We start from the raw sequence: 111,880 nt of genomic DNA, 5'->3' as shown, positions 1-111,880 counted from the left end.
GCGTCCGTCTCCACAGCCCCCCAGGGGATGCGCGGACGCGCGAGCGCGAGCGTCGCCATGGCGTCCCGCTCGGCGTGGAACGCGGCCATCTCGCGCAGCGAGAAACGGGTCCAGATGTCACCGTTCGTCGCGTACCAGGGCTGGTCCGGGTGCGGCAGGCCGGCCGCCGCGTACTTGAGGCCGCCACCGCGGCCCAGCGGCTCCGTCTCCACGACGGTGGTGACGCGCAGCGGCAGCACGGCGCTGTCCAGCCACTCCTGGAGGACCTCGGCGAGATGCCCGCAGGACACCACGGCGTCGGTCACGCCCTCCTCGGCCAGCCAGGCGAGCTGATGGCCGATGATCGGGGTCCCGGTCCCCGGGATCTCGACCATCGGCTTCGGGCGGTCGTCGGTGTACGGGCGCAGCCGCGAGCCCTGGCCGCCCGCCAGGATCACGGCCTGCGTCGGAAACGTGGGCGTTTGCATGGCGTGAACGATATGCGGCCCGCAGCCATGGCGACGGGCCGGTACCGCCTGCCCGCCCGCACGGCGCGGCGGGGCCTGCCTCGGAGGCGCCGGAGGCCCGCACACGCGTCGTGCGGGCCCGGACCGCACGCCACGCCGTCAAGGGCTCGCCTCAGGGCCCGAGGCCGCCGTCGGACGGCAGCCGGGGACCTTGCGGCGAGCCCTGCGGGTCGTGGACGGCAGGAGGCCGCCTCGGAGTCCCTACGAGCCCTGGGCCTGCTGCGAGACACCCGTGGCGAAGGAGGTGTCGCAGACGGGCCGGGAGAACCCCTGCGCGCGGGTCGGCCCGTAGAGGTCCACGGCGGCACGGCCGAGGGTCCGGGCGATCGACATGCAGTGCTCGGCGAGCGACGGACGCGCCTCGACCTCGCGCTGGAGGCTGGTGAGCGCGACACCGGGGTCCTTCGTCTGCAGCTCGGTCAGCAGCCGGTCGCGCAGAACGTCCTGCGGGGCGCGGGACTTGGCGCGTACCGACACGTTCTCCGAGGAGGCGGTGATCATCTGCGACTGGGTGGCCTGCCCTGCCCACGGGACGGCGGTGACCGCGAGGGTTCCGGAGAGCACCAGGACGACAGGCAGAACGAGGGCGAGAGTGCGGCCGATTCGGCGGGCTGTGTGGGTCACGCGAGCGAGCGTAGCGGCCAGTGATGATTTGGAGACATTTAGTCACTCACGCGAGGGATGGTTCGATGAAGCTTTTCGAATTCCGTGTTGACGACCGGCCGTGAAATGGACCAAATGGCAGTGAATGTCGGGTTATTTGTCTTCTTGGAAGAAAAGCCCGGCTCCGCACCGAAGTGCGGAGCCCGGCTCGACCGCGGCCGCTCAGGGCCGCTGTGCGCATTCGCGTTGTTGCTCAGTCGCTGAGGCGCTCGCCGGTCGAGGTCGAGAAGACGTGGAGCTCGCCCGATCGCGGCACGACGTGCAGCTCGCTGCCCTTGTCCGGCACGGCACGGCCGCCGACGCGGACGACGAGGTCCTTGTGCTCCCCGCCGACCTGGGCGGAGCCGTACACGTAACCGTCGGCGCCGAGCTCCTCGACGACGTTCACGGACACGGCGAGGCCGGCCGGGGCGTCCTTGGAGAGCGTCTTGGCGTCGGCGCCACCGTGCTCGACGACGTCGAAGTGCTCGGGGCGGACGCCGACCGTGACGGTCGTGTCGCCCTTGTCGGCGGCGGCGGACAGGGCCTCACGGGAGACCGGGACGACGCTGTTGCCGAACTTCACACCACCGTCGGTGATCGGCACCTCGACCAGGTTCATGGCCGGGGAGCCGATGAAGCCGGCGACGAAGAGGTTGGCCGGGCGGTCGTACATGTTGCGCGGCGAGTCGACCTGCTGCAGCAGACCGTCCTTCAGCACGGCCACACGGTCGCCCATGGTCATGGCCTCGACCTGGTCGTGGGTGACGTACACCGTAGTGATGCCGAGGCGGCGCTGAAGGCCGGCGATCTGCGTACGGGTCGACACGCGGAGCTTGGCGTCGAGGTTCGACAGCGGCTCGTCCATGAGGAAGACCTGCGGCTCACGCACGATGGCACGACCCATGGCGACACGCTGCCGCTGACCGCCGGACAGCGCCTTCGGCTTGCGGTCCAGGTACTCGGTCAGGTCGAGGATCTTCGCGGCCTCTTCGACCTTCTTGCGGATCTCGCTCTTGTTGACGCCGGCGATCTTGAGCGCGAAGCCCATGTTGTCGGCGACGCTCATGTGCGGGTAGAGCGCGTAGTTCTGGAACACCATGGCGATGTCCCGGTCCTTGGGCGGCAGGTGCGTGACGTCGCGGTTGCCGATGCGGATGGATCCGCCGTTGACGTCCTCGAGACCCGCGAGCATGCGCAGGGAGGTCGACTTGCCACAGCCGGAGGGCCCGACGAGTACGAGGAATTCGCCGTCCTCGGTCTCGATCTCGAGCTGGTCGACGGCGGGCTTGTCGGAGCCCGGGTAGATCCGGGTCGCCTTGTCGAACGTGACAGTAGCCATGCTGAAGCGTCTCCTTCACCGGCAGGAACGTGCCGGACGATCCGTTGTAAGGGAGTGGTCCAGTCCAACGAAGTGGACTGGCCGTGACGCTACCCGGCCATGTGGCGTATGTCAGCAGTTCACGGGTCACGAAAATGTCGGGGACCGGAGCCTGAGGAGGCAGAGCACCTCACTTTTGACCTGCGTCCTGTGTGCCGGACGGCTTCCTGCTTCAATGCCCATCGCCGGCTCGGCGTGGCCCTGAGGGCCACTCCAGGCCGGTCTTACGCGGGCTCCACAGGCATTCGGCCGACGGCCCGTCGGTCCGTACTGTCTGAGCTGCCATGTGAACCTCGGGCAGCGTCGATGTTCTGATCAGCGGCGGAGCAGACTGGCCCGGCGGCAGCGCCATCGCGACGGACCAGTACAGCCGCATCCCCTCGTCGCGCAGATTCGCCGCCGCGTTCACGTCCCGGTCGTGCACGGCACCGCACCCCTGGCAGGTCCACTCCCGCACCGAGACATCCAGCTTCGGGCCTGTCGCGCGGCAGGAGGAGCAGCGGCGGGTGGAGGGGAAGAAGCGGTCCACGATCACCAGCGTCCGTCCGTACCACGCGCACTTGTACCTCAGCTGACGCAGCAGTTCGCCCCAGGCCGCGTCGACGATCGACCGGTTCAGCTTCGCCTTCCGCCGCCTTCCCTTCCCGACGGCGCGGCGCATCAGATTGGCGATCGGCAGATCCTCCACCACGAGCACTTGGTTCTCGCGCACGAGGCGGGTTGTGAACTGGTCCAGCAGATCCCTGCGAACGTCGCTGATGAGTGCGTACAGGCGGGCGATCCGTTCCCGAGCCTTCTCCCTGTTGCGTGAACCCTTCCTCCTGCGATGCAGATCCCGTTGCCGTCGTGCCAGCTCATCTGCGTATTTCCGGAGCAGTCGAGGGTGCTCCAGTTTCGTGCCGTCGTCCAACGTCACCAGAGTTGCCAGACCGAGGTCCAGCCCGACCGCCTTCGGCTCGCACCCACCGGACAGGAACACGGCAGGCAAGGGCTCGATCCGCTCCTCGACCAGCACTGACAGGAAATACCGGCCGGCCCGGTCACGGGTCACCGTCAGCTTCACCGGCACGTCGCCGGCGGGAAGCGGGCGGGACCACCTCACGTCGAGCGGCTCTGCCTGCTTGGCCAGCGTGACCAGACCCGTACCGGGTCGCTCCGGGTCCTCGACCCAGCGGAATCCGGTCCGCACGTACGTCGCCGAATCCCGGGAACGGTGCTTCTTCTTCCGCTTCGGGTACTTCGCCGTCCCCTTGAAGAACCGTGAGAACGCGCCGTCCAAGTGCCGTAGTGCCTGCTGCAGCACCGTCGACGAGACGTCGCGCAGCCACGACGTCCCTTCGGCCCGCCGCCACCCCGTCAATGCCCGGCAGGTCTCGGCGAACCCCACCGACACCCGATGCTGTTCCCAGGCGCCGGCTCGCAGGGCGAGCCCTTCGTTGTAGACCCATCGGCAGGCGCCGAAGGTCTGCTCCAGCTGTTCGGTCTGGCTGGGGTCCGGGTAGAAGCGGAAGCGGTAGACGCGCTGCTGGGAGCCCGGCTTCCGGGGCCGGCGTCGTAGAGGGGTCGCCGCACGTTCCTGATGTTTGCGTCGGTCGGCGATGCCCAGTGCGTCCCGCTTGACGCGTTTCGCTGCCTCGCCGCCGATGCGCGCTGGTCCTTCCATCACGCCCCCCTGCTGTTCGGCAGTCGGAACAGAACGCCAGTCCGTACAACGAACCTGTGGCCTGGTGGTCACGGTCGACGCGATGTCCTTCGTGTGGTGTCCGCCGCTCTGTGTAGAGTGGTGACGCTTTCACGCACCTGTGACTCTGCGTGATGCTGCCGCCTTAGCTCAGTTGGCAGAGCGGTTGCCTTGTAAGCTCCAGGTCGTCGGTTCGATTCCGACAGGCGGCTCCACCGAACTCGTGTCCCGGACCCATGAGGTCCGGGACACTTGTGTTTTGCGGGGGTGTGTCGGGGTGTACCTGGGGAGGGGTGCGTCGAATGGGGCGTCGTTCGGGTGGATTGATCGGAACCTGGGCGGAGGCACAGCGGCAGCAGCAGCGACAGCGTGAGGCTCAGCACGCGGCGATGGTGCGGCAGCAGCGGGACCAAGAGCGGCAGCAGCGGGCGTACGAGCGGGACATGGCGCGGATGCACCGGGAGCAGCAGGCCGCGTACCGCAGGCAGCGGGAGCAGGACGTCCTGAGGCGTACGCAGGAGCTGGACGCCCGGGTGGCGGTGCTGGAGGCACTGCTCACGGACGGGTGCAGGACCGCGGCCTTCCGTGTGGCCGCGCTGCGCAGAGCGGAGGAGGTCGAACCCTTCGCGCCGGGGCCTTTGGCGGAACCGGTACGGATGCCGAATCCGGCCCTGTACCAGTCGCAGGGTGGCTGGACCGCTGCCGGGCGGGCGCAGGCCGAGCAGGAGGCGCGGGCCCGTTTCGAGCGGGACTGGCACGCGGCACAGGCAGCGGAGGCCAGACGGCAGCAGGATCTGGCTTCCTACCGGCAGCAGTACGACGCCTGGGCGAACGCGCGGCTGGTGGAGATCCGGGAGCACAACGCGGGCATCGAGGGGATGGCCCGGGCCCTGCGTGCCGGTGAGCCGGACACGGTGGTGGAGTTCTTCTCCGCCGCTCTGTACGCGTCGTCGGCCTGGCCGGAGGGCTTTCCGCGGCAGGTCTCGGCGGCCTACGACCGCGCGGGGCAGCAGCTGGTGCTCGATTGGGAGCTGCCGGGGTTCGACGTGGTGCCGGAGGCGAAGGGGGTCCGGTACCTGGTCGGGACGGATCAGGAGAAGGAGATCGTCCGGCCGATGGCCCAGCGCAGGGCCCTGTACCGGGATGTGCTGGCTCAGAGTGTGCTGCTGGTGGTGAGGGAGCTGTTCGCGGCGGACGAGTTCCGAGTGCTGCGTTCGGTGGCGCTGAACGGCTTCGTCGATGATGTGGATCCTGCGACGGGACGGCCGGCGCGGGTGGTCGTGGCGTCGGTCATGGTGGACCGTGCGGATTTCGAAGCGGTTCATCTGGAGCTGGTCAGCGCGGTGGAGTGCCTGACCGGGGCGTTGCGGGGGCAGGTGTCGTCGCGTCCGGACCAGCGGGTCGCGGTGCGGCCGGGCCGGCTTCCCGAGCAGGTGGGCTCAGGGGTGGTGTCGCACGGAGGGGGCGAGGAGCCGGATCTGCTGGCCATGGACCCGATCGAGTTCGAGGGCCTGGTGGCGGAGTTGTTCCGGGCCCGGGGGTTTCAGGCGATGACAACCCAGCGGTCGAACGACGGTGGTGTGGACGTCGATGCCGTGGATCCCGATCCGATCAGCGGCGGGAAGATCGTTGTGCAGGTCAAGCGCTACCGGGGGACGGTTCCGGTGGCTGCGGTGCGGGAGCTGTTCGGCACGGTGCAGGCGACAGGCGCCAACAAGGGTGTGCTGGTCACGACATCGGGTTTCGGTCCGGGGTCCTACACCTTCGCCAACGGCAAGCCTCTGACGCTCGTGTCGGGAACGGAGCTGGTGGATCTGTTGCACCGGCACGGCCTGCGTGGGCGTCTCGGTGACGGAGAAACGACCCCGGTTCCGGCTGCGGCTGCGGCTGCGGACGAGGCTCGTGGCGGTGTACACGACTACAACGTGCTCGGAATGTCGTGGTCGGGTTCGGTGGTGCTGGACGTGTGTGCGCTGGTGTGTGCCGGGAACAGAGTGCTCGGCGACGACTTCTTCGTGTTCTTCAACAACGAGGCGACACCGGACGGCTCCGTGCGCATGCTGGGCCCGTTTGCCGGAGACCGGACGGCGATTCGTGTGGCGTTCGACGCGCTGCCCGGCAGGGCGGATCGACTCGTGCTGGTGGCGGCGGTTGATCCGGAGGTGAATCCGGACGCCGATCTCTCCACGTTCGCGGATGCGGGAATCCGGCTCCGGGACGCGTCGGGCGCGGAGTTGGACCGATTGGTCGTGTCGGACGGCCGGGAGGCCGAGACGGCGCTGGTCCTGGGATCGTTCCGGCGGCGTTCCAGCGGCGACTGGGAGTTCGTGCTGGGCGGCAAAGGCTACCGAGGTGGTTTGGAGGAGCTTGTGGGGGACTTCGGGATCGAGGTGGAGTGAACCTGTCGTATCCGTGATCCCGGTCGTCGCCGTCAGCGGCGGCCGGAGATCTTGTCGGCGAGGGTGGCCAGGCGGGCCGTTGCCGGCGAGTGGGTGGTGGACTCGCGGTGGTCGGCCGAGCGGTAGGCGGCGTAGAGGGTCTGGACGCCGAGCCAGCGGAAGGGTTCCGGTTCCCACTTGCGGACCTTGTGGCCGACCCAGGGCAGGGACGTGAGGTCGGTGGGGCCCGACTGGCCGGAGTCCTGCTGGATCAGGTCGCGCAGGGTGCGGGCGGCGAGGTTGGAGGTGGCGACGCCGGAGCCCACGTAGCCGCCCGCCCAGCCGAGGCCGGTGGAGCGGTCGAGGGTGGCGGTGGCGCACCAGTCGCGGGGGACGCCGAGGACGCCGGACCAGGCGTGGGCGACGCGGGCTCCGGCGAGGCGGGGGAAGAAGCGGATCAGGATGTCGTGGAGGGCTTCCACGGTGGCGGGCCGGGTGCGTGAGGTGTCCGCGGTGGTGACGGCTTTCGAGCCGTAGCGGTAGGGGACGCCGCGGCCGCCGATGGCGATGCGGTCGTCGGCGGTGCGCTGGGCGTACATGTAGGCGTGGGCCATGTCGCCGAGGGTTTCGCGGCCGGACCAGCCGATCTCTGCCCAGATGTCCTCGGGGAGCGGCTCCGTGACGATCATGGAGGAGTTCATCGGGAGCCAGGTGCGGTGCTGCCCCTTGAGGGACGCGGTGAAGCCCTCGGTGCAGCGCAGGATGTAGGGCGCCCGGACGGTGCCGTAGGGGGTGACGGCGTGCTTGGGCCGGATCTCGGTGACGGGCGTCGATTCGTGGATGGTGACGCCGAGGGCTTCGACGGCTGCGGCGAGGCCCTTGACCAGTTTCACGGGGTGGAGGCGGGCGCCGTGCGGGGTCCAGGTGGAGGCGACGGCGCCGCTGACGCGGACGCGTTCCGCGGTATCGCGGGCGCCGAGCAGGACGCGGTCCTTCTCGCCGAAGGCGATCTCGACGGAGTGGAAGTCCTTCAGGCGCTGGAGCTGGGCGGGGGTGTGGGCGACTTCGAGGACGCCGCCCTTGTGGATGTCGGCTTCGATGTTCTCGGCGGCGGCGACGCGGATGACTTCGTCGACGGTGTCGTTCATGGCCTGCTGGAGGCGTACGGCGGCGTCGTGGCCGTTGCGCCGGGCGTAGCGGTCGCGTCCGGCGATGCCGTTGTAGAGCCAGCCGCCGTTGCGTCCCGAGGCGCCGTAGCCGCAGAACTTGGCTTCCAGGACGGTGATGTTGAGGAAGGGGACGGCTTTTTTGAGGTAGTACGCGGTCCAGAGGCCGGTGTAGCCGCCGCCGACGATGCAGATGTCGGCGCTGCTGTCGCCGGGGAGGGGTTCGCGGGGCGCGGGGGCGCCGTCCTGTGCGTACCAGAACGATATGCCGCCGTTGACGGTGTTCATGTGGGGTGCCGTTCCCTGCCGTGGTCGCCTGCGTTCTGGCGGGAATCTACTGCTCGGGCAGGGGTTTGGCGATATTCCGGCGTCGGATGATCGAGATTCCCGGGGAGCGGGTCGCGTCGCCGCTGTCGTATGGCGGGGGAGGCGGGGCCGGCGGGGCGGAGGGTGTCCATCGCTCGGAACCTGTTGGCGCGGCAGGGGCCGAAAAGGGCAGGCTGTGGGCATGATTCGTACTGCCAAGCCTGCCGATGTGCCCGTGATCCACGAGATGGTCCGGGAGCTCGCGGACTACGAGAAGGCCTTGCACGAGGCGATCGCGACGGAGGAGCAGCTGCGTGAGGCGCTGTTCGGTGAGCGGCCAGCCGCGTTCGCGCACATCGCGGAGACGGAGGACGGCCGGGTCGCCGGTTTCGCGTTGTGGTTCCTGAACTTCTCGACGTGGCGTGGTGTGCACGGGATCTATCTGGAGGATCTGTATGTGCGGCCGCAGTTGCGGGGTGGTGGGCACGGCAAGGCGCTGCTGACGGAGTTGGCGCGGATCTGTGTGGAGCGGGGTTACGAGCGGCTCGAGTGGTCGGTGCTGAACTGGAACACCCCGTCGATCGACTTCTATCGTTCGCTGGGGGCGCGGCCGCAGGACGAGTGGTCGGTGTACCGGCTGACCGACGGGGCGCTCAAGAGCCTTGGTTCCTGAGGTCCGGGGGGCTCAGGGTGCTCCGTGGGCTCGGGGGGTGGGGGCTTCGCGGGCTGAGTGGTCAGGGGATCAGCACGACCTTGCCGATGGTGCCGCGGTTCTCGAGGTCGTGGTGTGCGGTGGCGGCGTCGGCCAGGGCGTAGCGCTGGACGGCGGGCCGGAGCCGGCCGGTGGCGGCTGCGGTGAGGGCGCGGGTCTCGAGGGCGCGCAGGCCGCCGGCCTTTTCGAGCATGGCGGGTCCTAGGACGCCTTCCGTGGTGATGCCGCGTTCCGTGAGCTCCTGTTCGGTGAGGGTGAGGGGGCTGTCGGCGAGGATGCCCTGGCTGGACCAGCCGAAGACGATGTGTCTGCCGCCTTTGCCGAGGAGGTCGACGGCGGCGCGGCCGGCTTCGCCGCCGACGGAGTCGTACACGACGGTGGCGCGGCGGTCGCCGAGGTGATCGCGTACGGTGTCCGGCCAGTTTGGCTGGTTGTAGTCGACGGCGAGGTCGGCGCCGTTGTCCCGTACGCGGGTGGTCTTGCCGGGGCCTCCGGCGAGGCCGATGACGGTGGCGCCTGCGTTCTTGGCGTGCTGGACGAGGAGTGTGCCGATGCCGCCTGCGGCGGCGGGGACGATCACGGTGTCGTCGGGGCCGAGTTCGGTGTACTGGAGAATGCCGAGGGCGGTGCGTCCGGTGCCGATCATGGCGACGGCTTCGCTCTCGTCGAGGTTGCCGGGGATCTCGTGGAGTCTGGCGGCGTCGGTGACGGCGAGTTCGGCGTAGCCGCCGGGGACCATGCCGAGGTGGGCGACGACGCGTTTGCCGAGCCAGGCGGGGTCGGTGCCCTCGCCGAGTGACTCGACGACGCCGGCGATCTCGCGGCCGGGGACGGTGGGCAGTTCCGCGGGTGCGCCGAAGGGCCCGGCCGCGCCTTCGCGCAGTGCGGTGTCCAGGAGGTGGACGCCGGCTGCGGTGACGGTGATCCGTACCTGGCCGGGGCCGGGCAGGGGGTCGTCAATGGTTTCGTACGTGAGGTTCTCGGCGGGGCCGAAGGCGTGCAGGCGGACGGCGTGCATGGTGTGTGGCTCCCTTGTGATCGGGTCGTGGGAGCCACTGTTCAACGTCAAGCGCGCTTGAGGTCAAGGTGGTTGCGGGTGGAGTGCCGCCGGTTGCCGCGGAGCGCGAGTGAGGTGGCTTCGAGGGCGCTGTTGAAGGACACCTCGGCGAGCAGGCCGGGGGCCGCGACCTGGTCGCCGACGAGGTAGACGTCGTTGCCGCGGTCGATGGCGGGGCGGTCGCGCCAGGTGGTGCCGGGCAGGTCGACGGCGCCGGTGCGGCCGGCGGCGACTGCTTCACGCCGCCAGACGGTCCGGTCCCGCCATCCGGGGAAGCCCAGGTCGAGGAGGGTTTCCGCGTGGGCGATGCCGTCGGCCTTGGACTGGTCGGGGCCGATCGGGAGCTGGCCCTGGACGAGTTGTTGTCCGGCCGGGGCGAGCGTGGGGTCCTGGGCGGTGAAGCGTTCCAGCCAGCCGGGGGCGTCGAGGTCGGAGACGGCGAAGGGGTCCTGACGCCGGGTGCGCAGCGCCAGGTCGATCAGGGTGGTGCGGCCGCTGGTCCAGTGCAGGGTGTCGTCGCCGAGCAGTCTGCGGGCGGCGTCGAGGGTGGTGGCGACGATGACGGGGCCGTGGTGTTCGGGCAGGGCGTCGACGCGGGCCGTGGTTTCGATGCGTACGCCGAGGTCCCAGGCGCGGGCGGCCATGCGTTCGACGACTTCGCCCCAGCCGCCGCGGGGGTAGTGGGCCTCGGGCGGGAGGGTGGTGGCGCGGCGGAGGCGTTCCTGTACGAAGGCGGCGGACAGTGAGCCGGGGTCGTGGTGGAAGAGGGCGACTCCCATGTAGTGGGCTGCGGCGCGTGCGGTCTTCTCGCCGGCGATGCCGGTGGCCCAGGTGAGGAAGTCGGTGTCGACGGGGGCGGCTTCCGCGGGGTGGCGGGCGAGCCGCAGCATGCCGAGCGGCGGGGTCCTGCGCAGTGCGCCGTCGCGGCGGAAGCGCATGCGGGTGCCTTCGAGGAGCGGCAGGGGCGCGAGGGGGCCGAGGAGGTCGCGCTGCTTGAGCCAGGTCCAGTGGGGGCCGCGGTTGTAGAGGGCGTGGGGGCCGTCGTTGGTCCGGTAGGGGCCTTCGCTGGTGCGGGCGCGTCCGCCGAGGGTGTGGTGGGCCTCGTAGAGGTGTACGTGGGCGCCGGACTCCGCGGCGGTGACGGCCGCGGTGAGGCCGGCGAAGCCGCCGCCGATGACGGTGATCTCTCGCATGGTGTCTCTCCTCGTTCGACTCGCTTTCACGACTGGGACGGACCGGGGGCCGTCGGGTGTGACATCGGGTGCGCGGGAGGGCGTTGTCAGTGGCGCATGTCACTGTGGGGTCATGGCGAGGGCGCGGAGGCCGGCGGTTGTGGCGGCGAGGGTGACGCGGGTGCGGTTGCCGGATCTCGAGGTGTTCACGGGCGGGGCTCTGGAGCCGGACGGTGACTACGACGGGGTGGAGTTCGCGGGGCTGGATCTCGGCGGGCAGGAGGGGGCGGGGGCGCGGTTCATCGACTGCGCGCTGCGGGAGTGCGGACGGGACGAGGCTCGGCAGTGCGCGTTTCGTGGACTGTGTGCTGGAGGGCGTGCGGGGGGTGGGGGCGGATCTCGCGGGGGCTTCGCTGCGCGATGTGGAGGTGCGGGAGGCGCGGTTGGGCGGGGCGCAGTTGCACGGGGCGGTGCTGACGGGGGTGCTGCTGCGGGGCGGGAAGATCGACTGTCTGAATCTCAGGGAGGCGAGGCTGACGGATGTGGTGTTCGACGGCTGTGTGCTGTCGGAGGCGGACTTCGGGGGAGCGCGGCTGGAGAGGGTGGAGTTCAGGGACTGTGTGCTGCGGCAGGCGGACTTCACGTCGGTGCGGATGAAGGACGTCGATCTGAGGGGTGCCGCGGAGCTGGACATCGCCCGGGGGGTGGAGCGGCTGTCGGGGGCGGTGATCAGCTCGGCGCAGCTGCTCGATCTGGCGCCGGCGTTCGCGGCGCAGGTCGGGGTTCGCGTGGAGTGAGGGGGCTGCGTCGTCCGCGGGGTGTTTCAGGCGGGTGGGGGCAGATCAAGGGCCCTGGGGTTCCAGGTCCGGAGGTGTGGGGGGAAGCGGGCCTGGGGGTTCCAGGTCAGGAGGTGCGGGGGAAGCGGGCCTGGAGGTCCCAGATCACGGGGTTGTCGCCGAGGCCTTCGTGCATGTCGGTGAGGTCGGCGATCAGGTCGTGCAGGAAGTCGCGGGCCTCTCGGCGGAGTTCGGCGTGGCCGAAGGTGAGGGGCGGTTCGTCGCCGGGCATCCAGTCCGCCTCGACGTCGACCCAGCCGAAGCGGCGTTCGAAGAGCATCCGGTCGCTGGACTCGGTGAAGTCGAGTTCGGCGTGCTGCGGCCGGGACTGGCGGCTGCCGAGGGGGTCGCGGTCGAGCTGCTCGACGATGTCGCACAGGGCCCACGCGAAGTCGAGTACGGGCACCCATCCCCAGGCTGTGGACACCTCACGGTCCTCTTTGGTGTCGGCGAGGTAGACGTCGCCGCAGAAGAGGTCGTGGCGCAGCGCCTGCACGTCCGCACGCCGGTAGTCGGTCTGCGGCGGGTCGGGGAAGCGGCGTGAGAGGGAGTAGCCGATGTCGAGCACGTGACCGATGGTGTCATGCCCGGTGGCGCCTGCTGTACGACCGGGTGACGGCGGTCAGGAGGAAGGGGATGGCGGCGAGGGGCGCGAAGAAGAAGGCCCAGACGGTGTGGGCGGTGGTGGACAGGTACGTCTGGCTCTCCACCGTGAACAGCACCACCACCTGGGACAGGGCGAAGAGGGCCGACAGTGCGGACGCGGTCCAGGCGAGGGCGGCGAGTGTGCGGGGGCGCAGCGGCTGCCACCGGTCGGTGACCAGGAGCAGGGGGAACAGGGCGGCCAGTTCGGAGACGACGGCGAGGCCGACGACGTAGGCGATGCCCCAGCCGGGGATGTTGAACGAGTCGCGCAGGACGTCGTCGCTGTAGCCGACGTAGATGCCGCTCGCCATGGCGATCCGCCACAGGCCGGAGGGGAGGGCGCACAGGGCGATCGCGTGGGCGGCCCGGCGGGCCCACCGGGGCGCGGGTTCGACGGCGGGCCGGTCGGCGGATTCGACGGAGGGCCGGTCGGCGGTGGTGGGCGAAGGGGCGGGCGCTGTGTCCATGACCAAAGACTGGCGGCGGCGGCCGGTTCGCCGCTTCGTTCCGTACGGCGGACCCTCTCCGTCGCGCGGGGGAGGCCGGCCGCACGAGGTCGTATGCCGGAGGCTGCGGCGGGCGGCTCAGGGCAGCAGCCGCTGCTCCTTTGCCACCGCGACGGCTCCCGCGCGGGTGTCGACGCCGAGTTTGGCGTAGATGCGGCCGAGGTGGGTCTTCACGGTGGCCTCGCTGATGAACAGGGCGCGGGCGATCTCGCGGTTGCCGAGGCCGCGTGCCAGCTGGCCGAGGATGTCGCGTTCCCGGTCGGTCAGGGACGGTCCGGCGGCTCCGCGCATGCGCTCCATGACGCGGCCGGCGACGGGCGCGGAAAGGGTGGTGCGGCCCTGTGCGGCGGCGCGGATCGCGGCGAAGAGCTCCTCGGGCCGTTCGGCCTTGAGGAGGTAGCCGGTGGCGCCGGCCTCGATGGCGCGGGTGATGTCGGCATCGGTGTCGTACGTGGTCAGGACCAGCACATGGACGTCTGGCGAGGCGATGCGGCGGGTGGCCTCGACGCCGTCGATGCCCGCGCCCAGCTGGAGGTCCATCAGGACGACGTCCGGTGCCAGTTTGGCGGCCATCGCGACCGCCTCCTCTCCGCTGCCGGCTTCGCCGACCACGTCGATGTCGGCCTCGCTGCCGAGGAGGGCGAGCAGGCCGGCGCGTACGACGGCGTGGTCGTCGCAGAGCAGGATGCGTACGGCGGTCATGGCCGGGGCTCCAGGGGGATCGCGGCGGACAGGACGGTGCCCTCGCCGGGGGCGGACTCGACGGTGACGCTGCCGCCGAGCTGTTCGGCGCGGGCCCGGATGGCGGGGAGGCCGTGTCCCCGTACGCCGCGGGCGGGACCCGCCCCCGCACCGCTGCCGCTGCCGGTTGCGACCATCGGGCCGCTGCCGCTGCCGCTGCCGCTGCCGCTGCCGCTGCCGCTGCCGGTGTCGAAGCCGCGTCCGTCGTCCGCGATGTCGAGGACGACCTGGTCGTCCAGGAGTGTGAGGGTCAGCTTGGCGGAGCCGGCATCGGCGTGTTCCCGTACGTTGGCCAGCGCGCCCTGCGCGATCCGCAACAGCGCCGACTGGACCCGGTCGGGCAGCGGCGCGGCGGGCGGGCCGTCGAGGTGGAACCGGACGGGGACGGCGTCGGTGGACTCGCGGGCGGCGAGCGCCCGCAGCGCCTCCGGCAGGCTCCCGCCTTCCGCGAGGTCCGCCGGGGCGAGGTCGTGGACGAAACGACGGGCCTCGGCGAGGCTCCGCTCGGCGATCGACTCGGCGGTGCGGACATGGCCGCGGGCGGTGGGCGGGTCGCTGTCCCAGGTGCGGTCGGCGGCCTGGAGCAGCATCTGCTGGCTGGACAGGCTCTGGGCGAGGGTGTCGTGGATCTCCATGGACAACCGCTGCCGTTCGGCGAGGGTGCCCTCGCGGCGTTCGGTGGCGGCGAGCTCGCGACGGGTGCGGACGAGGTCGTCGATGAGCGCCCGCCGGCGGTCGGCGAGCCGTTCCGCGTGGACGAAGACCGCCGTGGCCACCGCGGCGACGGCGGGCGGGGCGAGGACGAGGTTCGGGTCGAAGTCGCCGTGCGCGAGTTGCAGCTGTGCCACGACGACGAACACCGTGAGCAGGGAGACCAGGGCGATCGCCGCGCGGGTCGGCAGGGCGCGCAGCCCGGTGTAGAGAAGGGGCACGGCGCACCAGGCGAAGCTCGGGGCGAGGACCACGAGGACCACCCACACGGCCACGACCGTGAACAGCCACAGCAGCCGTCGGGGAGTGGCACGCGGGCCGAACACCGGCCCCACCGTGTACAGGACCGCGAGGGCCGCCGAGAGTCCGATGATCCACGGGGAGCGGAACTCCCAGGGGTGGCGCAGCAGATAGCGGGCGAGCGAGGCACCGAGCAGCAGGAAGAACGCCACATGCATCACCCGCGCCAGCCAGCGGGCGTCGGGGTCCTGCTCCTGTTCCACCACCGTCTCCTCGTCCGTCTCCTCGTCCGTCGGCCCGTCCGGCCAGGGATCTGCTTGTTCATCGTGGCCGGGCCGGACCATGCGGGCATCAGCCGATCGGCTGACATGTCTGTCGTCCATCATGCGCGGCAGGGGCAGCCGGAGCGTGGACCGTACGAGGCGCCGCACGGCCGGAGGATCGATGGCGGAACGAGAGCCACGGCGGTTCAGCCGCCCTCCCGAAGGAGCCCACCCGATGAAGAAGACCCTGATCGGTGCAGTCACCGCCGCTGTCGTCGCCGCCGGTACGTTCGGCGCGGTCTCGGCCAACGCCTCCGCGCCGGCCGCGGAGACGAGGAGCGCGGAGACGAGGGCCGCGGTCACCGCCGACGTCTCGGACCGCGCTCTCCAGCAGTCCACGCATCTGACGATCGACGCTGCCGTCGAGGCCGCGCAGGCCGCCCTCGACGCCGCGGAGAAGGAGAACCAGCGCATCACCGTCGCCGTCGTCGACCGCAACGGCAACACGATCGTCACCCTGCGCGGCGACGGCGCGGGCCCGCAGTCGTACGAGTCGGCGGTGAAGAAGGCGTACACCGCCGTGTCGTGGAACGCGCCGACCTCCGAGCTGGTCGAGCGGCTGGAGCAGGCGCCGAACCTGAAGGACATCCCCGGCACCCTGTTCCTCGGCGGCGGGGCGCCGGTGCAGGTGAAGGGTGCGCCGGTGGCGGGTGTCGGTGTGGCGGGCGCGCCGAGCGGCGAGCTGGACGAGAAGTTCGCACGGGCGGGCGTCGCCGCGCTCGGCCGCTGAGCCGTCGGGAGGGCGTGGGAAGGGCGGGAGGGCGTGCCTAGGATCATGGTGTGGACGAACACCTTTTACGTCGCAACGCCCTTTCCCGCAGGTCCAGTAGGGACCGGGCAGCTCGTGGAGCCCGTACCTCGGCCACCGAACGCATCGCACGCACCGCCTCGGCGGCGGTGCTGCTGTCGGTGGCGGGCCTTGCGGCGTGCACGGGCAGCGGCGCGGGTGTGCAGGGGACTCCGGGTTCCGTGGGTCTGCGCGATCCTTACTTCCCCCGGCTCGGCAACGGCGGTTACGACGTCCGGCACTACGGGCTGAAGCTCGACTACGACCCCCGTACCGGCCGCCTCGAGGGGATCGCGGAGCTCACCGCGAACGCCACGCAGGACCTGACCGCCTTCCACCTCGACCTGAGCGGGATGCGGGTCGAGGGCGTGACGGTCGACGGCGCTGAGGCCGCCGTCAACCGTGCCGGTACGGAGCTGACGGTGCGTCCGCGCCGGGACATCGGAAAGGGCGCCGAGTTCCGTACGGTCGTCCGGTACTCGGGACTCCCGCAGACGATCACCGACGCGGACGGTTCGAAGGAGGGCTGGCTGCGCGGCCCGCGCGGCGACGCGCTCGCGCTCGGCGAACCGGTCGGCTCCATGGCGTGGTTCCCCGGCAATCACCATCCGGCGGACAAGGCTGCCTACGACGTCACCGTCACCGTGCCGGAGGGCTACGAGGCGATCTGCAACGGAGAACCCGTCGGCCGGTCCCCCGGCCGGCCCGCCGGTGATCCGGGCGGTCGGCGCACCGACGACGGCAGGACCGCCTTCGGCTGGCGTTCCGCGGAGCCCATGGCGAGCTATCTGGTCACGCTCGCCGTCGGTGACTTCCGTACGACGGCCTCCCGCACATCGGCCGGACTGCCGGTCGTGACGGCAGTCGATCCGGCGGTGGAGAAGGCGAGTGCGAAGCTGCTCGGCAAGCTCCCGCGGATCGTCGAGTGGGGTGCGGAGCAGTTCGGGCCCTACCCGTTCTCCTCCACCGGCGCGATCGTCGTGCCCGCCGGTGAGGTGGGTTACGCACTGGAGACGCAGACCAGACCGGTCTTCCCGCTCGACCAGTTCGACGAGGCGACCCTCGTCCATGAAGTGGCCCACCAGTGGTACGGCAACTCGGTCACGCCCGCGTCCTGGCAGGACGTCTGGCTCAGCGAGAGCTTCGCCACCTACGCGGAGTGGATGTGGCTGGAGGAGTCCGAGGGCACGCCCGTGCAGGAGAGCTTCGAGGACGCCTTCGCGGACAAGGAGAACTGGGCCTTCGCCCCCGCCGAACCGCCGCGTGCCGAGGACCTGTTCGAGGCCCCGGTCTACGGGCGTGGGGCGATGGTGCTGCACAAGGTCCGTCAGGCCGTCGGTGACGCGGTGTTCTTCCAGATCGTGCGCGGCTGGGCGCAGGAGTACCGCCACGCCAACGCCTCCACGGAGGACTTCACCGATTACGTGGAGGAAAGGTCGGGCAAGGACCTGACCGCTGTGTGGGACGTGTGGCTGCACGGGGACGGCAAGCCCCGGACGCCGTGAGGCCGTGACCACGGCAGGGCTCCGGCAGGGCTCCGGCAGGGTTCGGTCAGGGTTCCATCAGGGCTCCGGCAGGGTTGCGCACCCTGCCGGAGTCCTGCGGAAGGTGACGTCAGAGGTTGACGCCGAAGTCCCGCGCGATGCCCTCGAGGCCGGAGGCGTACCCCTGGCCGACGGCACGGAACTTCCACTCCGCGCCGTTGCGGTAGAGCTCGCCGAAGACCATGGCGGTCTCGACGGCGGCGTCCTCGCTCAGGTCGTAGCGGGCGATCTCGGCGCCACCGGCCTGGTTGATGATGCGGATGTAGGCGTTCCGCACCTGGCCGAAGTTCTGGCTGCGGGCGACGGCGTCGTAGATCGAGACCGGGAAGACGATCTTGTCGACGTCGGCGGGCAGGCCCGCCAGGTTGACGTTGATCTGCTCGTCGTCGCCGCCGCCCTCACCGGTGCGGTTGTCGCCGGTGTGGACGATGGTCTGGTCCGGCGTCGCCTTGTTGTTGAAGAAGACGAAGTGGGCGTCGGAGACGACCTTGCCGGCGCCGTTCACGCCGATCGCGGAGGCGTCGAGGTCGAAGTCCGTGCCGGTGGTGGTGCGGACGTCCCAGCCGAGGCCGACCGTGACGGCGGTCAGGCCCGGTGCCTCCTTGGTGAGCGAGACGTTGCCGCCCTTGGACAGGCTTACTGCCATTGGGAAGTCCCCTTCGTATCGGATCTGCGGGCTACGGGTCCTCCCGAAGCTACCGTCACCCGTCATAACGCCGGCAGGGGACTGCCGGGTTCCATCCACCGCCACCCGTTTCCCGGCCCGACGGAAACGCCGCGCCCGAAGACCGCGCCGAAAAGAGGGTGACGAGCCCGGCCCGCACGCGGGACCATGGACGCATGTCCGGGCCCTACATCATCCGCGGTTCCGTCTCCCTGCCGGAGGCGGAGCTCATGTGGCGTTTCTCCCGTTCCTCAGGGCCCGGCGGCCAGCACGTCAACACCAGCGACTCACAGGTGGAGCTCCGCTTCGACCTCGCCGCGACCGAGGCGCTGCCGCAGGTCTGGAAGGACCGCGCGCTGGAGCGGCTTGCGGGCAGGCTCGTGGGCGGTGTGATCGCCGTACGCGCCTCCGAGCACCGCTCGCAGTGGCGCAACCGGGAGACGGCGGCGGTGCGGCTGGCGTCGCTGCTGGCCGAGGCGACGGCCCCGCCGCCGAGGCCGCGCCGGGCGACGAAGATCCCGCGTGGGATCAACGAGCGCCGGCTGCGGGAGAAGAAGCAGCGCGCGGAGACCAAGCGGGGCCGCACCGGCCGCGACTGGTAGCCCCCGGCCCCGCCGCCCGGCCACCCCGCCGCCCGGCCACCCCGCCGCCCGGTCACCTGGCCGTCCGTCAGCCCGGCCCCGTCGCCCGGCCAGACCGCCCGGCCCCGCCGCCCCACCAGGTCCACGCCCCCGCGGTCACCCCAGGTGCCGGTAGCGCCCCCGGAAATACGTCAGGGGCCCTGCCACCTGGTCCGCCAGGCCCACCTTCAGGACGTGACCGATCACCAGCGTGTGGTCCCCGGCCACGACCCGCTGCGTCGTACGGCACTCGAGCGTCGCGAGCGCGCCCTCCACCAGCGGCGCCCCGCACACCTCGCCCCGTTCGTGCGGCAGGTCCGCGAAGAGCAGGCGGTCGCTGATCCGCCCCTTCATGGCGAAGCGTCCGGCGATCTGCCGCTGGCTCTCCGTGAGCAGGGAGACCCCCCACAGGGGCTGTTCGTCGAGCAGGTCGTCCATGCGTGAGCCGTTGCGCAGGCTGACGAGCACCAGTGGCGGGTCGAGCGACACGGACATGAAGGCGGTGGCCGTCATTCCCACGTCCTCGCCGCGCGGCCCGTGGTCGGCGTCGCGCGCGGTGACCAGCACCACGCCGGCGGCCAGACGGGACATGGCTGCGCGGAATTCCTCGTTGCTCACCCCCTCAGGATGGGGGATGGCAGGAGTGGCCGGATCAGGGTTCGTCTGCAACACGTCAGGAACGCTAGTCTCGGCCCTTCGTCCTCCGCATCGGGCCCGGGAACGAGCCGAGTCCTAGGACCACAGCCCCACAGCCATGCGTAACCATGGGTACGCTCCAATGGTTTTGCGTTGAATAAATGTTGGCGGGAAAGCGACGGTGTGCCCGGACGTGCTGCATCTGACCCTTCATCACCTGATGTGACTTGAGTCACAGAGGCCAGTATTTGTTGACCCTGTGTACCGAGCGGGCTGCTCGCTGTGATTCAGTGGCCGGGATACCGCTACAAGTACGCCAATCAGACGCCCTGGAGTTTGCTGTCGAGGTCTCGGGGAGAGCGAGCGATGGAGACCGAGTCGGAGCCCTATGTCCGTCTTGCGACCCTGAGGCAGCTGCACCAGGTCGTCACGGACCTCAACACGGCCCGCAGTCTGGCCGACACCCTGCAGACCGTCGCCGACGGAATCGTCGCCGGCCTGGGCTACGAACTGGCCTGCGTCAACCTCGTACGTCCCGACGGTGATCTCGTCGTCGCGGCCTTCGCCGGAAGCGCCGCCGCAGAGGCACTGATCACCGGCCGGGTCGGCTCGCGCACCTCCTGGGACCGCCGTCTGTCCATGGGAGAGGCCTGGGGCGATCTGCGGTTCATACCGCACACCGAGGGCTGGGTGCTCCTCGAGGACGACGTGCCGCAGTGGCACACCGAAGGTCCCGAGCCCCGCTTCGACGACGAGTGGCACCCCCTCGACCGTCTCTACGCGCCCATGTACGCGTCCGGCGGCGGCCGCGAACTGCTCGGCGTGATCTCCGTGGACCGCCCGCGCAACGGCCGCCACCCGGGCCCCTGGGGCCAGGAGGCGCTGCAGATGTACGCCTCCCAGGCGGCCATCGCCATCAGCAACGCCCGGCTCCGCGCGAACATGCAGCGCGCCCTGGTCCGCCTCGAGCGTGAACAGCAGGCCCTGCGCGCCAGCGAGGAATCCTTCCGTCAGGCTTTCGAATACGCGCCCAGCGGCATGGCCATCGCCGAGATGGGCGGTGACCAGCACGGCCGGCTGCTGCGCACCAACGACGCGCTGTGCAGGCTGCTGGGACGGCCCGCCTCCGCCATGCGCCGCTACTCCTTCGCGGACCTCGTCCACCCCGAGGACGTCGGCACCCTGCTGCGCACCTCCGCCGAGGGCGGGCGCGCGGAGATCAGGCTGGGCCGCAGGGACGGCTCGTACGTCTGGGTGTCCCTGCGGAACTCGGTCGTCGCCGACACCGCGGACGGGCCCCGTTTCCTGCTCACGCACGTCGAGGACATCGAGGACCGCAAGCGCCACGAGCTCCAGCTCGCGCACCGCGCCTCGCACGACGCCCTCACCGGACTGCCCAACAGTGCCGAGCTGCGCGCCCGGCTCAGCTCCCGGCTGTGCGAGCGTCCGCACGAGCCGTACGCGACCGACATCGAGGCGCTGGACGCCGCGTACGAGACGGACCGGCACTTCTCCGCTGACGGGTTCGACTTCGACGCGGTCGGCAGCCGGCCCTACGACCACCACATCCACACCGTCGCCCCGGACGGCGACATCGACGACGGTGCCAAGGGTCTCGCCGTTCTCTTCTGCGACCTGGACGGCTTCAAGTCGATCAACGACCGGTTCGGGCACCAGACCGGTGACGCGGTCCTGGTCGAGGTCGCCCGCCGTCTCACCACCGGTGTGAGGGACGGGGACACAGTCGCGAGGCTCGGCGGTGACGAGTTCGTCGTCCTCGCGGACGGCCTCGGTGCGGCGGACGCGGCCGATCTGGCCGTACGTCTGCGGAACGCGATCATCCTGCCCATCAGGGTCGGCGGCCGGGGCGTCCGGGTGGGTGCCAGCTTCGGCATCGGCTGGGCGAGCTGCGGGATGTCCGTCGAGGAGGTCCTGCAGTCCGCAGACCAGCGGATGTACATCGAGAAGCGGTCCCGTTCGAAGGTCCACCGCCGCGCCGGGTGACGGTTGCGCGGCGACGTTTGCGCCGGTGACGGTCGTGCGATGACGGTTACGCGGTCGCGGTCGCGGTCGCGGTCGCGTGGTGCCCGGTGACGGCCTCGTGGTGCCGGGTGATCCGGCAGTGACATATCACACCGGGCCGCGAGCGGCCTGGTGGCGCGGTGTCGGCGGGCCGGATGAGGCCCACACCACCCAATGGGGTGAGTGGAACCGGGTAGGCTCGCCTCGCGTCAGCGTTGTGCTGGCGAGATGGTGAGGAGTGACTGGGATGACGGCCGCGAACAACGGCGCGAGCACGCCCGAGGATGACGACCCGTTCGGCTATTTGTACGCCGACGGGCAGCAGCCGGGTGCCACACCGCCCCGTCAGGGTGGCTACGGCTACCCGGGTCCGGCCGCGCAGCCCGGAGTCCCCCGCACCTCGTACAACCAGGTCCGGACCGTCGGCGAGCGCCAGTACGGGCAGCCGCAGGTCCCGCACCAGCAGGCGTACGGCCAGCAGCCCGGTTACGGCCAGCAGCCGACGGCCGCGTACGCCGCGCCCGAGAACTACCAGGGTGCCGCCGCCCAGACGCGCCAGGTTCCCGTCCCGCCCCAGGGCGGCCACGGTGGTCATGGCGGTCACGGCGGCCGGAGCGGCGGTCCCAACACCAAGGGTCTGCTGATCGGCGCGATCGCGGTCGTCGCGGTCGTCGTGATCGGTATCACCGCGGCGCTGATGTCGAGCGGTGGCGAGAAGGACGAGGCGGGTGGCGACGGCGGTGCGCAGAGCAGCCCGTCCGCCGCGGAGTCCGTGGATCCGGGCGGGGAGCCCTCGGCCGAGCCGTCGGAGGCGCCCGAGCTTCCCAAGCAGGACGCGGCGACGCTGACCCTGGGTCCGCCGGCGGCCCTCGCCAAGGACGTGCCCGGGGCGAAGGGCGCGGACGGCGCCTATGTGATGTTCAACGGTGTCGGCGGCTCGGCCGGCTGGTCGGTCGAGGTGCCCGAGGCCGGCGCGTACACGATGTACATCACCTACAGCGTGCCCGGCAAGGACGCCAAGACCTCCCTGACGATCAACGGCGGGAAGCCCCGCGAGATCAACATGTCGAACTTCGCGAAGGCGGCGGAGGGCGACTGGGAGAAGGGCTGGACCAACACCTACGCCTACGTGAACCTCAAGAAGGGCAAGAACGACCTCAAGATCTCCTGTGAGCAGGGGAACCAGTGCGAGGCGTATCTCGACCAGGTCTGGCTGGAGGCCGGTCAGGCCAACAGCTGAGCGCGGCTCGGCGAGAGCCCGTTCCCAGGGGTCACCATCCCCGCTCCACCCGTCACCGTCCCGGCCGTCGCCCCGCGCGCGAGCCGGGACGAGGCGTTTTGAGCGGTGTCACTTCCCGGTTCTGAGCGGTGTCACTTCCCGGTGGCTGCCGCTGTGTGCTCGGCCGTCGTGATCCGGGGCAGCAGATCCGCGTAGGCCGCCGCGTCGAACTCGCCCGCAGCGGGGGCGAGCACCGTCGCCGCGGAGAGGGCGACCGCCCGTGACAGGCGTTCCGGCCAGGACAGGCCCGTGATCAGCCCGGACAGCAGGCCGGCGACGGCCGAGTCGCCGGCTCCCGTCGGGTTCCCCTTCACCGGCTCGGGCGGGCCGGCCTGCCAGGTGCCGTCCGGGGTGGCGGCGAGCAGACCGTCCGGGCCGAGTGAGGCGACCACCGTGTGCGCGCCGCGGCGGCGGGCGTCGCGGGTGGCGCGGAGCGGTTCGCGGGAGCCGGTGAGCTGGGCGAGCTCGTCCGCGTTGGGCTTGATCAGATCGGGGCGGGCGGCGATGCCGCGGCGCAGTGGTTCGCCGCTGGTGTCGAGGAGGACGGGGACCTCTGCGGCGCGCGCCCGGCGCACCAGTTCGGCGTAGGCGCCGACGTGGATGCCGGGCGGCAGGCTGCCGCAGAGCGCGACGGCCTCGGCCTCGCGGAGGAGTGAGTCGTAGGAGGAGAGGAAGGCGGTCCACTCCTCGGGTGCGATGGCCGGGCCCGGCTCGTTCAGCTGGGTGGTGTCGCCGCTCGTTTCGTCGGCGACGGCCAGGGTGCGGCGGGTGGTGCCGGCGCACTCGACGAGTGCGTCGTGCGGTGCGAGCGGGGCGAGCATCTCGCGCAGCACGGCCCCGGTGGACCCGCCCGCGAAGCCGGTGACGACGGTCTCGTGGCCGAGGGCCGCGAGGACCCTGGCGACGTTGACGCCCTTGCCGCCGGGTCGTTCGGTGACCTCGCCGACGCGGTGGGTGGTGTGCGGGGTGAGGGCGGCGACCTTGTACGTGATGTCGAGGGCGGCGTTGAGTGTGACCGTAAGGATCACTTGGTGGACACCCCCGAGAAACGCGTTCGCCGTGCTCGTACGGGTCCTGATCATGCCAAACGGAAGGCGGTTGGCCCAAGACCCGGTGACCAACCGCCTTGCCGCTGTGCCGTCCTGTCACCCCGTTTGGGGATGTACAACCCATTCGCCGTGCCGCATCACGCCCTTGAGCGTGAAGTCGGCGTCGAGGACGACGAGGTCCGCGTCCTTGCCGGACTCCAGCGAACCGACCCTGTCGTAGACGCCGAGCAGCTTTGCCGGGTTGGCGGAGATGGCGGCGACGACCTCCTTGACGGGGAGGCGGTCGACGGTGACGGCCCGCTTGAAGGCCGTGTCCAGGGTGAGCGTGGAGCCCGCGATGGAGCCGCCCTCCGCCAGCCGGGCGACGCCGTCCTTGACCACGACCTCGAGGGGGCCGAGCTGGTAGAGGCCGTCGCCGAAGCCGGCCGCGTCCATGGCGTCCGTGACGAACGCGACCCGGCCCGCTCCGGCGCTGCGGAAGGCGAGTTCCAGTGCGGCGGGGTGCAGATGGGTGCCGTCGTTGATCAGCTCGACGGTGATCCGCTCGTCCTCGAGCAGCGCGGCGATGGGGCCGGGCGCCCGGTGGCCGAGCGCGGGCATCGCGTTGAACAGGTGGGTGGCGACCGTGGCGCCCGCGTCGATGGCCTCGCGGGTCTGCTCGTACGTGGCGTCCGTGTGGCCGATGGCGGCGATCACGCCGTGCTCGGCGAGCAGGCGTACGGAGTCGATGCCGCCGGGCAGTTCGGTGGCGAGGGTGACCATCCGGGCGGCCCCGCGGGCGGCGTCGAGCAGCTTGCGGACCTCGGCCGGGTCGGGGTCGCGCAGCAGTTCCTCGCTGTGGGCGCCCTTGCGGCACGGGGAGATGAAGGGTCCCTCGAAGTGGATGCCCGCGAGATCGCCCTGCTCGACGAGTTCGGACAGGAAGCCGGCCCGGTGGGCGAGGAAGTCCATGTCGCCGGTGACGGTGGAGGCGACGAGGGTGGTGGTGCCGTGCTGCCGGTGGGTCGTCACGCCCCGCAGCACGTCCTCCGCGCTGCCCGAGGTGAAGGACGCCCCTCCGCCGCCGTGGTTGTGGATGTCGACGAAGCCGGGGACGACCCAGTGGCCGGACAGGTCGTGGACGGTCGCGTCGTCAGGGGCGTCCGCGGCGATCTTCGTGCCCTCGACGACGAGGCGTCCGCCTTCGACGGTCCCGGTCGGGAGCACCACCCGTGCCCCGGCCAGAACGGTGCTCTGCGGGCGGTGCGGGCTCCTGGCGTGAACCGTGCTCGTGGCGCGAGCGGCGCTGGCGGCCATCAGTCGGTTACCTCCGTGGCGAGTAGATCCCAGGCGAGCAGCCCTGCGCCCAGGCATCCGGCGGTGTCCCCGAGGGCCGCCGGGACGATCGTGGGCAGTTGCTGGAACGTCACGCGTTCCTCGACGGCCGCCCGAAGGGGTGTGAACAAGGTTTCTCCGGCCTCGGCGAGGCCGCCACCGATGATCAGTGTGCGGGGGTCCAGCAGGGTGAGCGCGGTCACGAGCCCGTCGGCGAGGGCGTCGACCGCCTCCTGCCACACCTCGGTCGCGGCCTTGTCGCCGGTCTCGACGGCCTTGGCGCAGTCGGCGGCGTCGGCGGCCGGGTTTCTGCTCGCGGCGGCCCAGGCGCGGGTGACCGCGGAGGCGGAGGCCAGGGTCTCCAGGCAGCCACGCCGGCCGCAGCCGCAGGCCGGGCCTCCTGGGCGCACGACGATGTGGCCGATCTCGCCGGCGCAGCCGTGGGCGCCGGCCTCGATGGTGCCGTCGATTCCGATGGCGCCGGCGATGCCCGTGCCGAGCGGTACGAACAGGAACCGGTCGGCGCCCCGGCCGGCGCCGATGCGGCCCTCGGCGAGGCCGCCGGTCCTGACGTCGTGCCCGAGTGCCACCGGGACGCCGTCGAGCCTGCGGCTCAGCAGTTCGCGCATCGGCACGTCACGCCAGCCGAGGTTGGCGGCGTAGACGGCGATGCCCTGCGCGGTGTCGACGATGCCGGGCACGGCGACGCCGACGGCCTCCGCGCTCCGGCCGAGGTGCTCCTGCCCGTGGGCCCGCAGATCAGCGGCGAAGCCGAGGATCGACTCGACGACGGCTTCGGGACCGCGCTCCCGCCCGGTGGCACGGCGCGCTTCGTGCAGGAGCGTGCCGTCCACCCCGACCAGGGCGGCCTTCATGCCGGTGCCGCCCACATCGAGGGCGATGACGTGTCTCACGGGAACAGTCTCGCCCGTGGACCCGAAAAAGGTCTAGTCCACTGCCCTGGATTGTTGCCATGCCATACAAACCGCCCCCGCGTGCGGCCGTGCTCCGGCGGGGCGGGAAGATCGGGTGTCCCGCCGCGACGGCGTCGACAAGGGCGGGCTCCGGGCCTGGTACGGAAGGTGCGGGCGTTGTGAAAGTGAGACCGCACTGGTGTAGACCTTGTACGCCGGATGGGGAAAAATCGCTCCTCATCTCACAGGACGTCGCCGGGGGGACCGACTGGGGCAAACGGATGACACGGACTAGGTAGCAGAGGGTGGGGAAGAGCTGTGCAGCGGCGCTTCTTGGGTCTGACCGCGGCAGTTGCCGCACTGGGTACGACGGTGTCACTCGCGGGCTGCGGAAGCGTCAGTGGCTCCGGTGACTCCGTCACGCTGAAGCTGGTGGCCGCCGACTACGACGTCGCGGGCGGCGAGAGCAGCAAGAATTACTGGGCCGATCTGACGGCCGCCTTCGAAGCCGAGAACCCCGGCATCAAGGTCGAGGTCCAGATCGAGTCGTGGAACGACGTGGACCGCAAGGTCGCCGAGATGGTCAAGGCGGGCAAGGCCCCCGACATCGCGCAGATCGGCGCCTACGCCGACTACGCCGCGGCGGACAAGCTGTACTCCGCCGACCAGATGCTGTCCATCCCGGTCCAGTCGAACTTCCTGCCCCCGCTCACAGAGGCGGGCGAGATGAAGCGCACCCAGTACGGCATGCCCTTCGTCGCCTCCACCCGGCTGCTCTTCTACAACAAGGAGCTCTTCACGGAGGCCGGGATCACCAAGGCCCCCAGGACCTGGAAGGAGCTGAAGGAGGACGCGGAGCAGCTCAAGCTGAACACCGACGTCAAGTACCCCTTCGCTCTGCCGCTCGGTCCGGAGGAGGCCCAGGCGGAGACGATGATGTGGCTGCTCAGCGGCGGCGGTGGCTACACCGACGAGCTCGGCAAGTACGCCATCGACTCGCAGGCGAACATCGACACCTTCGACTGGCTGAAGGAGAACCTCGTCGACGAGGAGCTCACCGGCCCGGTCGCTCCCGGCAAGCTCAACCGCAAGGACGCCTTCGCCGCGTTCACCCGCGGTGAGGTGGGCATGCTCAACGGTCACCCGTCGCTGCTGCCGGCCGCGGAGAAGGCCGGCGTCAAGGTCGGCAAGGTGGCGCTGCCGGGCAGGGACGGCCAGGCGGACGCGTCGATGGGCGTCGCGGACTGGATCATGGGCTTCAAGCAGAACGGCCACCGCGAGGAGATCGGCAAGTTCCTCGACTTCCTCTTCACCGACGCGAACGTCATCGAGTTCGCCGGAGGGAACGACCTCCTTCCGGTGACCGTCTCCGCCCAGGAGGCGATGAAGCACGACCCGGAGCACGCGAACCTCAGGGAGTTCCTGGAGGTCCTGCCGGGCTCCGTGCTCCCGCCGGTGGGCAAGACGTCGTGGGCCTCGGTGAGCGAGAACATCAAGAAGAACATCGGCGGCGCCGTGGCACCGGGCGGCAGCGCCGCGCGCACCCTGGACCGAATATCCCAGGACGCCAGGGCGGCCGAGAACGCGGAGTGACCCCGTTGCCGGGGCCGGGCCACCGGGCGGTCGGGGACGACCTGACGCCGACGGGTCCGACCCGTCAGTGGGCGCCGATATGTTGGATCGTATGACCGACGACCAGGGGCCCGGCACCGAGGGGCCGGACGACCACGAGCTCCCCGAGCGGGACCGGGCAGTCCTGGCCATGGAGCGGCGTTCCTGGCCGGGGCCCGGGGTCAAGGAGCGGGCCATCAGGGAGCAGCTCGGCATGTCCCCGGTCCGCTACTACCAACTGCTCAACGCCCTCCTCGACGACGCCCGTGCCCTCGCCCACGATCCGGTCACCGTCAACCGGCTTCGCCGTGTGCGGGACGCGAGGAGAAGTCGCCGATAGGGTCGGGAGCATGGGCAGCTCCCCGTACGCAGAAGCAGCCGACTCCATGCCGACGCCGTCCACCCCTGCCGGTCGTGACGGCATCGCGGCCCTCCTCGAACGGCCCCGCCGGGCCGTGATCGCCCTCGACTTCGACGGCACGCTCGCCGAGATCGTGCCCGACCCCGAACAGGCCCGCGCCCATGAGCGCGCCGTCCCCGCGCTCGCGGCCCTCGCGCCGAAGGTGGCCTCCGTCGCGGTGATCACCGGCCGCCCAGCCGGGGTCGCCGTCCGCTACGGCGGCTTCGCCGGCGTCGAGGGCCTCGACCACCTCGTCGTCCTCGGCCACTACGGCGCGGAGCGCTGGGACGCGGTCACGGGCACCGTCCGGGCGCCGGCCCCCGACCCCGGGGTCGCCGCCGCACGGGCCGAGCTCCCCGGCTTCCTCGACGGGATCGGCGCCTGGCACGGCACCTGGATCGAGGAGAAGGGCCGTGCCGTCGCGGTGCACACCCGCCGCGCCGAGGACCCGCAGGCCGCCTTCGACGCCCTTCGCGAGCCTCTCGCGGCGCTCGCCTCCCGGCACGGGCTGATCCTGGAGCCCGGGCGCATGGTCCTGGAGCTCCGTCCACCGGGCATGGACAAGGGCGTCGCACTGTCGGAGTACGTACGCGAGACCGGGGCCGAGGCCGTCCTGTACGCGGGTGACGACCTGGGCGACCTCGCCGCGTACGGGGCCGTCGACAAGCTCCGCTCCGACGGCGTTCCCGGCCTGCTGCTGTGCAGCGGCAGCGAGGTCACCGAACTCGCGGAACGCGCCGACCTGGTGCTGCCGGGCCCGGGCCAGGTGGCCGACTACCTGGCGGCCCTCGCGCAGCGCCTCTGACCACCTTCGCGCCGCGTCGGTCGGTCGCCCTTCGCGTGGCGTCGGTCGGCCACCCTTCGGGAGCGGGGTCGGCCTGTCGGTGTCGTCTCGCTCTCCGGTGGCGCGCAGGCCGTCGCCGACCGCCCCCGCGCCGCGCCTCTAATCGCCGTCGCGCAGCGCGTTCAGCTGGTCGAGGAACCACTGCCGCGGGGGCAGCGCGGTCGCTGCCGCCGCCAGGCGCTTGGAGCGCTCGGCCCGCTCGTCGGCCGGCATGGCCAGCGCCTCGTGCAACGCGGCGGCGGTGCCGCTGACGTCGTACGGGTTGACGGTGATCGCGTCGTCGCCGAGCTCCTCGTGGGCGCCCGCCTCTCGTGACAGCACCAGCGCGCAGCCGAGGTCGGTAACGACGGGGATTTCCTTGGCGACCAGGTTCATGCCGTCCCTGATCGGGTTGACCAGCGCCACGTCGGCCATCCGGTACGCGGCCAGTGAGCGTGCGAAGTCGTCCTCGACGTGCACCACCACGGGCGTCCAGCCGTCCGTGCCGTACTGGGCGTTGATCTCGTCCGCGAGCCGGGAGACCTCGGCCGTGTAGTCGCGGTAGACCGCGAGATCCTGGCGCGAGGGGTAGGCGAGGGCGATGTGCACGACGCGCTCGCGCCACTGTGGACGCTGCTCCAGCAGCTCCCGGTAGGCCAGCAGTCCGCGGACGATGTTCTTGGACAGCTCGGTGCGGTCCACCCGCACGATCGTGCTGCGGCCCTCACCCGCCTGCTCGCGCAGGGCGGCCATGCGGTCGTCCACGTCGGACCGCGCCGAGCGCTCCCGCAGGAAGTCGCCGTCGGCGCCGAGTCCGTGGACCCCGAGCCGTGTCCGCCTGCGGCCGTGGCCCGGGATCCGGTACTCGAAGGCAGGCTCCTGGTCCTTGGGCCACAGCGACGCCCCGTCGTACTGCACCAGCACGGATGCGGCGCAGCTCTGGAACGCCCGCAGCCAGCGCTGGGTCAGGAACCCCAGGCGGTCCGCGCCCAACATTCCGAGCAGCAGTTCCTCCGCGATGTCGCCCGGCAGCATCCGGAAGTACTCCGGTGGCGCCCACGGGGTGTGCGAGAAGTGCCCGATCCGCAGGTCGGGGCGGAGTTCGCGGACCATCCCCGGCACCAGCGCCAGGTGGTAGTCCTGCACCAGCACCACCGCGTCGTCGGCCGCCTCCTCGGCGAGCGCCTCCGCGAACGCCAGGTTGTAGAGCCGGTACGCGCCCCACTGCCGCCGGAACTCCTGACCGAAGGCCGGCTCGAGGGGCGTCTGGTACAGCATGTGGTGGACGAACCAGAGCACCGAGTTGGCGACGCCGTTGTACGCGTCGGCGTGGACGGTCGCGTCGATGTCGAGCATCCGTACGCCCGGCTCGCCGACCCCTCGCCGTACGGCCTCGCGGTCGCCGTCGCCCAGTGCCGCGCAGACCCACAGCGACTGTGCGTCCGAGCCGATGGCGGACAGGCCGGAGACGAGTCCTCCACCACCGCGGCGGGCGTCGAGTTCTCCGTCGTCGTTCAGCGCGTAGGAGACAGGGCCGCGGTTGGACGCGACGAGAATCTGGGCTGCGTCGGAGACCATGTGGCGAAACCTAGCCCGTACCGCTGGGCCTCAAACGTGTGTTTCCGGGCATGATCCGGCCGTGGCGCCGCGGGCCCACCGGTCAGTGGTCGCGACGGCGGGCGCGGGTGGCGGCCAGGGCGACGAGGCCCGCCGCCGCCAGGCTCAGGGCGATACCGCCCAGGAGCCACAGCTGTTCGGCCGTGCCCCCGGTGCGGGCCATCTCCACCTGGTACTCCGGTGCGGGGGCCGGGGCCGTGTCACGCTCCAAGGTCCCTTGCGGGGCCGGTGCGGCGGGGTGTGACGGCAGGGCCGTCGCCGGGAGGGCGGGCCCGAGGGCCGCGGCGGCGGTGACCGCCAGCGTGCCGAGGAGACGGGACAGCCGCTCGTGGGTGCCGGACGTGGTGTCCCTGCGGTGCCTGCGGTGCCTGCCGTGTGACGGAGCCAGAAATCCGATAGGTCCCATACATAGGAAATGTATGCAAACTGACCGGAAGGTTCTGTTTATGCCGCGCGACGCGCCGCGTACTCACCGATCTCGAGCATCGGCGGCCGCTCCTCGGTGTCCACCTGGTACGTCCGTGGGGCGAACCCGTTGTCCACCCGCTCGAACTGGGTGATCGACGGGCGCACCAAGTGCGGTCGGGAAAGCCGCAGTTGAGCGGTGCGGTAGATCGTCGCGGCCATCCTGCCGAGCGCCTGCCCGTCCTGGTGGCGGTGCTTGCGGGTGCCGACGTCGACCTGGGCCAGCGCGTCCAGGCCGACCAGGTTCAGCGAGTCGACCAGCAGACCCAGCTCCACGCCGTAGCCGACGGGGAAGGGCAGGCGTTCCAGCAGCGAGCGCCGTGCCGCGTACTCGCCGCCCAGCGGCTGGACGAACCCGGCGAGCTGCGGCCAGTGCAGGTTCAGCAGCGGCCGGGCCACCAGTTCCGTCACCCGGCCGCCCTGGGCCGGTGCCCCGTCCGGGCCGGGGGCAGCGCCGCCGCCCAGCGGGCGGTCGTACATCGCCTTGACGAACTGGACGTCCGGCTCGGTCAGCAGCGGGCCGACGATGCCGGAGACGAAGTCGGGGGAGAAGTCCCGCAGGTCCGAGTCGCAGAAACAGACGATGTCACCGCTTGTCACCATCAGGGAACGCCACAGCACCTCGCCCTTGCCCGCCACCGCGGGCAGTCCGGGCAGGATCGCGTCCCGGTGCACCACCCGCGCACCGGCGGCCGCGGCCACCTCGGACGTACGGTCGCTCGAGGCCGAGTCGATCACGACCAGCTCGTCGACGAGCCGGACGTTCTCCATCAGCTCCCGGCGGATGATCGTGACGATGTCCCCGACCGTCGCCTCCTCGTTGAGCGCGGGAAGCACGACACTGACCGTCGTACCCTGCCTGACCTTGGCGGACAGCAGCCGGTCCAGGGAACGGTCGGATGCTGACCAGGAGCGCCGGCTCAACCAGCGCGCGACCTCATCGAGCACTTCCATCTCCCTTGACAGTCGGCCGTGTGACCCATCTCGCGACTCGGACGACTATCTCAACCGTCCGGTGCTTCGGTTACAGTCTTGAGCAACGCGAACGACCCTCGCATCTCGGGGGGTCCAAGCACACAAACGCCCGGACCGCACGTCCGGTGCCATACCGCTCATCCAGAGGGGCAGAGGGAACGGCCCGTTGAAGCCCCGGCAACCCTCCCGCCGACCGCGAGGTCACGGTGGGGAAGGTGCCAATTCCGTCTTGTGGCGAAGTGCGTCACGAGGAAGATGAGGAGAAAGGGCCTCGCCATCATGGCTGCGCAGACTGTCGCAAGCACCTCCGCAAACACCACCGCCCCCGCTTCCACCTCCGTGGACCTCGGCCCCGCCGCCGCACTCGCGTGCCGCGAGTGCGGACAGCGTTTCGAGCTCGGCCCCATCTTCGCCTGCGCCGAGTGTTTCGGGCCGCTCGAAGTCGCATACGACCTGCCGAGCGGCAGCCCGGAAGAACTGCGGAAGCGGATCGAGGCCGGACCGGCCAACATCTGGCGCTACGCCCCCCTGCTTCCCGTCCCCGCGGACGTGGCCGACAAGCCGAACCTGAACCCGGGCTGGACCAAGCTGGTCAAGGCCGACAACCTCGCCCGTGAACTGGGCGTCACCGGCGGTCTGTTCATCAAGGACGACTCCGGAAACCCGACGCACTCGTTCAAGGACCGGGTCGTCGCCCAGGCCATCGAGGCCGCCCGCGCCTTCGGCTTCACCACCCTGTCCTGCTCCTCCACCGGCAACCTCGCCGGCGCGGTCGGCGCCGCCGCCGCGCGGGCCGGATTCCGCTCCTGCGTGTTCATCCCGCACGACCTGGAGCAGGGCAAGGTCGTCATGGCCGCGGTGTACGGCGGGGAGCTCGTCGGCATCGAGGGCAACTACGACGACGTGAACCGTTTCTGCTCCGAGCTCATCGGTGATCCGCTGGGCGAGGGCTGGGGCTTCGTCAACGTCAACCTCCGCCCGTACTACGCGGAGGGCTCCAAGACCCTGGCGTACGAGATCTGCGAGCAGCTCGGCTGGCGGCTGCCGGACCAGCTCGTGGTGCCGATCGCGTCGGGCTCGCAGCTCACGAAGATCGACAAGGGCCTCCAGGAGCTGATCGCGCTCGGGCTCGTCGAGGACAAGCCGTACAAGATCTTCGGTGCCCAGGCCGAGGGCTGCTCGCCGGTGTCGACCGCCTTCAAGGCCGGGCACGACGTCGTACGGCCCCAGAAGCCGAACACCATCGCCAAGTCGCTCGCCATCGGCAACCCGGCCGACGGTCCGTACGTGCTGGACATCGCGCGCCGCACCGGCGGGGCGGTCGAGGACGTGAACGACGAGCAGGTCGTCGACGCGATCAAGCTGCTGGCCCGTACCGAGGGCATCTTCGCCGAGACGGCGGGTGGCGTGACGGTGGGTGTGACGAAGAAGCTGATCGAGGCGGGCGTGCTCGACCCGGCGCTCACCACCGTCGTCCTGAACACCGGCGACGGCCTCAAGACCCTCGACGCGGTGGCCGAGACCTCGCAGGCGACCGCCGTCATCCGCCCGAGCCTGGACGCGTTCCGCGACGCCGGCCTGGCCGCCCACTGACCATCCACTCCTGAGAGGCGACGAACATGAGCGTCAACGTCCGCATCCCCACCATCCTCCGTACGTACACGGGTGGCCAGGCCGAGGTCCCGGCACAGGGCGCGACCCTCGCCGAGGTCATCGCGGACCTGGAGAAGAACCACACCGGCATCGCGGCCCGCGTCCTGGACGATCAGGGCAAGCTGCGCCGCTTCGTCAACGTGTACGTGAACGACGACGACGTCCGTTTTGAGCAGGGCCTCGAGACGGCCACGCCCGACGGTGCGGGCGTGTCGATCATTCCCGCCGTCGCCGGCGGCTGATCCCTCCCCCGGGAATTACCCGCAGTTACTGAATTGCCCCCTCCGCTCGAGAAGCGGAGGGGGCAATTCAGTATGGTTGAGCGCGGTAGAGTCTGGGAAGCACCCCCGCCGGCCGCTCGAGAATGCCTTCAGGTTTCGCAAGAATGCGGCCAAACCATGCGATCGAATTGCCGTTTAGGCGTCATTTGCCGGGCCCGACTTGCCCCGGAATTTTGCGAATTCGCATGAATCGGCCGTTCGGCCCTGCCCAGATTTCTCGTCCGAATGACCTGTTGCAGAGGGCAGTTGGGCAGATACATTCAGCCGCGGTCGACGCGTTCCGGCGCACACCCCTCCTGCTGGGGTGAGGTCTGACCCGGGTCCGCGAAGTGCGGTCCTGCGCAAGGGCCAGTAATAGGGGAGTTAGGCATGGCTCAGGGCACCGTCAAGTGGTTCAACGCGGAGAAGGGGTACGGCTTCATCGCGGTCGACGGTGGTGCGGATGTTTTCGTCCACTACAGCGCGATCCAGATGGACGGATACCGCACCCTTGAAGAGGGTCAGCGGGTCGAATTCGAGATTTCGCAGGGCCAGAAGGGTCCGCAGGCGGACATGGTCAAGCTCGCCGTCTGATCCGACTGACCGAGGCGCGATCGGCCACCGACGCACTCACACACGAGGGGCTCGCATCCCGTTCACCGGGGCGCGGGCCCCTCGTGCGTGCGTGGGCCGGGTGACGCGGGCCCCTTGTGCGCGCGTGGGCCGGGTCGACGAGGCCCCTCCCGCGTGCGCGCGCCCCTCGCGCGTGCGCGCGGACCGGTCCGGAACCGGTCCACGATCCTCCAGAGGCGCTTGCACTCTCATGGGTCGAGTGCTAATCATTGGCGTTAGCACTCTCCCAGTGAGAGTGACAGAACTTGGATCGGTTCGGTGAGGTCCGCAGACCGCGTGGGGCAAGGAACCACACGGCGCGCAGGCCGTCCGTCGCGGGCACCGTGCTCCGGTCCGAAGCAATCCTCCCCCGCAGCCTGCGGCGCGGGGGGACCCCCATGCCCGGGAGGAACACTTCACATGGCCAAGATCATCGCGTTCGACGAGGAGGCACGGCGCGGTCTCGAGCGCGGGATGAACCAGCTCGCCGACGCCGTCAAGGTCACCCTTGGCCCCAAGGGTCGCAACGTCGTCCTCGAGAAGAAGTGGGGCGCCCCCACGATCACCAACGATGGTGTTTCCATCGCCAAGGAGATCGAGCTCGAGGACCCGTACGAGAAGATCGGCGCCGAGCTGGTCAAGGAAGTCGCCAAGAAGACGGACGACGTCGCCGGTGACGGTACGACCACCGCGACCGTTCTCGCCCAGGCTCTCGTCCGCGAGGGTCTGCGCAACGTGGCGGCCGGCGCCAACCCGATGGCCCTGAAGCGCGGCATCGAGAAGGCCGTCGAGGCCGTCTCCGGCGCCCTGCTCGAGCAGGCCAAGGACGTGGAGACCAAGGAGCAGATCGCCTCCACCGCCTCCATCTCCGCCGCTGACGTCCAGATCGGCGAGCTCATCGCCGAGGCCATGGACAAGGTCGGCAAGGAAGGCGTCATCACGGTCGAGGAGTCCCAGACCTTCGGTCTGGAGCTCGAGCTCACCGAGGGCATGCGCTTCGACAAGGGCTACATCTCGGCGTACTTCGCCACCGACATGGAGCGTATGGAGGCGTCCCTGGACGACCCGTACATCCTGATCGTCAACTCCAAGGTCGGCAACGTGAAGGACCTCCTTCCGCTGCTCGAGAAGGTCATGCAGTCCGGCAAGCCGCTGCTGATCATCGCCGAGGACGTCGAGGGCGAGGCCCTGTCGACCCTGGTCGTCAACAAGATCCGCGGCACCTTCAAGTCCGTCGCCGTCAAGGCTCCGGGCTTCGGCGACCGTCGTAAGGCCATGCTGAACGACATCGCCATCCTCACGGGCGGCACGGTCATCTCCGAGGAGGTCGGCCTCAAGCTCGAGAACGCCGGCCTGGACCTGCTGGGCCGCGCCCGCAAGGTCGTCATCACCAAGGACGAGACCACGATCGTCGACGGTGCCGGTGACAGCGACCAGGTCCAGGGTCGCGTCAACCAGATCCGTGCCGAGATCGAGAACAGCGACTCGGACTACGACCGTGAGAAGCTCCAGGAGCGCCTCGCGAAGCTGGCCGGCGGCGTGGCCGTCATCAAGGCCGGTGCCGCGACCGAGGTCGAGCTCAAGGAGCGCAAGCACCGCATCGAGGACGCCGTTCGCAACGCGAAGGCGGCCGTCGAGGAGGGCATCGTCGCCGGTGGTGGCGTGGCCCTGCTCCAGGCCTCCTCGGTCTTCGAGAAGCTCGAGCTCTCGGGCGACGAGGCGACCGGCGCCAACGCCGTGAAGCTCGCGCTGGAGGCCCCGCTCAAGCAGATCGCCGTCAACGGTGGTCTCGAGGGTGGCGTCATCGTCGAGAAGGTGCGCAACCTGCCCGTCGGCCACGGCCTGAACGCCGCGACCGGTGAGTACGTCGACATGATCGCCGAGGGCATCATCGACCCCGCGAAGGTGACCCGCTCTGCCCTGCAGAACGCGGCCTCCATCGCGGCGCTGTTCCTCACCACCGAGGCCGTCATCGCCGACAAGCCGGAGAAGGCCGCCGCGCCGGCCGGCGGCGGCATGCCGGGCGGTGACATGGACTTCTGATCGACCACTGGTCGATCAACCGTCCTTGACCGAGGGCGGCACCCCATCCCAGGGGTGCCGCCCTTCGGCGTTCCCGGGACGCGGGTTCGGCCGGTCGTCCACCGCCGGACCTCGAAGACGTCCTCGTCCCGACACTCCCGCCACGGGTCCGGGACCGGAAGACGGAGCCACGATCGTCGACTGGTTGACTGTAAATGAGTGGAAGTGGCTCTTCCAGTGGTTGTTAGGGTGGCACGAACAACCAATGCCACATGTGCTGTTGACCGATGTGGGGGACGAGTGGAGCAGCCCGGGCTGAAGGCTGAGCACGACAAGCTCACCGACCTCGCCGACGACCTCGACGACATGCAGGTCTACCTGGACAAGCAGGTCAAGCGCATGGACGAGATCGTCGACGGTATCGAGGCCGGCTGGCGCGGCCCGTCCGCCAAGGCGTACCGGGCGCTGCACCGGGGTGTCGCCGAGGACGCCGTGCGGATCCGGATGGTCATGAAGCGGCTCGAGCAGGCTGTACGCCTCAGCCGTGACGGCTTCTCGCAGCAGGACCTGGACATCATGGAGCGTCTGCGAAGGGTTCACGCCGGGGTGGACGTGGCCGCCGAGACACGTGAGCTCTCCACGCCGAACCCGGACGTTCCTGACGCGCCGCGCAGCAGGATCGCCGACTTCTGAGTACTGAGGGAAACATGTCGGACGACGAGCACATAACTGTCGACTTCGCTGCTCTGCAACAGCTTTCGGGCGACCTCGAGGACATTCTCAAGAAGCTGAACAAAAGAATGGACCTGCTCTACGGCCGCGTAGCGAAGCTCGTCGTGACCTGGGAGGGCGAGGCCCGTGAGGTCTTCGTCGACGAGCTCGACAAGTGGGACCGCTCCGCGCAGGACCTGGAGGCGGCCCAGGCCTGGCTGCACGAGGTCGTCACCAAGGGCCACATCAACTATGCGGCGGCACACCAGGCGGTGCTGCGGGGCTGGGGCGCCCGCTGATGGCCGGTCCGCAGCCGGGCGCACAGGGGCCCGGCCAGAACGGGACCATCGACGTCAAGCCCTCCGACCTGCACCGGGTGGCCGGTGGGGTGGCGGCCCAGCAGACACCTTTGGACAAGGGCGCCAAGCAGCTCCTCGAGAAGCTGCAGGAGTATCCGGACGCCGGCGGCTACGGCACCGCTCCGCAGGCCTTCGCGACCTCGTACGTCAAGGTGGGCAACCGCTTCCTTGAAGTGTGGGCGAAGAGCGTCGTCAGTATCGGCGGTGCCGCGGTCGGCTTCACCACGACGGCCAACAACTATGCCAAGGCGGAGGCCGCGAACGATCCGACGGGCAAGACGAAGGCCGTCACCCAGCCACTCCCCGGGGTCATCGAGAAGGCACCGAGCTACGGTTCCGTGCCGAATCTCAAGTGGGGCGACGACGACGGCGGCGACGACTTCATCCGGGGCCTCCTCGAGTGGGTACCCGAGCCTGTACGGGAGGTCCTGCGCCCCATCGTCAAGCACGCCTACCGGATGGGGAAGGTTGCCGAGGTCTACCCGTATCCGCAGCAGCACTACCTCAACTCGCTGTCCAAGGCATGGATGGCGATGACTATGACCCTCTCCATGGCCGAGAGCGCGCTGACCGGGAACGTCAGCAGCATCACCCAGCAGAGCAACAGCGAATGGCATAACGCCATGCGCCAGTTCTGCAGTTCCCTGTGGGGGACCACAGCTTGGGGCAAGAGCACCGCGGGCTACCAGTGGAAGCACGACTCGGCCTCCTCGCCGACCGCCACGCACCCGGTCATGACGGTCCTCTTCGACACCGCTCAGAAGGTCAGCGACCTCCTCTACCAGTTCGCCGAGGCGGCCGTCTACGTCAACCACGAGGTGTGGGAGGTGTACAAGGACGCGGTGCGCGAGGCTGTCCCCAAGGTCGAGGTGAACCTCAAGGACGGCGTCGGAATGGACGACGTCAAGGGGCTCATCAAGGGCGTCGTGAAGGGCGTGGCCAAGGGAGCGAGCCAGCTCGGCGCGGGCATCGTCCTCAATATCGACACCGCGAAGCTGAACGCGATCGTCACTGAGTACAACCGGCGGGTCAACGCGCTGGTGCCGCAGCTGGACGCGCTCATGGGGCCGTTGGACGAGGCACACCGCAGCGCCCCGAAGTTCGAGGCGCAGGAGGCGCGGGCCGAGGCGTTCGGCAGGAGGGCGCTCAACGAATTCAAGAAGGAACACCAGTGGACGAACCCGGAGGACACCAAGAACGGCATCTACAAGATCGATCTGGCCAGTTCGGAATGGATGGCCAACGGCCACACTCTGGACAAGCACGTCGGTAAGTCCTCGGAGCAGCTCGCCCAGCGCCTGCGAGATCAGGGTGATCCCGCAACCGCGAGCTGGCCGCATGGCAAGCCCACGGTCGGCGCCGCCTCCAGCTTTGCCGATCTGCAGAGCGCCCAGCGGTACACGCAGTACAACATCGATCAGCACTCCGCCGATATCAAACAGTGGATCGAAGGCCCGCCTCCGCCCGCAGAGGGCGATGTGAGGAAATTCGTCGGCGCGGGCCCCAACGGAGAGGTCACGGGAACCAGCGTGACGAAGCAGCCGTACGACTCGAGCGACCCGATGACGGGATTCAAGCAGGGCGGCATGGACGCCAAGCCCATCGACGTGAAGAACGTCGACACACGGCTGAAGTACGATTCCAGCCTCGATCCCCCCTTCGTCGTCATCACTTCCATGCCGGCGCGCTGACCGAGACTTGGAATGCGAATGGACCATGTGAACCAAGCCGCATGGGAAGCGGCTGCCCTGCGCCTCCTCGACGATGTCTACGCGTTCGCGGCAACCGGCCCGAGGACGCACGCCGACTGGCGGGACGACGTCCTGGCAGTGATGAACCGTGAGGTGAGTGACCCGCGCGGCTGGACCACGCTCGACTGGGACCGGGACAAGGAGGAGCGGGCGGCGAACAGCCCCTCCTTCCCCTTCGTCCCACTCTCCCGGGAGGCCCTGGGGGAGAAGCTGTTCGTCGTTGCGCCCGATGCGGCCGTGCAGCTGCTGGTGACGATGACCTACGAGTGGGGCCCCGTCCCGTCGGCGCAGGCACCGGAAACGCTGGCAGACGCCCTGACCGTGCTGGGCCGGTACGGGGAGCAGGCCTCCTGCTACAGCAACATCACCCAGGCCCGTAACGGTCCGTCGCCCGACCTCAGCGCCGGAGTCACGGCCTGGGCGCCACTCACCCCGTACGACGGCGACTTCGGGGTCGTCGCCGTCTCGCCCGATGAGGTCGGCGTCTTCTGGTCGTTCGACCCCAGCTGACGGAGGCCAGCACCATGCGTACTCGTAGTTCCACCTACCCCGATCGTGAAACCGCGCAATGGGCCACTCAGCAGGTCATCACCCGCAATGAGCAGGCCATTCACCGGTGGCTCGCCCAGGACACCCGGCCGCGGCTGACAGTCGAGGCCGCGTGGCCTTCCAGGGACGAACCGGTCGGCCGTGTACTGCTGCAGGCGATGATGCTCGCCGGACGGGAGCCCGTGGACGTCCGGGCCGCGCGGGTCGTGCTGCGGCGCGAGCCGACAAGTCCGCACGGTTTCGTCGTGCATGTCAGCTTCCCCGTCTACCTCTAGGAATGCGCCGCACCATGTCCATGAAGCCCCTCGAATTCGACCGGCGCTACGGCGAGTTGGACCAGGTGATCAGCGCCTTCACCGGGCAGTCGGCGGACGATGCGGAGGACGAGCCGAGCAGTGCGCTCCAGGCCTACCTGCGCTATACCTGGCACACTCGGCCCTGGGCCCTGGGTGTCGCCGAGCAGCAGGTCCGCGAGTACGCCCGTAATCCACCCGGTCGGCTTCGGCTGCGCCTCGGCGAGTTCTATCCCGTGCCGGACGTCGGACTGGCCGAGTCGGAGATCCAGGGCTGGCTCTTCCTCATCGCCGACCACATCAAACGTTCCGTAGAGAACGGCGAGGCCCCGCGCCCGGAGGTACCCCGCACCCATTGGGAGTGGCGCACTCGCTTCCCCGAACTCGCCCAGTTCCTCGGCGGCTGGTTCTCGCAGAACATGCCCGACGAGTTCATGGACCACGACGCCGCTGCGCGTGACTACGCCGAGTCGACGAACCCACAGATCGTGGGCCGTCTCGTCGGTGAGCTTCAAGAACTCCTCGCTCTCGACCTGGATGATGCCGACTACGCTGTGGCGTTGGCGGAGCTGGGCATGGAAGTCGATCCACCGGCGCCCCACACCCCGAGCGCCTGGCTCGCTCTGGTTGCCGACCGCCTTGCCATCCCGCGGGCGGACTACGGGCCTCCGGCGAACGCTGAACAGTGAGAGCTTCGAGCACCGATGAACGCCTCGCCTCGCTCCGGCCGTCATCGCAGACAAGCCGGAGAAGGCCGCCGCGCCGGCCGGCGGCGGCATGCCGGGCGGTGACATGGACTTCTGATCGACCACTGGTTGATCAACCGTCCTTGACCGAGGGCGGCAGCGACACGGCTCTCGTCGTCGACGATCTTGTACACGAGGCGGTGCTCATCGGTGATGCGGCGGGACCAGAAGCCCTGGAAGCCGTGCCTCAGTGGCTCCGGCTTGCCGATGCCTTCGTTGCCGTTGCGGGCGATGTCCTGGGGTGGGGTGGGCCCCACCACGAAGAGGCCGGGTGGCACCGTGGGGCCGAGCGGCACGATCCGCGAGGGTCGTCGCATGCGAATCACCGGCAGCCGGACCTCCGGCTTCACCTCCATCGCCCTGACCCTCCCGGTCCTCGCCACCGCCTTACTCGCGCTCCCCCAACCCGCGGAGGCCACCGGCCGGCCCGCGACGGCGATCCGCTGGGGCGCCTGCGCCGACAGCGGGCTCGACCCCCGGCAGGAGTGCGGCACCGTCGCCGTCCCGCTGGACCACGACCGGCCCCGCGGACCGCACATCTCCCTCGCCGTGTCCCGCATCCGCAGCGAGAACCCCGACGCCCGCCGCGGCACTCTCCTCCTGATCCCCAGCGGACCCGGCAATCCCGGCCTCCACCAACCCTCGCTCCGCGGGAAGGCCCTCCCGCAGTCCGTGCGCGACGCGTACGACATCGTCAGCTTCGACCCGCGCGGCGTCGGCCGCTCGGCACCGGTCGACTGCCGACTGCCGCACGAAGACCTCGCCATGGAACGCCTGCGGCCCTGGCCCGCGCCCGACGGCTCGGTCGACGCCAACATCGCCAACTCACGCCGCTTCGCGGACGCCTGCGCCGAGCACGGCGGCGACGTGATGCGCACGATCAGCACCCGCAACGAGGCCCGAGACATCGACCGCGTCCGCCGCGCCCTCGGCGAGCGCGAACTGTCGGCCTGGGGCGTCTCCTACGGCAGCTACGCCGGTGCCGTCTACGCGCAGATGTTCCCGCACCGCACCGACCGCTGGGTCCTGGACAGCAGCGGCGACCCCGACCCGGAGCGCGTCTCGCGGGGCTGGCTGGCGAACTCCGCCGTCGGCGTCGAGGACACCTTCCCCGACTTCGCCGCATGGGCCGCCGACCCGGCGAACGACGACCGGCTGGCACACACGGCGGCAGATGTCCGGCCGATGTTCCTCGCCCTCGCCGCACGACTCGATCGCGAACCGATCCCGTGGCCGGGCGCCAACCCCGAGGAACTCAACGGCAACGTCCTGCGCCAGACCCTGCTGGACAGCCTCTACTCCAAGGACCGCTTCCCGGCCCTGGCCCGGTTGATCGCCGCCGCCCGGGACGGCGCGCCCCTGCCGCCCGCCGGCGCGGTTCCGGAGCCCGTCATGCAGAACATCGTCGCCTCCTCCGCCGCGACCATGTGCAACGACGTCGACGCCTGGCCCGCCTCCGATCCGGCCGCCTACGAGAAGGACGTCGCCGACAGCCGTGAGCGCCACCCGCTCACCGCGGGCATGCCGGTCAACGTCATGCCGTGCGCCTTCTGGCAGGACGGCCCGGCCGAGCCGGCGACCCGCATCACCCCCCACGGCCCGTCCAACGTCCTGATGATCCAGAACGAGCGCGACGTCGCCACCCCGCTCGCCGGGGCCCGCGAGATGCGCGCGGCCTTCGGCGAGCGGGCCCGGATGGTCACGGTCGACGCCCTCGGCCACGGCGCCTACCGCGCCCACGGCAACGAGTGCGGCGACGAGACCGTCACCCGCTTCCTGCTGACCGGCGAACGCCCCGAGCGGGACCGCTACTGCGCCTCCTGACCGGCCGGTGCGAGGGCCCGGCGCGGGCGGGCCAGGGCGGTGGACACCAGCAGGTACGGCAGGGCCAGCAGCGCGAAGACCGCGCCGTGCGAGGCGTGCGGGGAGAGCGTCGCGTAGGCCCCGTACGCCAGCAGGGAAGCGATGTTGGTGCCCAGGCCCGTCAGTGAGGTGACGGTCGCCCGGCTCGGTCCGGTGATCGCCGACTGGAGGCGTACGTCGGCGAGTACGTCCGCGAGCTGGAACACGCCGAACGCGACGCCGAGCAGCACGAATCCGGCGGGCGTGCCCGACAGCGCGCCCGCCGCGAGCGCCACGGCGGCCGCGGCGACCAGCGCGGCCACCGTACGGTCCGTGAGCCGTTCGCCCGGTCCCACCAGCAGCGAGCCGAGCGTCACGCCCACCCAGACCACCAGCACCAGCAGCGGCACGGTCTCTGTCGCGACTCCCGTGGACGCGGCGAGCAGCGGCACGTACTCGTCCAGTACGCCCCACACCGAGGTGATCACGACGGCGAGGACCATGGCGCGGCGGACCGGCCGGCTGCCGCGTACCTCGGCGAGACCGTCCTTCAACGTCGCGACGTAGCCCGGACGTTCGGCCTTCTCGTGGCGGTGGCTGTCGGCACGGTGGTCGGGGAGCGTCGCGCCGACCGCCGCGCACAGCAGGCACGCGGCGATGCTGCCGCCCCAGATCAGGGTGTCGCCGCCGAAGGCCAGCGCGGGCGCCGCGGCGGCGGTCGCCGTGGCGGTCGCGGCCATGCTCACGGCCGCCGTCCGGCCCATGATCCGCCCGTAGCGGTCGGCCGCGCCGAGGCGGTTCAGCTCGTCGTGGACAAGGGCTTCCACGGCACCGGAGCGGAGCGATCCGCCGATCGCCCAGAGGGTGAACCCGGCGGCGTAGGCGGCGTACGAGGGGGTGAGCGCCCAGAGGGCGAAGCCGCAGGCGGTCAGCACCGGGCCGATCGCCATCAGGGCCTTGCGGGACACGACGTCCGCCCAGACCCCGGACGGAACCTCGACCAGCAGGCCGACGGCGGACCAGATGGCGAACAGGGACGAGATCTCGGCGGTGGTCAGACCGTGCTCGGCGAACAGCAGAGCGTAGAGGGGGTAGAGGAGGACGAAGTCCTCAAGTCCCGCGTAGGCGAAGAGCTTTCGCTCCAGGGCACGGACGCGGGGGTCGTGCGGGGCTCGCGGGCGCGACGAAGCGGTGAGCATCGTTGAGGTCCTTGGGTGGAACGGACGGGGGACGCCGGGTGCTCACCCGCGCGGCGGCCCGCGACAGCCCGTTCCTGGACCGGATGCGGTGGATCAATGTCGTCGTCGGCTCATGCGGCCGAGTCTACGCCTGGGAGTAGTCCTTGAGCTTCTCCGTTTCCAGGGTGATGCCGACGGGGGAGGGGAGCTGGACGGTCTCGCCGTAGGAGTAGGTCCGGGCGAGGTGGTACGTGCCGTTCCGGGGATCACTGTGCACGAGAAGTGATTTCGTGTCCCGGTCGATGAGGAGGTACACGGGAATGCCCGCAGAAGCGTATCCGTCTCGTTTCTCGACATGGTCGCGGCTATGCGTGTCGCCGTCATGCGAGGTGACCTCGACCGTCATGAGGACGCCCTCCGGGCTCGGCCACATGCCGTCGTGTGCCACGAAATGGTCGAGCGGAGCAAGAGCACCGTCAGCGATGGCACGGCCTCGGCGGTAGCCTTCGAGCCGGAGATCTTGCTCGGGATAGAGGAGCAGATCAGGCCGGTGCTGCATGCACTGCGTAAGCAACCACATGACCATGGCCCTGTGAAGCTGGTCCGGCACGGGCTTGATCCTCAGCTTTCCTGCGATGAACTCGAGTTTGACGCCCTCAGGGGCCTTACTCGCCAGTTCCTCGAAGTCCTCGACGGAGATCTCGGGGTTGTCGGCGCTGATGCGGGTCATGGTGTGGCCTCCTCCCGTCCATCGTGCCTCGTGGCGGGGCCGGGCGAGCGGCACGGTCATGTTCGTGTCCCTGTCGATTGGAGGGGCCGGGTCGCCGCCGCACGGGCCTCGGCGGCGTGGGCGTGGACGCGGGCGGCGGGGAGAGTCGGGGGTGTGGGCGGGGCCGCGCCACGGCAGCGGGCGCAGGCGCCGTCCACCAGGGCGTCGGACCGGCCCGGCGCACCGCACTTGCCGCATTCGAGACTGCGGATCGGCGGCGGTACGCGTACGGGCTCCGGCGGGATCTTGTCGATCAGGCGGCGGCGGGCGAGGGCGGCGGGGGCGTGCACGGGCGACGGCAGTCCGGCGGTCAGCGCCTGGGTGATCCGGCGGGCGTCGGAGCCCCGCGCGAACCACTCCTCCACAAGCGGCGACAGCGCCTCGCACTCGGTGTGGGAGAGGGACATCGCCGGCTGCTCCCGGCCGAGCGCCGCCAGCAGGATGTACGCCCGCGAGCGGGTCGGCCGGCGCTGCTCGACCGGTACGTCGCCGCGCTGGAACGCCGCCCACCACGCGTCGTCGCGTGCCGTACGGGACCACCAGGTGCGTGTCACCCACAGGAGCGATCCCGCCTCGCTCTCCACCAGTTCGAGCCCCCGCCGCAGATGCCCGGCCTCGATGAGGCGGTTCAGGATGCGGGCGGTGGCGTACTGGCCGTGGGTCGTGTGCTTGGCCAGCGTCTTCACGGAGATGTCGCTGTTCTCGGCGAGCCTGTCGATGTACGCCGCGAGGGGCCGGTCACGCTTCGGGAGATGGGCGAAGTCGTGGTCCGTGCGGGGGCGTTGGTCCGGCGCCTGTCGCTTGCCGTAACCGGGGTTGGCGAGGGGGTGCGGGGCAGCACTAAGCTGGCAGTCAGCCATGGATCGAGCTCGATTCGATCGTGATGGTCAGACCCCCGCAGGTGTTCCAGCACCTGGCGGGGGTTGTTCGTTTATCGGAACGCTAGAGCGTGATGACGCTGCGTGGCAAGTCGGTCGCGTGATGTCAACTCGACAGGGCGGGTGGGCGGGTCGAAACAGGACCCACCACCCACATCACTGTGAAGAGCGCTCGAATCTCGGGACTTGAGCTCCGGGAGCTGCGGGAGCGTCGGCTCAGCCGCGCTTGAGGTCGGCGACGAAGGCCGACCAGGCGGCGCTGGGGAAGGCGAGGTGCGGGCCGTCGGGGGACTTGGAGTCGCGGACAGGGATGATGTCCGGGTGGCCGTCGGCGACTTCGAGGCAGTTGCCGCCGCTGCCGCCGCTGTAAGTCGACTTGCGCCAGGTGGCGACCTCGAGGCAGTCGCCGCCGCTGCCGCCGCTGTAGCTGGACTTGTGCCAGACGGCCGTTGTCAGGTCGTACTCATGGCTGCTCGTCTTCATGCGCGTAATCCTCCGCCACTGACTCGATGAGGGCCAAGGAGGTTTCCGGAGACAGCGCGCTGGCCCTGACCAGATCGTAGGTCAGCTGGTGGCGGGCGACCGTGCCCGGATCGTCCTCCAACTGGCCTGCGCCGGAGCCCTCCAGGTAGCTGAGCGGGGGCGCGTCCGGGAAGGACATGAGTCTGAGCGCGCCTTCCATCGACGCGTGCGCGCCCGCCGTGAACGGCAGGACTTGGACGATGATCCGGTGCCGCCGTGCCAGGTCCGCCACATGACGCAGCGCCCCCGCCATCACCGTCGGCCCGCCCGTCTCCCTGCGCAGCACGGCCTCGTCGAACACCGCCCACAACAAGGGCGTTGTTGGATCGGTCAGCAGCCGCGCGCGGTCGAGCCTCGCCTCCACCAGCTCGTCGATGACGGGCTCCGGGGCCGTTGGCTGGTACGCGCGGAAAACGGCCCTCGCGTACGCCTCCGTCTGGAGCAGGCCCGGGATCAGGAGTGGTGCGTACTCCTTGATGGTCTCCGCCGCCGCTTCCGCCTCCGCCGCCTCGGCGAAGTGATCGGGATAGCGCGACTTGTTGGACACCTCGCAGTTGCGGGTGAAGAAGTCGTCCGTGCCCAGGACATCGTCCAGGCGGGTGGCGTGCTCGGGGAGGATGCGGCGCGTGCCGGCCTCCATCTGGCCGATGTAGGAACCGCTGACGAACAGCGGCTCACCCAACTCGTCCTGTGTGAGCCCCGCCTTTATGCGGGCGTGCCGCAGTTCCGCGCCCAGCAGGGCGCGCGGGGAGGCCGACGGGTCGAGGTCCTTGGGTCCGGGCATGGTGCAACTCCCTGATCGACAGGTCGCGTTGTTGGTCCGCCGTCTCTTCCCAGGCTAGCGGGCATCCGTACACGCTGGGTGAGGAATCGGAACCCTGTGTATGGGAGGTATGCGGACATGACGGTTGTGCGATCGGCCGAGCGGTTGCGGACGGCCGAGGAGGTGGTGGCTCAACTCGAGGCCGGGCTGGGGGTGGTGTCGGTGGTGCTGCCGTCGCTGCGGGTCGACGTGGTGTCGCTGGCGAGCGAGGCTCCGTATCCGCTGATCGACCTGGGCCGCTGCAACCTGGACACCGCGCTGCGGCTGGCCGCCGTGCTGCAAGGTCTGGAGAAGTGAGCGCGTCGGGCGACGGCGGGTACGTCGTCGACGTCCGGGACGGGCGGGTGGGGATCGTCATGGGGCGGGTCGGGACGTATGTGCAGCTCCGGCCGCCGGGTGGGGGCCTGGAGTGGGACTGCCCGCCCGGGGACCTGCGGCCGGCGACGCCGGGGGAACTGCTGCGGGCGCGGGTGCGGGAGGTGAACGCGCGGGTGCGGCTGCCCTGAGGCGGACCCTCCCTTACGACCTGACGAGTACACGAATTGCAAAATTCTGCAATTCAATACATGCTGTGTTCGCTGTGTCCGTCGGTAGCCGCGGGCACAGCATCAGGCTGCGGGAAGGCGAGGTTCGGTGGAGTGAGTACCGTGCTCGCACAAGTGCAGGCGCAAGTGACTGGCCGGGTCCGTCCGTTGCTTCCGGCCCGCGACGACTGCGCCGCCATGGCCCACCGGCCGCGCCGCAATCTGCTGGCCGGTCTGACCGTCGCCGTCGTGGCGCTGCCCCTGGCCCTCGGCTTCGGGGTGTCCTCGGGGCTGGGCGCGGAGGCCGGACTGGCGACGGCCGTCGTCGCCGGGGCGCTCGCCGCCCTCTTCGGAGGCTCGAACCTCCAGGTCTCCGGCCCCACCGGGGTGATGACGGTGGTCCTCGTGCCGATCGTCGCGCAGTACGGCCCCGGCGGTGTGCTGACCGTCGGGCTGCTGGCAGGGCTGATGCTGATCGGGCTCGCGCTGCTGCGGGCCGGGAAGTACATGCGCTACCTGCCCGCCCCCGTCGTGGAGGGCTTCACCCTCGGCATCGCCGGTGTGATCGCCCTCCAGCAGATCCCGAACGCGCTCGGCGTCCCCGTGCCCGAGGGCGAGCGGGTTCTGGTGGTCGCGTGGCGGGCGGTCGAGGAGTTCGCGAAGTCGCCGGGGTGGACTGCCGTGGTGACGGCCGTTGCCGTCGCCGCGGCGATGCTCGGCGGGTCCCGGTGGCGGCCCGCGGTGCCCTTCTCCCTCGTCGCCGTGATCGCCGCGACGCTCGTCGCCCAGCTTCTCCACCTGGACCTGGCCCCGATCGGCGACCTGCCGTCCGGACTGCCCGCGCCCTCCCTCGCCTTCCTCGACCTGTCCGCGCTCGGGTCGCTGCTCGCGCCCGCCGTCGCGGTCGCCGCGCTGGCGGCACTGGAGTCCCTGCTGTCGGCCACCGTCGCGGACGGCATGACGGTCGGACAGCGGCACGACCCGGACAAGGAACTGTTCGGGCAGGGCATCGCGAACCTGGCCGCGCCGCTGTTCGGCGGCGTCCCTGCGACGGCGGCCATCGCGCGTACCGCGGTCAACGTCCGTACCGGTGCGTCGTCGCGGCTGGCGTCCCTCACCCACGCCGCCGTGCTCGCCGTCATCGTGTTCGCCGCCGCACCGCTGGTGTCCAGGATTCCGCTGGCGGCGCTCGCCGGAGTGCTGCTGGCCACCGCGATCCGGATGGTCGAGGTCGCCTCGCTGCGCGCGATGGCACGAGCCACCCGCTCCGACCGGCTGGTGCTGGTGCTCACCGCCGTCGCCACACTGGCACTGGACCTCGTCCACGCGGTCGTCATCGGACTGCTGGTCGCCGGTGCACTGGCCCTGCGGGCGGTGGCCGGGCAGGCCCGTATGGATCAGGTCGACCTGTCTCCCGATCTGCCTGGCGAGCACAGCGACGAGGAACAGGCCCTGCTGGCCGAGCACATCGTGGCCTACCGCATCGACGGCCCGCTGTTCTTCGCCGCCGCCCACCGCTTCCTGCTGGAGCTGTCGGAGGTGGTGGACGTACGCGTCGTGATCCTGCGCATGTCCCGTGTCTCGACCATCGACGCGACCGGCGCGCTCGCCCTCAAGGACGCGGTGCGGGGGCTGGAGCGGCGCGGGATCGCGGTGATGATGTCCGGGGTGCGGCCGGGGCAGCGGCAGGTGCTCGACTCCGTCGGCGTGCTCGACCTGGTTCGGTCCACCGGTGGGGAGCACGCCACCACGCCCGAGGCGATCGCCGCGGCCAAGGCCCGGCTGCGGGGCGCCGGGGTCCTTCCCGCCGCGCCGGGCCGGAAGGGCGCGACCTCCGTGCCCGTACAGGGAAGGCCGGGCGGCGCGTGACCAACAGCAGCGACCTGCCGCGCCGCCACGTACTGACCGTGCCCACGGTCCCGGCCTCCGTGCGGCTCGCCCGCCAGACGGCCGAGATGACGTTCGCCTCGTGGGGGATCGGCGCCTCGCACCCGGTCGTGGGACCGGCTCTGCTGATCCTCGCCGAGTTGGTGACCAACAGCGTGCGGCACGCCGCGGAGCAGTCCCCGAGCCTCACGGTCACGCTCGCCGCCGGCGCGGACACCGTCGCCTTCGCCGTTCACGACCGCCACCCCCGCCACCCCGGCATCCTCGCCAGGGCGGGCTGCGGCGGTGGTCTCGCGGTGGTGGCCGAGGTACTGGCCGCCTACGGCGGTACCTGCGTACTGCGCCATGACACGGACGGCGGCGGCAAGAGCGTGTGGATCACGCTGCCCCTGTGACGGAATCCGCGCGGAGAACGAGAGAACGACGATGACCATCGAGTGGCGCTACACCACCCACCAGGACCTCGGGGTCCTCTCCCTGGCCGGTTTCCTGGGCGCCGACGCGGTGCACCGCTTCACCGGGGCCGTCGGCTGGGTACTGGCGCGCGGCGCCGGACCGGTCGTCCTCGACCTCACGGAACTGCGGGGCTGGTCCGTGGGCGGGCAGCTCGCCGTCGCGCAGGCCGGGCGGCGACTCGCCTCGGAGGGAAGGCTCCTGGAGCTCGCGGCGATCCCGGCGGACGGTTCCCTCGTCCCCGACGGCAGCCATCCGCCGCTGACGGTTCACAGCGACCTGGCCGCGGCACTCGCGGCGCACGGCCGTCCTGACGGTCCGGTGCGGGAATGGCGCAGCGACGACTGGCCCGGGGAGGGCCGGACGGGAGTCTGACCGCCTACCGGCAGTGCGCGTGCACGAACCGGTTCCCGTCCGAGCATTCCGCCGGCCTCGCAGTCCGCACCGGCGCCACCGGCATCGGGGCGCCGTCGGCCTCTCGCATCCGCTCCGGCGTCCAGAACTCGCGGATCTCCTCGGGGGACCGTGTCTCGCGGTGCACGACCACACCGCCGGAGTGCTCCGCCTCGGCCACGGCCACGGACACGGCGGCGCCGCCGAGTCCGACCGATACGACGGACGCCGCGAGCACGGCCCAGGCGCGGGACGTCATCGTGGTGGTGCGCCGGGCACGGCGGGCGGGAACGCGCTCCTTCCGCTTCTCCGGGTCCTGTTGCTGGTGCCCGGAGGCGAGCCTCACGTCGGCACGTCCCTGTCGGCCTCGCGCAGCTCGGCCAGCAACTCCTGCTGACCGGCGAGAAGATGGGACAGAATGCGGCGTGCGGAGGCGAGCAGTTCGGCGACGTCACCGCCCGCCAGCTCGTACACCACTGTCGAGCTCTCCCGGGTGGCCCGTACGATGCCGGAGCGGCGCAGCACGGCCAGCTGCTGGGAGAGGCTCGAGGGCTCGATCTCGATGGCGGCCAGCAGGTCCCGCACCGGCATCGGGCCGTCCTGGAGCAGTTCGAGGACGCGGATGCGCACCGGATGGCCCAGCATCCGGAAGAACTCGGCCTTCGCCTGGTACAGCGGGACCGGGCTGCTGGGGGTCACCCTTCGCTCACCTCGTCTGGGCAGTTTCGGAATTGAAGAACTTTTCAATTCTAGTCGCCCCGCTGCGGCGGCGCATCCTCCGGCCGCGCACACGCCAAGTGACGTGTCGTGCACGGCGGTTCGGGTTCCTGGAATGATCGGCGGACCACTTCAGGAGGGACGCGGGCGTGACGTTCGGGGGACAGAATCCGTACCAGGGGTACAGGCATGGGCAGCCGCATCCGGGGGTGCCGCCGCAGCCCGGTCCGTACCCGGGGGTGCCGCCGCAGCCCGGTCCGGGACCGTATCCGGGGCCGCCGCCGCCGTACCGGCCCTACGGTCCGCCCCCGACGCTGTGGCAGCGGTTCCGTGAGGACGAATGGCCGCCGCTGCGCGAGGTGCTCGCCGGGCTGCGGCGGATTCCCAGCTGCCTGCTGGTGCTCGGCATGTGTTTCGTGTGGCCCGCGCTGGCGTTCCTTATCGGCTATCCGCTGGCCCGGTCGGCCCGCCGCCAGGCCCGGCGGCGGTTCCCCGCGCATGCCATCCGCCGCTACCACGACCCCGACGTGTGGCGCGTGCAGAAGACCCGGGCATGGGTCGCGCTGGGCGCGTCCTTCCTGATCCTGGCCGCCTACGGCACGGAGGCGGACTGGAACGAGGTGCAGGAGCAGTACTTCGTCCGGCTCGTGATCACCCCGTGGCTGCTGCTGCTCACCGCGCCCGTGGTGCTGCTGGTCCTGTTCCGGCTCGCGCCGCAGTCGGCCAGGCCGGGGATGCGGGCGCGGCTGCGGCCCGCGGTCCGTTCGGTGCTCTGGTACTTCGGCGCCTTCACCGCGGTGCCGCTGCTCTTCGCCGGCGTGATGCTTCTCGGTCAGAGCTACGCGAACAACACGCTCAGCCCGCTGATCACGCTCGCGCTGCTGCTTCCGGTGGTGTGGGTGCTGTTCTTCGTCGTGTTCGCGTCCACGACCGCCGTGCGCACCGCCTTCAACACCGCCGATGTGCACGCGGCGCTGCCGGCTCTGCTCGCCGGGGTCCTGGTCTGGGAGCTCGCGATCATCAACCTGAGCACGGCGGGCCTGCCGCCGGGCCCGCCGTTCGTGCAGATCTGCGCGGTCGTCGGCGGTCCCGCGTCGGTGACGGCCGTGGCGTGGTGGGAGATCACCCGTCTGCGCACGCGGTACGGGGTGACGCTGCGGGGCTGAGACGGCCGGCGTCTCAGCGCGGGCCGTCGAGCACGTCGGGCTGCTGCGGATCGACCGCGAGCCGCGCCTTTGCGACCGGGGGCGGGGCGGTCGACGGAGCCGGGCGCGCCCGGCGGGTCCACAGCATTGCGCCCAGCAGCAGAGCCGCGGCGGCCACCAGCCACGGCAGCGGGCCGACGGGGAGCGAGCCGGCGACGAGGCCGGCCAGCGCACCGGTCAGCTGGAGCGCGAGCGACTTCACGGACAGGGCCGTGGCACGGACCGTGCTGTCCACGCGGCGGTGCAGCAGGTCGTTCTCGTTCGGGGTGGCGGCGCCGAGGCCGAGGTAGACCAGGCCGTATCCGATGGCGGCGAGAGCCACCGGGGCCGTGCCGCCGTCCCAGGCGGCCGTCACGCCCAGCAGCGTCAGTCCGGTCGCGCCCACGCCGAGAGCGGCGAGGACCGCGTGTTCGCCGCTGCCCGTCAGTCGGGCCGCGAGGGGCGCGAAATGGCTGCCGACCGCGGTGCAGACGAAGCCGGCGCAGGCGAGCGACGCGTAGAGCACGGCGCCGGACTCGGGTGCGCCGGTGAGTCCGGCGGCCCGTCCGGGGGTGAGCAGTTCGATGGACGCGAGCGCGGTGCCGACGGCGGCCGCCGTCAGCAGGATCCGTCGGATCAGCGCCTCCGTGACGCCGAGCCGTAGGCCGCCCAGCATTGTCGCCGGGACGCCGCGGAGCACCCCGCGCAGGGTGGCGGGCGGCCGGGGCGGCTCCGGCAGGGCGGTCAGCACGTAGGCCACGTACCCGATGCCGACCGCCGAGCCGAGCAGGCCGGGTACGGACAGCGGCAGTACGAGGCCGCCGGTGGCGTCGGCCAGCCGGGCGCCCGGGTCGTGGCCCAGGCCGAGGAGGAGCGGCACGGCGCCGCCGGTGAGCGTGCCCAGGGCGAGCGCGGCGGCGGAGGCGGTGCCGCCGCGGGCGAGGCCGGTGCGCAGTTCGGCGCCGGGGCCGGAGTGCGCCTGCACGGTGTCGACGTACCAGGCCTCCGCCGGTCCGCTGGACAGGGCGCGGCCCGAGCCCATCAGGAACATCGCGACGGCCAGGGCCCAGACGGTGGTGCCGAGCGCCATGAGGGTGAGTGCGGACAGGTTGAGCAGGCCCGCGGCGGCGAGGACGATCCGGCGGCCGATGACGTCGGACAGGCCGCCGGTCGGCAGTTCCATGACGGACACGGTGATCGAGTGGACGGCGAACAGTCCGGCGACGACGGCCAGGCTCATGCCGCGTTCGGTCAGGAGCAGCACCTGGGACGGTATGTAGAGGCCGACGGGCAGCCAGAAGAGAAAGGTGACGGCGACGAAGCGGCGGCGGGCGGCGTTGGGGTCCAGGGCCTGGTTCACGAGCGGTCCTCGGCGCGGACGGCGAGCGACGCGGTGAAGAGGACGACCTGCTCGGCACGAGGGTCGCCCTCGTCGCGGGCCGCCAGCTCGTCCACCGTGCGGCTGAAGCTGTCCCACAGCTCGGTGAGCGCCTCGGGGGTCAGCCGTACCACCAGGTCGGTGAAGCCGGACGGCTCCCGCCACTCGTCGCCGAGGCGGCCGGCGGCCAAGTCCTCCTGGTGCCGTGCGAGTGACCGCTCGAGGTGGTCGAGCTGGGCGCGGCGCGTCACGTCGACGAAGGCCCGCGCCTCGACCGAGTCGGCCATCGCGGCGTTGTTCCAGCTGGTGACCTCGTGCTGCGCCTGCCAGCGCCGTTCGCGGCCGTCGCGGTGCTCGGCCTCCGTGATGAACGCGTACTTGGCGAGCACCCGCAGGTGATAGCTGGTCGACGCGGAGGACTCGCCCGTCCTGACCGCCAGTTCGCTCGCGGTGGCGGGGCCGTCCATGCGGAGCATGCCCAGCATGCGGATGCGCAGGGGATGCGTCAGCGCCTTGAGCGCGGCGGCGTCCTCGCGGGGGTCGAGCTCGCGGCGGCGGTGTTCTTCCGGACGTCTCTGAGCGGCCATGCGTCCAGCGTAGGAAGCGGACACCACTTTGCCAAGAAGTTTTTGCAGAATTTTTTTGGAGAATGGTCTCGATGCAAGGCGCTGGAGGAGTACAACAAGCGACTCCTGCGGGCAGCGGCCTATGACAAGTACTTCGAACTCGCTCGTGAGTGGGACATCGAGGGTGCCGAGGCGGCGCATCGTGCCGACAAGGAGGCGTACGGCCGGTGAACGTGTACCTGCTCGACTCGTCCGCGCTCTGGCGCATGCTGCGTGACGGGGAGATGTACGCGGCTTGGGAGTCGACGGTACTGAACGGCAATGTGCGCTCGTGTTACCCGCAACGGAGCGAATTCCTGCGCTCGGCCAGGGACTTGAAAGAGTACGACCTGTACAACTCCATGTTCACCGAACTGTACGACGACGCCCCCCTGCCCGAGGGCGCTGCACAGTGGGCCGCAGGCCTGCAGGCGCGTGCGGCTGAGCACGGTGCGCATCAGGCCCTGTCCGCCGTCGACCTCCAGATCTGTGCCACGGCCGCCCACCACGGACTCGTCGTGCTCCACGACGACAGGGACTTCGTGACCGCGGCCCGCTTCGCGGTCGAGCTCCAGCAGCACAACGTGTACGACGGGCCGCGCTGACACCGACTGGAACTTCGCTGCTCAGTCGGTGGAGGCGGACTCCTGGAGGGCGGCGCGCAGGCGGCCGGAGGTCTGCGACAGGAGGGTCGCCGCGGTCGGCGCGTCGACGCCGCCCAGGATCACCAGGATCGCGTTCTTCACCTCGCCGTCCGTCGCCTCCAGCGCCGCCTCGATCTCCTCGTCCGGCGCGCCCGTCGCCAGCGCCACGATCCGCCGGGACCTCGCGCGCAGCTTGTCGTTGGAGGCGCGGACGTCGACCATCAGGTTTCCGTACGTCTTGCCGAGACGGATCATCGTGACCGTCGAGATCATGTTGAGCACCAGCTTCTGCGCCGTGCCCGCCTTCAACCGGGTGGATCCGGTGAGGAGTTCGGGTCCGGTCACGATCTCGATGCCGTGGTCCGCGGCGGCGGCCAGCGCGCTGTCCGCGTTGCAGGACAGGCCGATCGTGAGCGCCCCCAGCGCACGCGCGTGCTCGACCGCGCCGACCGCGTAAGGGGTGCGGCCCGACGCCGAGACGCCGACCACCGTGTCGTCCGCGGTGAGTTTCAGAGCGTCCAGGTCCGCCGCGGCCAGCTCCTTGCTGTCCTCCGCGCCTTCGACGGCCGTGACCATGGCGGTCGGTCCGCCCGCGATCAGGCCGAGGATTTCCGACGGGTCGGTGTTGAACGTGGGCGGGCACTCGCTGGCGTCCAGAACGCCGAGCCGGCCCGCCGTGCCCGCGCCCGCGTAGATCAGCCGGCCGCCGCGGGCCATGCGCTCCGCGGTGCCGTCGATCGCGGCCGCGATGGCGGGCAGCCCGGCGGCGACGGCGGCGGGGACGGTCTCGTCCTCGCCGTTCATGAGTCGGGCGATCTCGAGGGTCGGCAGCCGGTCGATGTCGGCGAGCTCGGGTCGGAACGCCTCGGTGGTGAGAGTGGCCAGCTGGGCGCGGAGTTCACCGTACGTGGAGGTCATGAAGGTCGGCTCGGCTTTCTCGGTACGTGCGGGTCCGGTTCGGCGGGGTCAACGCGTGCGGGCGTTGTGACGGTGCGCGAGCGCCTCGTACGAGGCGGCGAGGGCGGGGGCAGCCGACTCGTACGTACGCTGGGCCACGCCTATGAACAGGCAGTCCACGACGAGGAGCTGGCCGGTCCGTGACGACATCGCGGCCGGTCTGAGCTCGCTCTCGCGGGCGGTCGACGTGGTCAGGACGTGGTCGGCGTACTGCGAGACCGGGCCGTCCGGGCGGCCGGTGATCGCCACGGTCGTCGCCCCGCGGTCGAAGGCGACCCGCAGCGGCTCGATCACGTCCCCCGTGGAGCCGGAGTGGGTGATCGCGATGGCCACGTCGCCGGATCGCAGCTGCACCGCGTTGGTGACCGCGAGGTGCGGGTCGGCGTGCGCGTGCGCGATGAGGCCGATGCGCAGCAGCTTCTGCGCGAGGTCCATGCCGACCAGCGAGGAGGCGCCCACGCCGTAGATGTCGATACGGCGGGCGGTCGACGCGGCGGCCACGGCCGCGCCGAGCTGAACGGTGTCGAGACCGGCGGCGGTGTCCGCCAGGGTCTGCTGCTCGTCGTAGGCGAGTTTGGCGACGACATCCGCGATGGGGTCGTCGACAGCGATGTCGGTGGTGATCGCGGGGGCCCGCCCGGACTCCTGGTGGGCGGCGAGGCCGGCGAGCGCCAGGCGCAGGTCGCGGTATCCGGGGTAGCCGAGGAGGCGGGCGGTACGGACCACGGTGGCCTCGCTGGTGCCGGTGAGCTCGGCGAGACCGGTGACCGTGAGGGCGGCGCAGCCGGCCGGGTCGTCGGCGACGGCTTCGGCGACCCGCTGCATGGAGCGGGTCATGGACGGCGAGAGCGTCCGCACCTTGGCCGCGAGCGCCGCAGGGGCCGGAGCGTCACCTCTGAAAATTTCCTTCACTTGGTTGGTCACACTTGAAAGGTATTTTCGCGTTTCGGGTGACGTCAAGACCCGGAGACAATGGGTGCATGGTCGACTCGAACCCACTGGAGCAGGCGCTGCACGCGGCCCGTGCGCTGGTCCTCGCCGATCTGGCCGCCCGTGACGTCGCCGACGCCGGGGTCGTGTCCATGGTCGAGGACGCGGTCACCCACCGCCGCTGGTGGGTGGAGCAGTGGCCGGAGGGCGTCGAGTACGTCGCCGGTCTGGTCGCCCAGGACGTCCAGGACGCGCTGCTGGAGCGGCACGGCCGCTGGCCGCTGTGCCCGGTCTGCGACGCCGGCGACCCGCACGCGCTGGAGGTGCAGCCCGAACTGGGCCCGGATCCGCACTGGGTGTGCGGAAAGGCGGGCGTGGTTGTGGCAGCCATAGGCAGCCTGCGGTGACGGTCTACATCGACCCGCCGACCTGGCCGGGACACGGGCGTATGTGGTCGCACCTGGTCAGCGACGTGTCGTTCGAGGAACTCCACGCCTTCGCCGCTCGGATCGGCTGCCCGCCCCGCGCCTTCGAACGGGACCACTACGACATCCCCTCGCACCACTACGCCGACGCGGTCGCGGCGGGCGCGGTGGAGGTCTCCAGCCGCGAGGTGGTCGCGCTCCTGACGGCGGCGGGTCTGCGCAGGCCCAAGGGGCGGCCTGCCTGACGGCGGTCAGGCGGGTGCGGGTGGCGGCGGCCTGTCCGACCATCTGTCCGACGGGCCGTCAGGCGACGAACTCGGCGGTGTCCAGCTCGCCGTCGAACGGCTCCGGCAGCACGATCGTCTCGCCGAACGGGCGGCGCAGACCGGTGCGGTACTTGCCCTCGTGCGGTTCCGAGAAGAGGGTGACCGTGGGCCCGGCCTCGTCGAACCGGTCGATCAGCAGGTACAGCGGTACGTCACCGGCGGCGTAGGAGCGGAGCTTCGCCGACCGGTCGTGCGAGGCGTTGCCGCGCGAGGTGATCTCCACGGCGAGCGCCGCCTCACCGGCGGCCAGCGGGGCCTTCTCCTTCTTCTTGGCCCGTTCGGCGATCAGCTTCCGCGGGACGACGACGAGATCGGGGATGAACAGCCGCTCGTCGCGGTAGAGGAACAGACCCAGGGTCTGGAACACGTCCCAGCCCTCCGGCACCGCGTTGCGCACCGCCCAGTGCACCTGGGCGGCGATGAGATTGTGTCCGTCGTCCGGCGGCGGTACCAAGGTGATCAGCCCCTCGTCGATCTCGGCGCGCCAACCTTCCGGCACGTCCAGTTCCTGCCACGTCTCCAGCAGGTAGTCCCACGACGGCATGTCTTCCTCCGACAGCTCGGGCTCGACCAGCAGCGCGGTCATCGTGAGGTCCCCCTTCTGTGGCTCTGATGATCGGAAACCTAGGGCGAGAGGATCACTCCACGAGACCTTTTCGATCAGCGTCCCACGATCGGGTGATCAACACGCGGAATCAGACATTCTCGGTGCGGGGCGCGCCCTCCGGGAGCACGGCCGCGGACTTCGCCACCACCCGTGACCTGCCGTGCAGCCGCATCGCCACCGCGACGAGGGCGATCGCGACGACCATCATCGCCGCGCCCGCCCAGGCAGTCGACGCGAAGCCCAGGCCCGCGTCGATGACCACGCCGCCCAGCCAGGGGCCACTGGTGTTGCCCAGGTTGAACGCGGCGGTCGTCGTCGCGCCGGCGAGGGTCGGTGCCGCGCCCGCGACGTTGAACATGCGGGCGTTGAGCGCCGGGGCGGTGAAGAACGACGAGAAGCCCAGCAGGAACGACAGTGCCACGGCCACGGCGGCGTACGACGCGAACAGGGCGAGCGACGCCAGCAGCACCGTCGAGGCGATCGTGCCGCCGAGCATCACGCCGAACAGGTGCGCGTCGGCGATCCGGCCGCCCACCGTCGAACCGGCCAGCGCGCCGATACCGAACAGCGCGAGCACCGTCGGCACCCAGCCCGCGTCCAGGCCCGCCACATCCGTGAGCAGCGGACTGAGGTAGGTGAAGAGGCAGAACACACCGCCGGCCGCCAGGGCCGTGATCGCGATCGCGAGCCACACCTGGCCGTCGCGGTAGATGGTCAGCTCCTGCTTCACCCTCGGCTTCCGCTCGGGCAGCGGGATGCGAGGGATCCTCATCAGTACGCCGACGAGCGCCACGGCGGACGCGGCACCGACCGCCCAGAACGCGGAACGCCACCCCAGGTGCTCACCGAGGAAGGCGCCCGCGGGCACGCCGAGGACGTTCGCGATCGACAGCCCGCCGATCATGACGGCCATCGCCCGGGCCCGCTGGTTCACCGGCACCATGGCGATGGCCACGGCCGCGCCGACGGCCCAGAACCCGGCGCAGGCGAGCGCGCTGACGACGCGGGACGCGAAGAGGATCTCGTAGGTGGGGGCGAGCGCTCCGGCCACCTGCCCGAGGCCGAAGACGGAGATCAGCGTGACCAGCGTCGTCCTGCGCGGCAGCCGGAGCGTCGCCACCGCCAGGAGCGGCGCGCCCACCACCATGCCGACCGCGAAGGCCGACGTCAGCAGCCCGGCCCGCGGAATCGACACGTCCAAGTCCTCCGCGATCGGCGGCAGCAGCCCGGAGAGCATGAACTCACTCGTACCGAGGGCGAACACGGACAGGCCGAGGATGTAGACGGCGAGCGGCATACGGGCGGCGGACGCGGAGCGGGCCGTGCGATCAGAAGGGTCGGGCATGACAATGGCCAACAGATCGTTGAAGCCTTGAATTCCCTGTCGTCTCAGGACGCGGCCAGCAGCTCCAGCTCGACCGCGAGGTTGTGGCGGGCCCGCTGCTCCCATTCCCGCTGCCCGTAAGGCGTGTGGAACAGGAGCGGCAGCCCGAGCAACTGGCGCAGAACCCCTGCCCGGCCGTCGCGGAAGGCCTCGTCCGGTACGAAGGCGTACTCCTCGCGGACGGCCGACGCGTAGGCCGCGTACACCTCCGGGGCGGCGGCCAGGATCGCCAGGTCCGCGTCGCACAGGACCTGGCCGTTGCGGTCGCCGTGGTCGGGGTCGTGGGTGACGGTGAGGCGGACCAGACGGGCGACCTCCGCCGTGGCCCGGTCGCTCAGACCGGCCTCGGGGAGCGCGCGCTCGGCGAGGCGGGCCGAGCGCTCCTCGTTCTCCGAGCGGTCCGGCAGGTACACCGCGTCGTGGAACCAGGCGGCGAGGCGGACCAGGTCGGGGTCGTCGGCGTGGCCCGCGAGGGTGTCGACGTGGTCGAGGACCGCGACCAGATGATCGGTGGTGTGGTACCTCCGCTGCGGCTCGGCCCAGCAGGCGAGCAGCCTCTCGGCGTACGCCTCCGGGGCGGGGCCGTCCGCGGCCCCGCGGGCTCCGAGCAGCGCTTGCGTCCAACGGGCGCCGAGGTCGGCGGATCGGTCGGTCATGGCTCTCATTGTGCCCCGCACGCGCAGGGCTCCGGGGCGGATGCCCCGGAGCCCTGAGCGCGGTCGGACGGTCCTGGAACCGCGAGGTCACGCGGCCTTGAAGCCGCGCAGGCGCAGCGAGTTGCCGACGACGAACACGGACGAGAAGGCCATGGCCGCGCCCGCGATCATCGGGTTGAGGAGGCCGGCGGCGGCGAGGGGGAGGGCGGCGACGTTGTAGGCGAAGGCCCAGAACAGGTTCGAGCGGATCGTGCCGAGGGTCTTGCGGGAGAGACGGATCGCGTCGGCGGCGGCGTTGAGGTCGCCCCGTACGAGGGTGAGGTCACCGGCCTCGATCGCGGCGTCGGTGCCGGTGCCCATGGCCAGGCCGAGGTCGGCCTGGGCGAGTGCGGCGGCGTCGTTGACACCGTCGCCGACCATGGCGACGCTGCGGCCCTCGGCCTGGAGCCTCTTGACCACACTGACCTTGTCCTCGGGCATGACCTCCGCGATGACCTCGTCGATGCCGACCTCGGCGGCGACGCTCTTCGCGACGGCCTCGTTGTCGCCGGTCAGGAGGATGGGGGTGAGGCCGAGGGCCCGCAGGCGGCGGATCGCTTCGGGGCTGGTGTCCTTGACGGCGTCCGCGACCTCGAGGACGGCACGGGCCTCGCCGTCCCAGGCGACGGCGATCGCGGTGCGGCCGGCGGCCTCGGCGTCGTGCTTGGCGCGGGCGAGGTGGGCGGGCAGCTCCATCGCCCAGTCCTGGAGCAGCTTCTCGCGGCCGACGAGGACGGCGTGCCCGTCGACGACGCCCTGGACGCCGAGGCCGGGGATGTTGGCGAAGTCCTCCGGGGTGGGCAGGGTGCCGACCTTGTCCGCGGCGCCGGTGGCCACGGCCTGGGCGATGGGGTGCTCGGAGGCGTGCTCCAACGCGCCCGCCAGCCGCAGAACCTCGGTCTCGGTGGTGCTGTCGGTGGTGTGGACGGCGAGCAGGGTCATCCTGCCGGTGGTGACGGTGCCGGTCTTGTCCAGGACGATCGTGTCGACCTTGCGGGTCGTCTCCAGCACCTCCGGGCCCTTGATCAGGATGCCGAGCTGGGCGCCGCGGCCGGTGCCGACCATCAGCGCGGTCGGCGTGGCCAGGCCCAGGGCGCAGGGGCAGGCGATGATCAGGACGGCGACGGCGGCGGTGAACGCGGCGGTCAGCCCGGAGCCGTTGCCGAGCCAGAAGCCGAGCGTGCCGAGCGCGAGCGCGATGACGACGGGCACGAAGACGGCGGAGATCTTGTCGGCCAGGCGCTGGGCGGCGGCCTTGCCGTTCTGCGCGTCCTCGACCAGCTTCGCCATCCGGGCCAGCTGGGTGTCGGCGCCGACGCGGGTGGCCTCGACGACGAGACGGCCGCCGGCGTTCAGGGTGGCGCCGGTGACGGAGTCGCCGGTCGAGACCTCGACGGGGACGGACTCGCCGGTGAGCATGGAGGCGTCGACGGCGGAGGAACCCTCGACGACGGTGCCGTCGGTGGCGATCTTCTCCCCGGGGCGGACCAGGAACCGGTCACCGACCTGGAGGTCGGCGGTGGGGATGGTCTCCTGGCGGCCGTCGCGCAGGACGGTGACCTCCTTGGCCCCCAGCTCCAGCAGAGCCTTCAGCGCGGCCCCCGCCTTCCGCTTGGAGCGCGCCTCGAAGTAGCGCCCGGCCAGGATGAACGCGGTGACGCCCGCGGCCGCCTCGAGGTAGATGTTCCCCGCCCCGTCGCTGCGGGCGATCGTGAACTCGAAGGGGTGCGTCATGCCCGGAGTCCCGGCCGTACCGAAGAACAGCGCCCACAGCGACCACAGGAACGCCGCCGAGGTCCCGACGGAGATCAGGGTGTCCATCGTCGCCGCGCCGTGCTTCGCGTTGGTCCAGGCCGCCCGGTGGAACGGCCAGGCGGCGTAGGTGACGACCGGCGCGGCCAGGGTCAGGCTCAGCCACTGCCAGTACTCGATCTGCAGCGCCGGGATCATGGCCATGGCGATGACGGGTACGGCGAGCACCACGGCGGTGACCAGCCGCTGGCGCAGCGGCGTCAGCCCGTCGTCCTCGGCCGCCGGCTCCTCTCCCGCCTGCTGCGACGAGGGCGGGGGCGGGGGTGCGGGTTCGGCCGCGGTGTAGCCGGTGGCCTCGACCGTCGCGATGAGATCGGCGACCGCGACGTCCCCGGCGAAGCTCACCTTCGCCTTCTCCGTCGCGTAGTTCACGGTCGCCTCGACGCCGTCCATGCGGTTGAGCTTCTTCTCGATGCGCGCGGCGCAGGAGGCGCAGGTCATGCCACCGATCGCGAGCTCGACGGAGCGGGGGTCGGACGTGGTTGTCGTCGAGGTGGCGGTCTCGGTCGTCGTCTGCGGCATGGTGTCCTCCTCGGTCTTTATACCCCCCTGGGGTATCCCTGGCGTCTCCATGTATACCCCCCTCCTGTACGGGATGCAAGGGCTGTCCTCCGGGCAGGGATCGCCGTGTGGCTGCCACGGGGCGATGTGAGCATTAGGCTGGCCATTGGACTAGACCTGTCGGAGCCTCGAGAAATGGGTCCCATGAGCAGCAACCGAGCACTCCTGGAGGTGATCGCCCTCGACGCCGAGGACGCGGTCGCCGCCCAGTCCGGAGGGGCCGACCGGCTGGAGCTGGTCACCGACATGGCGGCGGACGGGCTGACGCCCCCGGTCACCACCTACGCGTCGATCCGCGCGGCCGTCGACATCCCGCTGCGCGTGATGCTCCGCCTCGCCGACGGCTTCGCGGCCGGCGGACCGGCGGACGCGGACGCGCTCGTGCGCGCGGCGGAAGGGCTGAGAGACGCGGGCGCGGACGAGTTCGTCCTCGGCTTCCTCGACGACCACGGCCAGCCCGACCTCGTCACCGTCGAGCGCCTGCTCGCCGTCCTCGACGGCTGCCGGTGGACCTTCCACCGGGCGATCGACCGCGCCGCCGACCGTGACGCACTGCGCAAGCAGCTCGCGGACCTGCCGGGCCTGGACACCTACCTGACGGCCGGATCCGCGGCCGGCGTCGACGACGGCATGCCGACGCTCCTCGCGGAGGCCGCACGGGCGGGCGAACCGGGCTACGAGCCCCGGATCCTCGTCGGCGGCGGCCTCCGCCTGGACCACGTCCCGCACCTGCGGGCGGCAGGAGTGACGGGCTTCCACATCGGGGGCGCGGCGCGCCCCGAAGGATGGTCGGGACCGGTCGTCCGGGCGGCGGTGCGCGGGTGGCGCGAGGTACTGGACGTGTAGCGCGATCCGACCGCTGCGCGCAACCGCCTCGTTCTGCGGGCGGTCACGACCCGGGTTCGGTGGCCGGCGGGGCAACTCGAGCCCCGCCGGCGTTCGAGGCGCGGGGTTCGGGGCGGAGCCCCGACGGGGTGGCTAGCCGGCGGCCAGTTCCGGCGGCAGGGGCCGCGCGTGAAGGATCGTCAGACCGGAGACCGCCCTCGTCAGGGCGACGTACAGCCTGCGCAGCCCCGTCCGCAGGTCCGGTTCCGCCGCGACAATCGCGGACGGCTCCTCGAGGACCACATAGTCGTACTCGAGGCCCTTGGCCAGCGACGCCGGCACCAGCGTGAGTCGCGACTCGGCGGTCGTCTCCTCGCCGGGGGAGAGATGGGGCATACCGGCCTCGGCCAGAGCGGCGGCCAGCGCCGGGACCCGCGCGTCCGCCGCGATCAGGCCGATGGACCCCTCGTGCCGGAGGGACTCCGCGCACGCGGCGACCACGGCCGCGTCGAGATCGTCGGCGACGGGGCGCACGGCGAGCGAACCGGGAGTCTCACGGACGGAGGAGACCGCGGCCAGCCCCGGCGACATGTGGGGCAGGAGGCGCGAGGCGTAGGCGATCACCTCGCGGGGGACGCGGAAACCGGCCGTGAGTTCCTCGACGACCGCATCCGGCTTGCCCAGGTGCGTCAGGGCGTCGGCCCAGGACGCCGTGGCCCAAGGCGTCGTGCCCTGTGCCAGGTCGCCGAGCACCGTCGCGGAGCCGGTGGAGCAGCGCCGGCCCACCGCGCGGTACTGCATGGGGGAGAGGTCCTGCGCCTCGTCGACGACGACGTGTCCCAGGGACTGCGTGCGCTGCACCAGGTCCGTCGCCTCGTCGACGAGCACCGCGTCCGCCGCCGACCACTTCGCCGACTTCACGCTCCGGGGCGGCTTGGGGCAGAGAATCGTGGCCTGCTCGTCGGCGGACAGGACACCCTCCGCGTGCGCGGCGAGGAAGTCGGGGTCGCCGAGCAGCCGCAGCACCAGTTTCGCCGGGTCGACCGGCGGCCAGATCGCCTTGACCGCCGCCTTGACCGCGGCGTTCCTGGCGACCGAGTCCTGGACGCGGTCGTCCGGCGCCTCGCCGGACTGTTCCATGCGGACCAGCACCGTGTGCGCGATCCGCTGCGGAAGGGCGTCGCGGGCGGCGCCGTAGCGGATGTCGCGGTCGAGCAACTCGCGGACGATCTCCTCGAGTTCGTACGCCGGAACCCGCCACCGGCGGGACCCGCGGACGACGACCACCGGCTCGGTCGGGATCGTCACATGGGAGCGCAGAGCGCGCCGCAGGACCTGTGCCATCCTCGCGTCGCCCTTGATCACGGCTGCCGCCGCCGAGTCCTCGCCCCGCACCTCGACGTGCGCGACGAGGTCGTCGACCGTGGACTGGTTGACCTCCAACTCGCCCAGGGCGGGGAGGACCTGCTCGATGTAGTGGAGGAAGGAACGGTTCGGCCCGATGACGAGAGTGCCGGTGCGGGCCAGACGGTCGCGGTGTGCGTACAGCAGATACGCGACACGGTGCAGACCCACCGCCGTCTTCCCCGTGCCGGGTCCGCCCTGCACGCACACCGTGCCGGACAGGCCACTGCGGACGATCTCGTCCTGTTCGGGCTGGATCGTCGCGACGATGTCCCGCATCGGGCCGACGCGCGGCCGTTCGATCTCCGCCTGGAGGAGCTTCGACGTCTGCTCGGCCTCCGACGGGTCCGTGAGGTGCTCGTCCTCGTACGCGGTGAGCTCGCCGCCCGTGTATCCGAAGCGCCGACGCAGACCGACGTCCTGCGGGTCCTTCCGGGACGCCCGGTAGAACGGCTGGGACACCGGGGCGCGCCAGTCGATCACCATCGGGTCGCCCCCGGCGTCGTGGACGTGCCTGCGCCCGATGTAGAAGCGCCGGCCCTCCTGCGTGGTGGGCAGGTAGTCGAGGCGGCCGAAGAAGAGGGGGGTGTGGGAGAGATCGGCGAGCGACTTGATCCGCTCCTCGATCTGAGCCCCCAGCACGACGGCGTTGACCCAGTTCGCCGTGACGTCCTTGATGTCGAGCGACTCGACGTCCTCGCGCATCGCGCGCAGGGCCGATCGCGACGCGGTGAGGTGGGCGCGCTCCCGGGCGAGAGGGCCGTCGCCGTCGGGGGCGGTGGTCGCGGAAACGTCGGGTACAGGGGCGTGCGCGGGCACGGGTTGCCTCCGGCTGAGCTGCGTGATCACGACATGGCGGACCGGCCGGTTTCCGTCCGGGCGGCGGCGCTCCTCGAAGGAGGCGGGGAGAGTCCCGGCGATGCCGGGGCAAGCCCGCGATTGTAGTTGCGGCCGTGAGCGGGGGCGAACGGTTTTCTCGTGGCGGTCACCCCCACGGTCATTCCCGTAGGGGACGCGCTCTGTCTCAGGTAGTACGTGAGGCCCCTCGTGGTTCAGCCCGCAGCCCGATGCTCCGACCGGGTGACGTGAAGCACCCTGGATACATGACCACAGCGACCCTCACCCCCGGAACCACACTCCACGGCGCGACCGCGAGCGGCGCCGGCGACCACCCGCACCACCGCGTCGGCAACGCCCTGCGTGCGGTCAAGGTCTTCGCGGGCGCGGTCTTCAGCGTCGCGGTCCTCGGCGAGTACGCCGAGGAGGCCGGCGTCCGCCGCCGCTGAGCACGTCCGGCGCCGCTGAGCACGTCCGGCGTCCGGCGTCCGCGTGCGGCGTCCGGGTGCGGCCTGGGCGCTGGGCAGGACCCGTCCCGAAGCCGGTGCGGGCCCGAACCCCGTCCGCCTTGCGTACCGCGTGTCGCTCTGCGGCGAGGCGTACCGCGCTTCGAGCAGAGCCGCCAACGCCGGCCCGCCCCCGCCCCCGTCCTCGCCCCGCTCCCGCCGCAGGCACGGACCGCGTCAGCGCACCGGGTCCTCGCCCGCCAGCAGGTCGTCCGAGTCGATGATCCGGTAGGCGTAGCCCTGCTCCGCCAGGAAGCGCTGGCGGTGGGCCGCGAAGTCCTGGTCGATCGTGTCCCTCGCCACCACCGAGTAGAAGTGCGCCTTGTGGCCGTCCGCCTTGGGGCGCAGCACCCGGCCCAGCCGCTGTGCCTCCTCCTGCCGTGAACCGAACGTGCCCGACACCTGGATGGCGACCGTCGCCTCCGGCAGGTCGATCGAGAAGTTGGCGACCTTCGACACGACGAGCACGTTGATCTCGCCGTTGCGGAAGGCGTCGAAGAGCTTCTCGCGCTGCGAGTTCGGCGTCTCGCCCTTGATCACCGGGGCGTCCAGGTGCTCACCGAGCTCGTCGAGCTGGTCGATGTACTGGCCGATGACGAGGGTCTGCTGACCCGCGTGCTTGCGCACCAGCTGCTCGGTCACCCTGCGCTTCGTCGCGGTCGTCGCGCAGAAGCGGTACTTCTCCTCCTGCTCCGCCGTCGCGTACGCCAGCCGCTCCGAGTCGGTCAGGTTGACCCGTACCTCCACACAGTCCGCCGGAGCGATGTAGCCCTGCGCCTCGATCTCCTTCCACGGCGCGTCGAAACGCTTCGGCCCGATGAGGGAGAAAACGTCCGACTCGCGGCCGTCCTCGCGCACCAGCGTGGCCGTGAGACCGAGCCTGCGGCGGGCCTGGAGGTCGGCGGTGAACTTGAAGACGGGGGCGGGCAGCAGGTGCACCTCGTCGTAGACGATCAGGCCCCAGTCGCGGGAGTCGAAGAGCTCGAGGTGCGGGTAGATCCCCTTCCGCCTGGTCGTCAGCACCTGGTAGGTGGCGATGGTGACCGGGCGGATCTCCTTCTTCGTGCCGCTGTACTCGCCGATCTCGTCCTCGGTCAGCGAGGTCCGCTTCACCAGCTCGTGCTTCCACTGGCGGGCGGAGACGGTGTTGGTGACGAGGATCAGCGTGGTGGCCTTCGCCTGCGCCATGGCTCCGGCGCCGACCAGGGTCTTTCCGGCGCCGCAGGGGAGGACGACGACGCCGGAGCCGCCGTGCCAGAAGCCCTCGACGGCCTGCTGCTGGTACGGCCGCAGCGCCCAGCCGTCCTCGGCCAGCTCGATGGCGTGCGCCTCGCCGTCCACGTAGCCCGCGAGGTCCTCCGCCGGCCAGCCCAGCTTGAGCAGCGTCTGCTTGATCTGTCCGCGCTCCGAGGGGTGCACGACGACCGTGTCCGGATCGATCCGGGTGCCGACCAGCGGCTGGACCTTCTTCGACCGGAGGATCTCCTCGAGCACCGGCCGGTCGGTGGTGGTGAGGACGAGCCCGTGGGTGGGGTGCTTGGACAGGGTGAGCCTGCCGTAGCGGGCCATCGTCTCCGCCACGTCCACGAGGAGGGCGTGCGGCACGGGGTAGCGGGAGAACTCCACCAGCGCGTCGACGACCTGCTCGGCGTCGTGCCCGGCTGCCCGCGCGTTCCACAGGCCGAGCGGTGTCACCCGGTAGGTGTGGATGTGCTCGGGGGCGCGCTCCAGCTCGGCGAAGGGCGCGATGGCGCGACGGCAGGCGTCCGCCTGCTCGTGGTCCACTTCGAGCAGGAGTGTCTTGTCACTCTGGACGATGAGCGGTCCGTTCACGCCACACCCTTTCACCGGGTATGCCCCGGTTTCTTCTCGGGCCGGTCCGTCCGTACGGGACCCGGCCAAACAACCAGTGTCCCGCATCGCGCGACTGTCCGGGGAGAGCGCGGGTAGCCGGAACGCCATGGATACCGGAGCACGGCCCCGCCGCGAGTGGGGCAGAAGCGTCTTACGGGTGTGCCTGATCGTCTGCGCCTTCGTCGCCCTGGTCCTCTTCTCCGCCGTCCTCGCCCGGCTGACGCTCGCGCCGTCGCACGCCTCTGAGGGCGTGGTGAGCGCCAACCTGCGCCCCGGTGCGTCGCTGCGGCAGTACGCGCAGGACTACACGTTCCTCGCCGCCTGCAAGCAGGTGGGCGGCAATCTGCTGCTCGGTGTCCCCTTCGGGGTGCTGCTGCCGGTGCTGATGCCCCGTTCGCTGCGGCTGCCGCGGGTACTGGCACTCACCGTGGTGGTGATGGCGCTGGTGGAGCTGGTGCAGGGCGCGATCGTCGCGGGCCGGGCCTTCGACGTGGACGACGTGATACTCAACACGACGGGCGCGCTGATCGGATACGTCGTGCTGGGACGCCGACTGGGCCGTGCGTGGCGCGGGCGGCGCGGCGAGGCGCGGCCGGGGAGGCCGGAGCCAGAAACGAAGGAACCAGGGGAGCGGGAGGCGGAGGAGCCGGAGCCCGGGAAGGCGGCGGCACGCTCCTCCGGGTGGAGTCTCAGCCGGCGTCGTCGGCCAGTTCCGCCACGCCCGTGATGCGGTGCAGCGGATAGGTCCGCACCTCGTCCGCGGTGTGGTCGTAAGCCGTCACGAAGCCGCCCTCCACCCGTACCGGCGCGATGACACGCTGACTGGCCGCCCCTTCCGCGTTGACGTAGCCGATCCAGACGGCGGAGCCGGTGAGCGCGGCGGCCTGGACGGTGGCGAGCGTCTCGGCGGAGGTCGTGCGCGGCAGCCCGCCGGCCGGGCGCCGGCCGTGCTCGTCGGCCGGCTTGCGTACGACGGTGGCCGCCATGTCGCCCGCCCTGATCGCCTTCACGGCGGCGCCGAGCAGCGTGCCGTCCGGCACGGGCGGGCCCTCCGGTACGGGAGCCGGCGCGGCGCGCGGCGGGGTGCGGCGGGCGTGGGCGCGGGTGATCAGCACATCCCCCTGCGCCGACTCCGCGGCCGGTGCGTAGCCCATGGCGCGCAGCCCTTCGAGGAGCGTCCCCGGGTCGGCCTGGGCGGCGAGGACGGTGGGCGCGAGGCGCCGCAGGCCGAGGCCCTGGGAGCGCTTGTCGGCGAGGATCTCGCCCAGTACCGCGTCGTCGTCGCAGCGCACGTAGGCGGACGCCGCGCCGATGCGGAGATGGCCGTGGCGGCGGGCGACGTCGTCGATGAGGTAGCTCAGCGGCTGCGGAACGGGCGTACGGGAGTGAGTTGCCAGGAACGCGTGCAGGTCGGCCGCCGCCTTGCCGGCGTCCAGCGCGCGCCGCACCGAACCGGGCGTGAAGCGGTAGACGGTGGCCCCGCCCTTCGACTCGACGTCGGCGAGCACGGCGAGCGTCTCCGCGAGAGGACGCTCCAGCGGGCCGGGCGCGACCGCCGTGAGGTCGGCCTGGAGCAGCACATGGTCGAGGGGCTCCGGCAGGAGCGGCGCGAGTGCCTTCACGGCACGGGCGCGGCGGTCGCCGAACGCCACGCCGTCCGCGGGGTCTTCGCCCAGCAGCGCGCGCCCGTGGGAGGACAGCGCTCCGCGGCCGGTCACGCCGAGCAGCTCCGCCTCCGACAGCGTCCACGTCGCGAGCCGTGCCCGCAGGTCCGTGGCAGGGCCCGCCGCGTCGCCGCGCAGCGGTCGCTCCCAGCGCAGCCGGGACAGCAGTGACTCGTGGGAGGGGGCCGCGCCGTGGGGGAGGTCCGCCGCCAGCCGGAGGACGCGCCCGCGCACCTCGACGGCGGCCGCGCGGTCCAGGTCCGGTCCGAGTGCGGCGAGCGTGCGGCCCTTGGCGTCCTGGCTGCCGACAAGGCCCGGTGTCCGGGTCGCCGTCAACCAGGCGGCGGCCAGGTCACCCCACCTCTCCGCGGGCGGGAGCTCGAGCCACTCGTCGTACGCCGGGGTGGGCGCGTACCGCTCGTCAGCCTCGCCGTCGGAGGCCAGCAGACCTGCCGCGTAGGTCAGTTCCAGCCAGAAGGCGGCGAGCTGCTCGCTCGTGTCCAGTGCGGCGGCCGTCCGCTTGAGGTCCCGTACGGCGAGACCGCCGGCGCGCAGCACCGCCGGGCCGCCTTCGTGCCAGTCCTTCAACAGGTCCTCGACCGTCGTCAGCGCCGTGTACGCCTGCCCGGCCGCCGCGTTGTCCACAACCTGTGGACGGTATTCGGAGGCGACGGCGACGGCCGGCGGAAGGGGCTCCGGCACCCGGTGCGCGCGCCCGGCCCGCAGATGCAGTGCCACCTCCCGGGGCAGCACCACCGTGCGGGCGGACGTCGGCAGCAGCAGACCGTGGTCCCGCAACCACCGCACCGGCGGCGCCGGATCGGACGTCACCTCCCCGTACGGAGGCCCCCACACCAGCCGGTCCAGCACGGCCAGCGCCTCCGGCGGAGCCGTGTCCAGCAGCGCGGCCATCCGCGACCGGTCCGTCACCAGCGCGGTCAGCGACGCGACCGCCGACACCGGGTCGTGCGTCGTCGGCAGCTCCGCCGCCGCGATGATCTCCTGGAGCCGGCCGGGCGACATGCCGGCCGTCGCCTCCGCAACGGTCGGGCCGAGGCCGGTCGGCGACGGGCGGGTCGGGGACGGGGCGAGCAGCTCGCGCGCCGTACGCACCAGCCGCAGCCGGTCGTCACCGCCCCACACCAGGGCCTGCCGGCGCAGCGTTCCGAGCGCCCGCGGGAGGACCGCCTCCGTCGTCTCGTCGCCGTCGTCACCGGTCATCAGCGCGAGCAGCGTGTCGTACGGCGCCGGGTCGGGGGCCACCGCCAGCGCCTCCGCGGTCTGCAGGGCGAACCGGTCCAACCGCTCCAGGGCACGCACCACGGAGGCGCGGGTGCCGGCGCGGGTGGCGAGCTGGGTGACGTCGTTCGGCACCGGGCTCAGCAGATCGGGGCGGGCGCGCAGCAGCGCGGCCAGCTCCTCGTCGTCGCGGGCGCGCAGCGCTTCCGCGAGGGTGCGCGGGCTGCTGCCGCTTCCTTCGGGCATGGTCCCCATCCGCCCCACGTTAGCCCCTGGAGCGCTACCGTCGGGGACAGGGCGGCCCGGGAAGGCGGGCGGCCCGTGGCCAGTGCAGGGGAACCGCCGGTGGGGATCGAGAGCGACCAGCTCGTCTACGACTATCTGAGCCGTGTGGGCGACCTGGCCCAGCAGGCCCAGCTCCCGTCCGGCACGCGGATGCGGCTCGTGACGACGCTGCGCACGGAGATCGAGCAGCAGCGCACCAGGATCGGCGGCGACAGCCCGGCGGGTGTGCGCCGCATCCTGGGACGACTCGGTACGCCGGACGAGGTGGTGACGTCGGCGGCGTCGCGGGACGACGACGCGTCGCCGGGGCCCGGACCGGCGGCCGCGCCGGTCGACACGGCCTCGGCCGGGGCCGCGGGCACGTCCTCGTCCCCGCTGCCGCGCCAGCGCGGACGGCGCCGCCTGCCGAGGCCCCGTGACGCCGATGCGCCGCCGTCGCCCGCGCCGCACGAGGCGGCGTCACCGCCGCACCTGGCCGGCATGGACGAGCTGGGGCCCTCCGGCTCCGAGCCGGACTGGTGGCGCGTCGACCCGCGGGCGATGGGCGCGGGCGACGGCGTGGCCGGGTTCGTGGGCGGCGTCGAGATCCCCGAGATACTGAAGCCGCCGCCGGACCCCTCCGAGGTCGAGGCGGACGAGGCGGAGCCGGCGGAAGCAGGTACGGAGACGGAGCCCGAGGGGCGCCGTCGGCTGGTACCACGACTGCTGCGCCGACGCGCCCTCGCGGAACCGTCCCCACGGGCGGCGGGCCTCGGCAGCCCGGTACTGCTGCTCGCAGCGGCCCTGCTCGTCGTGGGCGCGGCCCTGGGATCGCTGATCGCGCTGGGCCTCGGCTGGCTCCTCGCGTACGCCTCCCGCCGGCTGTCGCGGACCGAGGCCAAACTGGCCGTGTTCGGCATCCCCGGCACGGCCGCGGCGGCCGGAGTGCTGTGGCTGTGGGGCCGCGTCAACGAGCACTGGGGCGAGGTGATCACCGAGGGCGGGACGCGGGACGCGCTGACGGCTACGTGGCCGTGGGTGCTGAAGGGGGCGGCGGTCGCCTCCGCGCTCTTCTTGCTGTGGCGGGCCAGACGGGCACGCTGACCCTCACGAACCGGGCTCCGCCCGGCCCCTGTGCCGCCCTGCGGGGGTGTACCGCGCTCCGCGCGGCGGCCTCAATCGCCGACAACTCCGGCCTCGCCCGGCGTTGGAGGCGCCGGGGGTCCGGGGCGGGGCCCCGAAAACACGTCGTGAAGCGCGGTATCGCCCATACGAACCGCGCTCGCCCGGACCCGTTGCTGCCTTCCGGGTGGTGTACCGCTTCGCGTGGTGGCGTCAATCTCCCTTTGTGGCCTGGTGGCCGTGGGCTGGGGGGGTGCCTCCCACGCCGCCGGGCATAGCGGGAGAGCCTCCAGCCGGGCTGATATGCCGCGCAGCGGCATCTCCGGCCTCGTCGGCGTTGGAGGCGCGGGGCACGCGAAATGCCGCGCTGGGCACGAGGGTTCGGGTGGGGGCCTCCTACGCCGCCGGGCGTAGGAGGCCGAGCACCCGAGAACGCCGCGCGGAGCGCGGTACCGCGGGGCTCAGCCCGCCAGGTGGCCCTGGAGTTCGTCCAGGATGACGGCGGCGGCGGTGTAGCCGATGCCCTGGATCCACAGCTCGTCCTCCACGCCGAACACCTTGTCGTTCTTCGCGGCCTTCATGCTCGTCCACAGCGCACTGTCCAGCGTCTGCTTCTGCTTCGCCTTCTCCGGGTCGCCGTACGTCGAGTGGAAGACGACATCGGCGTCGGCGGCGTCGATCTTCTCGGGGCTCACGTCGTACGAGAAGCCGTCCTTGGCCTTGTCGGTGACGGCCGGGCGGCCCAGGCCGATGTCGGCGAGGATCGTCGAGATGTAGTTCTTCCTGCCGTAGATGCGGATGTCCGCGCCCTCGACGAAGCGGACCACGTTGACCTCGGTCGCCGCCGCCTTCTCCTTGCCGCCGAGTGCCTCGGTGACCTTCCCCGCGTGCGCGGTGTAGTCGGCGACGGCCTTCTTCGCCTCCGCCTGCTTGCCGAGCGCGTCGGCGTGGAGCTGGAAGTTCTCCTTCCAGGGCTCACCGGTGGTCTCGGTCATGACCGTCGGAGCGATCTTCTTCAGCTCGGCGTACTTGTCGCCGTGCCGGATCTTGCTCGTGAGGATCAGGTCGGGCTTGAGCGCGGCGATGGCCTCCAGGTTCGGCGTCATCATCTCGCCGACGTCCGTGATGCCCTCGACCTTGTCCTTGGGCAGGTACGGCAGGAAGCCGGTCTCGGTGCCCGTGTGCGTGGCGCCGACGGGCTTGACACCCAGCGTGATCGCGGAGTCGAGCTCAGCGGTGTCGAGCACGACGACCCGCTTGGGCGCGTCGGGCACCTCGACGTCGCCCATGGCCGTCTTCACCGTGTGCGTGCCCGCGGACGACGCCGAGGGAGCGGAGGAGCCGGTGTCCTCACTCGTACCGCAACCGCTCAGCGTCACCGCGGCGGTGAGGGCGAGGGAACCGGCGAGGAGGCCGCGGCGGCGAAGCGTGTTACTCATGGACAGACCTTTCAGGCGGACTGCTGGGTGGGAGTGGGGGCCTGGGGCGGCGCGGGGGAGTAGGGCGCTCCCGGCACGACGAGGGGCGACCCGGTCACCGGGTCGGGGACGACGACCGACTCCATGCCGAACACCTCGTGGACCAGCTCGGCGGTGACGATGTCGCCCGGACGTCCCTCCGCGACGATCCGGCCCGCCTTCATGGCCACGAGATGGTCGGCGTAGCGGGCGGCCTGGTTGAGGTCGTGGAGCACGGCGACGACCGTCCGGCCGCGTTCGTGGTTCAACTGCCGTACGAGGTCGAGCACCTCGACCTGGTGCGCGATGTCGAGGAACGTCGTCGGCTCGTCGAGCAGCAGCAGATCCGTCTCCTGCGCGAGCGCCATGGCGATCCACACCCGCTGGCGCTGACCGCCGGACAGTTCGTCGACGGGCCGGTCGGCGAGCGCGGTCACGTCCGTACGCTCCATGGCGTCCGTCACCGCGCGCTCGTCCTCCTGCGACCACTGCTGCCACCAGTGCTGGTGGGGCTGGCGTCCGCGGGCGACGAGGTCGGCGACCGTGATGGCCTCCGGCGCGACCGGCGACTGGGGCAGCAGCCCGATCGACTGCGCGATCTTCTTCGTGGGGATCGCGGAGAGCTCGGCCCCGTCGAGGAGCACCGCCCCGCCCTTGGGCTTCAGCAGCCGGCCCAGCGCCCGCAGGGTCGTCGACTTGCCGCAGGCGTTGGGGCCGACGATGACCGTGACCTGCCCGTCGGGGACGGCCAGGTCGAGCTCGTGCACGACCGTGCGGTCGTCATAGGCGAGCGTCAGCTCGCGAGCCGTCAGCCTGCTCACGACTTTCCTCCAACGGTTCGGCTGCGGATGATGAGCCAGATCAGGTACGGGGCGCCGATGGCGGCCGTCAGCACGCCCACCGGCAGCTCGGTGGGCGAGAACATCCGGCGGGCCGCGAGATCGGCGAGGACGACGATCACCGCGCCGAGCAGCGCGGAGCACAGCAGCGGGATCTGCGCGGTACGGGTCATCCGCCGGGCGATCTGCGGCGCGAGCAGCGCCACGAAGTCGACGGGACCGGCGGCGCCCGTCGCGACCGACGCCAGTACGACCCCGAGGAACACGAGCCCGAGCCGCACCTGGCCGAGCCGCACGCCGAGGGCGGTCGCCGTGTCGTCGTCCATCGCCACCGTGCGCTGGGCGCGTGCCGCCCACAGCACGGCGGGCAGCAGGACCAGCAGCGTCCACCCGAGCGGCGCGGCCTCCTCCCAGCCGCGGCCGTTGAGCGAACCGGTCATCCAGATCTGGGCCTGCTGGGCGACCAGGTAGTCGCCCTTGGTCATGAACAGCGTCGTGACGGAGCGGAGCGCGATCGCGAAGCCGATGCCGATGAGGACGAACCGGGTGGCGTGCAGCCCGCCGCGCCAGGCGAACAGGTACACGAGCGCGGCGGCGAGGATGCCGCCGGTGACGGACAGGTAGGGGAGAACGGAGTACGAGGTGACGCCGAAGGTCATCGCACCGACGGTCAGCGCGCTCGCGCCCTGGCTGATGCCGATGATGTCGGGGCTGGCGAGCGGATTGCGCGCGACGGTCTGGATCAGCGCGCCTGCGACGCCGAACGCGGCGCCGACGAGCAGACCGAGGACCATACGGGGCAGCCGCAGCGTCCCGACGACGAGTTCGTGCGGCGACGGCTGCCCGAAGACGACCTTCAGGACCTCGCCGGGTGCGACGAAGCTCTCGCCGACGCTGAGGTAGGCGACGCAGACGGCGGCGAGCAACGCGGCGAGGCCGAACACGACACCGGCGGCGCGGCGGTGGAGCAGGAAGCTGCCGCGGCCGCCGGCCCGCACGAGGGTGTAGCCGGCGGGCCGGACGATGCGGGCGGTCCGGGCGGTCCCGGTCGCTCGGATGGTCTTGGTCTCAGCGCTCACGCGGCGCCCTCCTCGAGGCTCACGCCGGTACCGCCTTGCGGCGGACCAGGGTCACCAGGAACGGCACCCCGATAAGCGCTGTCATGACACCCGCCGGCACCTCGCTCGGAGGGAAGACGATCCGGCCGATCACATCGGACACCAGCAGCATCACCGGGCCGATGAGCGCGGCCATCGGCAGCACCCAGCGGTGGTCGCTGCCGACGATCGCGCGGGCGATGTGCGGCACGGCGAGGCCGATGAAGGCGATCGGGCCGGCGGCCGCCACCCCCACCCCCGTCAGCACCGTCGCGCCGGCACCGCCCACGATCCGTACCGTCGCGACGTTCTGCCCGAGGCCCTTCGCGACGTCCTCGCCGAGGGCCAGCGCGTCCAGGCCGCGGGCCACCGCCATCACGAGGACGACACCCACCAGCAGGAACGGCCAGATCTGGCCGACCACTTCGGCGTCCCGCCCGGCGACCGAGCCGACCTGCCAGAAGCGGAACTCGTCCAGCGCCGCCGCCTTCGTCGTCAGCACGCCCATCGTCACGGACACCAGCAGGGCGTTGATCGCCGCGCCGCTGAGCGCCAGTTTCACGGGGGTGGCGCCGCCGCGGCCGCGGGCGGCGATCGCGTACACGGCGACCGAGGCGACAGCCGCACCCGCGAAGGCGAACCAGACGTATCCGGTCAGTGTGTGCACCCCGGTGAAGGCGATGGCCAGCACCACGCCCACCGACGCGCCCTGGCTGATGCCGAGGATGCCGGGGTCGGCGATCGGGTTGCGGGTGATGCCCTGGAGGGCCGTGCCGGCGAGGCCCAGCGCCGCGCCGACCATCAGAGCGATGACCGTGCGCGGCACGCGCAGTTCGCGGACGACTTCGGCGTCGGGGCTGTGTCCCCCGTTCAGTACGGCGTCGAGGACGGCGGACGGGGCCACCGTGCGCGCGCCGATCGCGAGGCTGAGCAGCACCGCGAGCAGCAGGGCGGCGACGGCGGCGGCCGTCCACCCGATGCGGCGGGCCGCGAGCGCGCGTCTGGCTGACATGGGCACCAATCGGAGGCAGGGACCGGCGTCGGGAGACCGGCAGGGTTGGTAAGGCTTGGCTAAGTCTATGCGTCCGAAAATGCGTACCCACGGGTGGGCACAATGAGCCCCATGGCTCCTCACACGGCCCCGCGCCCCGTCACCGCCCCGCTCACCGTCGGGTTCGACCTCGACATGACCCTCATCGACTCACGGCCCGGCATCCACGCCGCCTACCGTGCGCTGTCCGCGGAGACGGGCGTCCGGATCGACGCGGACCTGGCCGTCACGCGCCTCGGGCCGCCGCTGGAACAGGAGTTGGCGCACTGGTTCCCCGACGAGCGGATCCAGGAGATGGCCGACCGCTACCGCGAGATCTACCCCGCCCACGCCATCACGCCCACGCTCGCGATGCCCGGCGCGCGGGAGGCCATAGCCGCGGTGCAGGAGTTCGGAGGGCGGGCGATCGTCGTCACCGCCAAGCACGAGCCGAACGCCAAGCTGCACCTGGCGCACCTCGGTCTGGCCCCCGACGAGACGATCGGCTGGCTGTGGGCGGAGGCCAAGGCGGAGGCGCTGCGCGAGCACGGGGCGAGCGTGTACGTCGGCGACCACGTCGGCGACGTACGGGGGGCCCGCGTCGCGGGTGCACTGTCGGTCGCGGTGCCGACCGGGCCCTGCGATTCGGACGAACTGCGCGAGGCGGGCGCGGACGTGGTCCTGGAGGACCTGACCGCGTTCCCGCAGTGGCTGCGTTCCTACTGTGCCGACCGGCTGGATCTGGCCTGACGCCGCTGCGCGGCGATCGACCGGAGCACCCCCGCGGCGGCGACGAGGAACCCGACCCCCATCAGCATGCTCACCGCGTACGCGACGGTCGGAAAGGGCTCGGTGCCCAGGAACAGCGGGGCCACCGTCACCAGGGTGGCGACCGCGCCGACGATGAAGACGACGGCGCCGGCACGCACCAGCCCGTCACCCGGGGCGGGAGCGGTCGCGGGAGGAGTAGCAGTCATTCGGCCAGGGTAGTTCCCTTGCGCACAGGAACCGATCGGGGACGTCTTGTCACCAGCCTCTGGACCATTAGCCTTGGGGGTGGCGGGTCAGGCGACCCGCTGTAGTGCTATCAAGAGCCGTTTTTCGGCGCCCCAACTTGCGGTGCACCAGCGCCCAACGAGTACGAGGACGAGGACAGACGTGCCTACCGGCAAGGTCAAGTGGTTCAACAGCGAGAAGGGCTTCGGCTTTCTCTCCCGCGACGACGGCGGCGACGTCTTCGTGCACTCCTCCGTGCTCCCGTCCGGAGTCGAAGCCCTGAAGCCGGGGCAGCGCGTCGAGTTCGGCGTGGTGGCCGGCCAGCGCGGCGACCAGGCGCTCTCTGTGACACTGCTCGACCCGGCCCCGTCAGTGGCGGCCGCCCAGCGGCGCAAGCCGGACGAACTGGCATCCATCGTGCAGGACCTCACGACCCTGCTGGAGAACATCACCCCGACGCTTGAGCGCGGCCGCTACCCCGACAAGGTGCAGGGCGCGAAGATCGCGGGCCTGCTGCGCGCGGTGGCCGACCAGCTCGACGTCTGACCCGACCTGCCGAGTCCAGGAGCTTCAGACGAATGACAGCGCGTCCCGGCCGAGGGGCGGTACAAGACCCTCGGCCGCGGCACGCGTCAGCAGCCCGCGCACGGCGGCATAGCCGCTGTCCCCCAGGTCGGCCGTGAACTCGTTGACGTACAGCCCGATGTGCTGGTCGGCGACGGCCGGGTCCATCTCCTGGGCGTGCTCGAGCACGTACGGACGGGAGGCCTCCGGGTCGTCCCACGCCATGCGCACGGAAGTACGCGCCGACCGCGCGAGCAGACGCAGCGTCTCCTCGCCCAGCGACCGCTTGGCGATGATCGCGCCGAGCGGGATCGGCAGCCCCGTCGTGGACTCCCAGTACTCGCCCAGGTCGGCGAGGCGGTGCAGACCGTAGTCCCGGTAGGTGAAACGGGCCTCGTGGATGACGAGCCCGGCGTCGACCCTGCCGTCCCGCACGGCAGGCATGATCTCGTGGAACGGCATCACGACGACCTCGCCGACGCCCCCGGGAACGACGTCCGCCGCCCACAGCCGGAACAGCAGATACGCGGTCGAACGCTCGCTCGGCACCGCGACGGTCTTCCCCGCCAGGTCCGCCGGGCCCGCCTCCCGGGTGAGCACGAGGGGGCCGCAACCGCGGCCCAGGGCACCGCCGCACGGCAGCAGCGCGTACTCGTCCAGTACCCACGGCAGCACCGCGTACGACACCTTCAGCACGTCGTACTCGCCGCGCTCCGCCATCCCGTTCGTGATGTCGATGTCCGCGAACGTCACGTCCAGCGCGGGCGCGCCCGGCACCCGGCCATGGGCCCAGGCGTCGAAGACGAAGGTGTCGTTCGGACAGGGGGAGTACGCGATCTGCAGGGTCACGGTTGCTCCTGGAGTACGGGGGCGAGCTGGTGGAACGCCTGCCGCAGCGCCGCCAGCGCGTCGCCGATGCGCCAGGCCGCGCGGTCTCGGGGGCCGACCGCGTTCGACACGGCACGGATCTCGACGACGGGCACGCCATGGGCGGCGGCCGCCTCCGCGACACCGAAACCCTCCATCGCCTCGACGGCGGCGCGCGGGTGCCGGGCCGCGAGCTCGTCGGCACGGGCGGCGGTCCCGGTGACCGTGGACACGGTCAGCACGGGCGCGTGCGCGGCGCCGAGCGCCTCGGCGATGCGCCTGGAGAGAGCGGCCGGGGAGGGGTGCACGGTACGGCCGAAGCCGAGTTCGTCGACGGGCAGATAACCGTCGGGAGTCTCCGCGCCGAGATCGGCGGCGACGACCGCGTCGGAGACGACCAGGGACCCCACGGGCGCGTGCGGCCGGAAGCCGCCGCCGATCCCCGCCGAGACGACGAGGTCGTACGGCACGTCCGCGACGGCGAGCGCGGTCGCCGTCGCGGACGCGACCGCCGCGGGGCCGACCCCGCCGACGAGGACGTCGTACGCGGGGGTGCGCGTCAGCGCGTACCCGCCCGGGAGAGCGACAGCGGTGCCCCGCACGTCCGCGACGACGGCGGCGGCCTCGGCCGCCACCGCGGTCACGACAAGAACGCGCACGACGTCGGCCTCCGGGTCAGGACTCCTTCTCGAACTGGAAGTTCCAGATGCCGACGACCTTCTTGCCCTTGGTCTCCATGATGCTGACGGACGTCTTGGTCGTCGGCTCACCGGTCATCGAGGAGAAGAACGCGTTGCCGGGGATCGTCCGGTACGTCTTCTTGAACGGCTCCTGCTCAACCGGCTGAGCGCCGAACAGCAGGGTGTAGCCGTTCTCCGCGATCTCCGGGTCGACGCCCATGCGGACCTTGTCGTCCATGGCGACAGAGACGGTCTCCGTGGGCTTCTTGGTCAGGCAGTCCTGGATCTCGGACTCCTTGATCGCCTCGCCGTCGTTGTAGCAGGCGGCCTCCGCGTGCACGGAGTCCGAACCGATGGTCACCGTGACGAGCGGCGTCGGCTTGTCGCAGGCGGAAAGGACGAGGAGCCCGGCGGACACGGCACCGAGAGCGGCAGCGGCCCGGCGGCGCTTGCCCGAGTAGAACGCAACGGTCATGAGCCGAAGGCTATCGGGCGCGCTCCGCCCTGCCGCGCGGGGGTACGCGGCGCGGCGGGTCCGTGGGGGGTCCGGTTACGCCGCGTGGGGGCCTTCGGCCCCGTTTTCGCGGGGGTGTGGGTGGGGGTGGTCCGCTGCGCGGGGTGTTTCGGGGGCCCTGCCCCCGAGCCCCCGCGCCTCAAACGCCGGCGAGGCTGAAGTTGCCTCCCGGCTGCGAGCTGGTGCCGCGCAGCGGCTTCTCCAGCCGGCTGGGGCCGCCCAGCCACGGCTGCCGGGCCGTGGGCGGAGATCGGAGCCACGGTGCGAAGCGCGGTACACCGCCAGGCGGGGGCGGCACCGGGCCCGGTGGGGTGGTGCACGGTTCGGCGGCGTGGTCTCGGCTTCGGTGGGCGGCACATCGCCTGGCGGGTGGGCTCGGCTTCGGTGGGCGGCACATCGCCTGGCGGGGTGGGCTCGGCTCCGGTGGACCGACACACCGTCGACGGGTGGGCTCGGCCTTGGTGGTGCGGTGTGGAACCCGGTTGCGGCTGGGTGGTGCACGGTTCGGCGGGTGGGCTCGGCTTCGGTGGGCGGCACATCGCCTGGCGGGGTGGGCTCGGCCTTGGTGGTGCGGTGTGGAACCCGGTTGCGGCTGGGTGGTGCACGGTTCGGCGGGTGGTCTCGGCTCCGGTGGGGCGGTGCACCGTCTGGCGGGGGGTGCCGGGGCCGGTGGGCGGCATCGGTTTCGGCCGGGCCGCAGGTGGGGGTGGCCCGGGCTATGCGACGCGGGCCCGCGGCGCGCCGCCGCGGTGGCGCGCCGCGCCCAGCAGGCCGCGGCCCGCCGTCAGCGCGCCCGCCGCGACGACTCCCGCCGCCACCGACATGCCGACCACGCCGTTCAGCGGCAGCACGATGCCGATCGCGCCGCCCACCACCCACGCCATCTGCAGCAGAGTCTCGGACCGGGCGAACGTCGACGTGCGGACCTGTTCCGGGACGTCTCGCTGGATCACCGCGTCCAGTGAGAGCTTCGACAGCGCCTGGGACAGGCCCGCCGTCGCACCCAGTACCGCCACCATGCCCGTGCCGAAGAAGATCGCCGCCGTCACGGCGGCCGCCAGGACCAGCGTCAGCATCGTGGCGATGATCGCCTCCGGTGCGCGCGCCTTCAGCCAGGCCCCGACGGCGGTGCCCAGCGCGTTGCCCGTGCCCGCCGCTACGCCCACCATTCCCAGCGAGACCGCGGCGGACTGTCCGGAGAGCGGATGCTCCCGCAGCAGGAACGCCAGGAAGAAGATCAGGAACCCGGACAGCGCGCGGTGCGCCGCGTTCGCCTGGAGTCCGTGCAGGACCGAGGGGCCGACCGTGCGCAGGGTCGGCTTCTTCTCGCCGTGGGCGAGCATGTGCACCGACGTCTCGCCCTTCGCCGAGTCGACCTTGGGCGGCATCGTGAAGGCCCAGAACGTACCGAGGATGAACAGTACGAACGCCCCGTACAGCGGCCATTTCGGCCCGATCTGCTGCAGTCCGATCCCGACCGGTGCCGCGATTCCCGTCGCGAGGAGACCGGCCAGGGTCACTCTGGAGTTCGCCTTCACGAGCGAGAACTTCGGTGGCAGCAGGCGTGGCACGACGGCGCTGCGCACCACCCCGTACGCCTTCGATGACACCAGTACACCCAGCGCCGCCGGATACAGCTCCAGGCCGCCCGTCGCGACGGCGCCCGACATCATGAGCGCCAGCAGCGCGCGGGCGAGCATCGCGCCCGCCATGGCCGCGCGCCGGCCGTGCGGGACGCGGTCGAGGAGGGGGCCGATCACCGGGGCGAGCAGGGCGAAGGGCGCCAGTGTGACGGCGAGGTAGAGCGCAACGCGGCCACGGGCCTCGTCGGTCGGTACGGAGAAGAACACCGTGGACGCGAGGGCGACCGTGATCATGACGTCGCCCGCGCCGTTCACGGCGTGCAGTTCGATCAGCTTCCCGAGACCCGACTCGCCCGCGCCGTGGGCGTGGGTCGCCCTGCGGATGCCGCGGGCGGTGCCGGTGAAGGGGAGGTGCAGGGCACGGCCCACCGCCCGGCCCGCCCTGCGGACCGGGCCGTGTCCATGGGACGACCTTGCGGCTGCCACCCCGTCATAGTGCCCCAACCCCTGCCGCCCCGAACCGAACGAATGCCGCGGTGCGGCGTGTTTTCTCCTTGCCGGGTCATCGGCGCAGGCCTGGACCGCTCTGTGACGGGTCCGCGGAGCCCCTTCGAGGCCGCCGGTTCGTCCCGTGTTGGGGCGGGCAGGTGGGCGGCGGGCGTAGGAAGGGGTAGCGTGCGTAGCGCGCCACCGGCGGTTGTTCTCGGCCGCGCGCCTCTTCGGCATCCCGCAGAATGGATGACGTTAGGTGTGCCCGGGATCAGGACGGTCCGGGCGTGCGGACGTCGATGCGGCCCTCTGGTCCGCTCCGTGCGCCGCCCTCACCCGTACCTCGTGATCGGCCGAGCGCATCCGTGAGACGGCGTAGGAGAGAAGCGAGACTAGTGAGTGCTGCGACGACGCGAAGCCGTACCCCTGACCGTCTGTGCGCCGAGGCGGTAGACCTCGCCCGGAAGGCGGCCGAGGAGGCCGCCGCCCCCGGGGTGGTCGGAGAGCATGTGTCGCTCGTCTCCGAGGGGGACCGGGTCGTCACGCACTTCTTCGAGTGCCAGGAGATGGGCTACCGGGGCTGGCGCTGGGCCGTGACCGTCACCCGCGCCTCGCGGGCCAAGGTCGTCACCCTTGACGAAACCGTCCTGCTGCCGGGCCCCGACGCGCTGCTGGCCCCGGAGTGGGTGCCGTGGAGCGAACGGCTGCGACCCGGCGACATGGGCCCCGGCGACCTGCTGCCCACAGAGGCGGACGACCTGCGGCTGGAGCCCGGCTACACCGGTGAGGACGAGCCGCCGCCGAACTCGGTCCTCGCCGAGCACCCGCCGTCCCACGACCTGGTCGAGCGGGTCGAGGCGGAGGACGCGGAGCTCACGGACCGCAGGCCGGCGATCGAGGCGACGGCGAACAACGGCCGGGGCCAGATCGCCGCCCTCGCCGAGGAACTGGGCATGCGCCGGGCCCGCGTGCTGTCCCGTTACGGGCTGCACACGGCGGCCGACCGCTGGGAGGAGTCCTTCGGCGCGAAGACGCCGATGGCGCAGGCGGCCCCGGCGGCCTGTGTCACCTGCGCCTTCCTGATGCCGATCGCGGGCTCCCTGCGGCAGGCCTTCGGCGTGTGCGCGAACGAGTTCTCGCCGGCGGACGGGCACGTCGTGTCCCTGACCTACGGCTGCGGCGGGCACTCGGAGGCGGCCGTGATGCCGAAGCCGCCGACTCCGGCGCCCCCGGTGCTGGACTCGATGGCGGCGGACGAATTCCCGCTCCGTCCGGCGCGGGACGGCGGCTCCGTGCCGGACGAGGCTGACGGAGCGTCGGAGGACCTGGGGCACTCGTAGCGACGTGCCCTGCGGGCCGGCGGCCGTGGGTGGCGTACCTCCCACGCCGCCAGGCGCAGGGGAGCGCCCCGGCCCGTCGGCGGGCAACTCCAGCCTCGCCGGCGTTTGAGGCGCGGGGTCCGGGGCAGCGCCCCGAAACACCCAGCGCCGCGCGGTGCACGGATCCGTGCCGGCCCACCAGGTGGTGGGGCCGCACATCGGTGCAGCGGGGAATGGACGGGAAGGGGACAGGCCCGGCGCAAACACGCCCCGCCGGCACGACCCGCAGGGCGCACCCCGTACCCGCGGCGCGCGACGCGACCACCCCCGTCTCGGGAGTTGAGACACCGCCCGCGAGGGCACCCGAACGAAGCGCGGTGTATGCCGACCGTAGGGCGGCACGGGTTTGGGGCCTGCCCCGGTCCGGGGTGGTGTGGTCGGCTCCGCGCGGGCCGGGCGAAGCGCGGTGTATGCCGATCGCGGGATGGCACGGGGGTTTGGGGCCTGCCCCGGTCCGCGGTGGTGTGGTCGGCTCCGCGCGGGCCGGGCGAAGCGCGGTGTATGCCGACCGCAGGTGGCACGGGGGTTCGGGGCCTGCCCCCGTTCCGCGGTGATGTGGCGGGGCTCCGCGGGGGCCGGGCGAAGTGGGGTGTGCCGACCGCAGGTGGCACGGGGGTTCGGGGCCTGCCCCCGTTCCGCGGTGATGTGGCTGGGCTCCGCGGGGGCCGGGCGAAGTGGGGTGTGCCGACCGCAGGGCAGCACCGGGGCCTGGGGCATGCCCCAGGCCGAAAGGCGGCGAGGGGGCACGGCTCCGCGCGGCGGACCGCCACACCCGTCCGGCCAGCGTCTCGCGCCAACCCCGTACGCGGTACCTTCGGGCCCATCGGCAGTCGGGCAGCGGCCCGCCGGCCGTAGCCGTATCCGAGAGCCGTAAGAGAGCGGAGCACAGCGTGAGCGTCAGGACGACCGAGTGGGCCGACCCGTTCGGGACGGCGCGGCTGCGGCGCGGCGTGCTCGACGCGTGGGGCGCGAGCCCCGCCCGCTTCCGTGAGGACGCCAACGCCGAGGAGGATCTCGCCCTCGGCGGCTACCGCGACCGCCTCGTCGTCGAGCTCGCCCAGAACGCCGCCGACGCAGCCGCCCGTGCCGGTGTCCCCGGCCGTCTGCGGCTGACCCTGCGGCCGGGCGACGGCCAGGAGCCCACCGTGCTGGCGGCGGCCAACACCGGCGCACCCCTCGACGCCACCGGCGTCGAATCATTGAGCACTCTGCGCGCCTCCGCCAAGCGCGAGGGCCACGAGGCCGCCGTCGGCCGGTTCGGAGTCGGTTTCGCCGCCGTGCTCGCCGTCAGCGACGAGCCCGCCGTCGTCGGCCGCCACGGGGGCGTGCGCTGGTCCCTGGCCGAGGCCAGGGAGTTGGCCGCGGAGGTGGCCAAGGCGAGTCCCGGTCTCGGTGACGAACTGCGCAGGCGGGACGGCCACGTACCCCTGCTGCGTCTCCCGCTGCCCGCGGAGGGAACCGCGCCGGAGGGCTACGACACGGTCGTCGTGCTGCCGCTGCGCGACGGTGCAGCCGGCGACCTCGTCGAACGGCTCCTCGCCGCGATCGACGACGCGCTGCTCCTCACCCTCCCCGGTCTCGCCGAGATCGTCGTCGAAACGCCGGACTCGGTGCGGGTTCTCAAGCGTTACGAGCAGGAGCCCCACGTCCGCGTCGAGGACAGCGCGCAGGGCGAGCGCCGCTGGCGGGTCGTCAGCCGCAGCGGCGCGATCGAGCCCGCGCTGCTCGCCGACCGTCCCGTGGAGGAGCGGCTGCGACCGCACTGGGCCGTCACCTGGGCCGTGCCCGTCGACGACGACGGCGCACCCGTCCGCCCGCGCACACAGCCCGTGGTCCACGCGCCGACCCCGACCGACGAACCCCTCGGCGTACCGGCGCTCCTCATCGCCTCGCTGCCGCTGGACACGACCCGCCGCCACCCGGCCCCCGGCCCCCTCACCGACTTCCTGGTCGAGCGTGCGGCCGACGCGTACGCCGAGCTTCTCGGTGGCTGGCAGCCGGTGACGACCGGCGTCATCGACCTCGTGCCCGGCCCGCTCGGCAAGGGCGAACTGGACGGGCAGCTGCGCGCCGCGATCCTCGGCCGGCTGCCGCGCGTCGCGTTCCTCGAGGCGGCTGCCCCGCGTGACATCTCGGACGAGGACACCGGCCTGCCGGACCGGGTGACGACGGACGGCCTGCGGCCCATCGAGGCGGAGGTGCTGGAGGGGGCGGGCACGGACACCGTGCGCGTACTGGCGGAGGTGATGCCGACACTGCTGCCCGCCGGTCTCGAGCGCCGCGTGGAGCTGCGCACCCTGGGAGTCGCGCGTGTGCCGCTGATCGAGGCGATCGACCGCCTCGCGGGCCTGGAACGCGAACCGGCCTGGTGGCGACGGCTGTACGAGAGCCTCGCCGGTGTCGACCCGGACCGGCTGTCCGGGCTGCCCGTCCCCCTGGCGGACTCGCGCACCACCATCGGCCCCCGGCAGACCCTGCTCCCGTTCGCGGACACCCCGGCCGACCTCGCCCGGCTCGGTCTGAAGGTGGTGCACCCGGACGCCGTCCACCCGTTGCTTGAGAAGCTGGGGGCGCTGCCCGCCACGCCGCGCGCCGTACTGACGACCCCGCAGGTGCGGGCGGCCGTCGCGGCCTCCCTCGACGAGGGCGAGGTGTGGGACGAGGACGCCGACACCCTCGACGCGGAGGAACTGGCGGAGACGGTGCTCGCGCTGGTGCGCGACGCGGAGCTCGAGCCGGGCGACGAGCCGTGGCTCGGCGCGCTCGCTCTGCCCGACGAGGACGGCGAGCCGGCCCCGGCCGGTGAACTCGTCCTGCCGGGAAGCCCGTTCGCCTCGGTGATGCGGGAGGGCGAGCTCGCCCTGTGCGACGCCGAACTGGCCGAGCGCTGGGGCGAGCAGCCGCTCGCCGCGTGCGGCGTGCTGGCCAACTTCGCTCTTGTGCGTGCCACCGACGTCGTCCTCGACCCGGACGAACTCGAGCCCCGCGACGGCGACTTCGCCGAGCCCGACGACGCCGGTCTGCTGGACGCCGTCGACGTGTGGTGCGAGGACGTGCTCGACCGGCTGCCGGACACGCCGGTGCCGCCGGTCGCCACGGAGATCGTCGCCGTGCGGGACCTGGACCTGGTCGACGACGACTGCTGGCCGCAGGCGCTCGCCATGCTGGCGCAGCCGCCGCTGCGGGACGCGCTCACCCAGAGCGTACGGATCCTGCTGCCCGACGGGACGACCGAGACCGTGCGCCCGTACACGGCGTGGTGGCTGCGCGACCATCCGGTGCTCGACGGCCGCCGCCCGGCCGGTCTGCGCGCGTCGGGCGCCGACCCGCTGCTGGAGGGCCTGTACGAGTCGGCCGACACGACCGGCTTCGAGGACGCGCCGGTGCTGCACGCGCTCGGTGTCCGTACGTCCGTGGCCGCGCTCCTCGACGAGCCCGGCGGCGCGGCGGAGCTGCTGTCGCGGCTGGCCGACCCGGACCGGGACGTGACGGGCCGCCAACTGCACGCCCTCTACACGGCCCTGGCCGACCTGAACCCGGAGCAGGTCACCCTGCCCGACGAGCTGCGGGCGGTAGTGGACGGCGAGGTGCGGGTCGTGGACGCGGCCGAGGCGGTCGTCGCCGACACCCCCGACCTCCTGCCCCTGGCCACCGGGCTGCCCCTGCTCCCCGTGGCCCCGACCCGGGCCGAGGACCTGGCGGACCTCTTCCAGGTGCGGCGGCTGAGCGAGACGGTCGAGGCGCAGGTCACGACGGAGGGCGAGGAGCACGACGTCCCGGACTCCGTCCGCGTCCTGCTCGGCCCTGCGACGCCCGAGTCGTACGTCGAGCACGAGGAACTCGTGGCGGGCGGCATCGAGCTGGACTGGCGCCGTACGTCCGACGGCGTGCTGCACGCCGCGACGCTCGAGGGCGTGGCGGCGGGACTGGCCTGGGCGGCGGGCCAGTGGCCGCGCCGCTTCGAGGTCGCGGCACTGCTGGAGGACCCGTCGCGTACGGACGAGCTGGCGCGGGACCGCTGGTTCGACGCGTAGGGGAGCCGGGGCCGTCCGTTCCCCGCGCCCGAGCGGACCGCCGTGACGCGGGGCGCCGGGGAACGTCGCGTACGCCCGAGCCGGGCGGGCGGGGGGCAGCTGCTCCCCGCCCGTACTTGCGAGAGAATCGCACCTGGTCAGGGCGTGTATGACAGCTGTAGCCGCAATGTGATTCCTGTGCGACGGTGAGTGCCATGGCGGGGATTCGGCACACTCATCGGGACGAGCACCACGACGCCCACGGCGATCGCCACGACCACGACGATCACCACCACGACCACGGCGGTTCGGCGCGCGGTGGGGTGCGGCATCGCCTGACGCATCTTCTCCGGCCCCACAGCCACGAGACCGGCGACAAGATCGACATCGCGATGGAGACGTCCCGCGCCGGGATGCGCACGCTGTGGATCTCACTCGTGGTGCTGGGCGCGACCACCGTCGCCCAGGCCGTGATCGTGGCGCTGTCGGGGTCGGTCGCGCTGCTCGGCGACACCGTCCACAACGCGGCCGACGCACTGACCGCCGTCCCCCTGGGCATCGCCTTCCTGCTCGGCCGGCGCGCCGCCAACCGCCGCTACACGTACGGATACGGTCGGGCCGAGGACCTGGCCGGCATCGTCGTCGTGGCCGCCATCGCGGCATCCGCGGCGCTCTCGGGGTTCATGGCCGTCGAGCGGCTGCTGCACCCGCGGGACATCACCCACCTGTGGGCGGTCTCCGGCGCCGCGCTGGTCGGCTTCGCGGGCAACGAGTGGGTGGCCCGCTACCGCATCCGCACCGGCCGGCGGATCGGCTCCGCCGCGCTCGTCGCGGACGGTCTGCACGCCCGTACCGACGGATTCACCTCGCTGGCCGTCCTGTTGGGGGCGGGCGGCGCCGCGCTGGGGCTTCCATGGGCCGATCCGGTCGTCGGCCTGCTGATCACCGTCGCCATCCTGCTGGTCCTCAAGGACGCCGCCCGGGAGGTCTGCCGACGCCTGATGGACTCGGTCGACCCGGCCCTCGTCGACACCGCGGAGGCCGCGCTGCGCGGTGTGGACGGCGTGCTGGACACCGGCCGGGTACGGATGCGGTGGATCGGCCACGAGCTGCGGGCGGAGACCGACATCGTGGTCGATGCGCAACTGACCGTCGTGCAGGCGCATTCACTGGCCGTCGCGGCCGAACACGCCCTGATCCACGCCGTGCCCAGGCTGACCGCGGCCACCGTCCACATCGACCACGGACCCGTCGGGGAGGACCCGCACGCGGCGCTCGCTCATCACGCCGCTGTCAGTGGGGGCTGAGAGCATCGACGGATGACCGACTCCGGTGACGGACGAGCGGTACGCACTGATCGCACGCGTCTGAGGGGTCGGCCGGGGAAGTCGGCGAGCAGGGCTGGGACGGGCCCACCGGCCGGTGCGCCTCCCCGGCTGCCATTTACATGATGGGCGCTCAGTTCGCGGACCGGAGCGGGATATCGACCGTCACGCGCGCCAACTGCCGTCAGGTGTGCGGCATTGCCGGTCGTCGCGGTGGCAAAGTGATCAACCAGCGGGTAATGTGTTCGTTGTCCGGTGTTCGAAGACCACGACGCCGGACGGGTCGTATTCCTCACTGACCATGGGGAGTTCGACGAAGACCAGTAATCGGGGGATAGAAGTCCGGGGGGACCTTTCGGTTTCCACGCCTGTTCGGGTTGCCCTTTCGGGCTTCCTCCCTCTTGCGACGACGCAAGGGATTTCCTTTCAATGAACCGCAACACCCTGCGCATGGCGGCCGTTTCTGCCGTCGCCGCCATCGCCCTCGGCGGGACCGCCGGCCTGGCCCAGGCCTCTCCGGTCTCCCACGCCCCCGTGGCCGTGACCCAGACGGTCCCGGCCACGCAGCAGACCGAGGCGCAGCAGGCGGCCCGTACCCTGCTCGCCGGCCCGCTGGCGGCCGGCCTCTCGGACGCCGAGCGTGCCGAGATGAACAAGATCGCGAGCGGCGAGTTCTCCGCCGCGAGCAAGTGGAGCGCCATCAGGGCGGCCTTCAGCAAGGTCGGCGGCTTCGCCAAGGCCGTCGGCGGCAAGTTCAGCACCTTCAAGAAGTGGTACGACGGCCTGACCTGGTACCAGAAGCTCCCGCTTCGTGCTGTCACCCCGGGCCTGACCCTGGTGGACATCTACAACGCTCTGCACTGATGAGGGCCGGGCGCGCTGTCGCGCCCGCTCCGGCTGCCGAGTGATGCGGGCGGGGAGCCCCCGGCCTCCCCGCCCGCGCCGGAACCACAGACAGGGAGCAATCCGGATGACCGACATGACACCTTCCCGCACCGCGACCGAGGGCACCTGGATGCTGCCTCTCCTGATGCTGGCGCCGGTGGTGGCGATCAGGCTGCTCACGGACCTGTCCACGCCGTGGCAGGTCATTTCCTGGAGCCTTTGCGGGGCGTCGCTCGTCCTGCTGGCCGTCGGCTGGGCGGCCGTGGTCCGAAAGGGAAGCCGCCGTCCTGCCGCATGGGGATACTGCCTTGTCGCGCATGTGGTACTCGTCTGGCAGACGGTCAGCCTGCTGATGCGCTGAGGCGGTAATTGCACGTGCATTCCAGCTGCCCGGCGGAATTCGAATCGGAGGAAGAAGCCCGGATGGCAACCTTTCGGTTTCCACGCCTGTTCGGGCCGCCCTTCCGGACTTCCTCCCCCTTGCGATAACGCATCGCAAACCTTACCCGAACTGCCGTAGGCGCGGCACGGTTTGCCCGGGTGTCCGGCCATTCCCGACGAGCGGTGCCGGCAGCCCGCCGGGTCCTGGCTGAGACAGGACGGCGTCGGCGTCGGCAAGAGCGAAGGCGTCGGCGTCGGCGTCGGCGTCGACTGGAGCGAAGGCGACGCCGAACGGCCAGGCACCGTGCCGCCGCCCACTGCCGCCACCCGAAAGAACCCCAATGACGTTTCTCCGCAAGGCCGCGGCCGTTGTGGCCGCCGGTCTGCTTTCCGCGGGCGCTCAGCCGGCCGTTGCGAACACCATCTCCCCGTCCGTGCCGGACGGGCGGCACACGGCCGGCACATCCACGGCCGGCACATCCACGGCCCGCACAGCCGAGGGCGACACCGCCTCCGGCCGCTACATCGTGATGCTCAAGGACTCCGCCGTCCTGTCCGGGTCGACCGCGGGCAGGGCGATCGCCGAGAAGTACGGGACGACCGTCGTGCGCGTCTACCGGACTGCCGTCAACGGCTACTCCGTGCAGGCCACCGAGGCTCAGGCAAGAAGACTCGCCAAGGACCCGGCGGTCCTGTCGGTGACGCGGAACCGAACGTTCCATACGCAGGCCGTGCAACGCCGCCCGGCGTCCTGGGGCCTGGACCGTATCGACCAGAGGTCCCGGACGCTCGACAGCAGATACGTCCACCCCGGCAAGGCCGGGGAGGGCGTCACTGTCTACGTCATCGACACCGGTGTCCGGATCACCCATCAGGAGTTCGGCGGGCGGGCTTCGTACGGCTACGACGCCGTCGACGACGACCCCGTGGCCCAGGACGACAGCGGGCACGGCACCCATGTCGCGGCCATCGCCGCGGGCAAGAAGTACGGCGTGGCCAAGAAGGCCGAGATCGTGGCGGTGCGGGTGCTCGACGGACTCGGCAACGGCAGCACCGAGCAGGTGGTGGCGGGCATCGACTGGGTGACTCGGCACGCCGTCAAACCCGCAGTCGCCAACATCTCGATCAGCGGTGGCGCGGACCCTGTTGTCGACCGGGCCGTACAGAGATCAATCGCATCCGGCATCACGTACACCGTCGCCGCCGGCAACGAGAACAGGGACGCCGCCGCCTACTCCCCGGCGCGGGTGCCGGAAGCCGTCACGGTCGGCGCGACCACCAAGGACGACGCACGGTACGAACTGTCCAACCACGGCCCGGCCGTCGACATCTTCGCTCCCGGCGATGCCATCGTCTCGGCCTGGAACAGCAGCGACCGAGCCTTTCTCGCCGACTGGGGTACGTCGATGGCGGCTCCGCACGTCGCCGGCGCGGCAGCCCTGTACCTGGCCGGTCATCCGGCCGCCACCCCGCGCGCGGTATCGGCCGCACTCATCGGCGCGGCCACGACCGGTGTCGTCTCCGACCGGCTCGGCTCGCCCGACCGGCTTCTGAACACCGGCCCGTAGCCCTCGGCGGCGCAATCCCGATCATCTGCGCCTCGACGTACGGGGATGGGACATCTGACGACATCTCACGCCCCATTCGCTTTAAAGGGATTGCCCTCCCCGGCGTGAGTGCAGGACGTGCACATCAGTTGGGGTTGTCGTGAAGAAGTATTCACGATTAGAAACGGAACCTACGTTGCCGGTTGGTCCGTTGGCGTGATCTGATCCTGTGGTGCGGGGCTCGTGATCTCCGATACCCGCTCCGGGCGTCTGGCGAACTTCTGCGCCGACCTGTTTCTTTGACGTGTGTTCGGGTCGACAGGTCCCCGGGAATGTCCGATGTGAAAGGGAGAGAAAGTGCGTAACGACTTCACCTCTGTTGAGACCGCCGAGATTTCCGACAGCGAGCTGGACGGCATCTCCGGCGGCGTCGCCAGCGCCCACGCCGGTGTCAACGGCTACGGTGCTGCCGTCAACGTCGGCGACGTCGTCGGTGCTGCCCAGGCCGTCGCCTCCGTCGTCCCGGTCGCCGCGGTCACCGGCACGGTCAGCGGTCTCGTCTCGGTGCAGACGACCGGCATCTGAGGAATACCAGCCTCAAAGCCTTTACGGCCACGAGCAATTCTCGCCCCGTCCGCTCATGGGCGGACCGTGATGGCGAGACCGGCCTCGGGACACCCAGTCCCGGGGCCTTCTGCGCGTGCTGCGAAACTCGAATTCTGGGGGTCACCGCTCTTTTCGCGCTTGGGTGACGGATTCGTAAGCGGAATCTGTGTGAATGTGTGCACCGGGCTCTGCGGACCGGATATCACGCGGCGCGGAGATGTTCTTCGATGCGCGCGACCGCCAGGGCGTTGCCCGTGAACAGGTGCCCCTGCATACCGGCCCGCTCGGCAGCTGCGACGTTGACGGCCACGTCATCGATGAACAAGCAGTCCGCTGGGGCCACTTCCAGGCGGGCGCACGTCACTTCGAACGCCCGCGGGTCGGGCTTCGCCAGCCCGATCTCATGCGAGTAGACGATGTGCTCGACGAGTTCGTCGAAGCCGTAGGCGGCCGTCTCCCGCTCCCGGGCGCCGACGAAACTGTTGCTCAGGATCCCCAACCTGCACCGCTTGCGCAGGGCTTGGACGTAGGCGAGCAGCTCGTCGTTGGGGGTCCCCAGGTACTCGTCCCACAGATCGGCCATGAACTCTTCGACCAGTGACATGTCCAGTTGAAGTCGGGTCGCCACCTGCTCCCACACATCACGTTCACTTGTCGCCCCGACGCCTCCGGCCTCCCACACGTCGCCCAACCGTCGGTTGACCGTGCCGGGCGGCAGCCCGAGACGCCCCTCCCACCGTGGCACCCATCCGGTGTCCGGGGTGATCTCGAGTACGCCGCCGATGTCGAAGATCACGCAGCGCCGGTGCATCCCGGCCCACCTCCTCATGTCCAGGTCCGCGGTCCGACGGAGGGGCGGTCAGTTGTCGCGCAGGACGAAGAACCGGCCCCGGTGCTCCGTGCCGTCCGGCAGGTGCCAGTCGGCGGTGACATGTCCGTGGACGCCGGCGTCAAAGGTGTCGTCCGCGGGGCGCAGGACACGTGTCACCTTGAGCGTCAACAGCCCACTGCCGAGCGCGACCGCCGTGCCGTCCGGTCCGTCGGTGACGGCACCCGGCACGGTGTCCGGCGAGGGACCGGTGCCGTCGAAGTGGCCGGTGACGGTCGGGTCGAGGGTGTCCGACACGTTCTGGGCCTGTGCCTTTGCCCGGCCCTGGACGAAGGCGAGCACCCGGTCCACGACGACCGGGTCGTGCGCCCCGTCGTACACCCAGCGCTTGCCCAGTACGCCGTGCTCGCCCGTGCCGACGAGCGCGTCCCGAGCGGCGTCGTCGAGCGGCACCCCGCGATAGGCCAGCGGCAGGTGGTACGCGACCGGCTCGTCGCCGGACGTGTCCGCGACCACCATGAACTCGATCCCCACCGCACCTTGTGGGTCGTCGAGCCGAAAGCCTCCGGCCCTGGTCAGTTCCGGCCGCGCCGCGCCCCGGTACCAGGGCCGCGTGGGAAGCCAGGCCGCGAGCAGCTCCAGCTTGCCGGGGGTCATGGTCGTTCTGTGGATGACAGCCATGACCGGTGAACTCCCCCCGGCCGTCCATGATTCCCTCTCCGGGCCCTCGCCCTGCTTCGATCGGTCCTCTGCCGGCGGGGTCCGCGGTGAGGGGATGGTGAAGAGTCCGGACAGTCGTTGTTGCGGGTCATGCCGAGGATGCGCCTCGACGCCCGCGCCGGCATCCCGTGGAACGGCGCGTCGAGGGGCGGTCGAGGGGTCTATCGCGGGTGGGCCACCGCCCCGCCGTCCTCCTGCCCCATCAGGACGATGCCGGTCCTGGACGTGACGTTCAGCTTCCGCATGACACGCGCGACGTGGTGCTCCACGGTCCGGGTGGACAGCACCAGGCTCTCCGCGATGTCCCGGTTGGTCCGCCCCTGGACGACCAGACGGGCAACCTCCCGCTCGCGGGGCGACAGTTGGTCGCCGTAGCCGAGCCGCCCGCGGCGGTGGGTGGTGACGATGTCGTGGCGGCGCAGCAGCCGCCGGCAGCGGGCCAGGTCCCAGCGGGCGCCCAACTCCCGGTAGACGTCGATCACCTGGTGGATGCAGTCGGCCGCGGCCTCCCCGCGCAGGTCGAGCAGGCAGCGCCCGCGGGCTTCGGCCGCCCGGGCCGCGTCGAAGGGACGCCCGAGCCGCCGCCAGCGTGCTTCCGAGTCGACCAGCAGGCCGACGGCCTCGGCCGGCCGGCCCTCGGCCTCGGCGAGCAGTGCCCGGCACACGGTCAGTGCGGTCCGGGCGGCAGGCGTGTCCCACTCGGCGATCCCGGCGGCGAAGTCGGCGACCAGCCGGTGGGCACGCTCGGTCTGCCCGCTCCGGTGCAGGGACTCCACGGCAGTGGGCGCCACCTCCCCGGCCCACACCCAGCCGCCGGTCTGCTCCAGCCGGTGCAGGGACTCCTCCAACGCGTCACACGCCTGCCCGGGCCGCCCTGCCTCCAGGTGGATCCGGGCGGTGGCGGCGGCCGAGGCGGTGAGAATGACGCCGGTGTCGTAGCGGGTCGTGCGGGCGGCCTGTGCGAGGTCGCGACGGGCCCCTGGGACATCGCCGAGCACGTGCAGTGCCGTCAGCCCGCGGATCAGCATGGCTTCGGCGGTCAGGTCGGGGATGTCCTGATAGAGCCGGGTGGTCCGGTCGGCCGACGTGTGCAGGCCGTGCCAGTGGCCCTCGTGCCAGGCGAGCACCAGGCGGGCCGTCTCGGTGAGCCCTTCCAGGTAGGAACTGCTCGTGTCGGCGAGTCCGTCGGCGGCCCGGTCGAGGAACTCGCGCGCCCGTACGCCGTACCCCAGGGCGGTGGACGCGTGCGCCAGGTTGGCCCAGCCCCGCGCCTGGTGGGTGGCCCCCTGGGCGGTGCCGGCCGGACCGTGCAGCGTCTCGGCGGCGGACCAGGCCCGTGGGTCACCGAGCAGCATCAGGGCGGTGGCACGGTTGGCGGCCATGGCAGCCCGGTTCACCGGGTCGGTGACCTGATCGGCCAGCGCCTCCGCCCGGTCCAGCCAGAACTGGTGGCGGCTGATGGGCCAGCCCTTGATGGAGGGGATGGCGGCGACGGCCATGGCGCAGGCGGCGGTCTGCGGGTCGGCCGCCTCCAGGTCGGGAATGGCGCGGGCGATCTCGTTGAGACTGTCCAGCGCCCCTCCGCTCTGGTTGCGCAGGACGACGCTCAGCCGCAGCCGGATCTCGCCGCGCAGCCGCGGCGGCGGGTCGTCCTCGTCCAGCACCCGCCGTATCGCGGCCGTCACGCGTTCGTCGGCGCGGGCGGGCTGTGCGGTGCCGGCCAGTTTCGCGGCGGTGCGGATGCGGCCTTCGGCGCGTACGTCCTCGGCGATGGCCCGGGTGTAAAGGCTGGTGGCAGTGGTGTAGTCGCCGGTGGCGGCCGCCCGGTCGGCCGCCACGACAAGGCACCTGAGACCTTCGCGTACTCGTCCCGCCGCCTTGTACAGCCGGGCGAGATCGGCCAATGGCACTGGGGACTCACCACTTCGGTGCAGTGCCCGGGCGGCGCGCAGACTCAGCCGTGACAGCCGCGGGCCGGGCACCCGCGCCAGCGCGGCCAGGCGGTCCAGCGGACACCGGAAGGCGGGGGCCGGTCCGGCGGCCCGCAGCACAGCGCCGCGCAGACACGCGTCCACGGCCGCCTCCGCCCGCCCGGACGGGACGCCCGCCACCTGGGCGAGGACGTCCAGGGGCACCGGCCGGTCGAGGACGGCCACCGCTTCGACGATCCGCTGCGCGTCCTCGGTGAGCCGCGCGTACCGGTGGGCCGAGTCCCTACGCACGCGCAGCGGTACGCCGGTCTCCCGCACGGCCACGAGCCACGATCCCGCCTGCGGACCGCCCCTTCCCTCGGTCCAGGTGTCGGCCACGGCGGCCCGTCCACTGTCCGCCTCTCCCGCCCGCAGCAGTTCCCCGGCGGCCCGCAGTAGTGCCTCCGCGACCCGGGGCAGACCACCGGTCAGCTCGTGCACCAGCGCGGCGAGCTCCTGCTGCTCCTGCATCCGCCCCTGAGGGTGGTTGCCGAGCCACCGTCGGACGAACTCCTCCGTCTCTTTGGGCAGCCACGGCCGGACGTCGATCTCCTCGACACGCAGCCGCCCCGGTGCGTGCACGCCGAGGACCGGCAGCCCGGGGGCGGTGCTCTCGGTGACGATCAGCCGCAGCCGAGGCGGCATCGCGCCCATCAGGTGCCGCAGGACGCCGAGGGTCGCGGGGTCGGCACGGTGGACGTCCTCCACGACCAGTGCGACGTCCCCGAGCGCGGCCAGCAGCATGCCGACCGCGCGCGGCAGCAGCCCGCGCCGCACCTCCGGGTCGGTCGCCGACGGGGGCGGCGCCGGCAGCCGGTCGGCCAGCTCGGGTACGACGAGACCCAAGGCGCCGGCCACCGGGGGCAGCGGCCCGTCGAGCGAGCCGGGCCGGTGCGGCAGCCCGGCCAGCGCGTCGGCGACGGGGCCGAACGGCACCGCGCCGGCCGTGTCGGGACACGATCCGCGCAAGTGCGTCCACTCCGTGAACTCCCGCGCGCCGAGGACCGAGTCGACCAGCCGGGACTTTCCCGTCCCGGCCTCTCCTCTCACGACCACGAGGCCCGGCCCTTCTCGCAGCGCCTGCCGCAGCCGCTCGGTCTCCTGGCCCCGCCCGGCGAACACGCCGCTTCGTGGCGTCGCTTCGTGGCGTTCCGCGTCGAAAGAACGTCCGTCCACGCTCTGCCTCCTACCCCCAGCTCGCCCCGAGGCCGGCTCGCGCTCCGGAGCCGCGCCGGGGCCGGGCGCTGTGATCCGGTCCCTGGCCCGGCCGGACCGTGGCGTCCGTCCCGAAGGGGTCTACCTGCCGGGTGGCGCACGAAGCAATAGGGGTTCACCACCTACTGAATGGCCGGAACCGAGCCTCGTACCGCCGGCCGGTACGGGCCGCTTCGCGAAGCCGCGCCCTGCGACGACCCGTACGGCCCGCTCCCGCGCGGTGCCGCGTCCCGCGACGGCGCGCCGGTTCAATCTTTGGGTAGCGCTACGGATTGCCGGCCCGTTGCCCATGGCTGAAGCTCAGGGCGGTCCGGTGACGTCATCCTCGTACACCGCAACATCCGGCCGGCAGGAGCGGACCGTACGAGGGCGAGCGGCGGCAACAGCCGTTCGACGTGGCCGGATCGGTGCCGCACGGAACCTCCACTCCGTGCGGGCACCGCTCCCCACCCCCATCGCCGTGCCCACCGCTCGTGGACGCCGAGAGCCGCAGGTGTCCGTGCGGCCGCCGCGAGTCATTGTCATGGTCTCGACATGCCGGTCCTGGTGGACCGGCAGGCGCTCTGCCGCGAACCCCCGCTCCCAACGGGGTGTCCGGAGCAGGGCGGGGCGACGGGGGCCACCCCCACCGGGCTTCGAACCGGGTCCGGACAGCTTGCAAGGGAGACAACATGAAGTTCGACGCTCGCGTCGCGCGGCGGGCCCTCGCCGCCGGCGCCGGTGCCGCCCTGCTCCTCGGGGCCGCAGCCACCGCCGGAGCCGTTCCCGCTCCGCCGAGCGGTGGCGAAGGCCGCATCGTCGGCGCGGACCGCCCCGGCGCGGTCGAAGGCTCGTACATCGTCACCTTCAAGGACTCGGTGGCCCGCGCCGACGTGCCCGCCTCCGCGAAGGCGCTGGCCAAGAGACATGCCGGCAGCCTGCGTCACACCTACACCTCGGCCCTGCGCGGTTTCGCGGTGAACATGACCGAGCAGCGGGCCAGGGAACTGGCCGCCGACCCGTCCGTGGCCCGCGTCGAGGCCGACGGAGTGGCCTACGCGGTCGACACGCAGACCAACCCGCCCTCCTGGGGTCTGGACCGCGTCGACCAGCGCGACCTGCCATTGGACAGGGCCTACAGCTACGCCACCTCCGCCTCCGACGTGAACGCCTACGTCCTGGACACCGGCGTCCGTCTTTCCCACCGGGACTTCGGCGGCCGCGCGGTCAGCGGCTACGACTTCATCGACAACGACTCCAACGCCTCGGACTGCAACGGTCACGGCACCCACGTCGCGGGCACCGTCGGCGGCAACTCCTACGGCGTCGCCAAGGGCGTCAAGCTGATCAGCGTCCGGGTGCTGAACTGCCAGGGCACCTCCGGCAGCACCTGGGCCCCGGTCCTCGCCGGCATCGACTGGGTCACCGAGAACGGGGCGAAGCCGGCCGTGGCCAACATGAGCATCGGCGGTGGCAGGACCCAGTCGGTGAACGACGCGGTGGCGGCCTCCATAGCCTCCGGCATCACCTGGGTCGTGGCAGCGGGCAACAACAACGCCGACGCCTGCCAGTACTCACCGGCCTCCACCCCGTCGGCCATCACGGTCGGGGCGACCAACAGCCGCGACGCCCGCGCCACCGGCTGGAGCAACGGGCAGGGCTCCAACTACGGTTCCTGCCTGGACATCTTCGCCCCGGGCGACAGCATCGTCTCCACGTCCAACGCCGGTGACACCGCCTCCCGGTCGGAAAGCGGCACCTCCATGGCCTCGCCGCACGTCGCCGGCGCGGCGGCCCTGCTGCTCTCCGCCAACCCCACGTGGACCCCGGCCCAGGTCCGCGAGAAGCTGCTCGCCGACGCCACGGCCAACAAGGTCACCGACGCCCGTACCGGATCCCCGAACAAGCTGCTCCACACCGGAACCGGTGACACGACCCCGCCGCCCACCGGCGAGAAGTTCGAGAACACCGACAGCTACCAGATCCTCGACCACGCCACCGTCGAGTCGCCCATCACCGTCACCGGTATCGACGGCAACGCCCCCGCCGACCTGTCCGTCACCGTGGACATCCGCCACACCTACCGCGGTGACCTGAAGGTGGAACTGGTCGCACCCGACGGCTCCGTCTACGTGCTGAAGGGCTACAGCAGCTACGACAGCGCCGACAACGTCCAGGCCACCTACACCGTCGACGCCTCCGGCGAGACCGCCAACGGCACCTGGAAGCTGCGCGTCTCGGACAATTGGGAGAACGACACCGGCAACATCGCCGGCTGGTCGCTCCAGTTCTGACCCGTACCGCCTGGCTCGCCGGCCCGCGCGGGCGGCCGCCCCGGACGGCCCACGGCGTCGGCCCGTCATCGCTCACCGATGACGGGCCGACGTCTTCGCGTCCACCCGTTGCCGACCGCTTCCGACGCGACGCTTCTGACGTGGCCACCTCATCACCGGGCGGCGGCTATGGTGGTCGGGTGACTGCCGGGTCGGCCATGGGCCATGCACGAGAGCGGCGCCCGGCCTCTGCGTGAGCGCGAGGCGGGCCAGAGCCCCGCCGTTCCCTCTCCACTTCTGCTTCGTCCCGTGAGGAACCAAGACCTGGAGAGTCACCACACATGCGCCATCAGCAGTCCGTCACCACCGTCCAGCTCAACCACACCGCCGTTTACGCCAAGGACCGGCGGCTCTCCGCCGAGTTCATCGCCGCGATCCTCGGCCTCGAAGTCGGCGCGCCGTTCGGCCCGTTCCTGCCCGTCGACCTGGGCAACGGCGTGACACTCGACTACTACGAGACGGCCGGAGAACCGATCCAGAGCCAGCACTACGCGTTCCAGGTTCCCGACGACCTGTTCGACGCGATGATCGCCCGCCTGGAGGCGGTCGGGGTCACCTACTACGCGGACCCGAACCACACCGAACCCGGCGCGATCAACCGCCTGTTCGGTGGCAAGGGCGCGTACTTCGACGATCCCTCCGGCCACAACATGGAGATCATGACCCGGCCCTACGCACGGCCGTAGGACCCTGCCGCGCAGGGGGCGCACAGACCCCCTGCGCGGCGCGGCCGCCACTCGTCGGTGACGCCAGGGCACCGTGGCGCGATGTGATTGTCCATCACCTGTTCAGTAGCATTTGCCAACTATGTGGCAGTTACGCCGCTGTAGTCATTCGGCGGTCGGTCAGGTGTCCCTCGCCGTGGAAGATCGTTGACTTCGGCGTGGAACCACGTGACTTTTGGGAACGCAACTCGCTGCTGGCCGAGGCGTTCTGCAGCAGCGACGACAAAGTGCGGCAGGCACGGGCGATCCTGGACGAGGCGCATACCGACCGAGCGCGTACGCTCGCCGCGTTCGCTGTCACGGTCGGCAGTGACGGAGCGGTCGCCGATCTGATGGGCCTGAACGCCCGCGAGGTCCGCGTCGCCCGGAGAACCGTCGGCAAGGCCGACGCCCGTACCGTGGCGGAGCACATCCTCACCGTTCGTCCGGAACACCGTGCGGCACCGGTCCCGCACGAGGACGAGCCGGTGGCGCGGGACATCCCGTTCCCCCACCCGCGCGTGGACACACCGGTCCCCGCCCCCGGACCGGTCCCCGCCCCCGTGCCCGGACCGGTTCCGGCCCCCGTGCCCGCGCCGCCGGTCGAGCACATGGTGCGGCCCGTGGAGGACTCCGTGGTCTGGTCGCCCGGCATGGACTCCGTACTCCAATGGAGCTGGCAGTCCGGACTCGACCTGCAGACGGTGGCGGAAGAGCTGGGCCTCAGCGCCAGGGCGCTGCTGCTGCGGGCCCAGTACCTGGCCGCCGAGGGGCGGCTGGCACCGAGGAGCGGGGACGGCGAGCCGATGCAGTCCGGCCGGCACCGCCGCAACGAGGAGACGCTCTGCACACCGGTGCCGGACAACATCGAGTCCCTCTACCACTCACCCGCGCCGCAGGACTGGGCCCACGCCTGACGGCCGGCCGCCGGGCCCGTGCCGCAGCGGCGACGGCGGCACCGGGCGTCCCGGTGGGGCAAGCCGTCCCGGTCAGGCCGGGACGCGCCGGCCCACCACGCGCCACGACACCTCCAGCAGCACGGCACCCGCGGCCGCGATCGCGACGGCGGCCCACGGCATCGTCGTGCCCACCAGCCGCAGCGCGAAGAAGTCCTGGAGCCACGGCACCACCATCACCAGCAGGAAGCCCAGGCCCATCACCGCAACCAGGCCGATCCGCCACCAGGTGTACGGGCGGGCGATGATCGCGAGGACCCACATCGCGACCAGGAACAGCGTCAGCGTCGCCACGCTCGTCTCCGCGGCCAGTGAGCCGGGGCCCGCGTAGTGCGAGCGGGCCAGCAGGTACGCGGAGAAGGTCGCCGTCGCGGCGATCACACCCGCCGGGATCGCGTACCGCATCACCCTTCGTACGAAGTGCGGCTCGGCCCGCTCCCTGTTGGGAGCCAGAGCCAGGAAGAAGGCCGGGACACCGATGGTGAGGGTGGACAGCAGAGTCAGATGACGGGGGAGGAACGGGTACTCGACCTGGCTGCAGACCACCAGGATCGCCAGCAGCACCGAGTAGACCGTCTTGGTCAGGAACAGGGTGGCGACGCGGGTGATGTTGCCGATGACCCTGCGGCCCTCCGCGACCACCGACGGCAGCGTCGCGAAGCTGTTGTTCAGCAGGACGATCTGTGCGACGGCCTTCGTGGCCTCCGAGCCCGCGCCCATCGCCACGCCGATGTCGGCGTCCTTCAGTGCCAGGACGTCGTTGACGCCGTCGCCGGTCATGGCGACGGTGTGGCCGCGGGACTGGAGCGCGCCGACGATGTCGCGCTTCTGCCGCGGGCTGACCCGGCCGAGGACCGCGGCGCCTTCCAGTTCCGCGCCCATCGCCTCGCGCTTCGCCGGCAGGTCGCGCGCGTCGAGTGCGGAGCCTGCGCCCGGCAGGCCGAGCTTCGCCGCGACCGCGCCGACGGCCACCGCGTTGTCACCGGAGATGATCTTCGCCGCGACGTCCTGGTCGGCGAAGTAGCGGAGGGTTTGCGACGCGTCGGGGCGCAGGCGCTGTTCGAGGACGACCAGGGCGGCCGCCGTCTTCTCCCCGGGCGCGTCCAGCGCGCCCCGCGCCTGTGCGAGGAGCAGCACCCGCAGCCCCTGACGGCCCAGTTCGTCGACCTCGACGAGGGAGGGGTCGCCCGCGGGCAGCAGCACGTCGGGCGCGCCGAGCAGCCAGGTCGTACTCGCCCCGTCGCCGTCCGCGAGGATCGCGCCGCTGTACTTCCGGGCCGAGGAAAAGGGCAGGGCGGCGGTGCAGCGGTGGTGCCCGCCGTCCGGGTAGGCGGTGACGACGGCCTGCAGCGAGGCGTTCGGCCGTGGGTCGGAGGCGCCGAGCGCGCCCAGGACGGTGCGTACTCGCTCCTCGTCCGCGCCGTTCAGCGGGCGCAGTTCGGTGACGTCCATGCCGCCCTCGGTGAGGGTGCCGGTCTTGTCCAGGCAGACGACGTCGACCCGGGCGAGGCCCTCGATGGCGGGCAGTTCCTGCACCAGGCACTGTTTGCGGCCGAGGCGGATCACGCCGATCGCGAAGGCGACCGAGGTGAGCAGGACCAGGCCCTCGGGGATCATCGGCACGATCCCGCCGACGGTCCTCGCGACCGAGTCCTTGAAGTTGTTGTCCTTCGCCACCAGTTGGCTGATGATCAGGCCGATCGCGGTCGGGACCATCATCCACGTCACGTACTTGAGGATCGTGGAGATCCCGGAGCGCAGTTCGGAGTGGACGAGCGTGAAGCGGGAGGCCTCCTCGGCGAGCTGCGCGGCGTACGCCTCGCGCCCGACCTTCGTGGCGGTGAAGGCGCCGCCGCCCGCGACCACGAAGCTCCCGGACATCACCGGGTCGCCCGGCTGTTTCAGCACGGGGTCGGCCTCGCCGGTCAGCAGTGACTCGTCGATCTCGAGGTTGTCCGCCTCCGTGATCTCGCCGTCGACGACGACCTTGTCACCCGGACCGAGTTCGACGAGATCGCCGAGGACGATCTCCGAGGTGGAGATCGCGGTGGCGACGCCGTTCCGCCGTACCCGCGGCTTCGCCTCTCCGATGACCGCCAGCGAGTCGAGGGTCTTCTTGGCGCGCAGCTCCTGGACGATGCCGATGCCGGTGTTGGCGATGATCACGAAGCCGAAAAGGCTGTCCTGGATCGGCGCGACGAAGAACATGATCACCCAGAGGACGCCGATGATGGCGTTGAAGCGGGTGAGGACGTTGGCGCGGACGATGTCGACGGCTGAGCGGGAGCTGCGTACGGGTACGTCGTTGACCTCGCCGCGTGCGACGCGTTCGGCGACCTCGGCGGACGTCAGTCCGGTGGCGGCCGGTCCGCCGCCGCTGCCGGTTCCTCTGCCGGTTCCTCTGCCGGGGCCTCTGGCGGTGCCTCTGGCGGCGAGGGGGTCCCGATCGGGGTCGTCGGCTGCTGTGTCCGCCCGCTGAGTCATGTTCCGACGGTACGGCGGGGAGTGGGGGGTCACCGCCTGAAAAGGCGGAAGATCAGACCGTGGTAGGACGTGGTTGGTCCCTGGGCACTACGGCCTGCCGGCGACCGTCAGGCGGACGCGCCCGCGCCCGTGTCCGGCTGCCCCGGTCCGGTGCCGCCCGTGGCCGTGCCCGAGGCCGCGCCTGCGGCCGTCGCTGTCGCCGTCGCCCGCTTGATCGCCGCGTCGCGGCCGCGTACGTACCAGATGCCGATGAGACCGAGGCCGGCGCCGGCCAGGCAGGTCCACACCCACCAGGTCAGGTCGCGGTCGGCGAACCAGCCGTAGAAGGGGACCTGGGCGAGGAACATCACGAACCAGAGGATCGTGCCGCCCGTGATGGTGGCGACGATCGGCCCCTCCAGGGGTTCGGGTGCCTCGTGCCGGGGGGTCCATTTCGCCATGCGCACAGTGTAGGTGGGTCGGGAGTGCGCACAGAGGGGCCCGTGGCGACCCGGTAACCGCAAGGGTCTACGCGCGGAGATAGCGATCTTTCGTTCATATGTTCATACTGAAACTGATTCCGGCTGACTGGTTTTCCTTGTTGGAACATCCAAGTCTGGCCGGTTTTCTCTGTCCTTCTCCGTGTCGCCCCCTTCGCGTACGACTGAGGTTTCCGCATGTCCCCCACGGCCACCGCCAAGGTCGGGTCCTCCGACCTGCCGCCCGCGCCCCCGCAGCCCGCCGACGGCCTGGACCGCTTCTTCAAGATCTCCGAGCGCGGCTCCACGGTCGCCCGCGAGGTCCGGGGCGGATTCGCCACGTTCTTCGCGATGGCCTACATCCTCGTGCTGAACCCGATCATTCTCGGCAGCGCCAAGGACATGTACGGCCACCAGCTCGACGGCGGCCAGCTCGTCACCGCCACCGTGCTGACCGCGGCCTTCTCCACCCTGCTGATGGGCGTCATCGGCAACGTCCCGATCGCGCTCGCGGCCGGCCTCGGCGTGAACACGGTCGTCGCCCTCCAGCTCGCGCCCCAGATGGCCTGGGCGGACGCCATGGGCATGGTGGTGCTCGCCGGTTTCGTGGTGATGCTGCTGGTGGCGACCGGACTGCGGGAGCGCGTGATGAACGCCGTGCCGCTCGGCCTGCGCAAGGCCATCGCGATCGGCATCGGCCTGTTCATCATGCTCATCGGCCTGGTGGACTCCGGCTTCGTCACCCGCATCCCGGACGCCGCCCACACCACCGTCCCGCTCCAGCTGGGCACCGGCGGTCACCTGCTCGGCTGGCCGGTCCTCGTCTTCGCCCTCGGCACGCTGCTCACCCTGGCGCTGATCATCCGCAAGGTGCCGGGCGCGATCCTCATCTCGATCGTCGTCATGACGGTCGTCGCGATGGTCGTTCACGCCGTCGCCGACATCGAGTCCTGGGGTCTGACCACGCCCGAGTGGCCCGGCAACCCGGTCTCGACGCCCGACTTCGGGCTGCTCGGCCAGGTCAGCCTGTTCGGCGGTTTCGAGAAGGTCGGCCTGCTGACCGGCATCCTGTTCGTCTTCACCGTGCTGCTGTCCTGCTTCTTCGACGCGATGGGCACGATCCTCGCCGTCGGCGACGAGGCGAAGCTCATGGACAAGGACGGCAACTACCCCGGAATCAACAAGGTGCTGATCGTCGACGGCCTCGCCGTCGCCGCCGGCGGCGCGACCTCATGCTCCGCCAACACCTGCTTCGTGGAGTCCACGGCCGGCGTCGGCGAAGGCGCCCGCACGGGACTCTCCTCCGTCGTGGCCGGTGCGCTGTTCTCGGTGGCGCTGTTCCTCACACCGCTCGCCACGATGGTCCCGTCCCAGGCGGCGACGCCCGCACTGGTGGCGGTCGGATTCCTGATCATGGCCGGTTCGATCAAGGACATCGACTGGAGCGACTACACGATCGCCGCCCCGGCGTTCCTGGCGCTGGTCATGATGCCGTTCACCTACTCGATCACCAACGGCATCGGCATCGGCTTCGTGGCCTTCAGCCTGCTGCGACTGGCGGTCGGTCGCGGACGCGAGGTGCCCGCGGCGATGTACGCGGTGTCGGCGGTGTTCGTCTTCTACTACGCGATGCCGGCGCTGGGCCTCACGTAGAGCAGGGGCGTCAGGTGACGCCGTAGAACTTCTCCGTCTCGTCGACGGCGGCCTTGAAGCGCTCGTCGAAATCGTCGCGAATGAGCGTCCGGACCACGTAGTCCTGGACGCTCATCTGCCTTTTCGCGGCATGCTGCCGGATGCGGTCGAGCAGCTCACCGTCCATCCGCAGGCTGAGCACAGTCGATCCCATGCCTGTCAGGGTCGCCGCATCCCGGCCGCCGAGGCGTCACTTTCCGGCTGAGCCTCACTCGTATGGGTGACACATCTATTCGGGCCGTAACCCGACTGGTCTTTAGTTAGGGTAATGAGTTACGCTAACAAACATGCCTGACCTGTCCCACGGTACCGACGCGGACGTCGAAGCCGTGAACGCCCTGCGCTCGGCCGTCATGCGGCTGGGCCGCCGCCTCAAGCACCAGCGAGTCGACGAGACGCTCAGCCCCACCGAGATGTCGGTGCTCGGCACCCTCGCCCTCTGCGGCTCCGCCACACCCGGCGAGCTGGCCCGCAAGGAACACGTACAGCCGCCGTCCATGACCCGGATCGTGGCACTGCTCGAGGCCAAGGGACTGGTCCGGCTCGAGCCGCACCCCGACGACCGCCGCCAGAAGGTGGTCACCCAGACCGAACAGGCGAAGACCATGCTCGAGGAGTCTCGCCGCAAGCGGAACGCCTGGCTGGCAACGCTCGCCGAGGGTCTGGACGATGAGGAGTGGGCCAAGCTGCGCGCAGCCGCCCCCGTCCTGGAGAAGCTCGCGCACCTGCAGTAACCGACGGAACACCGCCCACGCCGAGGAGGCGAACCCTTTTGAGTACGGGATCCGGAGCAGACTCCGCCCCCGCACCGACCGACCCCGACACCCTGACCGCCCGACCCGGCCGCAAGCAGAGCATGTTCAGCTCGCTGAAGATCCGGAACTACCGGCTCTTCGCCACCGGACAGGTCGTCTCCAACACCGGCACCTGGATGCAGCGCATCGCCCAGGACTGGCTGGTGCTCAGCCTGACCGGATCCGCCTCCGCCGTCGGCATCACCATCGCGCTGCAGTTCCTCCCCATGCTTCTGCTCGGCCTCTACGGCGGGGTGCTCGCGGACCGGCTGCCCAAGCGGCAGCTGCTGCTCGCCACCCAGGCCGCGATGGGCCTCACCGGCCTGGCGCTCGCCGTGCTCACCCTCAGCGGACACGTCCAGGTCTGGCACGTCTACCTGACGGCGTTCCTGCTCGGCCTCGTCACCGTCGTCGACAACCCCGCACGGCAGTCGTTCGTCGCCGAGATGGTCGGCCCCGACCAGCTGCGCAACGCCGTCTCGCTCAACTCCGCGAACTTCCAGTCCGCACGCCTCGTCGGACCGGCGGTCGCCGGTGTGCTGATCACGGCCGTCGGCAGTGGGTACGCGTTCCTGCTCAACGGCCTGTCGTTCATCGCGCCCATCGCGGGCCTGCTGATGATGCGGGCGGGCGAGCTCCACAAGGTCGAACGCGCACCGCGCGGCAAGGGCCAGCTGCGAGAGGGCCTGCGCTACGTCGCCGGCCGGCCGGAGCTGATCTGGCCCATCGTGCTCGTCGGCTTCATCGGCACGTTCGGCTTCAACTTCCCGATCTGGCTCTCCGCGTTCGTCGACGACGTCTTCCACGGCGACGCCGGTACATACGGCCTGCTCAACACACTGATGGCCGCCGGCTCCCTGGCCGGAGCCCTGCTCGCCGCCCGGCGCGGCACCTCACGGCTCCGGCTGCTGGTGGGCGCGGCGGTGCTCTTCGGAGTGCTGGAGATCGTCACGGCCTTCGCCCCGGCGTTCTGGATCTTCGCCGTGATGATGGTCCCGATCGGCATGTTCGGCCTCACCGTCAACGTCACGGCCAACTCGAGCGTGCAGATGGCGACGGACCCGCTGATGCGGGGCCGGGTCATGAGCCTGTTCATGATGGTCTTCACCGGCGGCACCCCGCTGGGCGCACCGCTGGTCGGCTGGGTCACGGACACGTACGGCGCCCGTGTCGGCTTCGCCGCGGGCGGCGCGGTCGCGGCGGTGGCGGCGGCCGGCGTGGGCGTGATGCTGGCACGCGTCGGCGGCCTGCGGCTGTCGGTGGGATGGCACGGGGGACACCCGCGGGTGCGGTTCGTGGAACGTGAGCGGCTGGTGACCGCGGCGTAGCCGTTGGCCGGCGGAGGGGACTTCGGCCCCGTCGGCGTTCGCGGCGCGGGGTCCGGTCGGTGCCGGGGTCCGGGGGCCGGGGTCCTGTCGGTTTGCCGGGCCCGGGCGGTACCGGGGTTCGGTCGGTGCCGGGTGACGGTCCCGCGGAGGGGAGTACAGCGTGGACCGGCCGCACGGCACACTGAACGCCATGAGACTCTTCGCCGCCGTCCTGCCGCCCCCCACGGCCGTCGACGAACTCGCCACCGAGGTCGCCGTGCTCGGGCGGCTTCCCGGGGCCGACGGTCTGCGGTGGACCGGGCAGGCGGGGTGGCACTTCACACTCGCGTTCATGGGGGAGGTCGACGACGCGCTGATCCCCGATCTGCACGCCCGCCTGGCGCGGGCCGCGCACCGGACGGCCGCGTTCCCACTCCGGCTGCACCGCGGCGGGCGGTTCGGGCACCGGGCGCTGTGGGTCGGGGCGGCCGGCGGGATCGAGCAGATGCGGCTGCTGGCCGAGCGCGCCGACGCCGCGGCTCGGCGGGCCGGTGTCGGCATGGAGGAGCACCGCCGCTACCAGGCGCATCTCACCCTTGCCCGCACCCGTGACGGGGCCGGCGACCTCCGTCCGTACGTCGACGCGCTGGAATCCTTCGAGGGCACGCCCTGGGAGGTGGGCGAGCTCACCCTGGTCCGCAGCAACCTGCCGGTCAGCGGTGTTCCGGGCGAGCGGCCACGGTACGAAGTGGTCGGTTCATGGCCCCTCGGGGGCGCGGGTTAACCTCGTCTGGTGAACCCCAAGACCAGAAACCAGATCATGGCCGCCGCGCTGGTGCTGATGTTCGTGATCGTCGCGGTGGCGGCCGCGACGGGCCGGTAGAACCGACACCGGCCGCCGCGGCCCCCACCACGCGCGGCGTCACCAGGCGAACGCCTCCGGCGAGGGGCCGGGGCCGGGGAAGATCTCGTCCAGGCCCGTGAGCAGCTCGTCCGACAGCTCCAGCTCGACCGCCCGCCGTGCGGACGCGAGCTGGTCCGCGGTACGCGGGCCGACGATCGGCCCGGTGACCCCCGGCCGCGTCAGCAGCCAAGCGAGCGCGGTCTCGCCCGGCTCCAGACCGTGCTTGTCGAGAAGGTTCTCGTACGACTGCACCTGCTCCCGGACGGCGCTGTTGGCGAGCGCGTCGGCGGAGCGGCCGGACGCCCGGCGCCTGCCCTCGTTCTCCTTCTTGATCACGCCACCCAGCAGGCCGCCGTGCAGCGGCGACCAGGGGATGACGCCCAGGCCGTAGTCCTGTGCGGCCGGGATGACCTCCATCTCGGCGCGGCGCTCGGCCAGGTTGTAGAGGCACTGCTCGCTGACCAGACCGTACGAGCCGAGGCGGCGTGCCGTCTCGTTGGCCTTGGCGATGCCCCAGCCGGGGAAGTTCGAGGAGCCGGCGTAGAGGATCTTGCCCTGCTGGACCAGGACGTCGATCGCCTGCCAGATCTCGTCGAACGGCGTCCGGCGGTCGATGTGGTGGAACTGGTACAGGTCGATGTAGTCGGTCTGCAGCCGCTTGAGCGAGGCGTCCACCGCGCGGCGGATGTTGAGGGCGGAGAGCCGGTCGTGGTTGGGCCAGGGATCGCCGTCGCCGGCCATGTTCCCGTAGACCTTGGTGGCGAGCACGACCTTGTCGCGGCGGCTCGCGTCGCCGGCGAACCAGGAGCCGATGATCTCCTCGGTGCGGCCCTTGTTCTCACCCCAGCCGTAGACGTTGGCGGTGTCGAAGAAGTTGATGCCCGCGCCGAGCGCGGCGTCCATGATGGTGTGGCTTGCGGCCTCGTCGGTCTGAGGCCCGAAGTTCATCGTCCCGAGGACGATGCGGCTGACCTTGAGTCCCGTGCGTCCGAGCTGCGTGTACTTCATGAGCACACAGCCAACGCCTTCGAGTCCGCTCGAAGCAAGGGTGACGCGGGGCCGCGGCATGTGCCGCGGCCCCGCGACCGGCGGTCTACCAGATCGCCTCGACCCATTCGGGGTGGTCGACGAACGGGTTCCTGTTGTGCTGGTACCGGTCGTATATGACCTGGTTGCGGCGCTGTTCGAAGGCGTCCGGCGGGTCCTGCACGTTCCACTGCTTGAGTACGGACAGCCTGCCCATGTACGGCGCGCTGCCGTTGCTCACGCGGTCGTTGGGCTCGAGGTCGGCCCAGCCGTCGTCGCCCTCGTAGCGCACGGCCATGTAGAGGATCATGCGGGCGACGTCGCCCTTGACCGCGTCACGGGGCTCGAACGAGTCGGAGTCGGTGTAGTTGCCCGGCGCGCCGGAGACCGCGCTGCCGCCGTTGTCGAAGTCCTTGTTGCCACGGATGGAGTTGACCCGCACGTCCGAGGGGCGCAGGTGGTGGATGTCGGTGCCGGGGCCCGTGGAGGTGCCGAAGTCGCCGTGGGACTTGGCCCAGACGTGCTCGCGGTTCCAGTCGCCGACGTCACCGCCGTTGGACGACTTGCTCTGCGATCGACCCGCGTAGATGAGTATGACGTTGGAGGAGTTGTTCGGGTCCTCGTCCGTGTTCTTGAGGGCGTCCCAGACCTGGGAGTAGGACAGCTTGGTCTGGTCGCTGATGATCGTGTGCAGTGCGGATTGCAGCGCGGGGCCGGACTTGCCGAGCGCGTCCTGGTAGTACGTGTCGTCCAGGGAGGATGCGGCGGAACGATTCGTCGGCGTCGAGGTCCCGAGAGTGGCGGCGGGGGCCGTGGTCGCGACACAGGTCAGGGCGAGACCGGCCGCCAGGCCGAGCAGCGCGGACCTGGGTGTGATCGTGCGGAGTCGAGGCATGTGGGGTTTCCCTGCTCCCGTTGCGCACCCACGCCCAAGGGGATCGGCAGGACAACTGCCCGGCAGCGCGGGTGACGATCGATGAGGACATCGAGGAGCATTCCATCACCGCGCGTAGATGTGGTGAACACGCCAAGTCTGTTGTGTGTACATCGTCATGCACGGCGACTTCCGGCCGCGTCTGCTCGTGAGGGAAGTCACCGGTGGTGAAGGTGGGTTCGACGGGGGCCTTGTGCGGTCGCCGTCGCTCGGATGTGTTCCTCGCTGTTCTCGGCCATCTCGATCCTGGGCTCGTCCAAGGCGGTCATCGTGGCGCTCCTCCGCGGCTGCCGCGGAGATCGTGCAACCGTGCGGTGCGGCGGTAGGCGCGGTGAGCGTGTCGCGGTCGGCCCCGGGGACGCGTCAGGCGCCGCCCAGCCAGCCCGCCGCGTCCAGGCGGAAGTTCTCCGGCGGGGTGACGGTGCGCAGGGCGGCTTCGAGATCGCGGAGGCGGTCGAAGCCGATGGTCCGGGCCCACTCGGTCCGCAGTTCGTCGAAGATCGCCGCGGAGCGGGTGAGTGCGTCCAGGCCGTGCGGAGTGAGGCGGATGAGCTTGCGCCGGGCGTCGGCCGGGTCGTCGGCGCGTTCGGCGTAGCCGAGGGCGAGCAGCCGGTCCGCGGTCTTGCCGGCCGCCTGCTTCGAGACGCCGAGGCGCCGGCCGAGGTCGCTGGCGGTGGCCCCGTCCATGCCGATGGCCTGCATGGCGAAGCCGTGCGCGGGCCGTGCGTCGGGGTGGCCCTGCCGGGCCAGTTCGGCGTGCAGTCGGTCGATCAGTGAGCGGAAACCGGCGAAGAGGAGCAGCGGCAGTTCGTATCCGGGGGTGTCGGGCCCGGCCGGTGCGTCGGGCTCGGGAAGTGCGTCGGGCGAGGCCGCGTCGGACGCGTAGCCCGGGGTGCCGGTGCCGGTGCCGGTGCCGGTGCCGGTGCCGGAAAGCGCCTTGCGCGATTCGACAACCTGGTTTACGTTTTCGGGGTCGGGTTCGTCAACCATGTTGTCCATTGTAGGAGCTGGCCATGTTTCCCGAGCACACCCTCGAAACCGCGCCGCCCGCCTCCCGGCGCGCCATGGAGTCGGTCGTCAAGCACCTCGGTCATCTGCCGCCCGCCGTGGCCCTGTTGGCCGAGTCGCCCCACCTCCTGGACGGGTTCCTCAGGCTGAGTGCCGCGTTCGAGACGACGACGCTCGACCCGGTGGCACGGGAGGTGGTCGTGATGACCGTCGCCACGCGCAATGAGTGCCATGTGTGCGTCGCCATGCACACCGGCAAGCTGCGTGCCCTCGGCGCCGACGAGGAACTGATCGCCGCGCTGTGCGAGCGGCGCGAACTTCGCGACGAACGACTGGAGGCGGTACGGCGGTTCGTCCTCGAGGTTCTCGACACCTCGGGCGCGGTCGGCGACGACGACCTGCGCGCCTTCACCGCACACGGCTTCAC

Annotated in this window: 107 protein-coding genes, 1 tRNA gene, 2 pseudogenes and 1 riboswitch (2 of these 111 running past the window's edge); of the genes and pseudogenes, 54 read left to right on the top strand and 56 right to left on the bottom strand. The window is 71.4% G+C overall.

The annotated features are described in order from the left end of the window. The 4 genes from ACFYV1_RS19855 to ACFYV1_RS19840 form a co-directional block, all read right to left on the bottom strand. Positions 1-467 carry the 5' portion of an NDP-sugar synthase gene (locus ACFYV1_RS19855; protein ID WP_389396799.1) on the bottom strand. It extends 256 nt beyond the left edge of the window, so 467 of the gene's 723 nt are visible here — the first part of the coding sequence; its start codon is at positions 465-467; its stop codon lies off the left edge, out of view. Positions 468-707: 240 nt separating this feature from the next. Continuing rightward, positions 708-1,130: a hypothetical protein gene (locus tag ACFYV1_RS19850; protein WP_389396798.1), complete on the bottom strand. Its 423-nt coding sequence runs from the start codon at positions 1,128-1,130 to the stop codon at positions 708-710. Positions 1,131-1,362: 232 nt separating this feature from the next. Further along, the gene (locus ACFYV1_RS19845; RefSeq protein WP_389396797.1) at positions 1,363-2,490 is read right to left on the bottom strand and encodes an ABC transporter ATP-binding protein; all 1,128 of its coding nucleotides are present in this window, start codon (positions 2,488-2,490) and stop codon (positions 1,363-1,365) included. A 211-nt stretch (positions 2,491-2,701) separates the two neighbouring features. Continuing rightward, positions 2,702-4,192, bottom strand: a complete 1,491-nt coding sequence (locus ACFYV1_RS19840) for an RNA-guided endonuclease InsQ/TnpB family protein (RefSeq protein ID WP_389396796.1) — start codon at positions 4,190-4,192, stop codon at positions 2,702-2,704. A gap of 157 nt (positions 4,193-4,349) precedes the next feature. On the opposite strand from ACFYV1_RS19840, the gene ACFYV1_RS19835 reads away from it, so the two are divergent. Together ACFYV1_RS19835 and ACFYV1_RS19830 are read left to right on the top strand one after the other, a co-directional pair. Beyond that, a tRNA-Thr gene (locus ACFYV1_RS19835) sits at positions 4,350-4,425 on the top strand. Between the two features lie 87 nt (positions 4,426-4,512). After that, entirely contained in the window at positions 4,513-6,609 is a 2,097-nt protein-coding gene (locus ACFYV1_RS19830; RefSeq protein ID WP_389396795.1) for a restriction endonuclease, read from the top strand. A gap of 32 nt (positions 6,610-6,641) precedes the next feature. Here ACFYV1_RS19830 and ACFYV1_RS19825 read toward each other — a convergent pair whose 3' ends face one another. Continuing rightward, positions 6,642-8,042, bottom strand: a complete 1,401-nt coding sequence (locus tag ACFYV1_RS19825; protein WP_389396794.1) for an NAD(P)/FAD-dependent oxidoreductase — start codon at positions 8,040-8,042, stop codon at positions 6,642-6,644. A 220-nt stretch (positions 8,043-8,262) separates the two neighbouring features. Between ACFYV1_RS19825 and ACFYV1_RS19820 the strand changes: the two genes are divergently transcribed. Then, the gene (locus ACFYV1_RS19820) at positions 8,263-8,733 is read left to right on the top strand and encodes a GNAT family N-acetyltransferase (RefSeq protein ID WP_389396793.1); all 471 of its coding nucleotides are present in this window, start codon (positions 8,263-8,265) and stop codon (positions 8,731-8,733) included. Between the two features lie 61 nt (positions 8,734-8,794). Here the strand turns inward: ACFYV1_RS19820 and ACFYV1_RS19815 are convergent, their stop codons facing one another. Then, positions 8,795-9,790: a zinc-binding dehydrogenase gene (locus tag ACFYV1_RS19815; protein WP_389396792.1), complete on the bottom strand. Its 996-nt coding sequence runs from the start codon at positions 9,788-9,790 to the stop codon at positions 8,795-8,797. Between the two features lie 47 nt (positions 9,791-9,837). Then, the gene (locus ACFYV1_RS19810) at positions 9,838-11,022 is read right to left on the bottom strand and encodes an NAD(P)-binding protein (protein WP_389396791.1); all 1,185 of its coding nucleotides are present in this window, start codon (positions 11,020-11,022) and stop codon (positions 9,838-9,840) included. A 112-nt stretch (positions 11,023-11,134) separates the two neighbouring features. Here ACFYV1_RS19810 and ACFYV1_RS19805 point away from each other — a divergent pair. Then, a pseudogene (locus ACFYV1_RS19805) lies at positions 11,135-11,798 on the top strand (pentapeptide repeat-containing protein). Positions 11,799-11,904: 106 nt separating this feature from the next. Here ACFYV1_RS19805 and ACFYV1_RS19800 read toward each other — a convergent pair. From ACFYV1_RS19800 to ACFYV1_RS19785, 4 genes are all read right to left on the bottom strand, one after another. Further along, a complete protein-coding gene (locus ACFYV1_RS19800; protein ID WP_389396790.1) occupies positions 11,905-12,405 on the bottom strand; it encodes a hypothetical protein in 501 nt (166 codons plus the stop codon). Between the two features lie 13 nt (positions 12,406-12,418). After that, on the bottom strand, positions 12,419-12,949 hold the full coding sequence (locus ACFYV1_RS19795) for a hypothetical protein (protein ID WP_389396789.1): 531 nt from the start codon (positions 12,947-12,949) through the stop codon (positions 12,419-12,421). 117 nt (positions 12,950-13,066) lie between these two features. Further along, positions 13,067-13,690 (bottom strand): response regulator, encoded by a 624-nt coding sequence (locus ACFYV1_RS19790; RefSeq protein WP_389396788.1) that lies wholly within the window; start codon positions 13,688-13,690, stop codon positions 13,067-13,069. Continuing rightward, entirely contained in the window at positions 13,687-14,898 is a 1,212-nt protein-coding gene (locus tag ACFYV1_RS19785) for a sensor histidine kinase (protein ID WP_389396911.1), read from the bottom strand. The genes ACFYV1_RS19790 and ACFYV1_RS19785 overlap by 4 nt, the downstream gene beginning before the upstream one ends. A 280-nt stretch (positions 14,899-15,178) precedes the next feature. On the opposite strand from ACFYV1_RS19785, the gene ACFYV1_RS19780 reads away from it, so the two are divergent. Together ACFYV1_RS19780 and ACFYV1_RS19775 are read left to right on the top strand one after the other, a co-directional pair. Continuing rightward, positions 15,179-15,733 (top strand): heme-binding protein, encoded by a 555-nt coding sequence (locus ACFYV1_RS19780; protein ID WP_389396787.1) that lies wholly within the window; start codon positions 15,179-15,181, stop codon positions 15,731-15,733. Positions 15,734-15,876: 143 nt separating this feature from the next. Then, positions 15,877-17,295, top strand: coding sequence for a M1 family metallopeptidase (locus ACFYV1_RS19775; protein WP_389396910.1), 1,419 nt, complete (start codon positions 15,877-15,879; stop codon positions 17,293-17,295). A gap of 109 nt (positions 17,296-17,404) precedes the next feature. On the opposite strand, the gene ACFYV1_RS19770 is transcribed toward ACFYV1_RS19775, so the two are convergent. Then, complete coding sequence (locus ACFYV1_RS19770; protein ID WP_389396786.1) at positions 17,405-17,980, bottom strand: TerD family protein; 576 nt, start codon at positions 17,978-17,980, stop codon at positions 17,405-17,407. Positions 17,981-18,174: 194 nt separating this feature from the next. On the opposite strand from ACFYV1_RS19770, the gene arfB reads away from it, so the two are divergent. Further along, positions 18,175-18,600 carry an alternative ribosome rescue aminoacyl-tRNA hydrolase ArfB gene (gene arfB, locus ACFYV1_RS19765; RefSeq protein WP_389396785.1) on the top strand — a complete coding sequence of 142 codons (426 nt, stop codon included), beginning with the start codon at positions 18,175-18,177 and terminating at the stop codon, positions 18,598-18,600. Positions 18,601-18,735: 135 nt separating this feature from the next. Here arfB and ACFYV1_RS19760 read toward each other — a convergent pair whose 3' ends face one another. Continuing rightward, the gene (locus ACFYV1_RS19760) at positions 18,736-19,236 is read right to left on the bottom strand and encodes a flavin reductase family protein (RefSeq protein WP_389396784.1); all 501 of its coding nucleotides are present in this window, start codon (positions 19,234-19,236) and stop codon (positions 18,736-18,738) included. 384 nt (positions 19,237-19,620) lie between these two features. Between ACFYV1_RS19760 and cdgB the strand changes: the two genes are divergently transcribed. Together cdgB and ACFYV1_RS19750 are read left to right on the top strand one after the other, a co-directional pair. Next, positions 19,621-21,258, top strand: coding sequence for a diguanylate cyclase CdgB (gene cdgB, locus ACFYV1_RS19755; protein ID WP_389396783.1), 1,638 nt, complete (start codon positions 19,621-19,623; stop codon positions 21,256-21,258). Positions 21,259-21,523: 265 nt separating this feature from the next. After that, positions 21,524-22,516 carry a carbohydrate-binding protein gene (locus ACFYV1_RS19750; RefSeq protein ID WP_389396782.1) on the top strand — a complete coding sequence of 331 codons (993 nt, stop codon included), beginning with the start codon at positions 21,524-21,526 and terminating at the stop codon, positions 22,514-22,516. Between the two features lie 131 nt (positions 22,517-22,647). Here ACFYV1_RS19750 and ACFYV1_RS19745 read toward each other — a convergent pair whose 3' ends face one another. From ACFYV1_RS19745 to ACFYV1_RS19735, 3 genes are all read right to left on the bottom strand, one after another. After that, a complete protein-coding gene (locus ACFYV1_RS19745; RefSeq protein WP_389396781.1) occupies positions 22,648-23,583 on the bottom strand; it encodes a 1-phosphofructokinase family hexose kinase in 936 nt (311 codons plus the stop codon). Between the two features lie 117 nt (positions 23,584-23,700). After that, positions 23,701-24,900, bottom strand: a complete 1,200-nt coding sequence (gene nagA / locus ACFYV1_RS19740; RefSeq protein WP_389396780.1) for an N-acetylglucosamine-6-phosphate deacetylase — start codon at positions 24,898-24,900, stop codon at positions 23,701-23,703. Further along, positions 24,900-25,832, bottom strand: a complete 933-nt coding sequence (locus tag ACFYV1_RS19735; RefSeq protein ID WP_389396779.1) for an ROK family protein — start codon at positions 25,830-25,832, stop codon at positions 24,900-24,902. The genes nagA and ACFYV1_RS19735 overlap by 1 nt, the downstream gene beginning before the upstream one ends. A gap of 318 nt (positions 25,833-26,150) precedes the next feature. Here ACFYV1_RS19735 and ACFYV1_RS19730 point away from each other — a divergent pair, with 318 nt between their 5' ends. From ACFYV1_RS19730 to otsB, 3 genes are all read left to right on the top strand, one after another. Continuing rightward, positions 26,151-27,425: an ABC transporter substrate-binding protein gene (locus ACFYV1_RS19730; RefSeq protein ID WP_389396778.1), complete on the top strand. Its 1,275-nt coding sequence runs from the start codon at positions 26,151-26,153 to the stop codon at positions 27,423-27,425. A gap of 91 nt (positions 27,426-27,516) precedes the next feature. After that, positions 27,517-27,783, top strand: a complete 267-nt coding sequence (locus tag ACFYV1_RS19725; RefSeq protein ID WP_389396777.1) for a DUF3263 domain-containing protein — start codon at positions 27,517-27,519, stop codon at positions 27,781-27,783. A gap of 10 nt (positions 27,784-27,793) precedes the next feature. Further along, the gene (gene otsB, locus ACFYV1_RS19720; protein WP_389396776.1) at positions 27,794-28,648 is read left to right on the top strand and encodes a trehalose-phosphatase; all 855 of its coding nucleotides are present in this window, start codon (positions 27,794-27,796) and stop codon (positions 28,646-28,648) included. 138 nt (positions 28,649-28,786) lie between these two features. On the opposite strand, the gene ACFYV1_RS19715 is transcribed toward otsB, so the two are convergent. The 3 genes from ACFYV1_RS19715 to ACFYV1_RS19705 form a co-directional block, all read right to left on the bottom strand. Further along, positions 28,787-30,244, bottom strand: coding sequence for a trehalose-6-phosphate synthase (locus tag ACFYV1_RS19715; RefSeq protein WP_389396775.1), 1,458 nt, complete (start codon positions 30,242-30,244; stop codon positions 28,787-28,789). Between the two features lie 82 nt (positions 30,245-30,326). Beyond that, positions 30,327-30,689 carry a hypothetical protein gene (locus tag ACFYV1_RS19710; RefSeq protein WP_389396774.1) on the bottom strand — a complete coding sequence of 121 codons (363 nt, stop codon included), beginning with the start codon at positions 30,687-30,689 and terminating at the stop codon, positions 30,327-30,329. A gap of 38 nt (positions 30,690-30,727) precedes the next feature. After that, the gene (locus ACFYV1_RS19705) at positions 30,728-31,696 is read right to left on the bottom strand and encodes a glucosyl-3-phosphoglycerate synthase (protein WP_389396909.1); all 969 of its coding nucleotides are present in this window, start codon (positions 31,694-31,696) and stop codon (positions 30,728-30,730) included. A 161-nt stretch (positions 31,697-31,857) separates the two neighbouring features. Continuing rightward, a riboswitch (SAM riboswitch) is annotated at positions 31,858-31,985 on the top strand. 17 nt (positions 31,986-32,002) lie between these two features. On the opposite strand from ACFYV1_RS19705, the gene thrC reads away from it, so the two are divergent. The 10 genes from thrC (at position 32,003) to ACFYV1_RS19655 (ending at position 40,622) form a co-directional block, all read left to right on the top strand. Further along, entirely contained in the window at positions 32,003-33,316 is a 1,314-nt protein-coding gene (gene thrC, locus ACFYV1_RS19700) for a threonine synthase (protein ID WP_389396773.1), read from the top strand. A gap of 26 nt (positions 33,317-33,342) precedes the next feature. Continuing rightward, complete coding sequence (locus ACFYV1_RS19695; protein ID WP_338697825.1) at positions 33,343-33,618, top strand: MoaD/ThiS family protein; 276 nt, start codon at positions 33,343-33,345, stop codon at positions 33,616-33,618. A 408-nt stretch (positions 33,619-34,026) separates the two neighbouring features. After that, a complete protein-coding gene (locus tag ACFYV1_RS19690) occupies positions 34,027-34,230 on the top strand; it encodes a cold-shock protein (RefSeq protein WP_005315736.1) in 204 nt (67 codons plus the stop codon). A gap of 438 nt (positions 34,231-34,668) precedes the next feature. Next, positions 34,669-36,291: a chaperonin GroEL gene (gene groL, locus ACFYV1_RS19685; protein ID WP_389396772.1), complete on the top strand. Its 1,623-nt coding sequence runs from the start codon at positions 34,669-34,671 to the stop codon at positions 36,289-36,291. A gap of 279 nt (positions 36,292-36,570) precedes the next feature. Continuing rightward, positions 36,571-36,963 carry a WXG100 family type VII secretion target gene (locus ACFYV1_RS19680; RefSeq protein WP_389396771.1) on the top strand — a complete coding sequence of 131 codons (393 nt, stop codon included), beginning with the start codon at positions 36,571-36,573 and terminating at the stop codon, positions 36,961-36,963. A 14-nt stretch (positions 36,964-36,977) separates the two neighbouring features. Then, positions 36,978-37,280, top strand: coding sequence for a WXG100 family type VII secretion target (locus ACFYV1_RS19675; protein WP_389396770.1), 303 nt, complete (start codon positions 36,978-36,980; stop codon positions 37,278-37,280). Next, the gene (locus ACFYV1_RS19670) at positions 37,280-39,031 is read left to right on the top strand and encodes an RNase A-like domain-containing protein (protein ID WP_389396769.1); all 1,752 of its coding nucleotides are present in this window, start codon (positions 37,280-37,282) and stop codon (positions 39,029-39,031) included. The genes ACFYV1_RS19675 and ACFYV1_RS19670 overlap by 1 nt, the downstream gene beginning before the upstream one ends. Positions 39,032-39,049: 18 nt before the next feature. Further along, entirely contained in the window at positions 39,050-39,601 is a 552-nt protein-coding gene (locus tag ACFYV1_RS19665) for a hypothetical protein (RefSeq protein WP_389396768.1), read from the top strand. Between the two features lie 14 nt (positions 39,602-39,615). Next, positions 39,616-39,915, top strand: a complete 300-nt coding sequence (locus tag ACFYV1_RS19660) for an RNase A-like domain-containing protein (protein ID WP_389396767.1) — start codon at positions 39,616-39,618, stop codon at positions 39,913-39,915. 14 nt (positions 39,916-39,929) lie between these two features. Continuing rightward, positions 39,930-40,622: a contact-dependent growth inhibition system immunity protein gene (locus ACFYV1_RS19655; RefSeq protein WP_389396766.1), complete on the top strand. Its 693-nt coding sequence runs from the start codon at positions 39,930-39,932 to the stop codon at positions 40,620-40,622. A gap of 152 nt (positions 40,623-40,774) precedes the next feature. Here the strand turns inward: ACFYV1_RS19655 and ACFYV1_RS19650 are convergent. Continuing rightward, positions 40,775-40,918: pseudogene (locus ACFYV1_RS19650) on the bottom strand (Txe/YoeB family addiction module toxin); the annotation flags it as partial. A 76-nt stretch (positions 40,919-40,994) separates the two neighbouring features. Here ACFYV1_RS19650 and ACFYV1_RS19645 point away from each other — a divergent pair. Next, on the top strand, positions 40,995-42,503 hold the full coding sequence (locus ACFYV1_RS19645) for an alpha/beta hydrolase (protein ID WP_389396765.1): 1,509 nt from the start codon (positions 40,995-40,997) through the stop codon (positions 42,501-42,503). On the opposite strand, the gene ACFYV1_RS19640 is transcribed toward ACFYV1_RS19645, so the two are convergent. The 5 genes from ACFYV1_RS19640 to ACFYV1_RS19620 form a co-directional block, all read right to left on the bottom strand. Beyond that, on the bottom strand, positions 42,488-43,720 hold the full coding sequence (locus tag ACFYV1_RS19640) for an MFS transporter (RefSeq protein ID WP_389396764.1): 1,233 nt from the start codon (positions 43,718-43,720) through the stop codon (positions 42,488-42,490). The genes ACFYV1_RS19645 and ACFYV1_RS19640 overlap by 16 nt on opposite strands. Positions 43,721-43,844: 124 nt before the next feature. Then, on the bottom strand, positions 43,845-44,429 hold the full coding sequence (locus tag ACFYV1_RS19635; protein ID WP_389396763.1) for a Uma2 family endonuclease: 585 nt from the start codon (positions 44,427-44,429) through the stop codon (positions 43,845-43,847). A 56-nt stretch (positions 44,430-44,485) separates the two neighbouring features. Further along, on the bottom strand, positions 44,486-45,328 hold the full coding sequence (locus tag ACFYV1_RS19630) for a hypothetical protein (RefSeq protein ID WP_389396762.1): 843 nt from the start codon (positions 45,326-45,328) through the stop codon (positions 44,486-44,488). A 234-nt stretch (positions 45,329-45,562) separates the two neighbouring features. Further along, the gene (locus ACFYV1_RS19625) at positions 45,563-45,829 is read right to left on the bottom strand and encodes a DUF397 domain-containing protein (protein WP_389396761.1); all 267 of its coding nucleotides are present in this window, start codon (positions 45,827-45,829) and stop codon (positions 45,563-45,565) included. Continuing rightward, positions 45,810-46,652, bottom strand: a complete 843-nt coding sequence (locus tag ACFYV1_RS19620; RefSeq protein ID WP_389396760.1) for a helix-turn-helix domain-containing protein — start codon at positions 46,650-46,652, stop codon at positions 45,810-45,812. Before ACFYV1_RS19620 ends, ACFYV1_RS19625 begins: the two co-directional genes overlap by 20 nt. A 117-nt stretch (positions 46,653-46,769) precedes the next feature. Here ACFYV1_RS19620 and ACFYV1_RS19615 point away from each other — a divergent pair, with 117 nt between their 5' ends. The 5 genes from ACFYV1_RS19615 to ACFYV1_RS19595 all read left to right on the top strand — a co-directional run bounded on the left by ACFYV1_RS19615 (position 46,770) and on the right by ACFYV1_RS19595 (position 49,930). Then, on the top strand, positions 46,770-46,988 hold the full coding sequence (locus tag ACFYV1_RS19615) for a hypothetical protein (RefSeq protein ID WP_389396759.1): 219 nt from the start codon (positions 46,770-46,772) through the stop codon (positions 46,986-46,988). After that, positions 46,985-47,197 carry a hypothetical protein gene (locus ACFYV1_RS19610; RefSeq protein ID WP_389396916.1) on the top strand — a complete coding sequence of 71 codons (213 nt, stop codon included), beginning with the start codon at positions 46,985-46,987 and terminating at the stop codon, positions 47,195-47,197. Before ACFYV1_RS19615 ends, ACFYV1_RS19610 begins: the two co-directional genes overlap by 4 nt. A 216-nt stretch (positions 47,198-47,413) precedes the next feature. Further along, on the top strand, positions 47,414-49,084 hold the full coding sequence (locus tag ACFYV1_RS19605; RefSeq protein ID WP_389396908.1) for a SulP family inorganic anion transporter: 1,671 nt from the start codon (positions 47,414-47,416) through the stop codon (positions 49,082-49,084). Continuing rightward, the gene (locus tag ACFYV1_RS19600) at positions 49,081-49,497 is read left to right on the top strand and encodes an ATP-binding protein (RefSeq protein ID WP_389396758.1); all 417 of its coding nucleotides are present in this window, start codon (positions 49,081-49,083) and stop codon (positions 49,495-49,497) included. The genes ACFYV1_RS19605 and ACFYV1_RS19600 overlap by 4 nt, the downstream gene beginning before the upstream one ends. A gap of 31 nt (positions 49,498-49,528) precedes the next feature. After that, a complete protein-coding gene (locus ACFYV1_RS19595) occupies positions 49,529-49,930 on the top strand; it encodes an anti-sigma factor antagonist (protein WP_389396757.1) in 402 nt (133 codons plus the stop codon). Positions 49,931-49,934: 4 nt separating this feature from the next. On the opposite strand, the gene ACFYV1_RS19590 is transcribed toward ACFYV1_RS19595, so the two are convergent. Next, a complete protein-coding gene (locus ACFYV1_RS19590) occupies positions 49,935-50,294 on the bottom strand; it encodes a hypothetical protein (RefSeq protein WP_389396756.1) in 360 nt (119 codons plus the stop codon). Then, positions 50,291-50,647, bottom strand: a complete 357-nt coding sequence (locus ACFYV1_RS19585; RefSeq protein WP_389396755.1) for an ArsR/SmtB family transcription factor — start codon at positions 50,645-50,647, stop codon at positions 50,291-50,293. The genes ACFYV1_RS19590 and ACFYV1_RS19585 overlap by 4 nt, the downstream gene beginning before the upstream one ends. Before the next feature lie 167 nt (positions 50,648-50,814). Here ACFYV1_RS19585 and ACFYV1_RS19580 point away from each other — a divergent pair, with 167 nt between their 5' ends. Further along, positions 50,815-51,831, top strand: coding sequence for a hypothetical protein (locus tag ACFYV1_RS19580; RefSeq protein WP_389396754.1), 1,017 nt, complete (start codon positions 50,815-50,817; stop codon positions 51,829-51,831). Between the two features lie 13 nt (positions 51,832-51,844). Here ACFYV1_RS19580 and ACFYV1_RS19575 read toward each other — a convergent pair whose 3' ends face one another. Together ACFYV1_RS19575 and ACFYV1_RS19570 are read right to left on the bottom strand one after the other, a co-directional pair. Continuing rightward, entirely contained in the window at positions 51,845-53,209 is a 1,365-nt protein-coding gene (locus ACFYV1_RS19575) for an MFS transporter (protein WP_389396753.1), read from the bottom strand. Then, the gene (locus ACFYV1_RS19570) at positions 53,206-53,814 is read right to left on the bottom strand and encodes an ArsR/SmtB family transcription factor (protein WP_389396752.1); all 609 of its coding nucleotides are present in this window, start codon (positions 53,812-53,814) and stop codon (positions 53,206-53,208) included. The genes ACFYV1_RS19575 and ACFYV1_RS19570 overlap by 4 nt, the downstream gene beginning before the upstream one ends. A 42-nt stretch (positions 53,815-53,856) precedes the next feature. Here ACFYV1_RS19570 and ACFYV1_RS19565 point away from each other — a divergent pair, with 42 nt between their 5' ends. Continuing rightward, positions 53,857-54,024, top strand: a complete 168-nt coding sequence (locus ACFYV1_RS19565) for a hypothetical protein (RefSeq protein ID WP_389396751.1) — start codon at positions 53,857-53,859, stop codon at positions 54,022-54,024. Then, positions 54,021-54,437, top strand: coding sequence for a PIN domain-containing protein (locus tag ACFYV1_RS19560; protein WP_389396750.1), 417 nt, complete (start codon positions 54,021-54,023; stop codon positions 54,435-54,437). The genes ACFYV1_RS19565 and ACFYV1_RS19560 overlap by 4 nt, the downstream gene beginning before the upstream one ends. Positions 54,438-54,458: 21 nt before the next feature. On the opposite strand, the gene murQ is transcribed toward ACFYV1_RS19560, so the two are convergent. Both murQ and ACFYV1_RS19550 read right to left on the bottom strand, forming a co-directional pair. Continuing rightward, entirely contained in the window at positions 54,459-55,394 is a 936-nt protein-coding gene (murQ, locus tag ACFYV1_RS19555; protein WP_389396749.1) for an N-acetylmuramic acid 6-phosphate etherase, read from the bottom strand. Between the two features lie 48 nt (positions 55,395-55,442). After that, positions 55,443-56,357: a MurR/RpiR family transcriptional regulator gene (locus ACFYV1_RS19550; protein ID WP_389396748.1), complete on the bottom strand. Its 915-nt coding sequence runs from the start codon at positions 56,355-56,357 to the stop codon at positions 55,443-55,445. Between the two features lie 56 nt (positions 56,358-56,413). Between ACFYV1_RS19550 and ACFYV1_RS19545 the strand changes: the two genes are divergently transcribed. After that, positions 56,414-56,770 carry a hypothetical protein gene (locus tag ACFYV1_RS19545; RefSeq protein ID WP_389396747.1) on the top strand — a complete coding sequence of 119 codons (357 nt, stop codon included), beginning with the start codon at positions 56,414-56,416 and terminating at the stop codon, positions 56,768-56,770. Then, positions 56,767-57,033 (top strand): DUF4031 domain-containing protein, encoded by a 267-nt coding sequence (locus ACFYV1_RS19540; RefSeq protein WP_389396746.1) that lies wholly within the window; start codon positions 56,767-56,769, stop codon positions 57,031-57,033. Before ACFYV1_RS19545 ends, ACFYV1_RS19540 begins: the two co-directional genes overlap by 4 nt. A gap of 58 nt (positions 57,034-57,091) precedes the next feature. Here ACFYV1_RS19540 and ACFYV1_RS19535 read toward each other — a convergent pair whose 3' ends face one another. From ACFYV1_RS19535 to ACFYV1_RS19520, 4 genes are all read right to left on the bottom strand, one after another. Continuing rightward, positions 57,092-57,700, bottom strand: a complete 609-nt coding sequence (locus ACFYV1_RS19535) for a Uma2 family endonuclease (RefSeq protein WP_389396745.1) — start codon at positions 57,698-57,700, stop codon at positions 57,092-57,094. Positions 57,701-57,809: 109 nt separating this feature from the next. Continuing rightward, positions 57,810-59,018 (bottom strand): Cmx/CmrA family chloramphenicol efflux MFS transporter, encoded by a 1,209-nt coding sequence (locus tag ACFYV1_RS19530; protein ID WP_389396907.1) that lies wholly within the window; start codon positions 59,016-59,018, stop codon positions 57,810-57,812. A gap of 92 nt (positions 59,019-59,110) precedes the next feature. Next, positions 59,111-59,761: a hypothetical protein gene (locus tag ACFYV1_RS19525; protein WP_389396744.1), complete on the bottom strand. Its 651-nt coding sequence runs from the start codon at positions 59,759-59,761 to the stop codon at positions 59,111-59,113. 87 nt (positions 59,762-59,848) lie between these two features. After that, entirely contained in the window at positions 59,849-62,134 is a 2,286-nt protein-coding gene (locus ACFYV1_RS19520) for a heavy metal translocating P-type ATPase (protein WP_389396743.1), read from the bottom strand. A gap of 183 nt (positions 62,135-62,317) precedes the next feature. Between ACFYV1_RS19520 and ACFYV1_RS19515 the strand changes: the two genes are divergently transcribed. Next, on the top strand, positions 62,318-63,019 hold the full coding sequence (locus tag ACFYV1_RS19515; protein ID WP_389396742.1) for a copper homeostasis protein CutC: 702 nt from the start codon (positions 62,318-62,320) through the stop codon (positions 63,017-63,019). A gap of 132 nt (positions 63,020-63,151) precedes the next feature. On the opposite strand, the gene ACFYV1_RS19510 is transcribed toward ACFYV1_RS19515, so the two are convergent. Then, positions 63,152-65,221, bottom strand: coding sequence for a HelD family protein (locus ACFYV1_RS19510; RefSeq protein WP_389396741.1), 2,070 nt, complete (start codon positions 65,219-65,221; stop codon positions 63,152-63,154). A gap of 284 nt (positions 65,222-65,505) precedes the next feature. Here ACFYV1_RS19510 and ACFYV1_RS19505 point away from each other — a divergent pair, with 284 nt between their 5' ends. Further along, positions 65,506-65,688, top strand: coding sequence for a hypothetical protein (locus ACFYV1_RS19505; protein ID WP_389396740.1), 183 nt, complete (start codon positions 65,506-65,508; stop codon positions 65,686-65,688). 234 nt (positions 65,689-65,922) lie between these two features. Here the strand turns inward: ACFYV1_RS19505 and ACFYV1_RS19500 are convergent, their stop codons facing one another. Beyond that, positions 65,923-67,578, bottom strand: coding sequence for a DNA repair helicase XPB (locus ACFYV1_RS19500; protein ID WP_389396739.1), 1,656 nt, complete (start codon positions 67,576-67,578; stop codon positions 65,923-65,925). A gap of 127 nt (positions 67,579-67,705) precedes the next feature. Here ACFYV1_RS19500 and ACFYV1_RS19495 point away from each other — a divergent pair, with 127 nt between their 5' ends. Continuing rightward, positions 67,706-68,326: a VanZ family protein gene (locus ACFYV1_RS19495; RefSeq protein ID WP_389396738.1), complete on the top strand. Its 621-nt coding sequence runs from the start codon at positions 67,706-67,708 to the stop codon at positions 68,324-68,326. Here ACFYV1_RS19495 and ACFYV1_RS19490 read toward each other — a convergent pair. Then, complete coding sequence (locus ACFYV1_RS19490; RefSeq protein ID WP_389396906.1) at positions 68,289-70,748, bottom strand: helicase-associated domain-containing protein; 2,460 nt, start codon at positions 70,746-70,748, stop codon at positions 68,289-68,291. The genes ACFYV1_RS19495 and ACFYV1_RS19490 overlap by 38 nt on opposite strands. A gap of 75 nt (positions 70,749-70,823) precedes the next feature. On the opposite strand from ACFYV1_RS19490, the gene ACFYV1_RS19485 reads away from it, so the two are divergent. Then, positions 70,824-71,870, top strand: coding sequence for a hypothetical protein (locus ACFYV1_RS19485; RefSeq protein ID WP_389396737.1), 1,047 nt, complete (start codon positions 70,824-70,826; stop codon positions 71,868-71,870). Positions 71,871-72,349: 479 nt separating this feature from the next. Here ACFYV1_RS19485 and ACFYV1_RS19480 read toward each other — a convergent pair whose 3' ends face one another. From ACFYV1_RS19480 to ACFYV1_RS19465, 4 genes are read right to left on the bottom strand one after another with little or no spacing between them, the layout of a single operon-like run. After that, positions 72,350-73,327, bottom strand: coding sequence for an ABC transporter substrate-binding protein (locus ACFYV1_RS19480; RefSeq protein ID WP_389396736.1), 978 nt, complete (start codon positions 73,325-73,327; stop codon positions 72,350-72,352). Between the two features lie 11 nt (positions 73,328-73,338). Then, entirely contained in the window at positions 73,339-74,166 is an 828-nt protein-coding gene (locus ACFYV1_RS19475) for an ABC transporter ATP-binding protein (protein ID WP_389396735.1), read from the bottom strand. After that, a complete protein-coding gene (locus ACFYV1_RS19470) occupies positions 74,163-75,263 on the bottom strand; it encodes a FecCD family ABC transporter permease (RefSeq protein WP_389396734.1) in 1,101 nt (366 codons plus the stop codon). The genes ACFYV1_RS19475 and ACFYV1_RS19470 overlap by 4 nt, the downstream gene beginning before the upstream one ends. 19 nt (positions 75,264-75,282) lie before the next feature. Next, positions 75,283-76,293, bottom strand: a complete 1,011-nt coding sequence (locus tag ACFYV1_RS19465) for a FecCD family ABC transporter permease (protein ID WP_389396733.1) — start codon at positions 76,291-76,293, stop codon at positions 75,283-75,285. Between the two features lie 102 nt (positions 76,294-76,395). On the opposite strand from ACFYV1_RS19465, the gene ACFYV1_RS19460 reads away from it, so the two are divergent. After that, the gene (locus ACFYV1_RS19460) at positions 76,396-77,061 is read left to right on the top strand and encodes an HAD family hydrolase (protein ID WP_389396732.1); all 666 of its coding nucleotides are present in this window, start codon (positions 76,396-76,398) and stop codon (positions 77,059-77,061) included. Here ACFYV1_RS19460 and ACFYV1_RS19455 read toward each other — a convergent pair. Beyond that, on the bottom strand, positions 77,031-77,288 hold the full coding sequence (locus tag ACFYV1_RS19455; RefSeq protein WP_389396731.1) for a hypothetical protein: 258 nt from the start codon (positions 77,286-77,288) through the stop codon (positions 77,031-77,033). The genes ACFYV1_RS19460 and ACFYV1_RS19455 overlap by 31 nt on opposite strands. Positions 77,289-77,469: 181 nt before the next feature. Between ACFYV1_RS19455 and ACFYV1_RS19450 the strand changes: the two genes are divergently transcribed. Beyond that, positions 77,470-77,853, top strand: coding sequence for a cold-shock protein (locus ACFYV1_RS19450; RefSeq protein ID WP_389396730.1), 384 nt, complete (start codon positions 77,470-77,472; stop codon positions 77,851-77,853). 24 nt (positions 77,854-77,877) lie between these two features. Here the strand turns inward: ACFYV1_RS19450 and ACFYV1_RS19445 are convergent, their stop codons facing one another. From ACFYV1_RS19445 to ACFYV1_RS19430, 4 genes are all read right to left on the bottom strand, one after another. After that, positions 77,878-78,720, bottom strand: coding sequence for a 1,4-dihydroxy-6-naphthoate synthase (locus tag ACFYV1_RS19445; RefSeq protein WP_389396729.1), 843 nt, complete (start codon positions 78,718-78,720; stop codon positions 77,878-77,880). Further along, positions 78,717-79,397 (bottom strand): futalosine hydrolase, encoded by a 681-nt coding sequence (locus ACFYV1_RS19440; protein ID WP_389396728.1) that lies wholly within the window; start codon positions 79,395-79,397, stop codon positions 78,717-78,719. The genes ACFYV1_RS19445 and ACFYV1_RS19440 overlap by 4 nt, the downstream gene beginning before the upstream one ends. Positions 79,398-79,413: 16 nt before the next feature. Beyond that, complete coding sequence (locus ACFYV1_RS19435) at positions 79,414-79,893, bottom strand: DUF2771 domain-containing protein (RefSeq protein ID WP_389396727.1); 480 nt, start codon at positions 79,891-79,893, stop codon at positions 79,414-79,416. A gap of 755 nt (positions 79,894-80,648) precedes the next feature. Next, the gene (locus ACFYV1_RS19430) at positions 80,649-82,001 is read right to left on the bottom strand and encodes an MFS transporter (protein WP_389396726.1); all 1,353 of its coding nucleotides are present in this window, start codon (positions 81,999-82,001) and stop codon (positions 80,649-80,651) included. 398 nt (positions 82,002-82,399) lie between these two features. Here ACFYV1_RS19430 and ACFYV1_RS19425 point away from each other — a divergent pair, with 398 nt between their 5' ends. The 7 genes from ACFYV1_RS19425 to ACFYV1_RS19395 all read left to right on the top strand — a co-directional run bounded on the left by ACFYV1_RS19425 (position 82,400) and on the right by ACFYV1_RS19395 (position 92,119). After that, a complete protein-coding gene (locus tag ACFYV1_RS19425) occupies positions 82,400-83,344 on the top strand; it encodes a DUF3027 domain-containing protein (RefSeq protein WP_389396725.1) in 945 nt (314 codons plus the stop codon). A gap of 929 nt (positions 83,345-84,273) precedes the next feature. Beyond that, positions 84,274-87,417, top strand: a complete 3,144-nt coding sequence (locus tag ACFYV1_RS19420; protein ID WP_389396724.1) for a sacsin N-terminal ATP-binding-like domain-containing protein — start codon at positions 84,274-84,276, stop codon at positions 87,415-87,417. A gap of 194 nt (positions 87,418-87,611) precedes the next feature. Beyond that, entirely contained in the window at positions 87,612-88,703 is a 1,092-nt protein-coding gene (locus ACFYV1_RS19415) for a cation diffusion facilitator family transporter (RefSeq protein ID WP_389396723.1), read from the top strand. A gap of 447 nt (positions 88,704-89,150) precedes the next feature. Beyond that, entirely contained in the window at positions 89,151-89,585 is a 435-nt protein-coding gene (locus ACFYV1_RS19410; protein WP_389396722.1) for a hypothetical protein, read from the top strand. A 106-nt stretch (positions 89,586-89,691) separates the two neighbouring features. Continuing rightward, positions 89,692-89,967 carry a hypothetical protein gene (locus tag ACFYV1_RS19405; protein WP_389396721.1) on the top strand — a complete coding sequence of 92 codons (276 nt, stop codon included), beginning with the start codon at positions 89,692-89,694 and terminating at the stop codon, positions 89,965-89,967. 361 nt (positions 89,968-90,328) lie between these two features. After that, entirely contained in the window at positions 90,329-91,555 is a 1,227-nt protein-coding gene (locus tag ACFYV1_RS19400; protein ID WP_389396720.1) for a S8 family peptidase, read from the top strand. Positions 91,556-91,891: 336 nt separating this feature from the next. Continuing rightward, a complete protein-coding gene (locus ACFYV1_RS19395; protein ID WP_389396719.1) occupies positions 91,892-92,119 on the top strand; it encodes a hypothetical protein in 228 nt (75 codons plus the stop codon). A gap of 223 nt (positions 92,120-92,342) precedes the next feature. Here the strand turns inward: ACFYV1_RS19395 and ACFYV1_RS19390 are convergent, their stop codons facing one another. The 3 genes from ACFYV1_RS19390 to ACFYV1_RS19380 form a co-directional block, all read right to left on the bottom strand. Further along, the gene (locus tag ACFYV1_RS19390) at positions 92,343-92,951 is read right to left on the bottom strand and encodes an HAD family hydrolase (RefSeq protein ID WP_389396718.1); all 609 of its coding nucleotides are present in this window, start codon (positions 92,949-92,951) and stop codon (positions 92,343-92,345) included. A 48-nt stretch (positions 92,952-92,999) separates the two neighbouring features. Then, positions 93,000-93,650, bottom strand: coding sequence for a 1,4-alpha-glucan branching protein (locus tag ACFYV1_RS19385; protein ID WP_389396717.1), 651 nt, complete (start codon positions 93,648-93,650; stop codon positions 93,000-93,002). A gap of 200 nt (positions 93,651-93,850) precedes the next feature. Continuing rightward, on the bottom strand, positions 93,851-96,835 hold the full coding sequence (locus ACFYV1_RS19380; protein ID WP_389396716.1) for an ATP-binding protein: 2,985 nt from the start codon (positions 96,833-96,835) through the stop codon (positions 93,851-93,853). 710 nt (positions 96,836-97,545) lie between these two features. On the opposite strand from ACFYV1_RS19380, the gene ACFYV1_RS19375 reads away from it, so the two are divergent. From ACFYV1_RS19375 to ACFYV1_RS19365, 3 genes are all read left to right on the top strand, one after another. Then, entirely contained in the window at positions 97,546-99,147 is a 1,602-nt protein-coding gene (locus ACFYV1_RS19375; RefSeq protein ID WP_389396715.1) for a S8 family peptidase, read from the top strand. Positions 99,148-99,467: 320 nt separating this feature from the next. Continuing rightward, positions 99,468-99,872 (top strand): VOC family protein, encoded by a 405-nt coding sequence (locus ACFYV1_RS19370; protein ID WP_389396714.1) that lies wholly within the window; start codon positions 99,468-99,470, stop codon positions 99,870-99,872. 197 nt (positions 99,873-100,069) lie between these two features. After that, positions 100,070-100,807 (top strand): hypothetical protein, encoded by a 738-nt coding sequence (locus ACFYV1_RS19365; protein WP_389396713.1) that lies wholly within the window; start codon positions 100,070-100,072, stop codon positions 100,805-100,807. Positions 100,808-100,879: 72 nt separating this feature from the next. Here the strand turns inward: ACFYV1_RS19365 and ACFYV1_RS19360 are convergent, their stop codons facing one another. Further along, positions 100,880-103,330 (bottom strand): HAD-IC family P-type ATPase, encoded by a 2,451-nt coding sequence (locus tag ACFYV1_RS19360; RefSeq protein ID WP_389396712.1) that lies wholly within the window; start codon positions 103,328-103,330, stop codon positions 100,880-100,882. A gap of 107 nt (positions 103,331-103,437) precedes the next feature. Next, entirely contained in the window at positions 103,438-103,770 is a 333-nt protein-coding gene (locus ACFYV1_RS19355) for a DUF2530 domain-containing protein (protein ID WP_389396711.1), read from the bottom strand. Positions 103,771-103,986: 216 nt separating this feature from the next. On the opposite strand from ACFYV1_RS19355, the gene ACFYV1_RS19350 reads away from it, so the two are divergent. Next, complete coding sequence (locus ACFYV1_RS19350) at positions 103,987-105,441, top strand: NCS2 family permease (RefSeq protein ID WP_389396710.1); 1,455 nt, start codon at positions 103,987-103,989, stop codon at positions 105,439-105,441. Between the two features lie 10 nt (positions 105,442-105,451). Here the strand turns inward: ACFYV1_RS19350 and ACFYV1_RS19345 are convergent, their stop codons facing one another. Further along, positions 105,452-105,634 carry a ribbon-helix-helix protein, CopG family gene (locus ACFYV1_RS19345; RefSeq protein WP_356898393.1) on the bottom strand — a complete coding sequence of 61 codons (183 nt, stop codon included), beginning with the start codon at positions 105,632-105,634 and terminating at the stop codon, positions 105,452-105,454. Positions 105,635-105,767: 133 nt separating this feature from the next. Here ACFYV1_RS19345 and ACFYV1_RS19340 point away from each other — a divergent pair, with 133 nt between their 5' ends. The 3 genes from ACFYV1_RS19340 (at position 105,768) to thpR (ending at position 108,365) form a co-directional block, all read left to right on the top strand. Further along, a complete protein-coding gene (locus ACFYV1_RS19340) occupies positions 105,768-106,214 on the top strand; it encodes a MarR family winged helix-turn-helix transcriptional regulator (RefSeq protein ID WP_389396709.1) in 447 nt (148 codons plus the stop codon). A 38-nt stretch (positions 106,215-106,252) separates the two neighbouring features. Then, positions 106,253-107,602 (top strand): MFS transporter, encoded by a 1,350-nt coding sequence (locus ACFYV1_RS19335; protein ID WP_389396708.1) that lies wholly within the window; start codon positions 106,253-106,255, stop codon positions 107,600-107,602. Between the two features lie 190 nt (positions 107,603-107,792). Continuing rightward, complete coding sequence (thpR, locus tag ACFYV1_RS19330; protein WP_389396707.1) at positions 107,793-108,365, top strand: RNA 2',3'-cyclic phosphodiesterase; 573 nt, start codon at positions 107,793-107,795, stop codon at positions 108,363-108,365. 138 nt (positions 108,366-108,503) lie between these two features. On the opposite strand, the gene ACFYV1_RS19325 is transcribed toward thpR, so the two are convergent. The 3 genes from ACFYV1_RS19325 to ACFYV1_RS19315 all read right to left on the bottom strand — a co-directional run bounded on the left by ACFYV1_RS19325 (position 108,504) and on the right by ACFYV1_RS19315 (position 111,252). Continuing rightward, the gene (locus ACFYV1_RS19325; RefSeq protein ID WP_389396706.1) at positions 108,504-109,493 is read right to left on the bottom strand and encodes an aldo/keto reductase; all 990 of its coding nucleotides are present in this window, start codon (positions 109,491-109,493) and stop codon (positions 108,504-108,506) included. An 85-nt stretch (positions 109,494-109,578) separates the two neighbouring features. Continuing rightward, positions 109,579-110,406 (bottom strand): endonuclease I family protein, encoded by an 828-nt coding sequence (locus ACFYV1_RS19320; protein ID WP_389396705.1) that lies wholly within the window; start codon positions 110,404-110,406, stop codon positions 109,579-109,581. 402 nt (positions 110,407-110,808) lie between these two features. Beyond that, complete coding sequence (locus ACFYV1_RS19315; protein ID WP_389396905.1) at positions 110,809-111,252, bottom strand: MarR family winged helix-turn-helix transcriptional regulator; 444 nt, start codon at positions 111,250-111,252, stop codon at positions 110,809-110,811. 206 nt (positions 111,253-111,458) lie between these two features. On the opposite strand from ACFYV1_RS19315, the gene ACFYV1_RS19310 reads away from it, so the two are divergent. Then, positions 111,459-111,880: the 5' portion of a carboxymuconolactone decarboxylase family protein gene (locus ACFYV1_RS19310; RefSeq protein WP_389396704.1), read on the top strand. It continues 103 nt past the right edge of the window; only the first 422 of its 525 coding nucleotides appear in the window; the start codon lies at positions 111,459-111,461; its stop codon lies off the right edge, out of view.

The organism is Streptomyces sp. NPDC003023 (assembly GCF_042888225.1).
Taxonomy (GTDB): Bacteria; Actinomycetota; Actinomycetes; order Streptomycetales; family Streptomycetaceae; genus Streptomyces.
Note: the sequence above shows the minus strand (reverse complement) of the source record. Positions and strands in the feature narration are given on the sequence as shown.

Bases quoted from the DNA above. Each gene is read 5' to 3' on its own strand.
- ACFYV1_RS19625 (WP_389396761.1), bottom strand. From the start codon at position 45,829: ATGAAGACGAGCAGCCATGAGTACGACCTGACAACGGCCGTCTGGCAC.
- cdgB (WP_389396783.1), top strand. From the start codon at position 19,621: ATGGAGACCGAGTCGGAGCCCTATGTCCGTCTTGCGACCCTGAGGCAG.
- ACFYV1_RS19620 (WP_389396760.1), bottom strand. From the start codon at position 46,652: ATGCCCGGACCCAAGGACCTCGACCCGTCGGCCTCCCCGCGCGCCCTG.
- ACFYV1_RS19715 (WP_389396775.1), bottom strand. From the start codon at position 30,244: ATGGTCTCCGACGCAGCCCAGATTCTCGTCGCGTCCAACCGCGGCCCT.
- ACFYV1_RS19325 (WP_389396706.1), bottom strand. From the start codon at position 109,493: ATGAAGTACACGCAGCTCGGACGCACGGGACTCAAGGTCAGCCGCATC.
- ACFYV1_RS19815 (WP_389396792.1), bottom strand. From the start codon at position 9,790: ATGCACGCCGTCCGCCTGCACGCCTTCGGCCCCGCCGAGAACCTCACG.
- ACFYV1_RS19465 (WP_389396733.1), bottom strand. From the start codon at position 76,293: ATGTCAGCCAGACGCGCGCTCGCGGCCCGCCGCATCGGGTGGACGGCC.
- ACFYV1_RS19595 (WP_389396757.1), top strand. From the start codon at position 49,529: ATGACCATCGAGTGGCGCTACACCACCCACCAGGACCTCGGGGTCCTC.
- ACFYV1_RS19480 (WP_389396736.1), bottom strand. From the start codon at position 73,327: ATGAGTAACACGCTTCGCCGCCGCGGCCTCCTCGCCGGTTCCCTCGCC.
- ACFYV1_RS19435 (WP_389396727.1), bottom strand. From the start codon at position 79,893: ATGACCGTTGCGTTCTACTCGGGCAAGCGCCGCCGGGCCGCTGCCGCT.
- ACFYV1_RS19390 (WP_389396718.1), bottom strand. From the start codon at position 92,951: ATGCACCGGCGCTGCGTGATCTTCGACATCGGCGGCGTACTCGAGATC.
- ACFYV1_RS19495 (WP_389396738.1), top strand. From the start codon at position 67,706: ATGGATACCGGAGCACGGCCCCGCCGCGAGTGGGGCAGAAGCGTCTTA.
- ACFYV1_RS19490 (WP_389396906.1), bottom strand. From the start codon at position 70,748: ATGCCCGAAGGAAGCGGCAGCAGCCCGCGCACCCTCGCGGAAGCGCTG.
- ACFYV1_RS19375 (WP_389396715.1), top strand. From the start codon at position 97,546: ATGAAGTTCGACGCTCGCGTCGCGCGGCGGGCCCTCGCCGCCGGCGCC.
- ACFYV1_RS19520 (WP_389396743.1), bottom strand. From the start codon at position 62,134: ATGCCGCAGACGACGACCGAGACCGCCACCTCGACGACAACCACGTCC.
- groL (WP_389396772.1), top strand. From the start codon at position 34,669: ATGGCCAAGATCATCGCGTTCGACGAGGAGGCACGGCGCGGTCTCGAG.
- ACFYV1_RS19605 (WP_389396908.1), top strand. From the start codon at position 47,414: ATGGCCCACCGGCCGCGCCGCAATCTGCTGGCCGGTCTGACCGTCGCC.
- ACFYV1_RS19825 (WP_389396794.1), bottom strand. From the start codon at position 8,042: ATGAACACCGTCAACGGCGGCATATCGTTCTGGTACGCACAGGACGGC.
- otsB (WP_389396776.1), top strand. From the start codon at position 27,794: ATGGGCAGCTCCCCGTACGCAGAAGCAGCCGACTCCATGCCGACGCCG.
- ACFYV1_RS19770 (WP_389396786.1), bottom strand. From the start codon at position 17,980: ATGGCAGTAAGCCTGTCCAAGGGCGGCAACGTCTCGCTCACCAAGGAG.
- nagA (WP_389396780.1), bottom strand. From the start codon at position 24,900: ATGGCCGCCAGCGCCGCTCGCGCCACGAGCACGGTTCACGCCAGGAGC.
- ACFYV1_RS19385 (WP_389396717.1), bottom strand. From the start codon at position 93,650: ATGGCTGTCATCCACAGAACGACCATGACCCCCGGCAAGCTGGAGCTG.
- ACFYV1_RS19345 (WP_356898393.1), bottom strand. From the start codon at position 105,634: ATGGGATCGACTGTGCTCAGCCTGCGGATGGACGGTGAGCTGCTCGAC.
- ACFYV1_RS19360 (WP_389396712.1), bottom strand. From the start codon at position 103,330: ATGACTCAGCGGGCGGACACAGCAGCCGACGACCCCGATCGGGACCCC.
- ACFYV1_RS19795 (WP_389396789.1), bottom strand. From the start codon at position 12,949: ATGGACACAGCGCCCGCCCCTTCGCCCACCACCGCCGACCGGCCCTCC.
- ACFYV1_RS19785 (WP_389396911.1), bottom strand. From the start codon at position 14,898: ATGCATGTGGCGTTCTTCCTGCTGCTCGGTGCCTCGCTCGCCCGCTAT.
- ACFYV1_RS19525 (WP_389396744.1), bottom strand. From the start codon at position 59,761: ATGACCGACCGATCCGCCGACCTCGGCGCCCGTTGGACGCAAGCGCTG.
- ACFYV1_RS19665 (WP_389396768.1), top strand. From the start codon at position 39,050: ATGGACCATGTGAACCAAGCCGCATGGGAAGCGGCTGCCCTGCGCCTC.
- ACFYV1_RS19695 (WP_338697825.1), top strand. From the start codon at position 33,343: ATGAGCGTCAACGTCCGCATCCCCACCATCCTCCGTACGTACACGGGT.
- ACFYV1_RS19460 (WP_389396732.1), top strand. From the start codon at position 76,396: ATGAGCCCCATGGCTCCTCACACGGCCCCGCGCCCCGTCACCGCCCCG.
- ACFYV1_RS19415 (WP_389396723.1), top strand. From the start codon at position 87,612: ATGGCGGGGATTCGGCACACTCATCGGGACGAGCACCACGACGCCCAC.
- ACFYV1_RS19405 (WP_389396721.1), top strand. From the start codon at position 89,692: ATGACCGACATGACACCTTCCCGCACCGCGACCGAGGGCACCTGGATG.
- thpR (WP_389396707.1), top strand. From the start codon at position 107,793: ATGAGACTCTTCGCCGCCGTCCTGCCGCCCCCCACGGCCGTCGACGAA.
- ACFYV1_RS19830 (WP_389396795.1), top strand. From the start codon at position 4,513: ATGGGGCGTCGTTCGGGTGGATTGATCGGAACCTGGGCGGAGGCACAG.
- ACFYV1_RS19630 (WP_389396762.1), bottom strand. From the start codon at position 45,328: ATGGCTGACTGCCAGCTTAGTGCTGCCCCGCACCCCCTCGCCAACCCC.
- ACFYV1_RS19790 (WP_389396788.1), bottom strand. From the start codon at position 13,690: ATGACCGCCGTACGCATCCTGCTCTGCGACGACCACGCCGTCGTACGC.
- ACFYV1_RS19750 (WP_389396782.1), top strand. From the start codon at position 21,524: ATGACGGCCGCGAACAACGGCGCGAGCACGCCCGAGGATGACGACCCG.
- ACFYV1_RS19690 (WP_005315736.1), top strand. From the start codon at position 34,027: ATGGCTCAGGGCACCGTCAAGTGGTTCAACGCGGAGAAGGGGTACGGC.
- ACFYV1_RS19820 (WP_389396793.1), top strand. From the start codon at position 8,263: ATGATTCGTACTGCCAAGCCTGCCGATGTGCCCGTGATCCACGAGATG.
- ACFYV1_RS19645 (WP_389396765.1), top strand. From the start codon at position 40,995: ATGCGAATCACCGGCAGCCGGACCTCCGGCTTCACCTCCATCGCCCTG.
- ACFYV1_RS19410 (WP_389396722.1), top strand. From the start codon at position 89,151: ATGAACCGCAACACCCTGCGCATGGCGGCCGTTTCTGCCGTCGCCGCC.
- ACFYV1_RS19515 (WP_389396742.1), top strand. From the start codon at position 62,318: ATGAGCAGCAACCGAGCACTCCTGGAGGTGATCGCCCTCGACGCCGAG.
- ACFYV1_RS19615 (WP_389396759.1), top strand. From the start codon at position 46,770: ATGACGGTTGTGCGATCGGCCGAGCGGTTGCGGACGGCCGAGGAGGTG.
- ACFYV1_RS19320 (WP_389396705.1), bottom strand. From the start codon at position 110,406: ATGCCTCGACTCCGCACGATCACACCCAGGTCCGCGCTGCTCGGCCTG.
- ACFYV1_RS19780 (WP_389396787.1), top strand. From the start codon at position 15,179: ATGAAGAAGACCCTGATCGGTGCAGTCACCGCCGCTGTCGTCGCCGCC.
- ACFYV1_RS19350 (WP_389396710.1), top strand. From the start codon at position 103,987: ATGTCCCCCACGGCCACCGCCAAGGTCGGGTCCTCCGACCTGCCGCCC.
- ACFYV1_RS19530 (WP_389396907.1), bottom strand. From the start codon at position 59,018: ATGCCGCTCGCCGTCTACATCCTCGGCCTGTCCGTGTTCGCCCTCGGT.
- ACFYV1_RS19845 (WP_389396797.1), bottom strand. From the start codon at position 2,490: ATGGCTACTGTCACGTTCGACAAGGCGACCCGGATCTACCCGGGCTCC.
- murQ (WP_389396749.1), bottom strand. From the start codon at position 55,394: ATGACCTCCACGTACGGTGAACTCCGCGCCCAGCTGGCCACTCTCACC.
- arfB (WP_389396785.1), top strand. From the start codon at position 18,175: ATGTCCGGGCCCTACATCATCCGCGGTTCCGTCTCCCTGCCGGAGGCG.
- ACFYV1_RS19725 (WP_389396777.1), top strand. From the start codon at position 27,517: ATGACCGACGACCAGGGGCCCGGCACCGAGGGGCCGGACGACCACGAG.
- ACFYV1_RS19710 (WP_389396774.1), bottom strand. From the start codon at position 30,689: ATGGGACCTATCGGATTTCTGGCTCCGTCACACGGCAGGCACCGCAGG.
- ACFYV1_RS19535 (WP_389396745.1), bottom strand. From the start codon at position 57,700: ATGACCGCGCTGCTGGTCGAGCCCGAGCTGTCGGAGGAAGACATGCCG.
- ACFYV1_RS19545 (WP_389396747.1), top strand. From the start codon at position 56,414: ATGGTCGACTCGAACCCACTGGAGCAGGCGCTGCACGCGGCCCGTGCG.
- thrC (WP_389396773.1), top strand. From the start codon at position 32,003: ATGGCTGCGCAGACTGTCGCAAGCACCTCCGCAAACACCACCGCCCCC.
- ACFYV1_RS19570 (WP_389396752.1), bottom strand. From the start codon at position 53,814: ATGGCCGCTCAGAGACGTCCGGAAGAACACCGCCGCCGCGAGCTCGAC.
- ACFYV1_RS19655 (WP_389396766.1), top strand. From the start codon at position 39,930: ATGTCCATGAAGCCCCTCGAATTCGACCGGCGCTACGGCGAGTTGGAC.
- ACFYV1_RS19505 (WP_389396740.1), top strand. From the start codon at position 65,506: ATGACCACAGCGACCCTCACCCCCGGAACCACACTCCACGGCGCGACC.
- ACFYV1_RS19840 (WP_389396796.1), bottom strand. From the start codon at position 4,192: ATGGAAGGACCAGCGCGCATCGGCGGCGAGGCAGCGAAACGCGTCAAG.
- ACFYV1_RS19400 (WP_389396720.1), top strand. From the start codon at position 90,329: ATGACGTTTCTCCGCAAGGCCGCGGCCGTTGTGGCCGCCGGTCTGCTT.
- ACFYV1_RS19340 (WP_389396709.1), top strand. From the start codon at position 105,768: ATGCCTGACCTGTCCCACGGTACCGACGCGGACGTCGAAGCCGTGAAC.
- ACFYV1_RS19640 (WP_389396764.1), bottom strand. From the start codon at position 43,720: ATGCTCACCGCTTCGTCGCGCCCGCGAGCCCCGCACGACCCCCGCGTC.
- ACFYV1_RS19675 (WP_389396770.1), top strand. From the start codon at position 36,978: ATGTCGGACGACGAGCACATAACTGTCGACTTCGCTGCTCTGCAACAG.
- ACFYV1_RS19635 (WP_389396763.1), bottom strand. From the start codon at position 44,429: ATGACCCGCATCAGCGCCGACAACCCCGAGATCTCCGTCGAGGACTTC.
- ACFYV1_RS19670 (WP_389396769.1), top strand. From the start codon at position 37,280: ATGGCCGGTCCGCAGCCGGGCGCACAGGGGCCCGGCCAGAACGGGACC.
- ACFYV1_RS19355 (WP_389396711.1), bottom strand. From the start codon at position 103,770: ATGGCGAAATGGACCCCCCGGCACGAGGCACCCGAACCCCTGGAGGGG.
- ACFYV1_RS19455 (WP_389396731.1), bottom strand. From the start codon at position 77,288: ATGACTGCTACTCCTCCCGCGACCGCTCCCGCCCCGGGTGACGGGCTG.
- ACFYV1_RS19370 (WP_389396714.1), top strand. From the start codon at position 99,468: ATGCGCCATCAGCAGTCCGTCACCACCGTCCAGCTCAACCACACCGCC.
- ACFYV1_RS19660 (WP_389396767.1), top strand. From the start codon at position 39,616: ATGCGTACTCGTAGTTCCACCTACCCCGATCGTGAAACCGCGCAATGG.
- ACFYV1_RS19810 (WP_389396791.1), bottom strand. From the start codon at position 11,022: ATGCGAGAGATCACCGTCATCGGCGGCGGCTTCGCCGGCCTCACCGCG.